Below are 115343 nucleotides of genomic sequence, written 5' to 3'. Positions count from 1 at the left end.
AAGGTCGGGGTCGGCGCGGCCGTCGAAGACGATGCCGTGCACCGTGAACTCGACCCAGGTCGGGCCGATCGCTCCGTACAGCTCGCAGAAGCCGGTCCACGACGCGTCCGTCGCGGCCATGCAGCGCGGTCCTTGGACGTGTGTGCCGTAGGTCGGGTCGGCGCTCTGGTAGAGGTCGACGTACTCGATCGCACCGTCGAGACCGTCGGGCAGCACCCGCAGGATGACCACCTGACGGTCGGCGTCCGGTCCGGTCCAGGTCGAAGCTCCGAGGCCGTTCGTCCATTGGCAGTCGATGCCGCCGAGCTGCGTGACGGCCGCATCGTCGGGGTCGAGCCGGTCGATCGCGGGCACCGGCGCGAGCGGATTCGCCGTCTCACCGACGAGCAATTGCAGCGCGGCGGTGGACGCGAGCCCATCGCAGTCGACCGGGATGCGCGCTTCGGGGCCGGCCTCGACCGGCTCGGCCGACGGCGTCGGGCTCGTCGGGGGTTCGGAGTCGTCGGGCGCCGCGGCACCCGGCGGGGCCGTGCAGGCTGTGAGCGCGAGCATTCCGCTCAGCACGGCGATCGCGGGCAGGGCGGCACGTCGACGGGTCATGGCACGAAGCTAGCAACCCGGTGGGTCCGGGCGGATCGCGCCGGACAACGATTCGATCACGCCCGCGGACGGTGCGGTCGGCCGAGGCGCGAATGGGCGCACGATCGCCGCGGCACGACGAAGGGCGCCTCCCGCAGGAGACGCCCTTCGCCCTGGGTTCCGAGGAAGAGAGCCGGACTCAGAAGTCCATGCCACCCGTGGGGTCGCCGACCGGAGCCGGGGTCTTCTCGGGCTTGTCGGCCACGACCGCCTCGGTGGTGAGGAACAGGCCGGCGATCGACGCGGCGTTCTGCAGCGCCGAGCGGGTGACCTTGGCCGGGTCGATGATGCCCTGCGCGAGCAGGTCGCCGTACTCGCCGGTCGCGGCGTTCAGGCCGTGACCGTCGGGCAGCTCGGAGACCTTGTTCGCCACGACACCCGGCTCGAGGCCCGCGTTGAGGGCGATCTGCTTGAGCGGGGCCTCGATGGCGACCTTGACGATGTTCGCACCGGTCGCCTCGTCGCCGACCAGCTCGAGCTTCGGGAACGCCTTCGCGCCGGCCTGGATGAGCGCGACGCCGCCACCGGCGACGATGCCCTCCTCGACGGCCGCCTTCGCGTTGCGCACGGCGTCCTCGATGCGGTGCTTGCGCTCCTTGAGCTCGACCTCGGTCGCCGCACCCGCCTTGATGACGGCCACGCCGCCCGCGAGCTTGGCGAGGCGCTCCTGCAGCTTCTCGCGGTCGTAGTCGGAGTCGGTGTTCTCGATCTCCTGGCGGATCTGGGCCACGCGGCCGGCGATCTGCTCGGGGTCGCCCGCGCCCTCGACGATGGTGGTCTCGTCCTTGGTGATGACGACCTTGCGAGCCTGGCCGAGCAGGTCGAGGGTGACGTTCTCGAGCTTGAGGCCGAGCTCCTCCGAGATGACCTGGCCACCGGTGAGGATGGCGATGTCCTGGAGCTGCGCCTTGCGGCGGTCGCCGAAGCCGGGAGCCTTGACCGCGACCGACTTGAAGATGCCGCGCACCTTGTTGACGATCAGGGTCGCCAGCGCCTCGCCGTCGACGTCCTCGGCGATGATCAGCAGCTGCTTGCCGGTCTGGATGACCTTGTCGACGATCGGCAGCAGGTCCTTGATGTTCGAGATCTTGGAGTTCGCGATGAGGATGTACGGGTCTTCGAACACCGCCTCCTGGCGCTCGGGGTCGGTCACAAAGTACGCCGACAGGTAGCCCTTGTCGAAGCGCATGCCCTCGGTGAGCTCGAGCTCGGTGCCGAACGTGTTCGACTCCTCGACGGTGACGACGCCCTCCTTGCCGACCTTGTCGATCGCCTCGGCGATGATCTCGCCGATCTGGGGGTCGGCGGCCGAGATCGACGCGGTGGCGGCGATCTCTTCCTTCGTCTCGATCTCCTTGGCGGCGGCGAGGAGCTCCTCCGAGACGGCCGCGACGGCCTTCTCGATGCCGCGCTTCAGCGAGATGGGGTCGGCGCCGGCCGCGACGTTGCGCAGGCCCTCGCGCACGAGCGCCTGGGCGAGCACGACCGAGGTCGTGGTGCCGTCACCCGCGACGTCGTCGGTCTTCTTCGCGACCTCCTTGACGAGCTCCGCGCCGATCTTCTCGTACGGGTCGTCGAGCTCGATCTCCTTGGCGATCGACACGCCGTCGTTCGTGATGGTGGGGGCGCCCCACTTCTTCTCGAGCACGACGTTGCGGCCGCGCGGGCCGAGGGTCACCTTGACCGCGTCGGCGAGCTGGTTGAGTCCACGCTCGAGCCCGCGGCGGGCCTCCTCGTCGAAAGCGATGATCTTTGCCATGTGTTTCTCTCGTCCCTTCCCGGACGTCTGAAGAATGGTGTTAGCACTCGAAACGACCGAGTGCTAAAGACGATTCTGGCACTCGCCCTCGACGAGTGCAAGCGCGCACGACGGCGCCGCGAGGCATCCGGGCCCGCAGTTCGCTCAGGGCGCGAAGGTGACGCCGCCCTCGTTCGGCACCAGCTCGACCCACGTATTGCCGGGAGCCAGCCGCAGGGGCGTACCGTCGTCGGCGGTGAGCACGATGGGCGCTTCGCGCGACGCCTTCGACCAGGTGCCGTGCGCGGTGCGACCGGCCGCCGACACCCACGCCTCGCCGCCGCCGTCGAGCACCGTGCGCGGCACCTCGCCCCACGACCAGTCGATCCCGACGCGCAGCGTCACCACGTTCGTCGCCCGCACGCGCTCGCCCGACGCCTCGCTTTCAGGCACTCCCTCCTGCGAGCGCAGCCACGCGCCGGTCGCCGCATCCCAGTCCCACGACGGGAATCGCGCATCTGAGAACACCAACGCGATGTGCGACGTCGGCTGGGCGGCGTAGGCGGGGTCGGCGAGCGGGTCGGTGCCGCCGAACACGAACTGCGTCGGCGGTGGCCCGAGCTCGAGATACCGGCCGACGCCCTCCTTCGCGAGCAGGATCACGTCGTGCGGGCCGGGGCGATCGTCGGCCCGGTAGAAGAGTCCCGTCTCGTCGTAGTCGAAGACGAGGTTCGGCAGGCCCGTCGACATCATCATCTCGACGAAGACGTCCTGCCCGCCCGAGTACGCCACCGGCCCGCCGAACGGCGTGAGGATGTCGGGGTCCATCGGCCGGATCGACCGCACCGGGCCGACCTCGTCGGGAACGTCCGCGTGCCACACCACCGCGTACCTGGTGATTCCTCCCTCGACGAGTTCCTCGAACGCGATGTCGCTGCGGTTCAGCGCGATCTGCGGGCGCGCCTCCTCGTGGTTGTCGATCTTCACCCCGATCGACGGATGCGCCAGTGCGGCGCCGTCCGCGAGGGTGCCGCGCAGCGGAGCGTACGCGATGGGCACGGGCACGATGTCGGAGGCGGGGCGCGCGCGCGTCGGCGTCGGCGTCTCGGTCGGAAGCGGATCGGTCGGGCCCGAACACGACAGGAGCCCGATCCCGACCGCGCAGATCAGCAGTGCGGCACCGAAGCGGCGCACCCCCCGGTCGCGTCCCATGGCGTCATGCTAGCGGCGGCGCCCCGCCCGGCCGGCCGACCACGGCTCCGACACGCCGCGCCCGGGCGGCGGACGAGGCATCCGGCGAGGCATCCGCGACGCCCCTCCGAACACGACGGAGCGCGCCGCCCGGTCGAGGGGCGACGCGCTCCGGAACGCGGGAATCAGACCGGACGGACCGACTCCGCCTGCGGGCCCTTCGCGCCCGAGCCGACCTCGAACTGGACCTGCTGGCCCTCTTCGAGGACCTTGTAGCCGGACATGTCGATCGCGGAGTAGTGGACGAAGACGTCCTGGCCGCCACCGTCGACGGTGATGAACCCGTATCCCTTTTCAGCGTTGAACCACTTGACGGTTCCGTTCGCCATGCGTTGCTCCCATGTATTGCAGTGTGTGTCAGCACGTGCCTGTCGCCTGTACCGGGCCCCCCTTTCGTGCTGACATGGCGCCGGGCGACGCCGGGTGTTCCACACGGGATGAGCGACCAATTCCCATTCAGACATCGTGCAACCGGCGGGCACAAGAGGGTGCGAGGCCGGAATTGTCGCAGAATGGCAACGATTCGGCCTCAGCCGGGCGCCAGAGCGTGCAGGATGCCTCGCAGCGTCGCTCCCCGCAGACGACGCCGGGTCGGGTCAGCCTGCGGCGCCGACCGCCGCCGCGAAATCGGAGCCCACGACGAGCACGAGCGGTGTGCCGATCTCGGCGAACTTCGCGTCGTAGCGGACGTCGGCCTCGGAGATCGCCTGAGCGACGCCGCGCGCCGCGCCCTCGAGTTCGGGCGTCGCGTAGTACACGTACGTCTCGGTGAGATCGTTCTCGCTCGCGTTCGCGGTTCCGCCGACGGGGATGGCCGCCGCCTGCAGTGTCTCGGCGGCCTGGGCGGCCAGACCGCTCACGGTGGTGCCGTTCAACACCGTGACGGGCTGATCAGGCGCGATGGTGGGCTCGGCGGTGGCGGTGGGCTCGGGCGTCGAGGTCGACTGGCCGCTCGCGTCGATACGGTCGCCGAGCGAGACGACGCCCCAGATGCCGATGCCCGCGAGCACCACGGTCGCGAGGGCGGCCCAGCCGAACGCGATCCAGCCCGATGCGCGCCGACTCGGAGCCCGGTGCGCACCCACACGCTCGATGCCGTGCGGCACGGTGTCGAATCGGTCGCGGGGGAACTTCTGCGCCATGTGGTGGTGTCGGTCCTGTCGGTCGGGGCGGGCGGCTCAGTCGAGCGGCCGGCCGAGGGTCGGCGTGCGAGCCAGGCGGGCCGCGCGGCGCGCATCGCGCAACCGGAGCAGTCGCTTGACGAGCATCGGGTCGTGCCGAAGAGCGTCGGGCGAGGAGATCAGCTCCCCGAGGATCCGATAGTAGCGAGGAGCCGAGAGCTCGAACTCGGCGCGGATGGCCTCGGCCTTCGCCCCCTCGTCGCGGAACACGCGATGCTCGAACGCCAGGATGCGCCGACCCCGCTCGTCGAGGGCGATGCCGGCGGGTGCCTCGGATCGGCCCGTGCCGGGTTCGTCGACCTCGGTGCGCGGCGCACCGTGCATGCTCGCCTCCCTCGACGACGGAACGGATGCCCCGCCTGCAGCACATCCTAGGCATGAGCCGGCTGGGAGCGACCCGAGCCGCCCGGCGTGTGCGCCGGAACGCGGGCGCGCCTCTCGGAACAGGAAGCGCCGCAACAGTGTTGCACCCATCGGCGGAGTGCACGCGGGGCGCGGTTAGGCTCGCATGGGGATACTCCGGCCGCGGCGACGGCGGAGGTTCCGCCGCGAGAAAGGGATCCGAGATGACCTACGACGTCCAGCGCAGTGACGAGCAGTGGCGTGCCGAGCTCGCCCCCGAGCAGTACGCCGTGCTCCGCGAGGCCGCCACCGAGCGTGCCTGGACTGGCGAGCTGCTCGACGAGCACCGTGCCGGCATCTACACCTGTGCGGCGTGCGGCGCCGAACTGTTCCAGAGCGGCACGAAGTTCGACTCGGGCTGCGGGTGGCCGAGCTTCTACGAGTCGGTGCGGCCCGAGGCGGTCGAGCTGATCGAGGACACCTCGCTCGGTATGGTGCGCACCGAGGTGCGCTGCGCACGGTGCGGGTCGCACCTGGGCCATGTCTTCCCCGACGGGTTCGGCACCCCCACCGGCGACCGCTACTGCATGAACTCGATCGCACTCGGGTTCTCGCCCGAGTCGTGACCGGGGTCGCCACGCCGGTGACGACCGCGACCGGTGCGTTCGAGGCGGTCACACGCCGCCGCTCCGTCGCGAAGGTGACCGCGGCGGCACCCGACGACGACGAGGTGCTGCGGCTCCTGTCGGCCGCGGGAACCGTCGCCGACCATGCCGCACTCCAGCCCTGGCGGGTGATCGCCCTCCGCGGCGACGCCCGGGCCCGGCTTGGCGACGCCCTCGCCGACGCGGCCGGGCTGGTCGGCGACGAACGCGCCGCCCTCTCCGCCAAGCCGCTGCGCGCACCGCTGCTGCTGGCGGTGGCGGCGCGCCGCCGCGAGCATCCGAAGGTGCCCGGCTGGGAGCAGGACGCGGCCGCCGCCGGCGTCGCGCACACCCTCAGCCTGCTCCTCGACGAAGCCGGGTGGGGCGTGATCTGGCGCACCGGGCCGCACATCCGCTCCGCGCCCGTCGCCGCAGTGCACCACCTCGCGGCCGACGAGCACCTGCTCGGCTGGCTCTACGTCGGCGGAGTGCCCGAGGGGGCGAGCCGGGTGCGGCGGCGCCCGATCGACGCCGCCGCGGTGTTCACGACCCTCGCCTGAACCCGAGCCGCAGGAACGACGGGCGCCCGCTCGCGACCACGACGGCGATGAACGCAAGGAGCGTGCCCACCGTGGTCGCGGCATCCACATGGCGGCCGGGAACCGGCAACAGCAGGTCGAGCGCGAGCGCCGACGCGAGCTGACCCGCGATCGTCGCGAGGCTGAGCAGCAGCACGCCGGTACGGCGCACGATCACCGCGGTGCCGGCGATGAACACACAGCCGAGTGCACCGCCGACATAGAGCCAGGGCTCGGCCGGGAACGCCTCGGGCGGACCCGCGACCGCCACGTGCACGACCGCCGCGATCACGAGCACGACCGTGCCGGACACGAAATTCAGGAACGTCGATGTCAGCGCGCTCGACGCGGCGACCCGGACTCGCCCGTTCACCGCCTGCTGCCAGCCCGTGCCCAGTCCCGCGATCAGCGGCATGAGCACCCACCAGATCTCGACGCCGGCGGTGAGCTGCGCCGAGACCGCGATCGTGACCGCCGCGAGGGCGAGCGAGGCGCCGACCACGCGCGGCCCGGTGATCGGATGCCGGCCGCCGGGCCCGAGCCCGATCAGGTCGATGACCAGCCCGCTCACGGTCTGCCCGGCGACGATCGCGACCGTGAACAGCGCGACGCCGAGCAGCGCCGCGGTGAGCCCCTGGCTCAGCACGAGGAACGCGCCGGCCAGACCGCCGAGCAGCATCCACCACGAGAGGGTGCGCTCGCGCAGCGCGCGACCGACCCCGCCGAACCCGGCACGACCGCGAGGCGAGATCGCGAGCGCGACGGCGAGGAGCACCAGGCCCGTGCCGAACGAGATCGCCGCGGCGGTGAAGCCGTCGTCGAGGCGGCGGCCGAGCTCGCCGTTGATGCGCGACTGCACCGACATGAGCGCACCGCACGCGGCTGCGGCGACGAGCGCCACCCAGAGCGGGGCGCGGTGCCGTGATTCGTCGTTCAAGAGCCGGCTGCGGGACTCGAACCCGCAACCACCGCTTTACAAGAGCGGTGCGCTACCAATTGCGCCAAGCCGGCGAGAGATGCCTCACCGGCATCCTATCGGGCGGACGCGACCCCATCCGGGCGGACGCGAAGGGCGGGGCCGTCAGGCCCCGCCCTTCGCAGCGTCATCAGCCGACCGACGTCACTCCGTCGGGGTCTCGGTCGGCGCCGGCGTCTCAGTAGGCGCGGGCGTCGACTCGGTGTAGCTCTCGCTCGCGGCCTGCGAGACGAACAGCTGGAACTCGTTCGGGTCGTCGAGCGACCCCTGGTAGAGCTTGCCGTTCACGAGCACCGTCGGCGTGCCCTGCACGGCCGGCAGCTCGGAGTTCGGCACCGGCTGGGTCAGCGCCCGGGTCGTCGAGTCGTTGACCCACGCCTTGAACCTGGTCTCGTCGACGCACGCGTTCACGCCCGAGCTCGCGCCCGCCTGGTTCGCGAGCTGCTTCAGCTCGTCGTTGGTGAGACCGCTCGAGCCCTCCTCGGGCTGGTTCTCGAACAGCAGCGCGTTGAAGTCGAAGAACGCGTCGGGCGAGAGGTCGGCCACGCAGGCCGCGGCATTCGCCGCGCGCAGCGAGTACTGGGTGCCCGCCGACTTGTTGATGAGCATCGCGATCGGGTGCACCTCGAGGGTCGCCGCGCCCTCCTCGACGAGCGTGCGCAGCGTGTCGGAGTTCGTGGTCTCGAACTGGCCGCAGTAGGGGCACAGGTAGTCGACGTAGGTCACGATGTTCGCCACGTTGCCGCTGTCGTCCTGCACGGTGGGCGTGGGCTCGCCACCGGCCGGGATCGCGGGCGTCTCGACGGCCGTGATCGTGCCGTCGACGCCGGTGAGCACGATGCCGTCGCTCGCCATGTTGCGGGGGCCGGGGCCCGCGGGCTTCACGCTGTTGAAGATCGCGAGGCCGATGACCGCGGCGATCACCAGCACCGCGACGATGACGCCGCCCTGGATCAGGATCTTGTTGCGCCGCTCGCGCTTCTTCTGCTCCTCGCGGAGGAGTCGGGCCTTCTCTCTGGCCGCGTCTCTGCGTTCGTTTCGGGTGGGGCGAGGCTGCGTGGAACCGCCGTTGCTCATCGATGATCTCCGGGTGGCTGTGTGGGCGCGCGCTGATGCATGCGAACGCACCCACGATAGTAGGAAGGCTGGCTGTGAATCCGCCAAGGGATGCGGGGATCCCCGCCCGCTTCGCCCGTGTCTGAGCATGCCTCGCCGCGTGACATACTGAGGAGGCGTCGACGACGACGCATTCCATTCACAACGGATCGTCCGGCACGTACCTGCCGGTGAAGGAGAAGCACGACATGGCATCAGTCACGTTCGACAAGGCCACGCGCCTGTACCCGGGCGGCACCCGCCCGGCCGTCGACAAGCTCGACCTCGAGATCGCCGACGGCGAGTTCCTGGTCCTCGTCGGGCCCTCGGGCTGCGGCAAGTCGACCTCGCTCCGCATGCTCGCCGGCCTCGAAGAGGTCAACGAGGGCAACATCTTCATCGGCGACCGCAACGTCACCGACGTGCCCCCGAAGGACCGCGACATCGCGATGGTCTTCCAGAACTACGCGCTCTACCCCCACATGACCGTGGCCGAGAACATGGGCTTCGCGCTCAAGATCGCCGGCGTCGGCAAAGAGGAGCGGGCCCAGCGCGTGCTCGAGGCGGCCAAGCTCCTCGACCTCGAGCCCTACCTCAGCCGCAAGCCGAAGGCCCTCTCGGGCGGCCAGCGCCAGCGCGTGGCGATGGGCCGCGCGATCGTGCGCAGCCCCCAGGTCTTCCTCATGGACGAGCCGCTGTCGAACCTCGACGCGAAGCTGCGCGTGCAGACGCGCAGCCAGATCGCGTCGCTGACCCGCCGGCTCGGCGTCACCACGGTCTACGTCACCCACGACCAGACCGAGGCGCTCACCATGGGCGACCGCATCGCGGTCCTGAAGGACGGCGTGCTCCAGCAGGTCGGCACCCCGCGCGACCTCTACGAGAAGCCGAACAACGTCTTCGTCGCGGGCTTCATCGGCTCGCCCGCGATGAACCTGTTCCAGGCCGACCTGGCCGAGGGCGGCATCCGCTTCGGCACCGCGATCGTGCCGGTCGAGCGCGACGTGCTCAGCGAGGCATCCACGCAGCAGGTCACCATCGGCGTGCGCCCCGAGGACATCCAGGTCTCCACGACCGAGGGCGAGGGCCTCAAGGTCGTCGTCGACCTCGTGGAAGAGCTCGGCGCCGACGGCTACCTCTACGGCCACTCCGACATCGAGGGCAAGCGCACCGACATCGTCGCGCGCGTCGACGGCCGCATCCACCCGTTCGCGGGCGACACGGTGTACCTCACGGCGCTGCCGAACCACGTGCACGTCTTCGAGCCCGAGTCGGGCGAGCGCATCAACAAGAAGGCGATCGTGCACTGATCCTTTCGATCAGGCGAATCGAACGGCGATGCCGGTCGGGCTGCGGCCCGGCCGGCATCGCCGTTTCGAGATACGCTGAACCCGTATGAGCGGCTCACTCTCGATCACGTCGGCCATGGCCGACCCCGCCCTGCTCGACCTCCCCTGGGACCTTCCGCTCGAGTCGTGGCCGAGCGAGGCGATCGCCGCGCTGCCGAAGGGCATCTCCCGACACCTGGTGCGCTTCGCGCACCTCGGGGGGCATGTCGTGGCGATCAAGGAGACCACCGCCGAGATGGCACGCGGCGAGTACGAGATGCTGCGCACGCTCCAGCGGCTCGAGGTCCCGTGCGTCGAGCCGGTCGCGGTCATCACGAACCGCACCGACGACGAGGGCGAGACGCTGAAGCCCGTGCTCGTCACCCGGCACCTGCGCTTCTCGCTCCCCTATCGCGCCCTGTTCTCGCAGACGCTGCGCCCCGACACGGCAACCCGCCTGGTCGACGCGCTCGCAGTGCTGCTCGTGCGCCTGCACATCGTCGGGTTCTTCTGGGGCGACGTGTCGCTGTCGAACACCCTCTTCCGACGCGATGCGGGCGCGTTCGCCGCGTACCTCGTCGACGCCGAGACAGGCAAGCTCTACGAGGGCGGCCTGTCGAACGGCCAGCGTGAGAACGACCTCGAGATCGCCCGGGTGAACATCGCGGGCGAGCTGCTCGACCTCGAGGCCGGCGGCAGGGTCGCCGACGAGCTCGATCCGGTGAACATCTCGAACGGCATCGTCGACGCCTACCGCAAGCTGTGGACCGAGCTCACGGGTTCCGAGTCGTTCGCGAGCACCGAACGGTGGCGCATCAACGAGCGCGTGCAGCGCCTGAACGACCTCGGGTTCGACATCGAGGAGCTCGCGATCAAGACGGATGACTCGGGCACCACCGTGCGCATCCAGCCGAAGGTCGTCGATGCCGGCCACCACCAGCGCCGGCTGCTGCGGCTCACGGGCCTCGACGCCGGTGAGAACCAGGCGCGTCGCCTGCTCAACGACCTCGACTCGTACCGCGCCGCGTACGGCAAGGCCGACCTCGATGAAGAGATGGTCGCCCACGAGTGGCTCATGCGGGTGTTCGAGCCCGTCGTGCGGGCGATCCCGGCCGACCTGCGACGCAAGCTCGAGCCGGCCGAGGTGTTCCACCAGCTGCTCGAACACCGCTGGTTCCTGGCGCAGCAGGCGGGGCACGACATCCCGCTCGCCGAGGCCGTCGCGAGCTACGTCAACACCGTGCTGCGCCACCGCCGCGACGAGGCGACGGTCATCGGCCCGCCGACTGAGGCGATCACCGCTGTGGTGCCCGTGGTGCCGCTCGACACGGCCGCCATCCCCGTCATCGATGCCGACGACGAGGACGACTGGCGCGCGAAGGTCTAGCCGGGCGCGCGAAGCCGGGCGCGCGAAAGCCGCGCGCGCCCCGATCAGGCCTGCGCGGCCCGCAGCCTCGCGATCTCGTAGAGCGTGACCGACGCGGCGATGCCGGCGTTCAGCGACTCGGTCGCCGACGAGATCGGGATCGACACGACGGCATCGCAGGTCTCGGTGACCAGGCGCGACAGCCCCTTGCCCTCGCTGCCGACGACGATCACGATCGGCCGGTCGGCGAAGTCGAGACCGGGCAGCGACACGTCGCCGTCGCCGTCGAGCCCGAGCACGAACAGGCCGCGCTGCTGCATCGCCTTCAGCGTCTGGGTGAGGTTCGGCGCCATCGCGACCGGGATGCGCGCGGCCGCGCCGGCCGAGGTCTTCCACGCGCCGGCGTTCACGCCCACCGAGCGGCGCTGCGGCACGATCACGCCGTGCCCGCCGAACGCAGCGGTCGAGCGGATGATCGCGCCGAGGTTGCGCGCGTCGGTGATGCCGTCGAGCGCGACGAACAGCGGCGGCTCGTCGCGCGCGAGCACCTCGTCGAGCAGCTCGATCGGGTGCGCGTACTCGTACGGCGGGACCTTGAGCGCGATGCCCTGGTGCACGGCGCCCTCTCCGGCGAGCCGGTCGAGCTCGGGCCTGGTGACCTCGAGGATCGGGATGCCACGGTTGGTGGCGATCTTCGACGCCTCCTTCACCCGGTCGTCCATCTCGATGCGGCTCGCGAGGTAGAGCGTGGTGGCGGGGATTCGGGTGCGCAGCGCCTCGACGACCGAGTTGCGGCCCGTCACGATCTCGGACTCGTCGCCCGTCTTGGCGCGGCGCGACGCACCCGTCGCCCCGCGCGGTGCGCCGGCGACCGACTTGCCCCGCTGGCCGGGCGCGCCCTTGCCGCCCGCGGCCGCGTAGCGCTCACGCGCGGCCTTCGCCTTGCCCGCCTTGTGCCAGGCGCGGTCTTCGGCCTTGGGAGTGGGGCCCTTGCCCTCGAGCGCCTTGCGCCCGTGGCCGCCCGTGCCGACCTGCTTGTTGTGGCCGCCCTTGCGGACGGCTCCGCTGCGCGGCTTGCCGCTGCTGCCCTTCATGATTCGAGGCTCCAATGCGTTCCGGTCGAGGTGTCCTCGATGCTGATGCCGGCTGCGGTGAGCTCGGCGCGGATTCGGTCGGCGGCGCTCCAGTCCTTCGCCTCGCGCGCGGCGCGGCGATCGTCGAGGAGTCGCGCCACGAGGGCGGCCAGGGCGGATGACGCGGGCCCCGCGTCATCCGATCGCCAGTGGTCATCGCGCGGATCGATGCCGAGCACGCCGGCCATGGCGATGACCTGGCCGTGCGCGTCGGCCGCCGCGGGCAGGTCTTCGGCGTCGAGGGCCTGATTGCCGGCGCGGACGGTCTCGTGCAGCACGGCGAGCGCCTGCGGCACGCCGAGATCGTCGTCCATCGCGTCGCCGAACGCCTCGGGGACGACCGGAGCGCCCTGCCCGGCGAAGCGGGTTCCGGCGAGTCGTCGCTCGACGCGCGCGAGGAACGTGCGGATGCGATCCACCGCAGCCTCGGCCTCGGCGAGCGAGGTCGGCGTGTAGTCGAGCGTCGACCGGTAGTGCGCCGCCCCGAGGAAATACCGCACCGCGAGCGGCGACGCCAGCGACAGCAGCTCTGCGGCGTACACCGAGTTGCCGAGCGACTTCGACATCTTCTGGCCGCCGACATTCACGAGCCCGTTGTGCACCCAGTACCTGGCGAAGCCGAGCCCGGCCGCGGTCGATTGGGCGAGTTCGTTCTCGTGGTGCGGGAACCGCAGGTCGAGACCGCCGCCGTGCAGGTCGAACTCGTCGCCCAGGTACCGGCGCGACATCGCCGAGCACTCGATGTGCCAGCCGGGCCGACCATCGCCCCACGGCGACGGCCACGCCGCCGACTCGGGTTCGTCGGCCTTGCGGCCCTTCCAGAGGGCGAAGTCGCGCGGGTCGCGCTTGCCACGGGGGTCGGCGTCGGCGGCGGGCTCCATGCGGTCGCGCGACTGCCGCGTCAGCTCGCCGTAGGTCGGCCAGCTCGAGGTGTCGAAGTACACGTCGCCCGAGTCATCCGCCGCAGGGTACGCGTGGCCGCGCTCGACGAGCGCCGCGATGAGCTCCTGCATCTGCATGACGCTCGCCGTCGCCCGGGGCTCGTACGTCGGCGGCATGATGCCGAGCGCGGCATACCCGGCGGTGAACTCGAGTTCGACGCGGTACGCGAGCGCCCACCACTCCTCGCCGGTGACCGCATCGAGGATCTTGTCGTCGATGTCGGTGACGTTGCGCACGAACGTCACGTCGTAGCCGCGGTGCGCGAACCAGCGGCGCAGCAGGTCGTAGACGAGGGCGCTGCGGAGATGGCCGATGTGCGGACTCGACTGCACGGTCGGACCGCAGACGTACATGCCGACGCGTCCCTCATGGAGGGGCACGAAGTCACGCAGCGACTGAGCCTTGGTGTCGTACAGGCGGATACTCACCGCTCAAGACTACCGGCGGGCGTGCCGCTCGGTTCAGCCGGCCGGTACGAGCAGCGCCGTCGCGATCGCGGCGATTCCCTCGCCGCGGCCGGTGAGCCCGAGCCCGTCGGTCGTCGTGGCGCTCACGGCCACCGGGGCGCCGAGCACCCGGCTCAGCACTCGTTCGGCCTCGATGCGCCGCGGCGCGAGCTTGGGCCGATTGCCGATCACCTGCACGGCGACGTTGCCGATGCGGAATCCGGCGGCTTCGACACGCCGGCGCGCCTCGGCGAGGAACACCTCGGCGTGCGCGCCCGCGAACGCCGGATCGTCGACTCCCGCCATGCCGCCGATGTCGCCGAGGCCCGCGGCCGACAGCAGCGCGTCGACGATCGCGTGCCCCGCGACATCCCCGTCGCTGTGCCCGGCGAGCCCGCGCTCGCCCGGCCACTCCAGCCCCGCGACCCACAGCGGTGTCGCCGGGTCGTCGCTGAAGCCGTGCACGTCGGTGCCGGTGCCCACGCGCGGTGCGGCGGGCGCTTCGGCCCGGCCGGATGCGTCGGATGCCACGGATGCCTCCTCGGATGCCACGGACACCGCGGATGCCGCGCGCACGACCTGCTCGGCACGGCGCAGGTCAGCGGGAACGGTGATCTTGAACGACCGCGCGTCGCCGTGCACGACGTCGACGGGTACGCCTGCGGCCTGCGCGAGCGCGGCGTCGTCGGTGAACTCGGCCGACGCGACTGCGTAGGCCCGGTCGAGCGCCTCGCGCGGGAAGCCCTGCGGGGTCTGCACCGCGGCGAGCGTGGTGCGATCGACCGTGTCGAGCACCCGGCCGCCCTCGACCCGCTTGATCGTGTCGACGACGTCGAGCGCGGGAACCACGCCGTGCCCGCGGGAGCGCACGGCCGCCACGACCTCGTCGAACACCAGCGACGGGGTGAGCGGACGCGCCGCATCGTGCACGAGCACGGTGTCGACCACGTGCGGCAGCACCGCCAGACCCCGGGCGACGGACGCCTGGCGGGTCTCACCGCCCGACACCACGTCGAACGGCGAGTCGGCCGCTCGCGCCGCGCGGGCGACGATGTCGCGGGCGTCGTCGACCCGCTCACCGGGCACGACGACGACGACGTGAGGCGTCTCGCGCATGCCGAACACGGGTTCGAGGGCGACCTCGAGGATCGTCAGATCGCCGAGCGGCACGAACGCCTTCGGCTCGGGACGCCCGAGTCGGATGCCGCTGCCCGCGGCGACGACGATGACGGCGACGGTCGACTGCTCCACGAAACGAGCGTAGCCCCGCCGAGGGCGGGGCTACGCTCGTCGATCGTGGATTCGCGTCAGGACGCGAGCACCTCGTCGAGCAGGCCGGACGCCTGCTCTTCGTCGGTCTTCTCGGCGAGCGCGAGCTCGGAGATCAAGATCTGACGCGCCTTCGCGAGCATGCGCTTCTCGCCCGCGGACAGCCCGCGATCCTGGTCGCGGCGCCAGAGGTCGCGCACGACCTCGGACACCTTGATGACATCACCCGAAGCGAGCTTCTCGAGGTTCGCCTTGTAACGGCGTGACCAGTTGGTGGGCTCTTCGGTGAACGGCGCACGCAGCACCTCGAACACCTTGTCGAGGCCCTCCTTGCCGATGACGTCGCGCACGCCGACCAGGTCGACGTTCTCAGCCGGAACCTCGATGACGAGGTCGCCTTGCGTGACGTTCAGCTTGAGGTAGAGCTTCTCTTCACCCTTGATGATGCGCTTCTTCACTTCGGTGATCGTTGCGGCCCCGTGGTGCGGGTAGACCACGGTCTCGCCAACCTCAAACAGCATGAATAGGAGTCCTTTCGGCAACATATAGAGTACCACAGCACCGACCTGCTAAGGTTCTCCCGCCCTGAGCGAGGGGGCCGCGTGCGCTAGGATCATGACGATCCCCGCGCGCCCGACGATCGGTCGGTGGCGTGCGCACGCTCGCTTTGGAGGTTCTGTGAAGGCGCGTCTCGTGGCATCCGTCGCCCTGGCTCTCGCTGTCGCCGTCGGCGGCTCCGGATGCACGCTGGTCACCTACCAGGCGACGACCGAGAAGTACGACGCGAGCGACGGTGTCCGCGCGAGCGTCGGAGACCTCGAGGTGCGCAACCTCCTGATCGTGAAGGACGACGACGGGCAGGACGCCAACGTGGTCTTCACCGTGTCGAACCACGGCGACACCGACGCAGACCTCGAGGTGGGGCTGGTCGCGGGCGAGTCCGAGTCGGTCGAGGTGCCGGCCGGCGGCCAGGTCGTGCTCGGCGTCGAGGAGGAGCCGCTGCTGCTCACCGGCGTGCGCGCCGCGCCCGGCGGGCTCGCCGAGCTCTTTCTCGCGACCGACGGCGCCGAGGGCGTCGAGGTGCAGGTTCCGGTTCTCGACGGCCGACTGCCCGAGTACCGCCACCTGCTGCCGTAGCCCGCTGACCCGGGCTCAGCCCTCGAAGCGGTAGCCGAGCCCGCGCACCGTCACGAGCTGCACCGGCTCGGACGGGGTGATCTCGATCTTCGAGCGGATGCGCTTGATGTGCACGTCGAGCGTCTTGGTGTCGCCGAAGTAGTCGGAGCCCCAGACCCGGTCGATGAGCTGCCCGCGCGTGAGCACGCGCCCGGGGTTGCGCATCAGCAGCTCGAGCAGCTCGAACTCCTTCAGCGGCATCGGCACCGGCGATCCGTCGACCTCGACCGTGTGCCGATCGACGTCCATGCGCACCCGCCCGCCCTCGAGCACCGCGTCGTCGACGTCGAGGATCTCGCCGCGTCGGCGCAGGACGGCTCGGATGCGGGCGAGCAGCTCACGCGTGGAGTACGGCTTGGTGACGTAGTCGTCGGCGCCCAGCTCGAGGCCCACCACGATGTCGATCTCGCTGTCCTTCGCGGTCAGCATGATGATCGGCACCGTCGAGCGCTGCCGGAGCTCGCGGCACACCTCGGTGCCCGGCAGGCCGGGCAGCATCAGGTCGAGCAGCACGAGGTCGGCGCCGGCGCGGTCGAAGGCCTCGACCGCGGCGCGGCCGTCGTCGGCGACCTCGACCTCGTAGCCCTCTCGCTCGAGCAGGAAGGTCAGCGGTTCGCTGAGGGCGATCTCGTCCTCGACGAGCAGGATGCGGGTCACTCGGGTTCTCCTCGATGGGTGACGGCGGCCGGGACGGCGGCGCGGGTCGGATCGGACTGGCCGGGAGCGGATGCCTCGGGCTTCGCGCGCTTCGCGCTGGCCCCGGGCTTCTCGGATGCCCCGGGCTCGCCGTCGGCCGAGGCATCCGTCGCCGTCGTCGGCTCCTCGGCGAGCGGCAGTCGGATCGTGAACGTCGAGCCGCGGCCCGGAGTCGACCACACGCGCACGTCGCCGCCCAGGTTCTGCACGGTGTGCTTCACGATGCTGAGGCCGAGGCCCGAGCCGCCGGTGCCGCGCGAGCGCGCCTGGTCGACGCGGTAGAACCGCTCGAAGACCCGGTCGAGATCGGCCTCGGCGATGCCGATGCCCTGGTCGGTGACCGCGATCGAGACGACGCCGTCGTCGACCCGGACCCCGACGCCCACCCTGCCGCCGTCGTTCGAGTAGGCGATCGCGTTGGCGACGAGATTGTGGATCGCGACGACGAGCAACTGTCGATCGCCCCAGACCCGCGCGTGGGTCTTCGCGCGCACGGCGACCTCGATCTCGCGCGAGAGCGCCACCACGCGGCTCTGGTCGACCGCGACCCGCACGGCCTCGTCGATGTCGACGAGCTCATCGGGGCGCAGCGCGTCGCCGGCCTGCAGGCGCGAGAGCTCGATCACCTCGTTCGTGATGCGCGCGAGCCGGTCGGATTCGATCTCGAGGCGGTTGGCGAACCGGCGCACCCGATCGGGCTCGTCGGCGGCGGTGTCGATCGCCTCGGCGAGCAGGCTCACCGACGCGATCGGGGTCTTCAGCTCGTGGCTGATGTTCGCCACGAAATCGCGGCGCACCTCGTCGAGGCGATGCGCCTCGGTGCGATCCTCGGCCAGCAGCAGCACGAACCGGGTGCCGAGCCGGGCGGCGCGAACGCGCAGCCGCAGTGTCGGCTCGCCGAACGGCCCGCGCGCGACCAGCACCTCGTCGGCGACGGGATCGCCCGTGCGCCGCACGGCGGCGACGATCTCGAGCAGCTCGTGATGCACCAGCGCGCGCTCGCGCACCAGGCCGAGCGCGGCGGCGCCCGGCGATGCGCGCAGCACGTTGTTCGAGGGATCGACGACCAGGCCGGCCGAGTCGAGCACCTCGAGCATCTGCTCGACGCCCTCGGGGATGGTCGGTGCGACGACACGCGCCGCCTGGTTGCCGCGGCGTTCGGCCATGTGCAGCACGATCATGAAGGCGGCGCCGAGGAACGCGCCGAAGGCCAGCGCGGCCACGACCACACCGGTCGAGTCCATGCCCCCAACGATAGCCAGCGCGCGAGGCCCCGAACGCCGCCGCCCGCCACTTGCGGCGCTACGTTAGGAAGAGTTCAGCCGCGCGGCACCTGCCGTTCACTCAGCGCGGGGAGGATGTCGCCGGATCGGGGATCCGTTCGCGCCCGCATGCCCGCGCGCGACGAGCGGCCATTTCCCCGAGTGTCAGCGCACGCCCCCAGAGACAGAGGATGACCATATGCGCGAGGTGTTCCAGCAGGAGATGCGGGAGGTGCAGGATCGGCTCGTCGAGATCGCCGGCCTGGTCGCCGAGTCGATCGACAAGGCCACCCGCGCCTTCAACGAGTCCGACGTGACGCTCGCCGAGGAGGTCATCGCCGACGACCCCCGCATCGATCACGCGACGATCACGCTCGACGAGCTGGCGATCACGATCCTCGCGCGTCAGCAGCCGGTCGCGCGCGACCTGCGCATCGTGGTGAGCGCGCTGCGGATCAGCGCCTCGCTCGAACGCATGGGCGACATCGCGCGGCACATCGCGCAGCTCGCTCGCTACCGGTTCCCTGACAAGGTGGTGCCGAAGTCCCTGCGCGGCACGTTCGCCGAGATGGGCCGACTGGACGTCGAGATCGCGCAGCGGCTCGTCGAGCTGCTCACCACCGAGGATGTGAAGCTCGCCGAGTACATCCGCGACGAGGACGACAAGGTCGACGCGCTGCACCTGCAGGTGTTCGACAAGGTGCTCGGCGAGACCTGGAAGGGCGAGGCGAGCGACACCGTCGACGCCACGCTCGCGAGCCGCTACCACGAGCGCTTCGCCGACCATGCCGTGTCGATCGCGAAGAAGGTGCTCTACCTCGCCACCGGCGACTGGGCGCCCGACGACGCCTGAGTGCGCTCCCGGGCACGCCAGTCGCGCTGCATTCCCAGCGAGTACGCGAACGGGCCGGTCGGATTCGCTCCGACCGGCCCGTTCGCGTCTGCGGGTTACTTCTTGTCGCCCTGCGCGGCGACCGCGGCCGCGCCCGCGGCGGCGGCCTCGGGGTCGAGGTAGCGGCCCGGACCGAGCGGCATGAAGTCGTCGCCCAGCTCGTACACGAGCGGGATGCCGGTGGGGATGTTGAGCTCGGCGATGTCGTCGTCGCCGATGCCGTCGAGGTGCTTGACGAGCGCGCGCAGCGAGTTGCCATGGGCCGTGACGAGCACCGTCTTGCCGGCGGCGAGGTCGGGGATGATGTCGCTCTGCCAGTACGGCAGCATGCGGGCGATGACATCCTTCAGGCACTCGGTGCGCGGCATCTGGTCGTCGGTGAGGTCGGTGTAGCGCGGGTCGCCCACCTGCGACCACTCGGCATCGTCGTCGAGCGGCGGCGGCGGCACGTCGAACGACCGGCGCCAGAGCATGAACTGCTCGTTGCCGTACTTCTGCTGCGTCTCCGCCTTGTCGAGGCCCTGCAGCGCGCCGTAGTGGCGCTCGTTCAGGCGCCACGAGCGGCGGACCGGGATCCACAGCAGGTCGGCGGCCTCGAGGGCGAGGTTCGCGGTCTGGATGGCACGGGTCAGCACCGAGGTGTGCAGCACGTCGGGCATCACGCCCTGCTCGGCCAGCAGCACGCCCGCACGAGCGGCCTCGGTGCGCCCCTTCTCGCTCAGCCGGACATCGACCCAGCCGGTGAAGAGGTTCTTCTGGTTCCAGTCGCTCTCGCCGTGGCGCAGCAGGATGAGGGTGTGAGGCATGGTTCCCAGCCTACGGCCTGCGACACTGGAGGGCATGCCGGTCGGATCCATCACGCGCGGGACGACGAACACGAACCGCCTGCGCCGCATCGACCGCTGGATCGCCGACTCGCCCGCCCTGCGCCGCGCCGACGACCCGCTCGTGGTCGACCTCGGCTACGGCGCGAGCGGGGTCACCGCGCTCGAGCTCGCGACCCGCCTGCGACGCGCACGCGCCGACGTCGAGGTGCTCGGCCTCGAGATCGACCCCGGCCGGGTGCGCACCGCCCGGGCGCAGCTGGCCGACGTGCGCGAGGGCCGCACGCCGTTCGCGGGCGACCTCGCCGTGTCGTTCGAGGTCGGCGGGTTCGAGGTGCCGACGCCGGGCGGCCGCCGGCCGTGCGTGATCCGCGCGTTCAACGTGCTGCGCCAGTACGACGAGGCCGACGTGGCATCCGCGTGGTCGCGCATGACCGAACGCCTCGCACCCGCGGGCCTGCTCGTGGAGGGCACCTGCGACGAGCTCGGTCGCATCGCGAGCTGGGTGGGGCTCGAGGCATCCGGCCCCTCGACCTTCACCATCGGCCTGCGCCTGACCGACCTGGCCGCGCCCTCGATCGTCGCCGAGCGCCTGCCGAAGGCGCTCATCCACCGCAACGTGCCCGGCGAGCGCATCCACGACCTGCTCGTCGCGCTCGATCGGGCGTGGGCGGTGCACGCGGCGCTGTCGGTCTACGGGCCGTCGCAGCGCTGGATCGCCGCGGTGCGCACGCTGCAGGGCGGCGGATGGCCCGTGACCGGAGGCACCCGCAGGTGGCGGCTCGGCGAGCTCACGGTGCCGTGGTCGGCGGTCGCGCCCGCGACCTAGTGGCGCACGCCGAGGCGCGGCAACCGGGGGATGTCGACCTCGGGGCCCGCGTCGGCGGGGACCACCTCTTGCTGGCCGGCGGCGACGTCGATGCCGTGGCTCTCGACGATGAGCGGGATGCCGGCCGGCACCGCGCGCTTGATCACGGCGAGCGCGATCGGGCCGAGCTCGTGGTGCATCGCGCTCGAGGTGATCGCCCCGACCGTGCGGCGCTCGGGCTCGGCGCCCGGCTCGGGCTCTGGGCGCACCTTCAGCGCGACGACCGGCTCGCCCGCGACCGGCAGCACGGTGTCGCTGCCGTCGAGGTGCAGCAGCACCAGGCGGCGCGGCGGGCGGCCGAGGTTCAGCACCTTCGCCACCGTCTCCTGGCCGCGGTAGCACCCCTTGCCGAGGTCGACGGCGCTCTGCAGCCAATCGAGCTCGTGCGGGATCGACCGCTCGTCGACCTCGGTCGCGAACCGCGGACGCCAGGCCGCGATGCGCAGCGCCTCGGCGGCCAGCGAGCCGGCGGCATGCACGCGGCCCGACGCGACCGCGCGGGCCGCCTCGCCGAGTCGGTCGAGCGGCACGATGCGCTCGACCCAGCGCCAGTCGGGATGCTCCGCCGCGTAGCGGTGGCCGCGCGGGTCTGCCCACGGGTCGACCCAGTCGGGTGCGGCGCTGAGGGAGGCATCCGAACCGGTCGCGCGATCGAGCGCGTCGGCGGTCGCGGCGGCGAGGACGCCGAAGTCGGCCGAGCGGTCGGCGACCTCGACGCGCAGCATGAAGCGCATCCGGTCGAGGAAGGCGGCCAGACCGGATGCCTCGGAGCCCTCGGCCACGAGCCAGGTGGTCTCGCCGTCGTCGACGACGTGCGCGGCGTGCTCGATGCGCCCGTTGGCGTCGAGCAGCAGGGTCTCGACGCCCTCGCCCGGGGCGAGCCGGTCGAGCGCCTGACTGGCCATCGAGTGCAACCAGCTCAGTCGGTCGGGCCCCGTGACCGTGACGACTCCCCGGTTCGACAGGTCGACCACGGCGTCGCCCGCCTCGAGACGACGCTGCTCGACGAGCGGGTTGCCGTAGTGCGCGGGCACGCCCTCGTCGACGCCGTCGGCGGCGACGGCTCCGGCGAGCCCGAGGAACGGCGAGGCGGCCATCAGTCGACCTTCGCCAGTCGGGCCGACGCGTGGGTGCGCAGGTCTTGCCCGAGGGCCGCGATGTCCCACGCCCAGAGCAGGTGCCCTTCGACGAGACCGTAGAGGCGGGTGGCGGCGGCGTAGTCCTTCGCGCCGGCGGTGCGCATGACCGCGTCGGTCGCCAGGTCGATGCGGGGGCCCTTGACCTGACCGAGGTAGAGCTCGCTCACCCCGCCCGGGTGCACGATCGAGACCTCGAGGTCGAAGCCGCCCGCGTCGTTGCGCAACTGCTCGACCGACTCGGCGTCGGGGTACGGATGGTCGCCGACCGCGGGCAGCAGCGCCGGGCCTGCGTCGCCTTCGCCGAGCGGCCTGGCCAGACGCCAGTAGCCGGTCTCGGTGGCCAGCGGCGTGGGATCGCCGCCCTCATCGTCGGGGAACAGCCACGTGTACGACGTGTAGTTGAGGTGCGGCAGCCCGTCGTGGCTGAAGCTCACCCGCTGCCCGAACTCGTGCGTGACCGACTCGTCGCCGATCTTGTAGTCGATGACGCCCGACCCCTCCCAGACTCCGATGAGCCACGAGAGCGGGACGAGCTCGGCCGGAAGATCGACGGGAAGCTCGATCACGGTGCGCCTAGCGCTGGCCCTTGAAGAGCTTGTAGACCACGACGCCGCTGATCCACGCGATGGCCAGGCTCGCGAGACCGAGCAGGCCGATGAAGAGGAGTTCGAGGGCGAGGAGATCGGACATGCTTCGAGTCTACGCCGAGTCGTCAGGCGAAGGGGATGGCCGCGAGCGCCGCGACGCCGACGACCGCCGCCGCTCCCCCGACCGACGCACTCGCCCGGCTCACGAAGCCCTCGGGTCGGCGCGTGGCGAGCTGCACGACCAGGGTGACCAGTACGGCCGCGGCGAACACCACGCCGAGGGCCGTGTACACCGTCGGCCACGCGTCATCCGCCGCATCGAACCCGGCTCCGCCGGCCGCCAATGCGAGCACGACGACCGACCCGGCCACCGCGATCGCCCAGACCAGCACGATGCCCGACCAACCCGCATGCGCACGCTGCTGCGTCATGTCACGTCCGTTTCCGACGCGCGAGAGCACGCGTCCCGTAGTATGGTCGGCACCTTACTACTGGAGGGTGTGCGTGGCGCAGCTGCTGATCCTGTCGCCGGCGGCCGACGAAGACGTCCTCCCGGCTCTGTCTCTCTTGACCCATCGCGTGCGGATCATTCCCGCATCGCCCGACCAGCTCGTGCGCGCTCCCGAGGCCGACCTCGTCATGCTCGACGCGCGCACCAACCTCGCCGGCGCGAAGGCGCTCTCGCAGATCCTCGGTACCACCGGCCTCTCCTCGCCGCTGCTGCTCATCGTCACCGAGGGCGGGCTCACCGCCGTCACGGCCGACTGGGGCGTCGACGACGTCGTGCTCGAGACGGCGGGCCCCGCCGAGGTCGACGCGCGCATCCGGCTCGCGATCGGGCGCGCCCAGTCGAACCGGCCGAGCGAGCGCATCCAGACCTCTGGCGTCGTCATCGACGAGGCCAGCTACTCGGCGAAGGTGCACGGCAAGCCCCTCGACCTCACGTACAAGGAGTTCGAGCTGCTGCGGTTCCTCGCCGCCCACCCGTCGCGCGTGTTCACGCGCGAGCAGTTGCTCAGCGAGGTGTGGGGGTACGACTACTTCGGCGGGACCCGCACCGTCGACGTGCACGTGCGGCGGCTGCGCGCCAAGCTCGGCGACCTCGAGAGCCTGATCGGCACCGTGCGCAACGTCGGCTACCGGTTCAACGTGCACGAGGAGGACGAGCAGCCGACGGTCACCGCACCGGGCTGACGCGACACCCGATCGCCGCCTCTCGAACCGCCCGTCCGGCCGCCCCACGCGACATCCGCACGTGCCGTGCCCGTTGCGAATCGGCCATCGCGCCGTCGCACCCCGGTGGCATGATGTGGGGATGACCGACACCCTCGACGCCGACCGCACCTCGAGCGACTTCGACGACGACTTCGAACCGTTCGACGTCGAGGGCGCGCCCGAACTGCCCGCCGAGCGCTACCTCGACCGCGAGCTGAGCTGGCTCGCGTTCAACCAGCGCGTGCTCGAGCTCGCCGAGGACCCGCGCCAGCCCGTGCTCGAGCGCGCCAACTTCCTCGCGATCTTCGCGTCGAATCTCGACGAATTCTTCATGGTGCGGGTCGCCGGGCTGAAGCGCCGCATCGTCACGGGCCTCGCGGTGCCGACGAACGTCGGCCGCGCACCCGCCGACGTGCTCAGCGATATCTCGCGCGCCGCGCACGAGCTGCAGGAGCGTCACGCCCGCGTCTACCAAGAGCTCGTGAAGCCCGCCCTCGCCGAGGCCGGCATCCGCGTCGTCTCGTGGGACGAGCTGGGCGCGGCCGAGCGCACGCACCTCGCCGAGTTCTTCGCGAGCCAGATCTTCCCGGTGCTGATGCCGCTCGCGGTCGACCCGGCGCATCCGTTCCCCTACATCTCGGGCCTGTCGCTCAATCTCTCGGTGCGGGTGCGCAACAGCCGCACCGGCCGGGTCGAGTTCGCCCGAGTGAAGGTGCCGCAGATGCTGCCTCGGTTCGTGCAGGTCAGCGCCGACGAGACGGTCGACGACGCCCGCTACATCGCGCTGGAAGAGCTCATCTCGAACCACCTCGGCGACCTCTTCCCCGGCATGGAGGTGCTCGATCACCACGTGTTCCGGGTCACGCGGAATGAAGACGTCGAGATCGAGGAGGACGAGACCGAGAACCTCATCAAGGCGCTCGAGAAGGAGCTGCTGCGACGCAGGTTCGGTCCGCCCATCCGGCTCGAAGTCTCCGACGACATGGACGATGTGACCCTCGAACTGCTCGTGCGCGAGCTCGACATCTCCGATCAAGAGGTGTTCCGGCTGCCCGCGCCGCTCGACCTCGGCGGGCTGTTCGACCTGTCGCGGATCGACCGGCCCGAACTGCACTACCCGACCCAGGTGCCGACGACCAACGCCCAGCTGCTGCCCGGCGAGCCGAACCAGCAGGCCGACATCTTCGCCGCCGTGGCCCGCAAGGACGTGCTGCTGCACCACCCCTACGAGTCATTCGCGACGAGCGTGCAGGCGTTCCTCGAACAGGCCGCCGCCGATCCGCACGTGCTGGCGATCAAGCAGACGCTGTACCGCACGTCGGGCGACAGCCCCATCGTCGAGGCGCTCATCGACGCCGCCGAGTCGGGCAAGCAGGTGCTCGCGCTCGTCGAGATCAAGGCCAGGTTCGACGAGGCGGCGAACATCACGTGGGCGCGCAAGCTCGAGAAGGCGGGCGTTCACGTCGTGTACGGGCTGGTCGGGCTGAAGACGCACTGCAAGCTCGCGCTCGTGATCCGGCAGGAGCAGGGCCGGCTGCGGCACTACAGCCACATCGGCACCGGCAACTACAACCCGAAGACGAGCCGCATCTACGAAGACCTGGGCCTGCTCACGGCCGACGACCAGGTCGGCAAAGACCTCACGCGCCTCTTCAACGAGCTGAGCGGGTACGCGATCGAGAAGAAGTTCAAGCGGCTGCTGGTCGCACCGCTGCACCTGCGCAAGGGGCTGCTCAAGCTCATCGCGCAGGAGGCGCAGAACGCGCGCGAGGGCAAGCCCGCCCGCATCCGCATCAAGGTGAACTCGATGGTCGACGAGGCCATCATCGACGCGCTGTACCGGGCGTCGAACGCCGGCGTGCCGGTCGAGGTGTGGGTGCGAGGCATCTGCAGCCTGCGGCCCGGTATCGAGGGTCTCAGCGAGAACATCCGGGTGCGGTCGATCCTCGGGCGGTACCTCGAGCACTCCCGGATCTTCTCGTTCGCCGGCGGCGGCGAGCCGCAGGTCTACATCGGCTCGGCCGACATGATGCACCGCAACCTCGATCGCCGGGTCGAGGCGCTGGTGCGGCTCACCGACCCCGATCACCTGCGCGAGGTCGAGGGGTTCTTCGACCTCGCGATGGACGAGCGCACGAGTTCCTGGCACCTCGACAGCGACGGCACCTGGGTGCGCCACTCGAGCGATGCGGCGGGGCATCCGCTCGACGACCTGCAGAACACACTGATGCAGCAGACCGCGCATCGGGTCCGCCCGGGGATCCGCCGGTGACGCGGGCGGTCGAGACGGCGGTCTTCGCGGCCGGCGCCGTCTGCTGGCGGGTGATCGACGGACGGATCCACGTGCTCGTCATCCACCGCACGGTGTACGGGGACGTCACCATCCCCAAGGGCAAGGTCGACCCCGGCGAGACCCTGCCGCAGACCGCGGTGCGCGAGATCGCCGAAGAGACCGGGCTCGACGTCGCCCTGGGCGTGCCGATCGGAGTGTCGCGCTACAAGATGCCGAGCGGGCGCACGAAGGTCGTGCACTACTGGGCGGCGCACGTGACCGACGAGGCCGTGCAGCGCTCGACGTTCCGGCCGAACTCCGAGGTCGCCGCGCTCGAGTGGGTCACCATCAAGCGGGCTCGCACGCACCTCACCTACGAGCCCGACGTCGCGATCCTCGACGCGTTCGCCGCACTGGTCGACCAGGGCGTCACCGAGACGTTCGCGCTCATCGTGCTGCGGCACGGCAAGGCCGTCGAACGCTCCAAATGGGACGGACCGGATGCCTCGCGGCCGCTCGCCGACCGCGGCGTCGCGCAGGCGGCGGCCCTCGTGCCGATGCTGCGCGCCTGGAAGCCGCGGCGCCTCGTGTCCAGCCCGGCGGTGCGATGCGTGACGACGATCACCCCCCTCTCGGCGGCGATCGGCCGGCCCATCAAGCGCGACGCCGGCATCAGCCAGGACGACTGGGAACGCGGCGAGGCCGAAGTGCGCCGGGTGATCGGCAAGCGGGTGCGGGTCGGCAAGACCGCCGTGGTGTGCAGTCACCGGCCGCTCATGGGCGAGATCGTGCGCGAGGTCGCGCTCGCGACGGGCACCCCGTTGGCGGGCTACGCCGACGACGCCGCGCTGCTCGAGCCGGGCGACTTCAGCATCGTGCACCTGTCGGCCACGAACCCGAGCTCGGGCATCATCGCGATCGAGACGCACTCGCCGCGGGTCTGAACCGCCACCGGGTTCCCACCCGATTCCGAGGTACCGCCCCCGAGGCGCAAGCCGTCGTTCACCGCGCGTTCACCATTGCGGGGGAAGCTCGTCAACCGAGCGGCCTACCGTCGCAGGCGGGTCGAACATCGATCCTCACCTGCAATCACAACCCCGGAAGGGAATCACGTGAACCTCAAGCGTTTCGGCGCGCCGGTCGTCCTGGCGGCCGCCGCGGCACTCGTTCTCACCTCGTGCGCCGCGAACGAGGGCGGCGCCACCGAGCCGACGGAGTCGGCGTCGTCGCTCTCAGGCACCATCAACGCCGCCGGCGCCTCGTCGCAGGGCTCGGCCCAGGAGGCGTGGATCGCCGCGTTCCAGACCGCGAACACCGACGTGACCATCAACTACGACCCGTCGGGTTCGGGCGCGGGCCGCGAGACGTTCATCGCGGGCGGCTCCGACTTCGCGGGCAGCGACTCGTTCCTGAACGACGAGGAGCTGGCTGGCGAGTTCGCTTCGTGCGCACCCGACACCTCGGCCATCGATCTGCCGGTCTACATCTCGCCGATCGCCGTCGTCTTCAACGTCGACGGCGTCGACGAGCTCAACCTCGACGCGACCACGCTCGCCAAGATCTTCAAGGGCGAGATCACCAGCTGGGACGACCCGGCGATCGCCGCGCTCAACACGCAGGCGACCCTGCCGGCCACCCCGATCACCGCGGTGCACCGCTCCGACGACTCGGGCACGACGAAGAACTTCGCCGACTACCTGTTCCAGAACGCGCCCGACGTGTGGGACCAGAAGCCGGCCGACCCGTTCCCCTACCAGACCGGTGAGGGCGCGCAGGGCACGTCGGGCGTGATCGAGGCCGTCGGCAACGGCGTCGGCACGATCGGCTACGCGGATGCCTCGAAGGCCGGCGACCTCGGCGTGGCGAACATCAAGGTCGGCGACGAGTTCGTCGGCTACTCGGCCGAGGCTGCGGCCGCCGTGGTCGCCGAGTCGCCGCTCGTCGAGGGCCGTGACGGCAACGACCTCGCGATCCAGCTCGACCGCAAGACGACCGACCCGACGCACTACCCGCTGGTGCTCGTCAGCTACGCGATCGTCTGCCAGGAGTACGCCGACGCAACCCAGGGCGAGCTCGTCCGCGAGTACGTCTCGTACATCGCGAGCGACGAGGGCCAGGCCGTCGCCGCCGAGAACGCCGGCTCGGCACCCCTGTCGGCCGACCTGAGCGCGAAGGTCGCCGCGGCGCTCGAGACCGTCAAGTGATCCCACGCCTGCCCGGCTCGGCACCCGTTGCGACGGGCTGCCGAGTCGGGCAGGCTGGCCGCATGCGCGAGTCGCGCGGCCGCCCCGCATCCACGCGAGATCAGGAAGAAACCCGGCCATGACGACTGCCCCCGCCGCACCGCCGATCCGAGCCAAGCAGCGACTCGGCGACCGCGTCTTCTCGAAGGCCGCGCTCATCGCCGGCATCCTGATCCTCGTCACCCTCGCCGCGGTCGCGGCGTTCCTGCTCGCCCAGTCCTTCCCCGCGCTCACCGCCGAGCCGGGCTCGTTCAAGGGCGACGCCGAGAACTTCTGGCAGTACGTCGCGCCCTTCGCGTTCGGCACGGTCTGGGCCGCGTTCCTCGCGCTGCTGATGGCCATCCCGGTCGCGCTCGGCATCGCGCTGTTCATCTCGCACTTCGCCCCCCGCCGCATCGCGCAGGGCCTCGGCTACGTCGTCGATCTGCTCGCGGCGGTGCCGTCGGTGGTCTTCGGCCTGTGGGGCATCACGGTGCTCGCACCCGGCGTGCAGCCGCTCTGGACCACGCTCAGCGAGTGGTTCGGCTGGTTCCCGCTCTTCGCTCCGCCGGTCTCGGGCACCGGCCGCACCATCCTCACCGTCGCGGTCGTGCTCGCGGTCATGGTGCTGCCCATCATCACCGCGCTCTGCCGCGAGGTGTTCCTGCAGACGCCCGTGCTGCACGAGGAGGCGGCGCTCGCGCTCGGCGCGACCCGCTGGGAGATGATCAAGCTCGCGGTCATCCCGTTCGGCACGCCCGGCATCATCTCGGCGTCGATGCTCGGCCTCGGGCGCGCCCTCGGCGAGACGATGGTCGTGGCGATGGTGCTCTCCCCGGCCGCGGTGATCAAGTTCGCGGTGCTGCAGTCGCAGAACCCGAACACCATCGCCGGCAACATCGCCCTCAACTTCCCCGAGGCGCACGGCGTCGGGGTCAACGTCCTCATCGCGACCGGCCTGATCCTGTTCGTGATCACCCTCGCGGTCAACATGCTGGCGCGCTGGATCGTCGACCGCCGCAAGGAATTCTCGGGAGCGAACTGATGAGCCTCACCGCAACTCCCCCGAAGGCGCCCGCCGACGGCGAGCCGTCGACCGCGATCGCGAACTCGCTCACCGCGGGCAAGCTCCCCCGGTTCTCGTCGCTGTGGGTCCTGGCCGGTTGCCTCGCCGCGGCCTCCGCACTGTTCGGCATCCTCGCGGCCGCCGACGGGTCGGAGTTCAACATCGCGGCCGCGGTGTTCGTCGGCGTGATCCTCTACGCCGTCGTGATCTGGGTGCTCTCGCGCATCGTCGAGGGCGGCCGGCGCGCCGCCGACCGGCTCGTGACCGCGCTCGTGTCGATCGCGTTCACGATCGCGCTGCTGCCGCTCATCTCGGTCGCTTTCACGACGATCGTGAACGGCCTGCCCCGATTCGACCTGCTCTTCTTCACCAACTCGATGCGCAACGTGGTCGGCGAGGGCGGCGGCGCGCTGCACGCGATCATCGGCACGCTCATGATCACCGGCATGGCGGCGCTCATCTCGGTGCCGGTCGGCCTGCTCACCGCCGTCTACCTCGTCGAGTACGGCCGTGGCCGGCTGAAGCACGGCATCACCTTCTTCGTCGACGTGATGACGGGCATCCCGTCGATCGTCGCCGGCCTGTTCGCGTTCGCGCTGTTCGCGCTCGTCACGGGCGACCCGGGCATCCGCAGCGGATTCGCGGCGTCGGTGTCGCTCGCGGTGCTGATGATCCCGGTCGTGGTGCGCAGCTGCGAGGAGATGCTGAAGCTCGTTCCGAACGAACTGCGCGAGGCGTCGTACGCGCTCGGCGTGCCGAAGTGGCTCACCATCGTGAAGGTGGTGCTGCCGACCTCGATCGCGGGCATCGTCACCGGCATCATGCTCTCGATCGCCCGCGTGATCGGCGAGACCGCACCGCTGCTCATCGTCGCCGGGTTCACGACGAGCATGAACTACAACCTGTTCGCCGAGCGGATGATGACGCTGCCGGTGTTCGTGTACACCCAGTACATGAACCAGGGCGCCGACACCCAGGCCTACGTCGACCGCGCCTGGGCGGGCGCGCTGACCCTCATCCTCATCGTCGCCCTGCTCAACATCGTCGCCCGGGTGGTCGCCAAGGTCTTCTCGCCGAAGTTCGGCCGCTGACCGGGTCATCCGTCTCGCACGCCCCGCAACCCGAAGGAAGCCAACACCAGTGTCCAAGCGCATCGAAGTGAACGACCTGAACGTCTACTACGGCGATTTCCTCGCCGTCGAGGGCATCACCCTCGACATCGAACCGCGCACCGTGACGGCCTTCATCGGCCCGTCGGGCTGCGGCAAGACGACGTTCCTGCGCACCCTGAACCGCATGCACGAGGTCACCCCGGGCGCCCGGGTCGCCGGCGAGGTGCGCATCGACGGGAACAACCTCTACGGCCCCGGCGTCGACCCGGTCATCGTGCGCCGACAGGTCGGCATGGTGTTCCAGCGGCCCAACCCGTTCCCGACGATGTCGATCAAAGAGAACGTGCTCGCGGGCGTGCGGCTGAACAACAAGCGCATCTCGAAGTCCGATGCCGACGAGCTGGTCGAGACCTCGCTGCGCGGTGCGAACCTCTGGAACGAGGTGAAGGACCGCCTCGACCGCCCGGGTTCCGGCCTGTCGGGCGGCCAGCAGCAGCGCCTGTGCATCGCTCGCACCATCGCGGTGTCGCCCGAGGTCATCCTGATGGACGAGCCCTGCTCGGCGCTCGACCCGATCTCGACGCTCGCGATCGAAGACCTGATCGAGGAGCTCAAGCAGGAGTACACGATCGTCATCGTGACGCACAACATGCAGCAGGCCTCACGCGTGAGCGACAAGACGGCGTTCTTCAACATCGCCGGCACCGGCAAGCCCGGCAAGCTCATCGAGTACGACGACACCACGACGATCTTCTCGAAGCCGAGCGTGCAGGCCACCGAGGACTACGTCTCGGGTCGTTTCGGGTAGGCCCCGGTCCAGGCGGGCCCGGGTCAGTCTCTGGGGCTCAGCAGGTACTCGTTGAACGCGCGCGTCTCGTCGGCGTCGAACGGGAACGCCTCGCCGTCGAGTTCGACGATGCCGGCGGCCAGCCGCACGCTCGACACCAGCCACGCGGCATCCGCCCGGCGAAGCTCGTCGAGCGCGACGTCGCGCTCGTCGACCTCGTGGCCGGTCGCACGCAGGTGCTCGAAGAGGCTCTGCTGCGTGGTGCCGGCGAGAATCGCGCCGGTCGTCGCCGGCGTCACATAGGTGTCGCCGATACGCAGGATGACGCTCGAGGTCGGCCCCTCCATGACGAAGCCGTCGCTCGAGACGAAGATCGCGTCGTCGGCCCGGCGCCGGGCGGCCTCGCGCAACGCGGCCATGTTGATCGCGTACGAGAGCGTCTTCGCGCCGAGCAGCAGCCAGGGCGCGCGCTCGGCGGCGTCGCGGGCGTAGCCGCGATCGAGGGTGACCACGCGGATGCCGCGCTCGCGCGCCTCGGTCGAGTCCTTCGCCGCGACGGCGTGCAGCCAGGCGGTGGGCGTGGGACCCTGCTCGATGCCGCGGCTCAGCACGATCTTCAGTGCGAACTCGCCCTCGGTCGGCAACTCGCCGACCGCGAGGTCGATCGCTGCGCGCCACTGCGTCAGGTTCGGCTCGGGCAGCTCGCAGATGCGGGCCGAGTTGCGCAGCCGCTCGAGGTGCGGCGCCACCTCTTGTGCGTGGCCGTCGACGACGCCGATGGTCTCGAAGATGCCGTCACCGCGCTGGGTCGACAGTTCGCCGACGCGCAGCGCCGGCTCGGCCGCGTCGGCCTCGTGGAATGTGCCGGCGATGGCGGACTCGGGTGCGTCGGCAGGCAGTGGCTCGATGAGGAGGGTCACGGAGTCGGGCATGCCTCGATGGTACGCGGCGGGAGGGGGTCGGATACCGCGTGCCGGGTGCGCTACCGTGACCGCATGCGCTCCCTCGGAACCGGAGAGATGAGCCGTGCCACCGGCCTGTCGGTGAAGGCGCTGCGGCTCTACGACGCCAACGGACTGCTGACGCCCGCCGAGGTGGACCCGGCGACCGGGTACCGCCGGTACGCGCCCGAGCAGGTCGCCCGCGGCCGGTCGATCGCGGCGCTGCGCCGGCTCGACGTGCCGCTGGCCGTCGTCGGGTCGCTGCTCGACGGCCCGCCGGCCGAGCTGCGCTCCCGGCTGCTGGCGTGGTGGGCGCAGGAGCGGGCCGGTTTCGCGCTGCGCACGCAGACGGTCGAGTTCGCGGCGGCGGTGGTGGACACGGTGCGCCCGGCGGATGCCCCGTCTGCGGTGCCCGACCGCGCCGTGCGGATCGAAGCTCGCCCCGCGCAGGCGGTCGCGACCATCACGCGGTCGCTGCGCCAGCACGAACTGGTGCCGAGCGCGCTCTCGGACGTGGTCGCGATCCGCGAGACGCTCGACGCCGAGGGCGCGACGGCGCTGTCGGAGCACTGGCTGCTGTTCCACGAGCCGGTGGGGTTCGAGTTGGCCGGGCGGGTCGAGACGTGCGTGCCCTACGAGGGGTCTGCCCGCCCGCATGGGCAGGTCGTCCTCCGCGAGGAGCCCGCCGCCCGGTTCGCCGTGGTCGACGTCACGGTCCGCGAGCTCGAGTACCCGGCGCTGCTGCGGTTCTACGACGCAGTGCGCGCGGTCGCAGGTTCGCCGCGCGGCACGGCCGCGGCGGGCGCACCCCGCGAGTGGTACGGCGACGCCTGGCCTGACGATCCCGACGCGATCGCCGCGCAGATCGCCATGCCCCTGGCCGCCGCTGACGCCGTGCGAGCGGAGCACTCCGGTTCGGTCGCGGCGGGGGTTGAGTCTGCCCCGGGGGCCGACTCCAGAGTGGTGCCATGACCGAACCCGTTGCCAGCCACTCCCCCTTCAGCGACCCCGGACGGCATCGCACCCTCGTCGCCGCGATCGCCCCCGACCCCGCCGCCATCCACCGCGCCGTCACGTCGACGATCGTGCACTACCGCGCCGACCCGGTGCCCGCGACCGACCACCAGCAGGGCGACATCGACCTGCGGTGGATCGCCGCCCTCCTCGACGTCGCGACCGAGCGCGCCGACGGCGCCCTCGACGCCCCGCGCCCCGCAGCGGCGCGCGTCGGCGGCTGCTGCCGCGATCATTCGCTGCTCGGCGTGTCCATCCTGCGCGAGCACGGGGTGCCGGCGCGCACCCGGCTCGGCTTCGCCGACTACTTCACGCCCGGTTACCGGCACGACCACGTCGTGATCGAACGGTACGTCGACGGCCGGTGGAGCCGGTTCGACCCCGAACTGGATGCCTCGGAGTTCGCCTTCGACATCGCCGACCTGCCGACCGGCGAGGGGGCGCCCTTCGAGACGGCGGCCGAGGCCTGGCTCGCGTACCGGGCCGGGCGCACCGACCTCGCGACGTACGGCGTGGGGCCCGGCGCGCCGTTCGGCGGCCCCGGGTTCGTGCAGGGCTACGTGATCGGCGACATCGCGCACCGGCACGGCTGCGAACTGCTGCTGTGGGACGGCTGGGGGGCGATGGCCGGGCCGTCCGGCGGCGTGCCCGACGAGCTCGCCGCGTTCACCGACCGGCTCGCCCGACTCACGGTCGCGGCGGACGCCGGCGATGCGGGCGCGGCGGAGGCGGAACGGGAGCTCGCCGAGATCTGGCGCACCGACGACCGGGTACGACCCGGCTCGCGCATCCGGACGTTCACCCCGCACGATCGCGTCGGCGTCGTCGACCTCGAGACGCGCACGACCGAGTGGTCGCCGACGGCCTGAGGCAGCGCCGGAACTCGCCCGGACAGGGAAGTACCGGGCCGCAGAACGCCTCTCGGCGCGAGGCCGCTCGAAGCGGCGAGAATTGGAGCCCGGGGTTACTGCGGCCCGGCCATACGAGTGTAACCGAGCCGGGCGGGTGCCTATTCCGCGCTGCGACGATCTGGGCGGATGCTCCGCGCGCGCGGCCCCGTGGCATCCGATCAATCGAGCGCGTCGTGCCGCCAAAGCCGGGCGCACGCCGCCAGCTCATCAGCCAACTCGGTCAATCGCAGCGCGCGCCGGGTGAGTTCGGCGGGGCGATCGGGATGCGTGGCATCCGAGGCATCCGCATCATCGGCGAGGTCGGCGGTGCCGGCCGAGGTAACCCGGCAGAACGCGGCCGCGCGCTCGAGCGCGACCGCGAAGTCTCCCGCGAACGCGCCGTGCAGGATGAGGTCGGCGAGGTCGCGCACCTCGTCGGGACCGGTCGGGGCGACCGCCCCGGCGACGACCTGGTCGATCGTGCGCGACACCTCGGCGCCCCGCTGGTACGCGAGGGCGATGCCGCGCGGATCCTGCCGGATGAGCGTGCGCAGCAGGTAAAGCCGCCACAGTGCGCCCGGCAGACTCCGGGCCGACGCCTGCGACCAGAGCTCGGCGACCGCATCGATGCCGTGCGAGTCGGTGTAGGTCACCAGCCGCCGCACGATCTCGGGATCGGGGTCGGCGCGCACGCGCGCGAGCAGCGCCGCGGCGGTGTCGTGGGCGACCCGGCTCAGGTTGGCCGGGTCCTCTGCGCCGATGAACGCACCGAACGCACCCGGCGGGAAGCGGGTGGGCTTGTGGAAGTCGGCTGGCATCCCCGACACCCTACTCCGCGGGGCCGACGGCGGAGTCGGGTGCGGACCTCTCCAGCCTCCAGCTCGTACCCATGCGGTCGTAGGTGATGCGCGCGTGGCAGTTGCGACAGCGAACGTCGCAGCAGGCGATCTCGCGCGCTCGGTTGCATGCGCGGCAAGAGGTCTGCAGGCCGTCCGGCGATCGCAGGCGCCGGTTGAATTCCGAAGCGGGGAGCGATCGACGGCATGCAGAGCAGGTCTTCACATCGATAAGTTACGCTGAATAAGCGATATCGCACCCCTGTAGCTCAGTTGGCAGAGCAGCGTCCTTTTAAGTCGCGGGTCGTGGGTTCGAGCCCCACCGGGGGTACTCCTCGATGACGAGTGCCGACCGTCCGTCACGGATGGTCGGCACTCGCATCAACACCTCAGTCGCGTGCTGCGGGTATGCCGAGCCCGGCCGGCTTCTTCATGAAGCAGACGGCGATGACACCGACCAGGATGACGAACGCCGGCAGCAGCACCGACTGCGCCATCGCCTGCGAGAAGCCCTCGAGCACGAACGGCGGCATCGCACCGCCCGCGTCGCCGAAGCCGGATGCCGCATCGCCCGCGCCGGGCAGGTTCGCCTCGAGGCGGTTCTGCATGAACGCGGCGATCGCGGCCGACCCGAGCACCGAGCCGATGGTGCGGGTGGTGTTGTAGATGCCCGCACCGGCGCCCGCCTGTCGCGGCGCGAGATTGCGGGTCGCGGTGGTGGCCAGCGGCCCCCACATGCCGGCGTTCGCGATGCCGAGGACGGCCGACGGCAGGAGGAACATCCAGACCGGCGTGTCCGGCCCCATCAGCGCGGCGTACCAGAACAGCGAGAGCGACAGCAGCGCGAGTGCGGGCACCAGCATGAAGCGGGGGTCGATGCGGTCGAGCAGCTTGCCGGCCGGCGGGGCGAGCACACCCGCGAGCACCGCCATCGGGATGAGCAGCAGCGCCGACTCGGTCGGGGTGAGGCCGCGCGCGAGCTGCAGGTAGAACATCTGCGGCAGCGCCATGCTCGTGACGGTGAAGCCGACCGTCGCGATGCCCAGGTTCGCGACCGAGAAGTTGCGGTCGCGGAACAGCGCGAGCGGTACGAGCGGCTCGCTCTTGGTGCGGGCCTGCTGCCAGACGAAGAGCGCGAGCACGACGACGCCGGCCGCGATGAGCTCCCAGACCGTGATCGGGCCCCAGATCGGACCCCAGTCGTACTTCTCGCCCTCCTGCAGGCCGAAGACGATGAGGAACAGCGCGACGGCGCTCAGCACCACCCCGACGACGTCGAACCGGTGCCGGTGGGTCTCGAGCTTCGGCACCAGGATCCAGGCGAGCACGAAGCCGATCACCCCGACGGGCACGTTGATGAAGAAGATCCACTCCCAACCGAACCCGTCGACGAGCAGGCCGCCGGCGAGCGGTCCGACGAGCGTCGCCACACCGGCGGTCGCGCCCCAGAGCCCCATCGCCGCACCACGGCGGTTCGCCGGGAAGGTGCGCGTGATGACCGCCATCGTCTGCGGCGTCATCATCGCCGCGCCGAGGCCCTGCACGGCGCGCGCGGCGATCAGGCCCTCGAGCGTCTCGGACAGCCCGCACCAGAGCGACGCGGCGGTGAACACCGCGAGACCGATCAGGTAGATCGTCCTCGGACCGAAGCGGTCGCCGAGGCGCCCGGTGATGAGCAGCGGCACCGCGTACGCGAGGAGGTACGCGCTCGTCACCCACACCACGTTGTCGAGGTTCGCGCTGTCGGGGTCGAGCGCGGCCTTGATCGCGGGGTTCGCCACCGACACGATCGTGGTGTCGACCAGGATCATGAAGAAGCCGATGACGAGGGCCCAGAGGCCGGGCCACGGACTGCGGGCGGGCGGAGCGGCCTGAGCCGCGGTCGACCCGGTGAGGGGTTCGGTCATGAGTGTTCCTTTCGAGCGTGCAGGGGTGCGCCCGCGCGCGGGTCGTCGAGCGACCAGACGACCTCGTCGGCGTCGAGGCGACGGAGCAGGTCGGAGGTCCAGGCGAGGTCGGCGGCGAGCATGGCGCGCCGCCGGTCGGATTCGAGGAGGAAGGCTTCGGGGAGCGCCCGCGCCCGTGCGGCGGCGAGCTGGTCGTCGAGCTCGGCGAGATCGGCGACGATCCGATCGCAGCGACGCCCGAGCACCGCGGCGACCTCGTCGGGGCCGAGGTTGTGGCACTCGGCGAGCGCGACGGCGAACTCCTGCGGGCTGGCCGGGTCGTCGAGCCGCACCCGAACCCACGCGATGTACGCCGCCCGGCCGGCCGCGGTGAGCGCGTACACGGTGCGCTCCGGTCGGTTGCCCTCGCGTTCGGTGCCGTGGACGGTGACGAAGCCGACTTCGACGAGCCGGTTCATCGAGTGGTACAGCGACGGCGGCTTGATCTGCAACAGGGCTGCCTTGCCGCGCAGGTTCAGCAGCTGCAGCATCTCGTACGGATGCATCGGCCCTTCTTCGAGGAGGGCGAGCGCCGTCACGGCGAGCGGGGTGAGCCGGAATGCAGCGGATGTCATGCGCAGTACTCCACTCCGATTAGTCCAGATCGACTAATCGAGTGTACACGCTGATCCCCGGCCTCCCGCGACGCCCGTCGCGAAGGTCGGTTGCGAAGGCCCGTCGAAGTCGGTCCCGGGGCACCGCCGGGCGGGACGCTCGATCAGCAGCGCGGGCGACGGATCACCGTCGCCGACCTCGCGGCTTCGAGCGTTCCGTCACAGCGGCTCCTCCCCAGGTTTCCCCTTCGCCCACTCCGTCGTGTCCGAGCCGCGACACGTCGATGTGTGCGTGAGAACACGGTAACCCCGCATCGCCGCGCACGCTAGGCCCGTTCGGGGGTCAGCCCACCAGTGCGCGGAACCCCGACATCAGCGCGACGCGCTCCTGCGACGACCGCGCGAGCGGGGTGACCGTCAGCGTGGTGACGCCCGCCGCCGCGAACGCCGCGACCCGCTCGGCGACCTCGGCTGCCGGACCGATCAGGTTGACCGCGCGAACGAGGTCGTCGGGCACCGCGGCGATCGCCTCGTCGCGGCGGCCGTCGAGGTAGAGGTCTTGGATGAGCCGGGCCTCGTCAGCGAAGCCGTAACCCGAGACCAGGTCGTTGTAGAAGTTCTTGCCGCGTGCGCCCATGCCGCCGATGTAGAGCGCCAGGTTCGGCTTCACCGCGGCGTAGGCGGCCTCGATGAGCTCTGGCCGGTCGGTGATCGCGAGGGCCGGGCTGGCGAACACATCGAGCGGTGCGAGGTCGGCCGAACGGCGCGCGAGGCCGGCGTCGAGCGCCGCGCCCCACACGTCGCGGGCCCGCTCGGGGTGGAAGAACATCGGCAGCCAGCCGTCGGCGATCGCCGCGGTCTGCTCGACCGACTTCGCGCCGAGGGCGGCGACCGTGATCGGGATGCGGTCGCGAACGGGGTGGTTGATGAGCTTCAGCGGCTTGCCGAGGCCCGTACCCTCGCCCTCGGGCAGCGGGATGCGGTAGTTGCGCCCCTGGTGCACCACCGGCTCGCGACGCCACACCTGCCGGCAGATGTCGATGATCTCGCGGGTGCGCCCGAGCGGCGCGTCGTACGGCACCCCGTGGAAGCCCTCGATGACCTGCGGACCGGATGCCCCGATGCCGAGTTCGAACCGGCCGTCGGAGACGTAGTCGAGGCCTGCGGCGGTCATCGCGGTGAGGCTCGGCGTTCGGGTGTAGAGCTGCAGGATGCCGCTCATCAGCGTCATCCGCGAGGTGCGTGCGGCGAGGAAGCCCAGCTGGCTGACCGCGTCGAACGAGTAGGCCTCTGGCACGGCGATGAGGTCGACCCCGCCTGCTTCGAGCTCGGCCACCTCGTCGGCGACCTCGCGGAATCCTCCGGCGTAGTTCAGGAACATCCCGACGCGCATCCGTCACTCCTCATCGTGTGCAGGCGGTGAGCCACGACCCGAACGGGGGCCGGGCCCACTCGACCCTAGCCGACCGCCGCCCCGGCTCCACGCCGACGCATCTCAGCGCCTTCGGAGCCGGATGCGAGAGCGTAGGACCCTGCCCGACCGAGAGCCCCTTCCCGACCCGAGAGGACGACCGTGACCTGGACGCTGATCGTCGACGCGCTGCTCGTCCTGCTGCTGGTGGCCGCGGTCGCGAACGGATTCCGCGCCGGCCTGCTGCGCACCGCCGGCGGCCTGGTCGGACTGCTCGCGGGCGGCGTCGCCGCGTGGTTCCTCATGCCGCTCGCGGTCGGCTGGATGCCGGTGCCCGAACTGCGGGTCGCCGCCGCCCTCGCGGTCGGCGTGCTCGCGCTCGCGGCCGGCAGCGCGGCCGGCGCGGCCATCGGCAGAGCGCTGCGACGCGGCGCGAAGGCGGTGAAGCTCGGATGGTTCGACCGGATCCTCGGGGCCATCGCGGGTTTGCTCGTGGCGGCGCTCGCGGCGACGATCGTCGGCACCGGCGTCGCACGCATGGGCGTGCCGGTGCTCTCCCCCGCGCTCTCGTCGTCGTTCGTGCTGCGCGGCATCGACGCCCTCACGCCCGAGCCCGTCGACCGCTTCGTCGCCGAAGTGCGCACCGCGACCCTCGACGGGGCGGTGCCGTGGCTCACCGAGGTGCTCGGCGGCCCGACCACGCCGCCCGAGATCCCCGACGTCGCCGTCGACCGCGCGGCGATCGCCGAGGCATCCGAGTCGGTCGTGCGCATCACCGGGCCGGCCTACCGATGCGGGCGAGATCTCGTGGGCTCGGGCTTCGTCGTCGCGCCCGAGCACGTCGTCACCAACGCGCACGTCGTCGCGGGCGTCACCGAGCCGATCGTCGAGGCGCCGGGGCGGCTTCCGGTCGCCGGGCGGGTCGTCGCGTTCGACATCGCCGACGACCTCGCCGTCGTGTACGCGCCCGGGCTCGACGCGGCGCCCCTCGAGGTCGCCGACCCGCCCGCGGACGGCTCGGACGGCGTCGTGGCGGGGCATCCGTTCGGCGGCCCGCTCACGCTGGAGCCCGCCCGCGTGCTCGCGGCCGGCCCGCTCACCGTGGAGGTCGACGGGGTGTCGTCGACGCGTGATGTGGTGACGCTCGCGGCGCGCGTCGAGCACGGCAACTCGGGTGGGCCGCTGCTCGACCTCGACGGCCGGGTCGCCGGCGTCGTCTTCGCCAAGAGCGAGCAGGTCGCGAACGTCGGCTACGCGATCTCGCCGGCGACGCTCGCGCCGCTCGTCGCCGAGGCGCCGGCCCTGACCGAGTCGGTGTCGTCGGGCGACTGCGCCGCCTGACTGCGCCTGCGGTGTGCGGTGCTACTCGGCGGTGAAGCCCCGGAACCGGATGCCCCAGCTCGCGTGCCACTCCTCGCCCGGGTCGAGCCAGCGCAGGCCGCGCCCCGAGTTGAACGCCTCGGCCGGCGCCGTCATCGGCTCGACCGCGATCGCCACGTCGCCGGATTCGCCCGGGAACTCGCGGGTCGTGAACACCTGCACGAACGCGAACTCCTCCTCGGCCCAGACCGAGACACTGCGGCCGTCGGGGGCCGTCAGCGTGTGCTCGACGAAGCCGTCCTCGTCGCTGGCGACCTCGCCGAACGCGTCGTCGAGCGACACGTCGCCGACGCGGCGCCCCTCGCGGAAGTCCCACTCGGTGTCGTCGACCGGCACCTCGCCGGTCGGCAGCAGCCGCTCGTCGACCTCGATGTGGCTGGCGGCGTCCAGACGCAGCACGAGGTCTTCCGTCGGAACCCCGCCGATCTTCAGGAAGGGGTGCGTGCCGACCGCGACCGGGGCGGCCTCGCCGCCCAGGTTCTCGACGTAGTGCGTCACCCGCAGGCCGTCGGCGACGAGCTCGTACCGCACCCCGGTGCGCAGCAGGTACGGGTAGCCGAGCTGCGGGAAGACCGTCGCCGCGAGCGTCACCTGCGAGCGGTCGCGCTCGACCACCTCGTACTCGGTGTACTGCAGCAGTCCGTGGATCGCGTTGTTCAGCTTCGGCTCGGTGATCGCGAGCTGGTGCACCTCGTCGCCGTGGCTCCAGCGGCCGTCGCGGATGCGGTTCGGCCACGGCACGAGCACGATGCCCGCACAGAACGGGGGCGTCGCGTCTTCGGGATAGGGCGCGACCAGGTCGATGCCGTTGATGGTGAGTTCGCGGAGCGCGGCGGCCACGCCGGTGACGGTGGCGCGGAGGTCGCCGCTCGCGGTGGAGGTCTCGAGGACGTGCTGTTCGCCGGTCGGCAGGATCATGGAGAACACTCTATGGCGTCGGATCGGCCCTCGGATCGGCGGCGCCGGCCTCGGTCGACACCACCTGTACGGCGAGTCCGGTGCTCTCGAGATCGCGGGCGAGCAGCGGTGGCGCCTGCTCGTCGGTGATGAGCAGGTCGACCTCGTCGATGCCGGCGACGCGGCCCAGGTGCACCTCGCCGAGTTTCGAGGCATCCGCGATCACGACCGCGCGCGCGGCCGCGCGCAGCATGAGCGCTTTGACCTCGGCCTCGGGGAGGTTCGCGTTCGTGATCCCGCGTACCGGGTCGACGCCGTTGCAGCCGATGAAGGCGACGTCGACGTGGATGTGGTCGAGCATCGATCCGGCGAGCGGATGCACCAGCGAGTGCTGTCGCGGGCGCAGCGAACCGCCCGTGACGATCACGGCGAACCGCGGAATCTCGTGCTCGAGCTCGAGCGCGATCGACAGCCCGTTGGTGAACACCGTGACGTCGACGAGGTCGTCTCGGGCGCGCAGCGCGCGCGCGACCTGCAATGCGGTCGAGCCGACGTCGAGGATGACGCTCTGGCCGCTTCGGACCATCGCCGCCGCCGCCCGACCGATCGCCTCCTTCGGGCGGACGCTCGTGGCGAGGGCCTCCTCGAAGCTGGGCTCGCGGTCGGGGCGGGTGTCGGTCGCCGAACTCGTAGCGGGCACCGCGCCACCGTGCACACGACGGATCTCCCCGACGCGCTCGAGTGCATCGAGGTCGGCACGCGCGGTGACCGCGGTGACCCCGAACGCCGCGGCGAGGTCGGTCACGCGCACGAAGCCGCGCTCGCCGACGAGGGCGAGCGCGAGCTCGCGGCGGCGGGCCGAGTCGACGGGAGCGGTCACAGCGGCATTCTTCCGGGCCATCCGTCGCTTTGCAATAGGAAACCGACTTGTTTGCGAAACGTAAGTCGCGTAGCGTGTGCCGGGTGATCGCCGACCCTCGCATCGCTACGCATCGGGCACGTCTCGCCGACGGCCGCGAGCTCATCTACTTCGACGACGCCGACACGGCGCTCGGACCCGAGCGCGCCATCGACGCACGGGCGCTCGATCCGCGGCCCGCGACCGCGCACATGCGCCAGGACCCGCTCACCGGCGATTGGGTCTCGATCGCCGCGGCCCGGCAGAACCGGGTCTTCCTGCCGCCCGCGCATCTCGACCCCCTCGCACCGCAATCGCCGGGCAACCCGTCCGAGATCCCGAGCACCTACGATGTCGCGGTGTTCGAGAACCGCTCACCGTCGTTCGGCCCCGCCCTCGCCGAACCGGGAACGCCCGACGCCGATCCGGCGACGGCGCTCGCGGTGACGCGCAGCATCGGGCTCGAGCGCACGCTGCCCTCGGTCGGTCGCTGCGAGGTGGTGTGCTTCGCACCCGACCACGAGGGGTCGTTCGGCACCCAGACGGTCTCGCGCGCCCGCACGGTCATCGAGGCGTGGGCGCAGCGCACCGCCGAGTTGTCGGCACTGCCCGGGGTGCAGCAGGTGTTCCCGTTCGAGAACCGCGGCGAGGCGATCGGCGTGACGCTGGGGCATCCGCACGGGCAGATCTACTCGTACCCGTACGTGACGCCTCGCACGCAGCGACTGCTCGACGCGATCGACGCGTATGGCCCGACCCTCATGGCCGACCTGATCGAGCGCGAGCTCGCGGGGCCCCGCGTGCTGCTGCGCGGCGAGCACTGGAGCGCCTACGTGCCGTTCGCCGCCCGCTGGCCGATCGAGGTGCACCTCGTGCCGCACCGGCACGTACCCGACCTCGCCGAGACGACGCTGGCCGAGCGCGACGAGCTCGCCCGGGTCTACCTGCGGCTGCTGCGCGGCATCGACGCGCTCTACGACACCCCCACGCCCTACATCGCGGCGTGGCATCAGGCTCCGGTGCACGAGCGGCGCGACGAGGTTCGGCTCACCCTGCAGCTCACGAGCCCGCGGCGCGCGGCCGACAAGCTCAAGTTCCTCGCCGGATCCGAGGCGGCGATGGGCGCCTGGATCGGCGACGTGCCGCCCGAAACGCAGGCCGAGGCGCTGCGCACCGCGATCGAAGGAGTGGACGAATGAACGACGCCGCCACCGCTCGGCAGCGATTCGCGGAGTATTACGGGCACGCGCCGGTGGGGGTCTGGTCGGCACCGGGACGCGTGAACCTCATCGGCGAGCACACCGACTACAACGACGGGTTCGTGTTCCCGTTCGCGATCGCCGAGCGCACGTGGGTGGCCCTCGGTGACCGGGATGACCGGGTCGTGCGCGTCGCCACGTCGTTCACACCCGACCCCGTCGAGGTCCACCTCGAGGAGCTCGCCGTCGAACGGCTCGCGCCCGACTCGGTGAGCGGATGGTCGGCGTATCCGCTCGGGGTCGCATGGGCGCTCGGGCGGTTCGGCGGCGAGCTCGCGCACGCGCGCGGCGTCGACCTGTTCATCACGAGCGACGTGCCGGTCGGGGCAGGGCTCTCGTCGTCGGCGGCCCTCGAGAGCGCGGTCGCGCTCGCGCTCGACGAGCACTGGGGCCTCGGGCTCGATCGACCGACCCTCGCCAAGGTCGGCCGTCTCGCCGAGAACGAGGTCGTCGGCGCACCGACGGGCATCCTCGACCAGTCGGCGTCGCTGCTCAGCGAGCCCGACGCGGCGGTGTTCCTCGACTGCCGCAGCCTCGATGCCGAGGTGATCCCGTTGCACCTCGCCGACGAGCGCTTCACGATCCTCGTCATCGACACGAAGGTCGAGCACGCGCACGCGACCGGCGGGTACGCCGCACGTCGAGCGTCCTGCGAGGCGGGCGCCCGCGCGCTCGGCGTGCCGTCGCTGCGCGATCTCGACGTCGACGACCTGGCTCACGCGGAGCAGGTGCTCGACGATGAGACGTTCCGGCGGGTGCGGCACATCGTGACCGAGAACCGACGCGTGCTCGACACGGTTCGCACGCTGCGCGAGCGCGGCCCGGGAGCGATCGGTTCGCTGCTGGATGCCTCGCACGCGTCCATGCGCGACGACTTCGAGATCACCGTGCCCGAGATCGATCTGGCCGTCTCGGTCGCGCAGTCGCATGGCGCGGTCGGCGCCCGCATGACGGGCGGAGGCTTCGGCGGCTCGGCGATCGCACTCGTCGCCGTCGACCTCGTGCCGGCGATCTCGACCGCCGTCCGCGAGGCGTTCGCCGAGCACGGCTACGGCGAGCCGGTGATCTTCACCGAGCAGCCGGGCGCCGGCGCCCGCCGCGACGCGTAGGTCGTACTGCCGGGCCGCCCGGGGCAGTCACGGCTCGCAGCGGCACCCGCATTCTTCGATGCAGCGGGGTGACATCCAACACTCCATCGGACACTCGCACGTCGCATCGGGCGACGCCGAGCCGAGGCGCGCTGCTCGAGCTCGATGGGCGTCACGTCGTTCGCGTTCCAGCGCCGCCAGGCTGGCGCTCGTCGGGTGGTCGTGCATCGGGCCGAGCGAGTACCGATGGCGTCGGCGATCGCGGCGTGCGCGGTGGTGGTACCAGGCACGGGGCTCGGGCCGATCGTAATGAGTGTCGAGCATCGCCGAGATCGGACGGTCGGAGAGGGGCCTCGCGTCGAGGTGCGCGGGGAGTCGGCGACCGGCGTTGTCACGCACCACGTCGCGCGGAACCGTCGCGACCGGCTCGCCATCGGCGTCGACGAGCGCGAGGCGCAGCCCCGCGACGGCGACGATGTGGGCCAGCACCGCGACGTCGATCCGCCGATTCCCACCCTCGATCCGGGCGATCTGCGATTGGTCGACGCCCACGATCGCGCCGAGCTCACGCTGACTCAGATCGCACAGCCGCCGCACCCGGAGCACCATTCCAGGCACGTCGACGTCGCTCAGTTCGCGGCGTGCCCCGCCCGCCCGCAAATCCCCTCCATCGCCGGTCGAACCCAGCTCGCGCACCGATCGCTCGTGCATCCTCCGTACCTCCTCGGTCGAATGCTGCACCGCCCCACCGACACGCCCGTTCGCGCGCGCCTCCCACCCGTTTCCGCCCGATGCCTTCCAACCCGGCACACGGACGCCACCCGGCCCCACACGCCTCCGGCATTGATGCGCGCCTGGCATACCCACACCCGGCACCCGCCGAACGCCTCCGGCATTGATGCGCGCCTGGCATACCCACACCCGGCACCCGCCGAACGCCTCCGGCACTGATGCGCGCCTGGCATACCCACACCCGGCACCCGCCGAACGCCTCCGGCACTGATGCCACACACGCATCAGTGCCGGAGGCGACACCACCGCACCCCACCACCGCCATGCCACACACGCATCAGTGCCGGAGGCGACACCACCTCACCCCACCACCGCCATGCCACACCCGCATCAGTGCCGGAGGCGACACGAGCATGCCCACCACGGCGATGCCAGCGGCTCAGCGCGTCGTGGTCCACTCCTCGGCGAGCACCGCGTACGTGTAGCCGTCGATCCAACCGAGCTCGGCGTGCCAGGAGTCGCGCACGCCGTGCTGCTCACGACGCATGCCGACGTTCTCCATGACGCGCCATGACGGCGTGTTGTCGGCGAAGCAGCCCGCCGTGACGCGGTGCAATCCGAGCGTGGTGAAGGCGAGGTCGAGCAGCGCCCGCGCGATCGTGGTCGCATACCCTCGACCCGCGAACGCGGGATCGACGAGGTATCCGAGGCTGCCCTCGGCGCGACGCCACGCATCCCCGTCCGTCTGCCCCATGCCGTCGAGCACCTCGAGCGATCCCGTCCCGACGATCACGCCATCGAGGTCGGCGACCACGGAGAAGTCGTTCGGGTCTTCGACCGCGAGCAGCCACGCGCGGCGGAAGGCATCGGGGTCGACGGTGGTCCGCAGGAGCCAGCGGGTGACCTCGGGTCGATTGCGCCAGACCAGCACCTGGTCCAGGTCGACGCTCGTCGGCGGACGCAGAACGAGAGGTCCTGCGACGATCGGCCACGAGACGTCGGAAGTCCTCACACCGCGCTCGCCCGCGCCGGCTCGACCGGATGCGGGGTGCCTCCCGTGATGCGCACGAGTTCGTCGAACGTGGTCGGGAAGACCGTCTTCGCATGGCCCGCCGCAGCCCAGACGACGTCGTGTTCGGCGAGCATCGTGTCGATGATCGTGCGCACCGGCGCGGGGTGGCCGACGGGAGCGACACCGCCGATCACCTGGCCCGTGGCATCCTTCACCAGGTCCTTCGAGGCGCGCGCGATCGTACCTCCCAGCTGCTCGCCCAGCCACGCGGTGTCGACGCGATGCGCCCCCGAGGTGAGCACCAGGATCGGTTCGCCGTCGAGCGTGAAGACCAGCGAGTTCGCGATCTGACCGACCTCGATGCCGAGGGCGTCGGCGGCGAGCTGCGCGGTCGTCACCGCGTCGTCGAACCAGGTGATCTCGGGCGTGACGCCCCGGGCTGCGAGCGCGACGGCGACACGCTCGACGGCGGGGTGCGAGGGCTGGGTCATGCGCCGATCCTACGAGATCGCGCGCGCTCGCCGGCCGCCGGCCCCTCCGCGTCATCCGCACCCGGTACCCTGCCCGCATGTCGACCCCCGCACCTCCGCTCGCGCGACGGTTGGGACTCGGCGACGCGATCTGGATCGGGCTCGCCTCGATGATCGGCGCGGGCGTGTTCGCCGCCCTCGCGCCGGCCGCTGCCGTCGCCGGCGACGCACTGCTCATCGGACTCGTGATCGCCGCGGCAGTCGCCTGGGCGAACGCGAGTTCCACCGCCCAGCTGGCGGCCCGGTATCCCGAGGCGGGCGGGGTGTACCGGTTCGGACGCGAGCGGCTGGGCGAATGGCCCGGGTTCCTCGCCGGCTGGGGATTCGTGGTGGGCAAGACCGCGAGCTGCGCTGCCATGGCGATGACGTTCGCAGCGTACGTCGCACCGGCGGGCTGGGAACGTCCGCTCGCGATCGCCGCCGTCGCGGTACTGAGCGGCGTGAACCTGCTCGGCATCACGCGCACGGCCCGAACAGCAGCCGTCATCGTCGCCGTGGTGCTCGCCGTGCTCGCGCTCGTCGTCGTCGCGGGCACGGTCACGGTCGCGCCGACGGGCAGTGGTTCCGGAGCGGGCCCAGCTGTCGGGCACCTCGGCGAGGGCTGGCCGCCGCCGGTCGGATGGCTCGGGGTGCTGCAATCCGCCGGACTGCTGTTCTTCGCGTTCGCGGGCTACGCGCGCATCGCGACACTCGGCGAGGAGGTGCGCGATCCAGCCCGAACCATCCCGCGTGCGATCGGCATCGCCCTCGCGATCGTGGTCGGCGTATACGCGATCGTGTCGCTGGTCGCGCTGTCCGCGATCGGGGCATCCGAGCTCGCCGCATCCCACGCACCGCTCGCCGATGTCGCCGCATCGAGCGGATGGGAGTGGACCCGACCGATCGTGCAGTCCGGTGCCGCACTCGCCGCGCTCGGCGCGCTTCTCGCGCTGATCGCCGGAATCGGGCGCACCGCACTCGCCATGGCCCGTGACCGCGAGCTGCCCGCCGCGCTCGCAGCGGTGCATCCGCGTTCGCACGCGCCATGGGTCGCCGAGGTCGTCGTCGCGATCGCGATCATCGTGCTCGTCGCGGCGACCGACCTGCGCGGTGCGATCGGGTTCAGCTCGTTCGGGGTGCTCGTCTACTACCTGGTCGCGAACGCGGCCGCGTTCACCCAACCGGTCGCCGAACGCCGGATGCCGCGCTGGGCGTCGGCGGCCGGAGCGGCCGGATGCGTCGTGCTGGTCGCGACGCTGCCCGCGGCGTCGGTGATCGGCGGTCTCGTCGTGTTCGCCCTCGGGGTGGTCTCCCGGCTCGCCACGTCGCGGTACCGCGGCGGTCCTAGGCTGACCCCATGAGTGTCGACCCTGCTGCCCGCATCATCCCGCTCGCCGGCGTGCCCGCGCCGGCCGTGCACGAGCAGGCATTCGTCGCCGCCGGCGCCGTGATCGTCGGCGACGTGCGGCTCGACGTCGACTCGAGCGTCTGGTACAACGCCGTGCTGCGCGCCGAGGCCGAACCGATCACGATCGGGCCGCGCGCGAACCTGCAGGACAACGTGGTGTGCCACGTCGACGCCGGGTACCCGCTCACGGTCGGCGCGGACGTGTCGGTCGGGCACACCGCGGTGCTGCACGGCTGCACGGTCGAGGACGGCTCGCTCATCGGCATGGGCGCCTCGGTGCTCAACGGCGCGATCATCGGCGCGGGGTCGCTCGTCGCGGCCGGCGCCGTGGTGCTCGAGGGCACGATCGTGCCGCCCGGATCACTCGTCGCCGGGGTTCCGGCGAAGGTCCGCCGCGAGCTGACCGACGACGAGCGCGTCGGCCTGCTGCGCAACGCCGACGCCTACCTGCGGCACGTCGCCGAGCACACCGCCCCGCTCGACTGACCCGCGGCGTTCAGCCGCCGATGGCACCTCCGCGGCGCCGCCCCGCAGTCTTCGCACACGGCGCACGAGCCAGCGCGCCGGACGACCGACCGCCATCGCCGCCCGGCCGGTGAGCGACCGGTCGAACGGCCCGAGCATGCGACGGCGATCGTACGCGGCCCGCAGCGCCCCGCCGACGCGGTCTCGCGTGCGCGGCAGCACGGGCAGCGGCGCGACCTCGCGGGCCGCGGCGAACCCCTCGAGGCGCTGCACCCAGTCGTCGGCGTCGTCGCCGTGGAAGTAGTTGTCGCGACGCCAACCCTGGTCGACACGTCGCCAACGCCCGGCGATCAGGTCGTCGGCACTGCCGAACAGGCCCGACCCGATGAACACCGTGTTGATGAGCTCGGGCGCTATGCCGAACTCGTCGATGAGCAGCACCGGCACGCCGGCCGCCACCGCCTCGATCGCCGCGGTCGAACCGACGGTCACCAGGGCTCCGGCCCGGCGCAGCTGTGCGGCCATAGGTCCGTCCTCGACGACGAGGTTCGCGGGCGGCGGAGCATCCGATCGCCGCAACCGCTCGACGAGGTCGCCGTAGTCGAACGCCTCGGCGTGGGTCTGCGCCTCGCCGGCCCGAGCACGCACCTTCACGACCACCCGATGCTCGGGGTGCCGCCGGGCGTGCACGGCGAGCCAGCCGAGCACCCGCAGCCGATCGTCGAGCTCGGCCGGCACCTTCGCCTGCGCGGCGAACACGATGTCGAGGCCCGGCCCGCCGGTGCCGGCCGACGCATCGGACGTCGTGGGCCCGGCGCCCTTCAATCCGCCGCGCACCCGCAGGAACGGCAGCGTCGCGAGCCCGAACTCCGCCCGCAGTCCGGACTCGTGCGCGAGCGACGTGAACTCGCGCACCTCGCGGCGGCTGTGCAGCACGACCAGGTCGGTCTGCTCGCGATAGACGATCGCCTTGCGCACCGCAGGGATCGTCAGCCCCGGGAACCCGCTGAGCAGCACGGGCCGCCGCGCGCGGCGTAGGATGCGCGGCGCGACCACCCGCACGAACGGCCCGCGCAGCGCGAGCAGCACGGCGTCGGGTGCGAAGCCGTCGAGCAGGTCGCCGAGTTCGTCGAGCGCGATCACCGCGACGTCGTCGGGCTCGAAGCGCGATCCGGCGAGCGCAGCGGCGAGCTGGCGCGTGCTCGGCGCGACCGGTGACGCGATCACGACGACCCGGGTGCGCCAGCGGCGGTGCGGAAGCGTGGTGGCGAGCGAGGCGCCCCACTTCAGGTACGAGTCGGAATCGGCGACGACGAGCAGCCGCCGCGAGGCATCCGACCTCACGACTGCAGGATCCGCCGGAGCTTCGCCTTCGGCGCCTCCTCGCCCGGGAAGACGCGCTTCACGCCGTCGCCGAGCGCTGCCTCCAGCACCCTGATGTCGCGCACCAGGTGCGCGAGCCCCTGCGGTTCGAGCGACGCGGCCTGGTCGCTGCCCCACATCGCGCGGTCGAGGGTGATGTGCCGCTCGATCGCGGCAGCGCCGAGCGCGACCGCGGCGATCGAGATCTGCAGCCCGCGCTCGTGGCCCGAGTAGCCGACCGGAACGCCGGGGTAGCGGCGGCGCAACGCGTCGATGACGAGCAGGTTCGCCTCCTCGGGCGGCATCGGGTAGCTGGAGGTCGCGTGCATGAGCACCAACCGGTCGGTGCCGAGCACCTCGACGGCGAGGTCGATCTCGTCGAGCGTCGACATGCCGGTCGACAGGATCACGGGCTTGCCCGTGCGCCGTACGGCGTCGAGCAGTGCGAGGTCGGTGAGACAGGCCGAGGCGATCTTGTGGGCCACGACCCCGTGACGCTCGAGGAACTCGACCGACGGCACATCCCAGGGCGACGCGAACCAGTCGAGCCCGCGCGCGGTCGCGTGCGCGCCGACCTCGCGGTACTCGGCGTCGCCGAACTCGACCCGGCGCCGGTACTCGAGGTACGTCATCGTGCCCCACGGCGTCTCGCGGAGCTGGTCGCGCATGTGCGGGGGCGTCGCGATCTCGGGCGTGCGCTTCTGGAACTTCACCGCCTGCGCGCCCGCGTCGGCCGCGACATCGATGAGCCGCTTGGCCACCTCGACGTCGCCGTTGTGGTTGAGGCCGATCTCGGCGATGACGTACACGGGTTCGAACGGCCCGACCTCGCGGGCGCCGATGCGAACGGACATGATGCTCCTCTGGTTCGGTCAGCGGGCGACGGGAAGGAAGTCGGGGTCGAATGGCGCGGCGGTCGCGGTGCGCGAATCGGATGCCTCGGGCGAATCGGATGCCCCGGGCGAATCGGATGCCTCGGGCGAATCGGATGCCTCGTCGTCGTGCCGCGCGCGAGCCGCCAGCACCAGGTCGGCGAGCTCGCGGACCGCGCCGTGCCCGCCGGCGCGCTCGAGCACCAGGCGAGCCGCCTCGCGCACCTCGGGCACCGCGTCGGCGACCGCGACGGGCCACCCGGCCAGCGCGAGCGCGGGCAGGTCGCCGAGGTCGTTGCCGAGGTAGGCGACGCGGTCGAGCCGGATGCCGCGGGTCTGCGCCCACTCGGCGAGCACCTCGCCCTTCTGCCCGACCGACTGGATGCACTCCACGCCGAGTTTGCGGGCGCGCCGCGCGACGACGGGGTTCTCCTCGGCCGAGAGGATGAGCACCGGGATGCCCGCGCGGCGCAGCCGCGCCACGCCCTGCCCGTCGGCCCGGCTCACCCGCACGCTCTCGACGCCGTGCTCGTCGACCGTCGCGGTGTCGTCGGTGTGCACGCCGTCGAAGTCGGTGACCACGGCGTCGACGTCGACGACGGGAGCAGCGACGGCGAGCAACGGGTCGAGCGTCGGTGCGACGGCGCGGGCGAGCTCGAGGTCATGCGGGTCGTCGATCTCGATCGCCGTTCTGGGATCGACCGGGGTCAGCCCGACGCGTCCGAAGAACCGGTGCCCCGCGGCGCGGAACCCCTCGGCGTCGATCACGTAGAACGCGCCGGTCTCGAGCCACTCGGGCGAGCGCTCCTGTCGGCGTGGGCGCCGCCTCGGCTCGTGGTTGACGCCGTACGCGGCGCCCGAGGCATCCGTTCGCCAGAGGAACCCGTGGCTGGGCACCGCCGCGAAGACCGCGTCGCGCTCGCCAGACGCGACCCGCTCGATCGCGCGGTCGAGGTCGCTCGGGCGGATGAACGGCGAGGTCGCCTGGATGAAGACGACGACGTCGGGTGCGTCTTCGTCGCCGAGCACGTCGAGCGCGTGCAGCAGCGCCGATTCGCTCGAGGCGTCGGGACCGGCGAGTGCGGTCGGGCGGTCGATGATGTCGGCGCCCGCCGCGTTCGCGACGTCCGCGATCACCGGGTCGTCGGTCGTCACCACCACCCGGTCGACATGCTTCGCGGCGAGGGCCGCCCCCACGGCCCTCGCCACGAGCGGCAGCCCGCCCACCCTGGCCACGTTCTTCCCGGGCAGACCCTGCGAGCCACCTCGAGCAGGGATGATCGCCGTGACGCGGCGGAACGGTGCATCGGCGGGCATGCCCCGAAGCTAGGCGCGGAGGTCGACGACCGGGTGCCGCGCGGGTGGCGATCGGGTGAACGGGCCGCGAACGCACTGATGCCCCCGACCGACGCGGTCGGGGGCATCCACGAGGTCGATGCGCGCTGCGGCTCAGCCTCCGAGCTTCAGCTCAGCCGCCTTCACCACGTTCGCCAGCAGCATCGCGCGGGTCATCGGGCCGACGCCACCGGGATTCGGCGAGAGGAAGCCCGCCACCTCGGCCACGGCAGGGTCGACGTCGCCGGTCAGCTTGCCCTTGCCGGTCTCCTCGTCTTCGACGCGCGTGATGCCGACGTCGAGCACGGCCGCGCCCGGCTTCACCCAGTCGGGCCGCACGAGGTGCGGCACGCCGACGGCCGCGACGACGATGTCGGCACGGCGCACCTCGGCGGCAAGGTCGAGCGTGCGCGAGTGCGTGAGGGTGACCGTCGCATCCAGCCCCTTACGCGTGAAGAGCAGGCCGAGCGGGCGACCGACCGTGAGGCCGCGCCCGATCACCGTCACGTGCTTGCCGCGGATCGGCACGTCGTACCGGCGCAGCATCTCGACGATGCCGGCCGGGGTGCACGGCAGCGGCGAGCGCAGCTCGCCCTCGATGCCGAGCACGAGCCGCCCGAGGTTCGTCGGGTGCAGACCGTCGGCGTCCTTCGACGGGTCGATGGCCTCGAGCGCCGCATGCTCGTCGAGCCCGGCCGGCAGAGGCAGCTGCACGATGTACCCGGTGACCTCGGGAGCGTGGTTCAGGTCGCGGATCGCGGCCATCACATCGGCCTGGGTCGACGAGGCCGGCAGGTCGACCCGGATCGACTCGATGCCCACCTCGGCGCAGTCGCGGTGCTTGCCGGCGACGTACGAGCGCGAACCCGGGTCGTCGCCGACCAGCAGCGTGCCGAGGCCGGGCACGATGCCGTTGGCCCGCAGGTGCGCGATGCGCCCCGCGAGCTCGGACTTGACAGCGGTCGCGGTCGCGACGCCGTCGAGCTTCACAGCGGTCATGTCGGCCCCTACTGCTGCAGGCCGGGGTACAGCGGGAAGCGCTCGGTGAGCGCCTGCACCCGCGCGCGCTGGGCCGCGATGTCGGCGCCGCCCTTCAGCACCTCGGCGATGATGTCGGCGACCTCGGTGAACTCGGCGTCGCCGAAGCCGCGGGTCGCGAGCGCGGGCGTGCCGATGCGCAGGCCCGAGGTGACCATCGGCGGGCGCGGGTCGAACGGCACCGCGTTGCGGTTCACCGTGATGAGCGCTTCGTGCAGCAGGTCCTCGGCCTGCTTGCCGTCGAGCTGCGAGTCGCGCAGGTCGGCGAGCACGAGGTGCACGTCGGTGCCGCCGGTGAGCACGTCGACGCCCGCGGCCTTGGAGTCATCGGCTGTGAGGCGCGACGCGAGGATGCGGGCACCGCTCAGGGTGCGCTCCTGACGGTCGCGGAACTCGTCGGATGCGGCGATCTTGAACGCCGTGGCCTTCGCCGCGATCACGTGCATCAGCGGGCCGCCCTGCTGGCCGGGGAACACGTTCGAGTTGAGCTTCTTCGCGAGGTCGGCCTCGTTCGTCAGGATGAAGCCCGAGCGCGGGCCGCCGATCGTCTTGTGCACCGTCGACGACACGACGTGCGCGTACGGCACGGGCGAGGGGTGCAGACCCGCGGCCACGAGGCCGGCGAAGTGCGCCATGTCGACCCACAGCGTCGCGCCGACCTCGTCGGCGATCTCGCGGAACGCGGCGAAGTCGAGCTGGCGCGGGTACGCGCTCCAGCCGGCGATGATCACCTTCGGCTTGTGCTCGCGGGCCTTGTCGCGCACCACGTCGAGGTCGACGAGGAACGTCTCGGGGTCGACGCCGTAGGACACGGCGTTGTAGAGCTTGCCCGAGAAGTTCAGCCTCATGCCGTGGGTGAGGTGGCCGCCGTGCGCGAGCTCGAGGCCGAGGATGGTGTCGCCCGGGGTGGCGATCGCGCTCAGCACGGCCGCGTTCGCGGAGGCGCCCGAGTGCGGCTGCACGTTGGCGAACTCGGCGCCGAACAGCGACTTCGCCCGCGCGATGGCGAGGTTCTCGGCGATGTCGACGAACTCGCAGCCGCCGTAGTAGCGGCGACCGGGGTAGCCCTCGGCGTACTTGTTGGTGAGCACCGAGCCCTGCGACTGCAGCACCGAGACGGGCACGAAGTTCTCGCTCGCGATCATCTCGAGGTAGTCGCGCTGGCGACCGAGCTCGAGCTCGAGGACTTCGGCGATCTCGGGATCGACGGCGGACAGCGGCTGGTTGAAGATCGATTCGGCCAAGACCGGCTCCTTCTGGACATGCGGACGGACGTGATGATGGGCCTCGGGCGACTCGCGCCACGAGGCATCCGTACCGGCCCAGGCGTGCGGTCGATGCGTGCCGGTCGCTCCCCGATGGTGAACCATCTCAACGCCAGTCGCGACGCGGCAAGCATACCAATGGATGCCTGGGAGCCGTGTTCGCCCTGTCGCTGCGTCGCCGTCCGTGGGAAGATGGGACTCCACGAGTTTGTTAGGACTCCTTCCATATGCGACGACGCACCTCGGCGCTGCTCGCGAGCGGGCTGCTCGCGACCACGCTGCTCGCCGGCTGCTCATCCGCCGACCAGAATGGAACCACCATGCCCGGCATCACGCCACTGCCCGTCTCGTTCGAGTTGCACGAGGGGGCGGCGCCGTTCCGGCTCACCGAGTCGACGCGCATCATCGTCGAGGGCGACGCGGCGACGGCGCCCGAGCTCCTCGCCGAACGGCTGCGTGCCGCGACGGGCTGGGAGGTGCCGGTCGTCGCTGCCGGCTCGTCCGCCGGCTCGAGCGCCTCCGACATCATGATCGTCGTCGCGCCCGGCGAGGCACCCGACGGCGCCGCCGAGGGCTACACGCTCGAGGTCGACTCCGACGGCGCGCGCATCGGCGCCGACACCCCCGCGGGCGCCTTCTGGGGCACGCAGTCGCTGCGGCAGTTGCTTCCGGCCGCGATCGAGCGAGCGGATGCCACGGAGCCCGACGGCGGCTGGGCCGCCGCAGCGGCGTCCGTCACCGACGCCCCGCGCTTCGCCTACCGCGCCGCGATGCTCGATGTGGCGCGCCACTTCTTCCCCGTCGAGGATGTCGAGCGCTACCTCGACCAGCTCGCCCTGCTGAAGCTCAACGTCCTGCATCTGCACCTCACCGACGACCAGGGCTGGCGTCTCGAGATCCCGGGTCGGCCCGAACTCACCGGCATCGGCGCCTCGACCTCGGTCGGCGGCGACGGCGGCGGCTTCTACACTGCCGACGACTATCGCCGCATCGTCGCGTACGCCGCCGACCGGCAGATCACCGTCGTGCCCGAGATCGACCTGCCCGGGCACACGAACGCGGCGCTCAGCGCCACCCCCGAGCTGAACTGCGACGGCGTCGCGCCCGCGCCGTACGAGGGCGTCGAGGTCGGCTTCTCGTCCCTCTGCGCGTCGCCCGAGCGCGCCGAGGTCACCGATCGATTCCTCGCCGACGTGCTCGGCACCGTCGCCTCGCTCACCCCCGGGCCGTACCTGCACGTCGGCGGCGACGAGTCGCTCGCGACGAGCGAGGCCGACTACCTCGACCTCGTGCGCCGCATCACCGCGGCGGCCGCCGCGACCGGCAAGACCGTGATCGCCTGGCACGAGGCAGGTGCGTCGACCGATCTGCCCGAGGGCACGATCGGCCAGTACTGGAACTTCGTCGAGCCCGCGAACGACGACGAGGTCGCCAACGCCGTGTCGTTCGTCGAGCAGGGCGGAGCGCTCGTGATGTCGCCCGCCGATGTCGCCTACCTCGACATGAAGTACGTCGACGACCCGCAGACCGCCCTCGGGCGCACGGTCGGGCTGCAATGGGCGAAAGGCCCGACGACGCTCGACGAGGCCTATGCGTGGGAGCCGACCGAGATCCTGCCCGGCGTCGGCGAGACGCAGGTGCTCGGCATCGAGGCGCCGCTCTGGACCGAGACGGTGTCGCGCATCGAGGAGGTCGAGTTCCTGGTGTTCCCCCGCGTCACCGCGATCGCCGAGATCGCGTGGTCGCCGCGCCCCGACGGAGGCGAGCGCGACCACGACGCGTTCTTCGAGCGCGTGGCGCGGCTCGGCGAGCGCTGGGACGTGCTCGGGGTGACCTACTACCCGGTGCGGGGCGTACCGTGGACGCGATGAGCACGACGACCGTCATCCATTCCGCCCGGCTGATCACGCGTGGCGAACGCACCGACGACGGCTGGGTGCGCTTCGAAGGCGATCGGATCGCCGAGCGTGGGCTGGGCGACGGCTGGCGCGAGCGGGTCGCCCCCGACGCGCAGGTGACGGATGCCGCGGGGCGGCTGCTCGTGCCGGGATTCATCGACCTGCACGGGCACGGCGGAGCGGGGGTCGCGTACGACGAGGGCGCCGAGGCGATCGAGCGAGGCCTGTCGATGCACGCCGCGCACGGCACCACGCGCGCGGTGCTCTCGCTCGTCACCGCCCCGGTCGACCGACTCGTCGACCAGCTCGCGGTCGTCGCCGAGGCCTCGCGACGCGACCCGCGCGTACTGGGCGCGCACCTCGAAGGGCCCTTCCTCGACCACGAGTTCCGCGGCGCCCACGACCCGGCCCTGCTGCGTCGGGCCGATGCGGCCGCGGTCCAGCGGCTGCTCGCGGCATCCGACGGCGCCCTGCGCCAGGTGACCATCGCACCCGAGCACCCGGGCGCGCTCGACGCGATCGATCGGTTCGTCGAGGCGGGCGTGCGCGTCGCGGTGGGGCACACGGGCGCCGACTTCGACACCGCGCTCGCGGCGTTCCAGGCGGGTGCGTCGATCCTGACGCATGCGTTCAACGGCATGCGCGGAATCCACCACCGCGCCCCGGGCCCGGTGGTCGCCGCGATGCACGCCGATCACGTCACGCTCGAGATCGTGAACGACGGCGTGCACGTGCACCCCGACGTGGTGCGACTCGCGTTCCGCGGCGCACCCGGCCGAGTCGCCCTCATCACCGACGCGATGGCCGCCGCGGGCGCCGCCGACGGGCGGTACGACCTCGGCTCGCTCGAGGTCGAGGTCGTCGACGGCGTCGCCCGGCTCGTCGAGGGCGGCAGCATCGCGGGGTCGACGCTCACGCTCGACGCGGCGCTGCGCCGTGCGGTGCTCGAGTGCGGCATCCCGCTGGAGGAGGCGGTCGGCGCGTTGACCGTGACGCCGGCCGCGGCCATCGGGCGCGCCCACGATCTCGGTCGGCTCGATCGCGGCTTCGCCGCCGACGCGGTGCTGCTCGGCGACGACCTCGCCGTCGAGGCGGTGTGGGGCGCGGGGACGCGGCTGTCCTGAGCACGGGTTCGGGCTCCGCACTCACGCGAGGGCCTCGCATTCGACGCCGCATCCCCGCCGGAGGGCGACGGCCGGGCCCGGATGACTGTTCCCCCAGCCCACCCGAGACCGGCCGTTGCGTCCCTCCACCTGAAGAGATGCAGCCCGTCCCGGGCTATGACGCGGATTCGCCGGAAATCTGCTGGAATGGGCCGAACCCCTGGTCTCGCGTCATGAAACCCACCCCTGCGCGTCTCTCCAGAGGAGCCGACGACCCGAACGGAGGTGCGACATGGCCCGACCTGCCACCGCCGGCGACGCCGACCTCGTGATGCGCACCCGGTCGGGCGACGCCGACGCCTACGCCGAGCTCTGGCAACGCCACGCCGCCGCAGGCCGCACCGTCGCGCGCTCGTTCAGTTCGCTCGACCCCGACGACCTCGTCGCCGAGTCGTTCACCCGCATCTACGACGCGATCCGCAAGGGCGGCGGGCCGACCGGCGCGTTCCGGCCGTACCTGTTCACCACCATCCGCAACACCGCGGCGAGCTGGGGCCGCGCGCGGCACGAGACCACCCTCGACACGCTCGAGTCGTTCGAGGATCCGTCGACCACCGAGGCCGCCTCCCTCGAGGCCCTCGACGCCGGGCTCACGGCCCGGGCGTTCCGATCGCTGCCGACGCGCTGGCAGGAGGTGCTCTGGTACAGCGAAGTCGAGGGCATGACGCCCGCGCAGATCGCTCCCCTCGTCGGCATGAGCGCCAACTCCACGGCGGCGCTGGCCTACCGCGCCCGCGAGGGACTGCGCCAGGCGTGGATCACCGCCCACCTGCGCAGCGCCGACGCCCCCGACTGCCGCTGGACGATCGACCGGCTCGGCAGCTACACACGCGGCAAGCTCGGCACGCGCGACACTGCGAAGCTCGAGGCGCACCTCGACGACTGCGCGAAGTGCACGATCGTCGCCGCCGAGGCCCGCGAGGTCGGTTCGCGGCTCGCGCTCGTGCTGTTGCCACTGGTCGCCGGCATCTCGGGCGCGACCGCGTACACCGCGTGGCTGCAGGGCGGCGAGGCCGCGGTCGCCGCGACCGCCGGCGGGGCAGGCGCAGGAGGCGCGGCCGGTGCCGGTGCGGGCGGTGCCGGTGCGGGCGGTGCCGGCGTGTCCGGCGCCGGCGCGGGCGGTGCCGGCGCGGGGTCGACCGTCGGAGCTGCAGCGGGCGGGGCCGGCGCGGCCGGCGCAACCGCGGCCGGCGCGGGCATCGCGTCGGGCGTCGCGGGCGGCATCGGCGGCCTGATCGCGATCGGCGGCACGGGCGCCCTGCTCGTCGCGGCCGCCGCGGTGGCCGCGACCGTGATCCTTCCCGCGGTGCTGCCCACCACCGACGCGCCGGTCGGCCCGGCCGCGCAGGCGGCCGCGCCCGATCCGACGGATGCCTCGGATGCCGCCCCCTCCGTTCCGCCGTCGCCGAGCGCGCCGCCGGTTTCGACTCCATCACCCGACCCGAGTCCCGAGACCCAGCCCGATAACGACACGAACGCCGATGCCGAATCCGAGCCCCGAGTCGATGTCGATGCGGTGACCGGCCCCGAGACGCCGCCGGTGGGTCCGACGCCGGTCGACCCGGCGCCGACGCCCAGCCCCTCGCCCAGCCCGTCGCCGTCGCCCAGCCCGTCGCCGTCGCCCAGCCCGTCGCCGTCGCCCACCCCGTCGCCGTCGCCCAGCCCGGAACCCGAACCGGAGCCCGAACCCGTCGACTCCGAGGCGCTCGCCCCCGAGATCGCGTCGATCGACACCGCGGGCGGCCTGGTCGACCCGATCGTGACAGGCGTCGCCGAACCCGGGGCATCCGTCGTCGTGACCACCGCGGGGCGCACCTGGACCGTGACCGCCGACCAGGCGGGCGCATGGTCGGTGCTCGTCGACGGCCTGCCGGCGGGGCGCACCGAGCTCACCGCGACGCAGACCGACGTCGCCGGCAACACGTCGCCCACGGCGGCCCCCCAGGAGGTCGTGCTCTCGACGCCGGCCGCGGCGCTGCGGTTCTTCCGCATCGATCTGACCGGCGCACCCGGCGCCAGCGTCGCGCTCGACATCGACGGCCAGGTGTCGCTGCACGCGCTCGACGCAGCAGGCTCCGCGCGCGAGAGCAACGACTTCCTGCGCTGGTGGTTCGCGACGAACGTCGAGGTTCGCTACGTCGTCGGAGACCGCACCGGCCCCACCGCGGCCGCGGTCTGGTTCGACTTCTTCTGAGACGCGGTCGGCCGCTGCGTCGCGGTCGGCCGCGACCCGTGTTCAGCGGGACGAGCCACCGAGGCGCCGACCGATCACGAGCACCATCGCCGCCGCGACGAGCAGCACCACGTACACCCACGGCAGCGCGCCGACGCCGACCCGGTCGAACACGACCGCCCCGATGAGCGCGCCGCCGCCGATGCCCGCGTTGAACCCGGTCGTGTAAAGCGCACTCGCCGCGTCGCGATGCGATGCCGGCGCCGCGCGCAGCAGCCGCACCTGCAGCAGGGCGGGCAGGGCGCCGAACGCGAGCCCCCATGCCGCGAGCGCTGCGATGCCGGCCGCCTGCGTCGGCACCAGCGCGATCGCCGCGAGCGCGACCGCGATGACCGCCATCGACACGAGCAGCGCCGCGGTCGCGCGGCGCGCGAGCGGCGACCCCGAGATCACCAGCCCGACCGCGCCTGCCGCGCCGTATACGAAGAGCAGCGGGCCGACCGCCGACGCGCCGACGCCGATGAGGTCGGTCAGAATCGGCGCGATGTACGTGAACACCGCGTACTGGCCGAGCATCGTGAGCGCGGTGACCGCGCACACCACGAGCACCGCGCCGAGCGCCGGATCGTTCCGGCGGAACCGCGCGGCGGTCGGGTGCGGGGCCGTGGCCGCCGTGGCATCCGTGCTCGTCGAGGGCGCCGTTGAGGCATCCGCTCGATCGCCTCGCTGCGAGACATCCGCAGCCGCTGCGCCCGACCCGGCCCGCTTCGGAAGCGCCACGCGCACCGCGAGCGCCCCCGCGAGCGTGAGCCCGCCCACGACCGCGAACGCGACCCGCCAGCCGAACGCCTGGCCGAGCACCGTCGCGCCCGGCACGCCGAGCACGATCGCGAGGGTGCCGCCGCCGATCACGATCGCGACCGCGCGCGCGATGAGCCGGTCGGGCACCAGCCGCGACGCCTCGGCCGCGACGATCGACCAGAACACGCCGTGCGCGAGCCCGCCGGCGAATCGCACCGCGACGAGCAGCCAGTACGTCGGCGCCAGCGCTGTCGCGATGGTCGACACGGCGAGCACCGTGAGCACGATGACGAGCAGCAGTCGGCGCGGCACGCGCGCGGTGAGCGCGACGAGCGGAGCACTCGTCAGCACCACGGTGAGGGCGAACACCGACACGGTGAGGCCGATCGCCGACTCGCCGACGCCGAGGCCGGCGGCCATCTCGGGCAGCAGCCCGGTGGGCAGCAGCTCGAGCGTGATCGAGAGGAAGACGGCGGCGGCGAGGGTCAGCAGCGCCGGCCAGGGCATGGTGGTGCGCTGCCCGGCGCGCGCGGATTCGGTGACGGACATCAGGATGTCTCTCCGACGGCGTTCCCCGCCCGGGAGCATTCACCACGGCGGGTCGACTACGCGCTCGTGTGCGCGCCCAGGGCCGGCGTCGCCCGCCGACCAACGCCCAGTCTACGCGGGCGATACGATCATCCGATGACCACGGACGCCTCCCCCGAACGCCTGCACCACTGGGTCGTCACCCTGAGCTGCACCGACGGTCCCGGCATCGTGCACGCCGTCAGCGGTGCGATCGTCGCCGCGCGGGGCAACATCACCGAGAGCCAGCAGTTCGCGAGCGGCGACACGGGCAGATTCTTCATGCGCGTGCAGGTCGAGTCGCCCGCCGGGCGCGCCGAGTTCGAGGCTGCGCTGGCGCCTGCGGTCGAGCGATGGAACATGGACCTCCACCTCGACGAGGTCGGCCGCCCCCTTCGCACGCTTGTGCTCTGCTCGACGGCCGGGCACTGCGTGAACGACCTGCTGTTCCGCCAGCGCGCGGGCCAGCTGCAGATCGAGGTGCCGCTCGTGCTGTCGAACCACGGCACGCTGCGCGACCTCGTCGACTTCTACGGAGTGCCCTTCGAGTCGGCGCCGGTCACCTCGGCCGACGAGAAGGCCGCGTTCGAGCGGCGCGTGCTGCAGGCGGTCGACGAGCACGACATCGAGCTCGTGGTGCTCGCCCGCTACATGCAGATCCTGTCGCCCGAGCTGTGCGAGGCGCTCGCCGGGCGGTGCATCAACATCCACCACTCGTTCCTGCCCGGCTTCAAGGGCGCGAACCCCTACCGGCAGGCGCACGCACGCGGCGTGAAGCTGATCGGCGCGACTGCCCATTTCGTCACGAGCGACCTCGATGAGGGCCCCATCATCGAGCAGAACGTGGTGCGCGTCGACCACTCGCGCTCGGTCGGCGAACTCGTCGCCATCGGACAGGACGAAGAGAGCCGCACCCTGAGCCAGGCCGTGAAGTGGTTCGCCGAGCGGCGCGTGCTGCTCGACGGAGCGCGCACGATCATCTTCCGGTGAGCCCTGCGGCTTCGCTGAGGCTTCGCTGGGTACGGCTCGGTTAGGCTTGACGGTCGTGAACGACGCCGCACCCGACCCTGCCCCGAAGATCGGCCCGAACGCGATCCTGCGATTCCTGCTCGAGCTGTTCGCGTTCGTGAGCCTCGCGGTGTGGGGGTTCGTCGACTTCGAACTGCCGTGGCCCGGTGTGCTCGTCGGCATCGGCGCCCCGCTCGCCGCGATCGTGCTGTGGGGTCTGTTCCTGTCGCCGAGAGCCGTCTTCACGATCGACACCTTCGGCAAGGCGCTCATCGAGATCGCGATCTTCTCGGCCGTCGCGATCGCGTGGTGGCTGATGGGCCAGCCGATCGTCGCGATCGTGTTCGCGGTCGTCGCCGCCGTGAGCGGCATCATCAACGGCCGGAAGGAACTCGCGTAGTCTCGGGCTGCCCGTGCGCGTGCCATGCCGTGCCCGAGCCCGAGCCCGTGCCCGAGCCCGTGCCCGCTGCCGCAGGTGCCGCTCGCGCCGCCCGGCGCCTCCGCGACAGCCCGGCCGGCGAAAACAGGATGAGACGGCCCATCACCGCTCCACAGCGGGGATGGACCGGCTCATCCTGTTCTCGTCCGTGCGACCGCCCGCGCGCCGTCGGCACAGGGTGCACAGGGCAGGGCGGATGCCTCGCGGCTATGCCGTGACGAGGGCCCGGTCTGCCGGCTCGGGGTCGTCCTCGTGGGCGGCGAGCTCGTCGGGCTCGGCACCGCCCGCGGTGCGGAAGTGGCCGATCATCGAGAGCAGCACGCCGCCGATCGCCCAGGCGCCGAGCACCAGCCACGGGAACGTCGTGTCAGCCTGCGGGAAGTAGCTCACCTCGCGCACGAGCGTCGCCGACGCCCCGGGCGGGAACCACTGCCCGACCTCGCCCCACGGCGCCGGCAGGAACTCCTTCGGCATCGCGGCCCCCGAGATCGGGTTGGCGAACAGCAGCATGACGACGGGACCGACGGCGATGCCGGCGCGGCCGATGAGCGCGACGAATCCGGTGATCGGCGCGGCGATGGCGGCGAGGGCCAGCGTGATGGCGGATGCCTCGAGCCAGAACTCGCCGGGCAGCGCGCCGAACCAGCCATCGAGGATGCCGGTGAGCGCGATGCCGCCGACCACGGAGTAGACGGCGACGGCGAGCACCCGTCGCATCGCCCCGATGACGCCGAGCGAGATGGCGATGCCGCCGAGCATGCCGCCCAGCACGAGCGGGAAGAGCGCGGCGGTGAGTCCGGCGCCGCGCGGGTCGCTGTCGGCGAGCGGCACGACGTCGGTGACGACGACGTCGATGTGCGGAGGCGCAACGGGGGACCCGGCGGCCGCAGCGGCGGCCTGGGCCTGCGCATTCACGCCCTCCTCGAGGTTCGCCGCGATGCCGCTGAGCAACTGGCTCACCACGAGGCTCGAGGCCGAAGACGTGAGCACCTCGGGCTCGGCGCCGAGCACGATCGCCCCGTACACCTCGCGGGTCTCGATGGCGTGCGCGGCGGCGTCGCGGTCGTCGACCTCGCGGAACGCGATCGCGCCTGGCTGCGCCTCGTCGACCGCGGCGGTCGCCGCGTCGACGGCCTGGGCCGGGCCGCTGATCGCGATGGGCAGGTCGCGCGGCTCGGCACTGGTGCTCGGCCAGGCGAAGGCGAGCACGAGCACCGAGACGACCGCGGCGAGTGCGAGGCCGATGCCGACGACGCGACCGAGAGGGGTGTGCGGGGCGCCGCCGTGCACGGAGGCACCCGCCGGGACACTGGTGGGACTGGTCATCCTGGACTCCTTTTAAAAAACGAATGCTCGTTCTTTATACGCTGGGGCGAGTACGCTTGTCAACGCCACGGCGCGCCCGACCGCGGCAGCCGAACCGAGGCATCCCGAGGAGGCCCGATGCCCAAGGTGACCGACGCCTACCGCAGCGCGCGACGCGACGAGATCATCGACGCCGCCGTGCACTGCTTCGCCGAGCGCGGCTACAGCCGCACCTCCATGGCCGACGTCATCGCCGCGTCCGGGTTGTCGGCCGGAGCCATCTACGGGCACTTCGCCGGCAAGCAGGAACTGTTCGTGGCCACCGCCGCGCGGGTGCTCGAAGCGCGCATGCTCGAACTCGACGAACGCCGCGGCGGCGGCGAGCCGCTCTCACCCGCCGACGTGCTCATCACGATGGTCACGGGCATGGGCCACGAGCCGTTCCTCGCCATGATCCCGCAGCTCTGGGGCGAAGCCGTGATCGACCCCGAGATCCGCATGATCGTCGGCCGAGTACTCGCGCGCGTCAGGTCGACGGTCGCCGACCAGCTCGCGGCATGGGGGGTCGAGCACCCCGATCGCATCGACGGCGACCCCGAGACGTGGGGCGCTCACCTCGCACAGGTGGCACTCGGCCTCGCCACCGGGTACATCCTGCAGCGCGCGCTCATCGACGGATTCGATGAGGAAGCGTACTTCGCGGGGGTGCGAGAGCTGCTGCCCCACTGAGCCCGCGGCTCACCGCCGGCGAGCAGAGCGGAGCGGATGCGGTTAGATGCCCTGCCAGGCGGGCTTGTTCGCCCACGCGTGCCGGTAATAGGCGAGGTTCTCGAACTTCGACGCGGCGGCCTCGTCGACGAGCACCGTCACGTGCGGGTGCAGCTGGATCGCCGACCCGGGCTGCGCCGCCGACACGGCGCCCTCCACCGCCGCGGCGATCGCGTCGGCCTTCGCCTCGCCGAAGGCGAGCAGTACGAGGTGCCGGGCGCGCAGGATGGTGCCGATGCCCTGCGTGATGCAGTGCATGGGCACGTCGTCGGGCGAATCGAAGAACCGGGCGTTGTCGAGCCGGGTCGCTTCGGTCAGGGTCTTCACGCGGGTGAGCGACGCGAGAGACGAGCCGGGTTCGTTGAACCCGATGTGACCGGTACGGCCGATGCCGAGGATCTGCAGGTCGACGCCGCCCGCCGCGACGATCGCGGCCTCGTAGTCGGCCCCGGCGTGCTCGATGCCGGCGGGGTCGCCGTTCGGCACCCGCACGAGTTCGGGGGTGAGCCCCAGCGGCTCGACGACCTCGCGGCGGATGACCGCGCGGTAGCTCTCGGGGTGCCCGGCGGGCAGGCCTACGTACTCGTCGAGGGCGAACCCGCGCACGCCGCGCACGTCGACCGACTCGTCGCGGATGCGCTGCGCGAGCGCACGGTAGATCGGCAGCGGTGTGGACCCGGTCGCGAGCCCCAGCACGGCGTCGGGCTTGCGGTGGATGAGGTCGACGATGGCGTCGGCGACCAGGTCGCCGGCCTCCGCTTCGCCCGGGACGATGACGATCTCAGCCAACGACGTACTCCTTCGGTTCGCCGACGAGCGCGGCGCCGACGGCGGCCGCCGGGAAGCCGGCAGGGATGACCTGGATTCGATGCTCGAGTGCGAGCGAGGCGAGGAACGGCGAGCGCTCCGACCACCTGACGAGGATACCCCGCACCCCGTCGAGCAATTCGGCGCCGAGCGCCGACAGCCCGCCGCCGATCACGATGTCGTCGACATCGGCGGTGAGAGCGAGCAGCCGAACCGCGGCGGCCGCGCCGGTGAGGAACCGCTCGCGCACCTCCTGCGCGCGCGGGTCTCCGGCGGCGGCGCGGTCGAACAGGTCGCGGGCGGGCAGCGGATGCTCCGTCCGCCACATACGCGCGATGGCCGACCCCGAAGCGGTCATCTCGAGGCACCCGCGCTGGCCGCAGCCGCACACCTCGCCGGCCGGGTCGACGGGGATGTGGCCGATCTCGCCGGCCACGCCGTGGCCGCCGCGCAGCAGCACGCCGTCGAGCACGATGCCGGCCGCGAGCCCGGTGCCGAGGTTCAGGTACGCCATCGAGTGCGCGCGGATGCCGTCGGCGACGCCGAGCAGGTGGTGGGCGCCGAGGGCGGCGGCCTTCACGTCGTTCTCGACGCGCACGTCCACCCCCAGCCGGTCGCTGAGGCGCGGCCCGAGGTCGAGGCCCTCGAGCCCGAGGTTCACGGCGTGCGCAACCCGGCCCGTGGCGCTGTCGACGGCGCCCGGGATCCCGATGCCGATCGACGAGAACGCCGAGGCGTGCACGCCGGCGAGTTCGCTCATGCGGTCGACGGTGCGCAGCGCGGTGGCCACGACCTCGTCGGCGCCGAATCCGGTCGGCATGCGCACGAGGTCGGTGAGTTCGCCGTCAGCGCCGATCGCGACAGCGGCGGTCTTCGTGCCGCCGATGTCGATGCCGAGCCTCACTGCGACACCGCCTCGGCGGTGTCGGGCGCACCGGATGCGGCGAGCGCGTCGGCGACGAGCGCGATGATCGCCTCGCCGACGAGCCGCGAGCCGCCGAACGTCGCGATGTCGGCCTGGGCGCGGTCGTCGGCGGGCCAGCCCGCGTCGATGGTCACGACGTCGTCGCGCACGGCGCGCAGCGCCGCGATCCCGTCGACGGCGAACGGGTGGCGGTGCAGAGCCTTGCCGATCACGACGACGGGCCCGGCGAGCCCGGCCGGGTCGTCGAGCGGGTGCTCGCGATCGAGGGCGACGACGGATGCCTCGCCGAGCCATGTACCGGGGGCGGCCACCTCGGCGGCGAACGGACCCCACGGCACGACGCCCACGGCGATGTTCGCGACGGTATCGACGCGCACGACCGTGCCGACGCGCTGCGCGCCGACCAGCCGGTCGAGCGCTCCGGGCGCGATATCGAACGCGTCGATCACGCGGGCGGGTGTCACCGCGGCGGTCGACGGTACAGACGAGACATCCGAAGCATCCGAAGCATCCGCGAGCGAGCGCACCCGCGCCGCCGCCTCGGCGACTCGCTCGGCCGCGAGCCGACCCGAGGCGACCGCCCGCTCGACCGCCTCGACGATCTCGTCGACGGTGCGCTCGGCGACCCCCGAGCCGATGCAGAGCAGGTCGCAGCCCGCGGCGAGGGCGCGCACGGCAGCCTCGGGGATGCCGTGCACGCCGCTCGCCCCGTGCATGTCGAGGGCATCGGTGACGATGACCCCCTCGTACCCGAGCTCCCCGCGGAGCAGGCGATGCAATACATGCGGGGAGAGGGTGGCCGGATCCTGCGCATCGAGTTGCGGAAGCAGGATGTGGCTCGTCATGATCGAGCGCACGCCCGCGCCGATCGCCGCACGGAACGGCACGAGCTCGCGGTCGCGCAATGTCTCGACGGGCAGGTCGATGACCGGCAGGGCGAGGTGCGAATCGGTCGCCGTGTCGCCGTGCCCCGGGAAGTGCTTCGCGCACGCGTCGACGCCGGTCGACTGGGCACCCCGCACCCACGCGGCCGTGTGCCGCGCGGCGAGCTCGGGGTCGGCGCCGAAACTGCGCACGCCGATCACCGGGTTCGCGGTGTTCGAGTTGACGTCGGCGTCGGGGGCGAATGTCATCGAGACGCCGACCGCGCGCAGCGCCTCGCCGACCTCACGGCCGACGGCCTCGGTGAGCTCGACATCGTCGAGGCGGCCCAGCACCGCGTTGCCCGGCCAGGGTGCACCGCGACCGTAGTGCAGGCGGGTGACGTCGCCGCCCTCCTCGTCGATCGCGATCACCGCGGCGGGGTTGGCCGCTCGCAGGGCGTCGGTGAGAGCGCGCACCTGCGCCGGATCGACCACGTTGGAGCCGAACAGGCACACCCCGCCCATGCCCTCGGCGAGGCGGTCGAGCACCCACGCGGGCGCGTTCGGGCCGTCGAAGCCGGGCAAGAGGGTCGCAAGCACATCGCGACGAAGACTCATCCCTTGACCGCTCCGCTCACCAGGCCGCTCGTCATACGGCCCTGGACGATGAGGAAGAACACGATCACGGGAATCGCCATGAGCACTGAGCCGGCCATGATGCCCGCCCAGTTCGTCGTGCCGTTCGCCACCAGGAACGTGCGCTGCCAGACCGGCAGGGTCATCATCTCGGGGCGGGCGTTCAGCACGAGGGCCATGATGAACTCGTTCCACGCCTGAATGAATCCGAACACACCGGTGGCCACGAGCCCCGGGGCGAGCAGCGGGAACGTGACCCGCCAGAATGCGCCCGCCCGCGAGCAGCCGTCGATCATCGCCGCCTCTTCGAGGTCGGCCGGCACGCCGTTGACGAAGCCGCGCAGGGTCCAGATGGTGAACGGCAGCACCGTGGCGATGTACACGATCGTGAGGCCGATGATGGTGTTCAGCAGGTGCCAGCCGTCGATGACGCGGAAGACCGAGACGATCATCGCCTCGCCGGGGATCATCTGGATCACGAGAATGGTGAGGATGAACAGGCGCCGGCTCTTGAATCGGAACCGGGTGACCGCCACAGCCGCGAGGAACGCGAACGTCAGCGCGATGATGACGGTCAGCAGGGTCACGACCAGCGAGTTCGCCGCCGCGGGCAGGAACGGCGTGCGCCCCGGATCGAACAGCACCGTCTCATAGTTGCGCAGCGTGAAGTTGTCGGGCCAGAAGTGCAGGTCGGAGCTGCGAATCGCGTTGTTCGGCTGGAACGACGTGTTCACCATCCAGTAGACGGGGAACACGAACAGCGCGAACAGCACGACCGACAGCGCGCTCAACAGCCACGTCGTGAGGCGGCGTCGACCGCCGCCGGTACGGCGGGCCGCAGCCTTCGAACCCGGGGCGGCGGTGGCACGGATGCCCGGGGCGACAGTGGGGGCGCTCACAGCTCCTCCTCCTTCAGCACCTGACGGATGTAGTAGATCGAGATGGACATGAGCAGGATCGCCGTGATGACCGCGATCGCACCGCCGTGGCCGAAATCGCCGCCGGCGATCGACTTCTGGTAGATGTACACGCCGAGCGTGTTGGTCTGCGCGCGCACGCCGCCGATGTCCTGCAGCACGAAGATCTGCGTGAACACGCGGAGGTCCCAGATCACCTGCAGGATCGTGACGATCAGGAAGATCGGCTTCAGGTACGGGAAGATGATCAGCCGGAATCGCGCGAAGCCGCCCGCGCCGTCGAGCTGCGCCGCTTCGAGCACCTCGTCGGGCACCTGCGTGAGGCCCGCGTACAGGGTGAAGGCCGCGAACGGGATCGCGCCCCACACGATGATGAGGCCCGCCACGAAGAAGAAGCTCAGCGGGTTCAGCAGCCACTGGTGCTGGTTGAACTCCTCCATGCCGAGGAAGTTCACGAAGATGTAGTTGATGACGCCGTACGCGGTGTCGAACATCCAACCCCACACGACGGTCGCCGTGAGGGCGGGCATGGCCCACGCCAGCAGCATGCCGACGGTCAGCAGCAGCCGGAAGGCCTTCGGCAGCCGGGTCAGCATGAGCGCGATGAGGGTGCTCGCCACCATGGTGACGATCACGCAGCCCGCGGCGAACAGCACCGATCGGGCGAGCACGCCGTAGAACACCGGGTCGGTGAACACGTCGATGTAGTTGTCGAACCAGACCCACGAGGGCGGGGCGCCGAAGACCTGGGCGCGGCCGAACTCCTGGAACGAGGTGATGATGAGCTGGATGAGCGGCCAGCCGACGATCGCGGCGAGCACCACGATGGCGGGTCCGAGCAGTGCATAGGGCGTGAACCCGCCGCGGAGGCGAATGCGCCGGCGCTTCGGGTTCGGAGCCGGGGCCGTGAGTCGTTCGCCCTCGACGGCGCTCGGGGCGGCCGCGTCGAGGCCGGGATCGACCGTCGTCATGGTGGTACTCCTGGGTATCGGGGGGATCCGGGGGCGGGGCGAGGGCCCCGCCCCCGGTCCGGACGCTCGCCGTGTGTGGGCGACGTGCGTCCGGGTAGGGGTGCGGCGACGCGGACGGGGATGACCGCGTCGCCGCGCAGTCGGGTGAACCGACTAGCTGTTGAGGATGTCCTCGATCTGAGCGTCGGCCTCCTCGGCCAGCGCCTTCACGTCGCCGCCCTGGGCGATGTTCACGAAGAGGTCCTCGAGGATGCGAGCAGCCTCGACGTCGGCCCAGCGCGGCGAAGCCGGCGTGAGCTTGGCGTTGCCGGCGGCCGCCGCGATCGCCTGGGCGACCTCGTCGGTGCCGAGCTTGTCGGCGAGCGACAGCTTGGCCGGAACCAGGCCGTTCTCGGCGTAGATCGTCTGGAAGCCGTCCGAGAGGATGATCTTCAGCGCGTCCAGCGCGAGGTCGGGGTGAGCCGACTTCGCCGAGATGCCGATGTTCGAGCCACCGGCGAAGACCTGCGCCGCGCCGCCGTCCTTGCCCGGCAGGGCGTAGACGCCGAGGTTGGCCTCCTGGTCGGGGCAGCCGGGGGCCTCAGCGTCGACCGGGGCGAGGATCGACCACTTGACCCAGCTCGGAGCCGACAGCTGCAGCGTGGTGCCGTCGCAGAAGCCGACCTCGGGGCTGGTCTCGTTCGCGTCCTTCGGCGCGGCGGAGGCGGTGTTCATGGCCTGCTGCACCTGCTCGAGACCCTTGATCGACTCGGGCGAGCTGAGCTGCGCGTCCCACTGGTCGCCGTCGGGAACCGCGACCTCGCCGCCGTTCTCCCAGATGAAGGGCAGGGCGTTGCGCCAGTCCTGGCCGGGCCACCAGATGCCCGACTTGCCGGGGTTGGCGGCAGCCAGCGCGGCACCGGTCGCGACGTACTCGTCGAGCGTGGTCGGCACGGTGGCGCCGATCGCGTCGAACGCGTCCTTCTTGAAGAATACGAGACGCGAGCCCGAGTACAGCGGCGCCGCGTAGAACTTCTCGTCGTACGTGCCGGCCTCGACGAAGCCGGGGAGCAGGTCGTCACCGCCGAGCTCGTCGAAGTGGTCGGTCAGGTCGAGGAACGCGCCGGCCGACGTGAACGCCGAAGCCTGGGTGTTGCCGACCTCGACCACGTCGGGGCTGTCGGAGCCGGAGAGGCTGGTGGTCAGGCGGTCGACCAGGCCGTCCCACGACTGCTCCTCGATGACGAGGGTCGAGCCGGGGTTCTGCTCTTCGAAGGTGTCGACCAGGTACTCGCGGGCCGCGTCGGGCGTGTCGGTGCCGACGAGCCAGACGCGGATCTCGGCGCCCTCCTCGCTCGAGGCGTCGGTGCCTCCGGTGGTGGCACAACCGGCGAGGGTGAGCGCAGCGGCGGCGCCGAGCGCCACGATGCCGAGTTTCCTCATTGCGTTGCTTCCTTTCGTGGGTGGTGTGACAGCAGGGGGGCTGTCGCCCTTGGTGCCTCGGCCCCGTCTACGAGACGCCGAGTTGTCCGGACAGGACCATGACGACCGCGCCGCGCAAGACGATGTCCTGCCCATGCGTGGTCATCCGGACCCGGAGGTCGCGGTGCTGTTCCGCCATCGTCCGGTTCCGGATCGTGTCGACGGTCGACTCCAAGAGGGGGCCGTCGAGCAGTTCGGCCGGGCCGCTGAGCACGACCTCGGACAGGTTGAGCGCACCTACGACGGGCGCGAGGATGATGCCGAGCCGGCGCCCCGCCTCGCGGAGCACCTCGTCGCGGGCGACCGCGGCATCACCGCCGGACTCGGCGGCGTCGAGCTGCGCGGCCAGCCGCGGCACGGCGAGCCAGGCCTCGAGGCATCCGTGCTTGCCGCACGCGCACCGCGGGCCGCCGTCGGTGCCGACCACGACATGGCCGATCTCGCCCGCGGCGAATCCCGGGCCGATGACCGGTCGACCGCCGATGATGAGGCCGGCGCCGACGCCGTGACCGACCTTCACGAGCAGCAGATCGCCGGCACCGGATGCCCCGTGCTCGGCGAGCACGGCGACGTTCGCGTCGTTCGCGACGTGCACCGGCACCGCGAGTTCGGCGGCGAGCCGACTCTGCAGCGGCAGGTCGGTCCAGCCCAGGTTGGGCGCCGAGCGCACCACGCCGGCGGGGTCGACGACACCGGGGCTGCCGATGCCGACGCCGAGCAGCGGCGCGGTCGCGAGCGCCGTGAGGCGGGCGGCGAGCTCGCTCACCCGGTCGGCGGCCGCGCCACCGGATGCTCCGGCGAGCGCGACCTCGGCGCGGGCGACGATGCGCCCGTCGAGATCGACGACCGCGCCGCGCAGCAGGTCGTGGTCGGACAGGTCGATGCCGACGATCTGGAAGCCGGCGCGGTCGACGTCGAGCAGGGTCGCGGGCTTGCCGGGGCGCGCGTCCTCGCGGGTGCCGAGCTCGACGACGAGGCTCTCGGCGATGAGTTCGGCGACGAGGTCGGAGACGGTGACCCGGGTGAGCCCGGTCTCGCGCGCGACGTCGGCGCGGCTGAGGGGGCCCGACGTGTAGAGCGTCTGCAGCACGAGCGAGCGGTTGTGGCTGCGCGCGTGCTCGGGCAGCACTTTCGCGGTGGGGCGCAGCGCCCGGCCGACGGCGCCCGAGGGCGCGGTGAGCAGCTCGGGAGCGATGCCGGCGGGTGCCGGAACCGTCGTCGCGGTGGGTTCGGCGGGAGCCGATCCGCGGGGTGCATCCGTTGCAGTCACGTTTGTTAGTAAACCTTACGAACAAACCACGCGCAAGACTGCGTCACGGAAATCCGCTTCCGTTACCGACTCGTGATCCGGGCGAGATCGGGACGCTCGGTCACCAGCCGCGAGCCGCGGGGGCCCGCGATCGGGCCCGCGATCACGACGTGCCCACGATCACGACGTGCCCGCGATCACGACGTGCCCGCGGCCACGCGCGCGCCGGGGACCGCCGACGCCTGCCGCGCGTCGAGTCGCCCACCGATCGCCCGCAGCGCCGCGAGGATCGTGATCAGGTCGACCACCTCCTGCAGCAGAGCACCCACCGTCGCCGGAATCACGCCGAAGGCGGCAACCACCATGAGACCCACGCTCACCGCGATGCCGACCCAGATGCTCTGCAACGCGATCCGCACCGTGTCGCGCCCCACCTCGACCGCCTTCGCGACCCGCGACACGTCGTCGACGAGGATCACCACATCGGCCGACTCGCTCGCCGCGGTCGCCCCCTTCGCCCCCATCGCGATACCCACATCGGCGGCCGCGAGCACCGGGGCGTCGTTCACGCCGTCACCCACCATGATCACGGGCCGCTCGGCGATCGCGGCCACCTCGTGCACCTTGTCGACCGGCAGGCAGTCGGCGCGCACCCGCGCGATGCCGATCTCTGCGGCGATGTGGTCGGCGGTCGCCTGGGCATCGCCGGTCAACATCATCGTGTCGCGCACGCCGAGGGCGGCGAGGCGCTCCAGCATCGGCCGGGCCTCGGCGCGCACCCGGTCGCTCGCGAGCAGCGCGCCCGCATACCGACCGTCGACCGCCACGTACACCGCGAGCTCCCCCGGCGCGATCGCCGTGCGGGCCGCGCCGGGCGCGTGCGCCGCCACGAACGCGAACTTCCCGACCACCACCTCGCGGCCGCCGAGGTCGGCGACCACGCCGTTCGTCGCCTGCTCGGTCGCCGACGTCGCCTCCTGCAGCCGGATGCCTCTGGCCTTCGCCGCGACGATCATCGACGCCGCCAGCACGTGCGACGAGTACTGCTCGGCGCTCGCGACGAGCCCGAGCAGCTCGTCGGCGTCGAACCCGGGCCGGGGTCGCACCTCGGTGAGTTCGGGCGCACCGTGCGTGAGGGTGCCGGTCTTGTCGAACACCGCCGTCTTCGCCTTCGCGAGCTGCTCGAGCACCCCGCCCGACTTCACGATGAAGCCGTTGCGCGCCGAGCGGCTCATGCCGCCGATGAACGCGACGGGCGCCGCGATGAGCAGCGGGCAGGGCGTGGCGAGCACCAGCACCTCGGCGAAGCGCACCGGATCCCCCGACGCCCACCACGCGAGCGCGCCGAGCGCGAGCGAGAACGCGGTGAACGGCACCGCGTACCGGTCGGCCAGCCGCACGACCGGCGCCCTCGACTCGGCGGCCTGCGCGACGAGCGCCACGATCTGCTGGTACTGCGAGTCCTTCGCCGTCGCCTCCGCGCGGACCTCGACGGCGGCCTGCCCGTTCACCGAACCGCTCAGCAGGAGGTCGCCGGCGTGCTTGTCGACGGGCACGCTCTCGCCGGTGATCTGGGACTCGTCGACCGCGGTGTCCCCCGACACGAGCGTCGCATCGACGGGCACGATCTCGCCCGGCCGCACGAGCAGCACGTCGCCCGGACGCACGTCGTCGACGTGCACGTCCACGATGCCCTCAGCCTCGACCCGGTGCGCCCGCTGCGGACTGCGCTCGAGCAGTGCGTCGAGCTCGCGCTTGGCGCGCCGGTTCGCGTAGTCCTCGAGCGCCTCGCCGCCGGTGAGCATGAGCACCACCAGGAGCGCGGCAACGTACTCTCCGACGAGCACCGTCGAGACGATCGCGGTGATCGCCAGCACGTCGAGGCCCCAGTGCCCGCGCAGCAGCCGACGGAGCATCCCGACTCCCTGCCACACCCCGATGGCGAGCGCGTACGCGCTGAACAACCACTGCACCGCCGCGCCGGCGCCGACCAGCGCGAGCACCACGCCCGCCAGCCCGACCGCGAGCGTCAGCGTGACCGCCCAGTACCGACGTGCCAGCCGCAGCAGACGTGCCATACCGCCATCATGCCCGATGCGCGACGAAGGGCCGGATGCCCGTGGCATCCGGCCCTTCGACGATCAGCGACCGCGACTACGCGGCGAGGCGCGCCTGCAGGTTCGCGGCGATCGAGTTCAGGAACTCCTCGGTCGTCTGGTAGCCCTGCTCGGGCCCGACGAGCAGCGCGAGGTCCTTCGTCATCGCACCGCCTTCGACGGTCTCGATGACGACCTGCTCGAGGGTGTTCGCGAAGTCGATGAGCTCCTGGTTGCCGTCGAGCTTGCCACGGTGCGCGAGGCCGCGCGTCCAGGCGTAGATCGAGGCGATCGGGTTCGTCGAGGTGGGCTTGCCCTGCTGGTGCTGGCGGTAGTGACGCGTGACCGTGCCGTGCGCCGCCTCGGCCTCGACGACCTTGCCGTCGGGCGTGGCGAGCACGCTCGTCATGAGGCCGAGCGAGCCGAAGCCCTGCGCGACGGTGTCGGACTGCACGTCGCCGTCGTAGTTCTTGCACGCCCAGACGTAGCCGCCCTCCCACTTCAGCGAGGCGGCGACCATGTCGTCGATGAGGCGGTGCTCGTAGGTGAGGCCGGCCTCGTCGAACTTCGCCTTGAACTCGGTGTCGAACACCTCCTGGAAGAGGTCCTTGAAGCGGCCGTCGTAGGCCTTCAGGATCGTGTTCTTCGTCGACAGGTACACCGGGTAGTTGCGGGCCAGGCCGTAGTTCAGCGAAGCGCGCGCGAAGTCCTTGATCGACTCGTCGAGGTTGTACATGCCCATCGCCACGCCCGAGCCGGGCGCCTGGAACACCTCGAACTGCTGGGGCTCAGAGCCATCCTTCGGGGTGAAGGTCATCGTGAGCGTGCCCTCGCCCTCGAAGCGGAAGTCGGTGGCGCGGTACTGGTCGCCGAATGCGTGGCGGCCGACGATGATCGGCTTGTTCCAGCCGGGGACGAGCCGCGGGATGTTCGAGATGATGATCGGCTCGCGGAAGATCACACCGCCGAGGATGTTGCGGATCGTGCCGTTCGGCGAACGCCACATCTTCTTCAGGCCGAACTCCTCGACGCGCGCCTCGTCGGGCGTGATCGTCGCGCACTTGACGCCGACGCCGTGCTTCTTGATCGCGTTGGCCGCGTCGACCGTGATCTGGTCGTCGGTCTCGTCGCGCTTCTGGATCGAGAGGTCGTAGTACTCGAGGTTCACGTCGAGGTACGGGTGGATGAGCTGGTCTTTGATGGCCTGCCAGATGATGCGGGTCATCTCGTCGCCGTCGAGCTCGACGACGGTGCCTTCAACCTTGATCTTGGACAAAGGGATGTCTCCTTGAGTGCGGGCGGGAAGTTGGCCCGTTCGTTGCGGGGCGCGGGAACCGGCGGTGGGCGTGAACACGCCGCGGGCCAGTTTACCGCCTCCCTGAGATATCTCGACATCGAGACATCGGCAGCCCGCTGTGACATCCCGCTACCTGTCCGGCCGAGCCTCGGTTAGGCTCGCAACATGGCTGAGCTGCGACTCGAGGAACTGAACGCATCGAACATCGTCGCGGCGAACACGCTGTCGCTGAAGCCGGGCCAGGAGCAGTTCATCGCCCCGGTCACGTACTCCGCCGAGGCGTCGGTGGTGAACCCCGCGACCGCATGGCAGCGCGTCGCCCTCGCCGGCGACCGAGTGGTCGGGTTCATCCACGGCAACTTCGACCCCGAGAACGCGCACGACTTCTTCCGTGCCTGCATCTGGCGCATCAACGTCGACGCCGACGTGCAGGGCAAGGGCGTGGGGCGGTTCCTCGCCGAGGCGCTCGCCAACGAGGCGGTGCGTCGCGGGTTCGATCGCATCACCGTGCTGTGGGAGCCCGGTGAGCTCGGCCCCGAGAAGTTCTTCCACAAGATCGGCTTCGTCGACGTCGGCGAGACCGCGTACGGCGACGTCATCGGCGCGCTGCAACTGCAGGTCTGACGAGGCCGGATGCCTCAGCCTCCGGTCGGCTTCGTCGAGGCGGTGCTCGCCGTCGTCGCCGACATTCCGCCCGGCAGGGTCGCGACCTACGGCGACGTCGCCGCACTGCTCGGTTCGCGCGGGGCGCGCGCGGTCGGGCAGGTGATGGCACGCTCCGGGTCGGAGGTCGCATGGTGGCGCGTCGTCCGCGCCGGGGGCCGCCCGCCGACCGGGCACGCCGACGCCGCGCTCGCGCACTATGAGGCCGAGGGCACCCCGATACATCCGACCGACGACGCCGACGGGTACCGCATCGACCTCGCCGCCGCCCGCTGGCGGCCGTAGGCGCACCTCCTCCCCCGGTCCCGCTGCCGCACCCTTCCCTGTCCAACCTCATCCTCGTCATCCTCGCCAAGGGAACACATTCGAGGATGGGGAGGACGTTCCGGCGGGAACGTGTTCCCCATCCTCGAATGTGTTCCCGAGGGAGGAAGCTGGGGCACACCGCAACGTGGAAGGGGGCTCAGGGCAGCGGGATCCGCACCGTGAGCGTCGTGCCGGCCCCGGGCGGGCTGTCGAGCTCGAGGCGACCGCCGACCGCGTCGACCCGGTCGCCGATGCCGACCACGCCCGTGCCGGCCCCGAGCGACGCGCCGCCGCGACCGTTGTCGCGCACGGTCAGCACGAGCTCGCCGTCGACCACGTGCGCACGGACCCACGCCCGGGTCGCCTGCGCATGCTTGGCGACGTTCGCGAGCGCCTCGGCGATCGCGAAGTAGGCGGTCGTCTCGATGATCTCGGGCAGACGCCCCTCGGCCTGCACGTCGACCTCGACGGGGATGGGCACGCGGCCCGCGAGTTCGGGCACAGCGAGCACCAGCCCGCCCGACGACAGCAGGCTCGGGTGGATGCCGTGGGCGAGTTCGCGCAGCTCCCGCAGCCCCTGGTTCAGAATCTCGATCGCCTGCTCGAGCTCGTGCGCGAGCTCGTCGTCGCCGAGTTCGGTCGCCCGGTTCGCCGCAATCCGCATTCGCATGCCGAGCAGCACGAGCTGCTGCTGCGCGCCGTCGTGCAGGTCGCGCTCGATGCGCCGCCGCGCCTCGATGCCGGCCTCGACGATGCGCTGACGGGACTGGCGCACCTGCTCGAGCGTGCGCTCGACCTCGGAGCGCAGCCGGCCGTTGTCCACCGAGAGCCGCAGTGCGCTCGAGACGCCCTCGAGCAGACGCATGTTCTCAGTGAGCACCCGGTCGTGGCGGATAAGGGCGATCGGCACGCCCTGCGGCGAGGCCACCGGCAGCAGGCTGTGGGTGCCGCGCGGATCGGAGTCCTCGGGGTGGATCGGCACGCCCTGCGCGTCCTCGTACCGTCCGCGCTCCTCGTCCCACCAGAAGACCCGCACCGAGTCGTCGCGCAGGGTTCGCGCGAGCGATTCGGCCCAGATTCCGCGATCGGCGCCTTCGCGCGTGATGCGCATCAGATCGGCGACGCGCGAGCGCATGTTGCCGGCGTGCGCGACGCCGGCGACGTAGCTCACGGGAACCGACGCGATGGCCAGCAGCGACACCGTCTGCAGCACCGTCTCGCTCGTGGTCGACATCGCGTACACGATCGCCTGCGCCGCGAGCGTCGTGACCCACGCGAGCAGTGCCACCGGCATCAGGAACGCCACCGCGCGGGCCGGCACGCTCCCCCGCATCCAGCGCACCAGCAGCCGCACTGCGATCGTGAACGCGAGCGCGACGCCGATGAACCGGTAGGCGTAGTCGCCGATCGTGAACAGCAGCGGCGCGTCGGCGACACGGTACGGGTTCGGCGCGCAGTCGCAGGGCGCATCGCCGGGGCCGGCGAGCAGCAGCACGGCGAGCAGGTTCACGACCGACGCCGTCAGCGCGATGCCGGCGACCCAGCGTCCGAACCGATCGTCGAGCCAACCGCGCGGGTAGACGAGCACGAGAATGCCGGCCACCACCGCCCAGCCGAGGTCGACGCCGCGCACGAACGGCCACAGCCAGCCGAGGTCCTCGATCACGCGGTAGAAGGACTGCGGGATCCACAGCACCACGAACAGGATCATGAGCCGCGACGGCAGCCGGGTCGGCCCGATCCGCCAGGCGACGCCCGCGCACGCGGCGAACACGAGCGGCACCGCGGCGTGCAGCGTGGTGTACGACACCTCGCCGCGCTCGTCGACCGGGGTGGCGAGGAATCCTGACACCTCCATCGCGAGGCTGAGCGCGATCACCGCCGCGATGACCGCGCTGCGGCGGGCGATCCGGCCGTTCCGGCCGGGCGACATCAGCGTTCGCCGAGGAGCGTGAGCACGGCGAGCACGCGGCGGTGGTGCTCGGGCGACTCCTCGAGGTCGAGCTTCTGCAGGATGCTTCGCACGTGGGTCTCGACCGTCTTCAGCCCGAGGAACAGGGTCTGGGCGATGCCGCCGTTCGAGTAGCCCTGCGCCATCAGCTCGAGCACCGACCGCTCGCGTTCGGTGAGCCGGGCGAGCGGGTCGTCGGCGCGGGTGCGCTGCACGAGCTGTTCGACGACCTCGGGGTCGACGACGGAGCCGCCCGAGACCACGGTCTCGACGGCGCGCACGAGGGTCTGCGGCTCGGAGACGCGCTCCTTCAGCAGGTAGCCGGTGCCGCTGCCGGCACCCATCACGCGCACCGCGTACTCGGGCGTGGCGTACATCGACAGCAGCAGCACACCGACGTTCGACCGCTCGGCGCGCAGCGTCTCGAGCGCGACGATGCCCTCGTCGCGGTACGTCGGAGGCATGCGGATGTCGAGCACCGCGGCGTCGACCCCGCCGCCGTGCACGACGTCGACGAGCTCGGCGCCGGTGCCGACCGACGCCACCACCTCGATGCCGCCCGACTCGAGCACCTTCTGGATGCCCTCGCGCAGGAGCAGCGCGTCGTCGGCGATCACGACTCGGAGTGGTGCTGTGTCGGTCTCCGGCATCTGATCTCACTCCCGATCGTCGCGCGCACGCGCATCACGGGCCAAACCCGTTGAAACGTGAGGATACCTGCCTTCGGTGCGGCCGGACAGTGCACAGGGCATCCCGTGTTCAGGGGACACGGCCCGCGACAGGACCGGATGCTCCGCGGCATCCCGCCCGGAATCGGTGCGTGCACCGATGCGCGCGCCGCCCGCGCGTGCCACACTCGGAGCCATCCGCCGCCCGTTCGGCGGCCCCCGCATGCGCCACCTGCCGAGAGGACCCCATGGTCGCAGCCGCCACCCCGCGCCGCGAGCGACGCCGTGTGCGGGTCGTGTTCCTGCCGCCCGGCCGATCGATCGCGCAGGAGTGCGCCGCGATCCGCGTGCGCACCGGGCACGAACCGCTGCCGAGCGCGACGCGCACGCTGCGGATCGCGCTCGCCATGCGCGGCGGAGTGAGTCTCGCGGTCTGGATCGGCGGGGTCGCCGCCGAGGTCGACCTGCTCCGGCGCATCCGCCTCGTCGACGTCGGCGACGAGACCTGGGCGATCGTGCCCTGCTCGCGGGGCGCCGAGCCGTCGCCCGCGGTGGAGCGACGGGTCGCGGAGTACGCCGCCCTGCTCGATCTCGCGGGCTACGACCGCGTCGAGGTCGACCTGCTCGCGGGCGCGAGCGCAGGCGGGCTCAACGCGGTCGTGTACGCGGTCGCGCAGCGGGCCGGGATGTCGCTCGACGGCCTGCTGCGCACGTGGAGCACCGTCGGCGGGTTCTGGGGCCTGCTCAACGAACCCGGCGAGCGCGGCATCCTCGCGATCATGCGCGGCGAAGGGTACTTCCGCCGGCGGGTGCGCACCGCACTCGGCGACCTGTACCTCGCGCGCGGCGGTCACGACGACCTGGTCGCCGAGCACGTCAGCGTCGAGCTGTCGACGACGGTGATCGACGCGCAGGACGAGTATGAAGAGGATGCTTCGGACGGCCGCGGGCACTTCCACTTCGTGGGCAGCGATCGGCACCACCTCGATAACCTCATCCCCCGCCGCGAGGCGCCGCACTACCCGGGCAAGCTCGCCGACGACCTCGAGCAGCTCTGGCATCTCGCGCTCGCGGCCCGCTCGACGTCGTCGCTCGCGGGCGGCTTCGAGCCGGCGCACATCCCCTCGACCGAGTGGCCGGGCCTCGGCGATGCCGATGAGCCCGGCGACCCGGCTGCGGCCGATCCGCAGCCGCCCGAGCCCGAGACCGTCGCCGAGCGCGCCGACCTGCGGTTCGCGTTCGCCGTGCACCGGGCCCGCCGCGGCGAGCCGTACCGGGTGATCGACGGCGCGGTGTTCGACAACGTGCCGATCGACCGTGCACTACGGGCGGCGAAGCTGCTGCCGTCGGGCCGGCTGGCCGACCGTACCCTGCTGTTCCTCGACCCCGAGCCCGACCCGCCGCTGGGCGGGCCCGCGCCGTGGGATCCGGCCGCGTCGCGCTACTTCCGGGCGATCGGGGCGATGCTGAGTCGCAGCTTCCGGCGCGAGTCGGTCGCGCGCGAGGCGGCCGAGCTCGGGCGCTTCAACGGGCAGCGGCTCGTCGACGACGGGCGGCGGCTGAGCGGTGCGGCGCTGGCCTCTGGCGCTGCGACGACCCCTGAGGCGGCGCGCGAGCGTCGTCGCGCCTACGTGCGCTCGCTGGGCAGCCAGGTCGCCGAGCAACTCGGCGACGCGCTCGCCCAGCCCTCGATCTGGCAGTTGCACAGTTCGGGACGTCGGCGCCGCGCCTATCCTCCGGTCGACCGGCAGTCGCTCGGCGTACTGCAGCGCCGGGCGACGGCTCACTGGGCCGAGTTGGCCGCCGACGACGTGCTGCGCGACGCGACGCTCGCCGGCCCGGTCGCGCTCGGCGACGCTGCGAACTGCGTGCTCGCGTGGGCGCGCGCGCTCGAGACGGTGCCGGATGCCCCGGGCTCGCGCCGTGGCCTGGTGCTCGCGTCGGCGCGGCGAACCGGGTACGCCGCGCTGGCCGACGCGACCGGCAGCCGCGACGCCCTCGTCGAACAGGTGCTGCTCGACCGGCTGCGGCGGCTCGGGCCGCGCGACGCCCCGACCGACGACGACGCCGACCGGTGGCTCAGCGGATGGACGGCGTCGGAACGAGACATCCGCACCGCCTCCCACTGGCGCGCACTCGACGCCGCGATCGACGAGCTCGCCCGCCGCAGCGCCGACGTCGAGCGCGAGGCATCCGACCGGGGCGAAACCCCTCCCGAGCCGTGGGCGTCGTCGCCGTGGCGCGCGGTGCATGCGGTCGCCGGCCGACTGCCGGCCGTCGACCTCGCACCGCTCATGAACGCCGGCGGGGTGCCGCCGTCGCTCTCGCAGGTGACGTACTGGGCGATCGGCGTCGACGAGGAGCCGGCGAACCCGCGCGCGTACACCGCGCTGCTCGACGACAAGTTCCACACCCGGCTGCAGACGCTGCTGCGCACGCCGCGCCTGGAGCCTGCGCGGATCGCCGCCGACCTGTCGACCCCCGAGGCCGTGCCCCTCGACCGTCAGACGAAGCTCGCCGGGTACGGCGTCGGCAACTTCCTCGGGTTCCTCGCCGCCGAGTGGCGCGTGAACGACTGGTGGTGGGGCCGGCTCGACGGCGCGGCCGGGCTGGTGAGGTATCTCGGCCGAGAGCTGCCGGCCGACGAGGTCGCCGACCGGGTGCGCGAGGTGCAGAGCGCCGTGCTCGAGCAGGCCGACGAGCCGCGCTACGGCGAGCAGTCGCCCTTCGACGGCGCGGTCGGCGGCGATGCGGAGCGTTCGGATGCCACGGCCACCCCCGGGCTCGCCGGCGACGCCGGCGACGCGGATGCGTCCCCAGCCGAGACCTCGGAGGGCGCCGGGGACGATCGCGAACCTCGGACATCCGCGCGAGCCGCAGCCCCGTCGAAGCCCGACCCGGCGTCTGCGCCCCTCTCGGGAGCCGTCGCGCCCGACGAGCCCGACGACGCCGACCGGCTGCGCGCGCGCATGCGCGCCGGCACCGACACGCTCTGGAACCTCGCCCCCTCGTACCGGTTCGCCCTCGCCTCGCGGGCGCTGCGCCTGCTCGATCGGGCGGCACGGCCCGCGAACCGCGTCGTACTCGTCATCGTGCAGGTCGTGCTGGCGGTGCTGCGGCCGGTGCTCGTGGTGCTCCCGACCGCCGCGGACCCGCCCCGGCTGGCGGCCGTCGCCGGCATCGTCGCAGCCGCGGCCTGGCTGCTCACCTGGACGACGTTCGCGCCCTCGGCACTCGCGATCGGCGTGGCCTGGTCGGCGCTCGGCATCGTCGTGGCGGCGCTCGCGGTCGGCGTGGCGCGCGGATTCCTGCGCTGGTCGGCCGTGGCTCGCGCGCTACCCGACGGCGATCTGCGCCGCCAGGTCTCCGACGCGCGCCGACACGCGATCGCGCCCACCGTGCGCTACGGGCTGGTCGCGCTCGCGAGCCTCGCACCGCTCTGGATCGCCGTGGCCCGCATGAACCTCGTGATGGCGGCGCTCTGCCTCGGCGTGAGCCTCGCGCTCGTGGCGCTCTCGGTGCGTTCGTCGACGGCCGCGCGGCGCACGACGGTGCGCAGTCGGCGGGTACGCATCTCGGGCCTGCTCGCGGTGTTCGCGGTGCTCGGCGGGGTGCTGCCCGTGCTGCAGCTCGCCGCGGCCCAGCGCCCGGCCGGCGTGCCCGACTGGGTCGAGCGGGCGCTGCAACCACCGCTCGAATGGGACCTGCCGATCCTCACGGTGTGCGCGATCCTCGCCGCCTTCACGCTCTCGGTCGGCTGGTTGCCCGTGCGCTTCGACCGTGCGGCACGGCAGCGCTCGAACGGCATCGATTGGATGTCGCTGCCGCTCGTGGCGAGCGCGTACGCGCTGGGCGCGGGCCTGCTCGTCGAGCTCGCTCTCGCCGGACTCGAGCCGCTGCCGCGCACGTCGTTCGCGGTGGTCGCGTTCATCCTCGTCTGGGGAAACCTGGTGTGGTGGCTGCCCGAGGCCCGTCGCCGCGAGCTTCCCCGCGGCGACGGGCTCGTGCGCGCGCCGCTGCGCTCGCGCCGCTGACGCGTCCCCGATGTTGTCCGGTGCCCCCGGCCCCCCGGTCCCCGGCCCCCCGCCCCCCCCCCCGCCCCGGTCCCCCGGCCCCGGCTCGTGCCGGTGCGCCACTTCGGCGGCCTCTGCGCCAGCCGATGCGGCGCGGAGGTTGCCGACGTGGCGCGCGCGAGGAGCGGCGCTGGCGCGGGCGGGCGGGCGGCACTACACGAGCGAGTCCTGCCAGGCCGAGTGCAGGGCCGCGAACCGGCCGCCGCCGCCGATCAGCTCGTCGGGCGAGCCGTCCTCGACGATGCGGCCGCGCTCCATCACGAGTACCCGGTCGGCGATCGCGACCGTCGAGAGCCGGTGCGCGATGATGACCGCGGTGCGCCCCTTCAGCAGCGTCTGCAGCCCCTCCTGCACGGCGCGCTCGCTCGGAATGTCGAGCGAGCTCGTCGCCTCGTCGAGGATGAGCACTGCCGGGTTCGCGAGGAACGCGCGCGCGAACGAGATGAGCTGGCGCTGTCCGGCGCTCACCCGGCCGCCGCGCTTGTTCACGTCGGTGTCGTAGCCGTTCGGCAGCGACTCGATGAACTCGTGCGCGCCGACCGCCTTCGCCGCCCGCACGATCTCGTCGAACGGGGCGTCGGGCCGGCCCAGCCCGATGTTGTCGGCGACCGACCCGCTGAACAGGTACGCCTCCTGCGTGACCATGACGATCGCTCGCCGCAGATCCTTCGGGTGCAGGCGCGCGAGATCGACGCCGTCGAGCGACACGGTGCCCGAGCTCGGGTCGTAGAACCGGGCGATGAGCTTCGCCAGGGTCGACTTGCCGGCGCCGGTCGAGCCGACGAGCGCGATGGTCTGACCCGCCGGGATGTCGAGATCGAACCGCGGCAGGATGACCCGGTCGGGCGTGTACGCGAACTCGACGCCGTCGAACCGCACGTCGCCCGAGGCGGTCCACAGGTCGACCGGGTCGGCGGGGTCGGGAACGCTGGGCTCCTCCTCGAGCACGCCCGAGATCTTCTCGAGCGCGCTCGCCGCCGACTGGTACGAGTTGTAGAACATCGCGAGCTCTTCCATCGGGTCGAAGAACCGCTTCGTGTACAGCACCGCGGCCAGCAGCACGCCGACCTCGATGCCGCCGTCGACGACGCGGAACCCGCCGATGAGCAGCACGGTCGCGACGGCGGCGTACCCCATGAGGTTGAGCAGCGGGTTGTAGATCGCGAAGAGGGCGAGCACCTTGGCGTTCACGTCGCGGTAGTCCTCGACGAGCTCGCCGAACTCGCGCTCGTTGCGCCGTTCCTTGCGGAACGCCTGCACCGCGCGGATACCCGTCATCGTCTCGACGAACTGCACGATGAGCTTCGCGCTCGCCACCCGCGAGCGGCGGAAGTACGCCTGCGAGCGCAGCTGGAACCAGCGGGTGAGGAACGCCAGCGGCACGAGCGCCGCCAGCAGCACGAGCCCGCTCAGCCAATCGAGCCAGACCAGCGCGATCGCGGTGAACACCATGTAGAGCACGCCGCGGATGAGCTGGTTGATGCCCTCGTCGAGAAGCTCGCGGATCGCGTCGAGGTCGCTCGTCTGGCGCGAGATGATGCGGCCCGACGTGTACGACTCGTGGAACTCGAGCGAGAGCTTCTGCGTGTGCAGGAACACGCGCGTGCGCAGGTCGATGAGCACCGCCTGGCTGATCCGTGCGGCGAGCCGGATGTACGCGGCGATGAGGAAGGCCCCGACCGCGCCGGTCAGCACATAGGCGAGGCCGGCAAGGCCCACCGGCATCCAGTCCTGCGCGAGCAGTGCCGGAAGCCCCTGGTCGATGCCGTACGCGATGATGGCCGGGCCGGCGACCTGCGCGGCCGTCGAGACGACCACGATCGCCAGCGTCGCCCACAGCATGCGTCGCACGGGGTGCAGCAGCGAGCCGAGCAGCCGCAGGCTCCTGGTGCGCAGCGACCGCGACTCGGCCTTCGTGTACTCGTGGCGTTCTTCGCCCTGGACGCCGATCACCGTGCTCATCGGATCGCCTCCTTCCGGTCTTCGTCGTCGATCAATCGGTCGTCGTCGCGCGCACGGTCGTCGCGCGCACGATCGTCGCGCGCACGGGGGCCATCGAAGCGATCGGATGCCTCGGCCTCCGCGCGTCGCTCCTCCTCTTCGAGGCTGGAGATGACGTACCGGTAGTGATCGGAGTCGCGCAGCAGCTCCGAGTGGGTGCCGACCGCGGTGATGCGCCCCTCCTCGAGCAGCGCCACCCGGTCGGCCAGCATCACGGTCGACGGGCGGTGCGCCACGATCAGCGCCGTCGTGTCGGCGAGCACCGAGCGCAGCTCGGCCTCGACCCTCGCCTCGGTGGCCACGTCGAGCGCCGACAGGGGGTCGTCGAGCACGAGCACCGAGGGCTTGGCCGCGACCGCGCGCGCGAGCGCGAGCCGCTGACGCTGCCCGCCCGACAGGCTCATGCCCTCTTCGCCGACCTTCGTGTCGACGCCGTCGGGCAGGTCGTACGCGAAGCCGGCCTGTGCGATGCGCAGCGCCTCGTCGAGCACCCGCTCGGCCTCGGCCCGCACCGCTGGGTCGGCGTCGGCGGCCTCTCGGCCGAGCTCGGGCCGACCGAGGAGCACGTTCTCGCGCACCGACGCCGAGAACAGCGTCGCGTCCTCGAACGCCATCGCGATGTGGCGTCGGAGCTCGCCGCGCGTGAGCGCGCGGACATCCACGCCGTCGAGTGTCACCGCACCCGACGTGACGTCGTAGAGCCGCGTGGTGAGCGCCGTCATCGTGGTCTTACCTGAGCCGGTGAGCCCGACCAGGGCCATCGTCTCGCCGGGCTGCAGCACGAGGTCGACGCCGTCGAGCAGGTCGGGGTGCCGTGCGGGCGCGTCCTGGTAGCGGAAGTGCACGCGGTCGAACACGAGCTCGCCGCGCGGCCGCTGCACGGCGGCCGGCTGCTCGGGGTCGGTCACGTCGTTGCGGGTGTCCATGATGTCGTAGAACCGGTCGGTCGCGGTGCGCGCGTCGAGCGAGAACGCGAGCAGGAACCCGACCGACTCGATGGGCCAGGCGAGCACCGCCGCGGTCGCGAAGAATGCGACGAGCTGGCCCACCGAGAGCTCGCCCTGCGACGCCAGCCAGACGCCGAGCACGAGACACATCGACAGCGCCACCGCGGGCACGACGAGGATCCACACCCAGATGTTCGCGTCGAGCCGCGCCTTCTCGATCTCGGTCGAGCGCAGCGACTCGGCCTGCTCGCGGAACGACCGCAGCGCGTGCTTGCCACGGCCGAACGCCTTCAGCACCCGGATGCCGTGCACCGACTCCTCGACCATGGTGGCGAGGTCGCCCGACTGGTCCTGGCTGCGTCGGGCCACCTCGGAGTAGCGGCCCTCGAACCGGTAGCCGACGATCCACAGCGGTACCGCGCACGCGAGGAACACGAGCCCGAGCACCCAGCTCATCGAGATGAGGATCGCCGCACCGGCGATGAGCACGAGCAGGTTGCCGACGAGCAGGATGAGCCCGAACGCGAGCCAGCGCCGGATGAGGCCCAGGTCGCTCACCGCGCGCGAGAGCAGCTGGCCGCTCGGCCAGCGGTCGTGGAAGCTCACCGGTAGGTCCTGCAGGCGGGCGTAGAGCGCGTTGCGCATGCGCGCCTCGATCTTGGTCGTCGGCCCGATGACGAGCCAGCGCCGCAGCGCGAACATCGCGGCCTCGGCGGCACCGAGCCCGAACACGAGCAGCGCGAGCGGCACGACCTGCTCGCGTTCGCCGTGCGCGAGCGGACCGTCGACGATCTGCTCGAGCACCTGCGGCACGGCGAGCGCGATGAGCTGGGCGGCCAGGTAGGCGAGCATGCTGCCGACGATGGCCGGCATGGCGGGGCCGACGAAGGCGCGAAGGCGCCAGAGCGCACGCACGGTGCCGAGTCGCTGAGGGGTCTCGGCGAGTTGGTCGGAGGGCGGGTGCTGGTGGTCGTGCGCGGTGGTCACGCGGAATCCTTCCGGAAGGGTCGTCGGGCCGGGCGCGGCAGCGCGCATCGGTCGGACGGGATGCGGTGTGGAGTGTCGCGAATGCTCGCGAGGCGGTCGGCGGATGCGTCGGACCGCTGAGTTCGAAGCCGGGATCTCGACCGGCGTGACGGGCGGGCGGGGCCGCTACCCGGCGTATTCGACGTGCGCGAACGGACGACGCGCAGTGCCGAATGCCACCGTGGTGCGGGGGTCGGTGTCGGCAATCTGCATGGTGTCCTCCTGCGTCCTCGTCGATCAGCTGCACGGATCGCGCCCAGCCAGCCCTTCAGACTATGGCCTCGGGGCGATTGCATGCAACATGTCGTCGAGGCATAGGCTGGCCCGCATCGTCACCGCCCGACCCTCACGTTTCCCGGGCGGTCACCCCGACGACGAGGAGACCCGAGTGGCATCCGCTCGAATCGCGGCCGCGCGTACGCGTGCGCGCGTCGGCGTGCTCGCGGGCGTCGCCCTCATCTCGTTCCTCGCGGCGTTCACGACGGGCGCGCTCGCCGACTGGACGGCGACCGCGCCGTCGACCGCGATCGGCGAGGGGCTCGCCGCGGTCGACGGTCGGGCGGGCGCGGTGCGGTGGCAGACCCGGCTCGCCGCGGATGCCCCGGCGCAGGCGGAGGCCGCGGCATCCGTGCTGGATCGCGAGCTCGCGGCCGACGGCGCGGTCTGGGCGCGCTCGGTCGCCGCCGAGCCGGTCGCGGCGCGCGCGGCAGGCACGGCGGACACGGTGGCGGATGCCCCGGGCCTGGTGCTCGTCGCCGACCCCGACGTGCCGGGCCGGGCCCAGCTGCTCGACGGCGAGTGGGCGTCGGGGCCGACAGGCGGCGCGCTGCAGGCCGACGCGGCGGGGCGGCTCGGCGTCGACGTGGGCGACGTGATCGCGATCGGCGATGGAACGACGGCGATCACGGTGACCGGTCTCTGGCGCGCGACGGATGCGACCGACCCGGCGTGGTTCGGCGACCCGTTCGCCGCGGCCGGCGGCACCGCCGACGCGGTCGGCCCCCTCGTGGTCGACGAGTCCGTGGTGGCCGACCTGCGCGCGGCGGTGTTCGTGCGATGGACCGCGACCGTGCCGCCCGGCCCGGCGGACGCGGACGCGCTGCGCGCACTCGGCGCCTCCATCTCCGAGGTCGAGCCGGCGCTGCGCGACGACCCGGCCGTGGGCGACAGCGGCATCGCCGAGTCGGGCGGGTTGGAGGCCACGCTCGTGCGGCTCCTCGCGGCAGCAGCCGCCGCCCGCGCGATCGCCCCGCTTCCCCTCGCCATCGCCGCCATCGCGGCGATCGCCGCCCTCTGGCGACTCGGGGCCCTGCTCGCCGAGGCGCGGCGCGGTGAGACGGTGCTGCTGCGCGCCCGGGGCGCCACGGGCACCCAGCTCGCGACGGGCACTGCGGCCGAGGCACTCTGGGTCGCACTGCCGGCCGCCGCGCTCGGCGCGCTGCTGGCCGAAGCCCTGCTCGCGCTCCTGCGCCCCGGCGAACCGCGCACGGCCGTGGCCGCATGGATCGCCGCCGGCGCGGTGGTGGTCGCCGCGGTGGCGCTGCTCGCCGGTGTGGCCCGACGCGCCGCGGCGCGACCGCTCGTCCGCGGTGCGGGCGACGAGCCCGGTCGGGCCGTGCGAGGCGGGGCGATCGGCGGCACCGTGCTGCTGGCCGCACTCGCCGCGCTGTCGCTGTGGCGGTTCCTCTCGCTGGGCTCGCCGCTCGTCGTCGGGCGCGACGGGGTGAGCGTCGACCCGCTCGCCGCGGCGGCACCGGTGCTGGTGCTGCTCGCGCTCGCGCTCGTCGTGCTCGCGCTCGCTCGCCCCGCCGGCATGGTGCTCGAGCGCCTGGCCACCCGCCGACCGGGGCTCTCGCCCTCGCTGCCCATGCGTCGGCTCGGTCGCGCCCCCGAGCTCTACGCCGCGGCGACGCTGACCACCGTGATCGGCGTCGCGTCGCTCACGCTCGCCGCCGCCCTGGCCGGTGCCTGGCATGCGACCGACGCCCGCACCGCCGCGCTGCGCACGGGCGGCGACGTGCGCGTCGAGCTCGCGGGCCGCGACCTCGTCACCGGCGCCGACCCGCTGGCACTCGTCGCGCCGTTCGCCGACCTCGAGGGCGTCGACGCCGACGTGCCGGCGCTGCGCACCGAGGTGCGGATCGGCTCCGACGCACGCGAACTCGTCGCCGTCGAGGCCGCGACCCTCGGAACCGTCGCCGCCGACGACGGCGATGCCGGCGCGAACCTCGCTGCCGCACTCACCGGCGGCGGAGCACCGGGCGGCCTCCCCCTGCCCGTCGGCGCGCGGCGCATCTCGGTCGAGCTCGCGGTCGCCGCGCCGCCCGGCGCGGCGGGCGAGATCGCCGTCTCGGCGTGGCTGCTGGGGCCGCAGGGCGCAGCCACGGTGCTCGAACTCGGCGGGCTGTCGATCTCGGCCGGCAGCGGCGAGGTGAGCGCCGACCTGCCTGCGACCGGAAGCGCACTCATCGGCATCGAGGCGCGCCGCCCGAATCTCGAGGGTGCCGGCGATCCGCGCGTGACCGTCTCGGCCGTGCGGATCGACGGCACCGCGCTCGCCGACGCGCCGGTCGGCGACCTCGCGCTGTCGGCACGGACTCCCGTCGGCCGCGTCGCCGCCGAGCGGGCGGACGGCGCCGTGCCGGTCGTGCTCGAGTCGGGGCTCGCCGCCGGGATCCGAGCCGATCCCGGCGACGAGCTCGTGTTCCGCATCGTCGCCGGCGGTGCCGAGGTGCACGCCAGGGTCGTCGCGGTCGCACCCGCCCTGCCGGGCAGCGGAGCCCTGCTCGCCGACCTCGGTGCGACCCAGGCTGCCGCGTTCGCCGCCGGCGGCGCCGTGCCCGAGCACGCCGAACGCTGGCTCGCCAGCGCCGAGCCCGACCGGGTCGCCGACGCGCTCGACCGCGAGCAGCCCCTGCCGCTGTCGGCCTCGACGCGCGCCGACGTCTCCACCGCGGGCATCGTCGGCCCCGCAGTCGATGCGCTCGCGTGGGGCGCCGCGGGTGCCGTCGCATTCGCCCTCGCCGCATTCGCGGCACTCGCCGCCGCCATCGGCCGCACCCGCACCGGCGAGCTCGCGGTGCTCCGCGCTCTGGGCGTGCCCCCGCGGCGACAGGGCGGGGCGCGCTTCGCCGAGCTCGCCGCAGCCGCGGGCGGTGCGATCGTCGGGGGCGTGCTCGTCGGGCTCGCCGTCTCGGCGCTGATCGTGCCGGCTCTCGCCCGTGCGGCGGTGCCCGGCGCGCGCGAGACGCTCGTCGCGCCCGAGGCGGGCGAGTGGGCGTGGTTCGCCGGCGCGCTCCTCGCGACGGCCGTGCTGGCGCTCGGCGTGGCGGCCGTGTCGGCGGCGTCGACCGCGGGCCGTGCACGACACGCGGTGCGCCACGGCGAGGAGGCCGCATGAGCACGTCGACCCGGCATTCCCGCCGTTCATCGGCCGGGCTCCGCTGGCGCGCGTTCGCGGCCGCGCCCGTGGCATCCGTCTCGCTCGCGGTGCTCGTCGCCGGCGCCGCGCTGCTCGCGGTGGCCGCGCCCCGCGTCGTCGAACAGCTGCACACCAGTGCTCTCGACGCGCGCCTGAACGCGACCTCGGCGTACGAGCTCGACCTGCAGACGGCCACCCGCGACCGGCCGCAACTCGGCCCCCCGTCGGCGCCGACCACGCTCTCCCCCGACGTCGACGCGGTCTGGGGCGGGCAGCAGGAACGCCTCATCGCGATGCGCGACGCACTGCCCGACCCGCTGCGCGGAACGATCGGCGACCCGATCGCGCTGGTCACGGTGAACCCTCAGGTCGCGGCCGTGCCGGGTGCGGCACCGAGCAGCCCGGTGTACCGCATCGAGATCGCCGCAGACCCGCACCTGGCCGAACACGTCGCCCTCGTCGACGGCGCCTGGCCAGCCGTGCCGACCGCACCGCCGCCCGCTCCCCCGGCTCCGACCCCGCAGCCCGGCGAGTTCCTGTTCGTCGACACCACGCCCGAGCCGCTCCCCGAACCGCTCGACCTCGTGCTCGACGCCGACGTCGCCGACGACCTGAGCTGGAGCGCGGGCGAGGTCCGCGAGATCACTGCGCCCAACGGCACCCTCGCGGTGCGCCTGACCGGCACCTTCGAGCCTGCCGACGCCTCCGCCGGCCTCTGGTCGCACCTGCCCACGTCGCTGCACGCCTCGGTCGTCGACGACGGCCTCGGCCCGCCCGAGTACACCGCCACCGCGTTCATCGACCCGCTCGCCTGGCCGGTGATCGCCGACCAGCCGCTCGCGATCACCCTGTCGGCGTGGCTGCCGATCGACACCGGCGCGATCCGGTCGAACGACTCGACCGACCTCGAGGCCCAGGTCGACGAGTTCGAGAGCACGGGGCACGCCCTCGGCGACGGCAGCTGGACGGGCAACTACGCGACCGTCGGCCAAGTCTCGTTCGCGAGCGGCCTGCCGCCGCACCTCGCCGCGCAACGCGCCGAGTCGACCGCGGTCGACGCGGTGCTGGCAACCGTGGCCTCGGGTCCGATCGGTGTGCTCGTCGCCGTCATCGTGCTGGGCGCCAGGGTCGTGTTCGAGCGGCGGCGCGCGGGGCTCGAGCTCGCGGCTGCGCGTGGCGCGAGCACCGCCTGGCTGCGCGGCGCGCTCGGCGGCGAGGGGCTCGCGATCGGGGTTCCGGCCGCCCTGGTCGGCGGTGCGGTCGCGATCGTGCTGACCTCGGCCCAGTCGGCATGGGGCGGATGGCTCGTGGCCGCTGTGTTCGCTCTCGCGCCGGCGGTGCTGCTCACCACGGCCGCCCCCGCGCTGACGCCGCTGCGGCGCGCCCGCGCCGACCTCGGCCGCCGCCCGAGCCGCCTCCGCTGGGTGTGGGAGGCGCTCGTCATCGTCGTCACGGCGGTCGCGGTCGGCCTGCTACTCGCGCGCGGACCGACGGCCGCCGGGGTCGACCCGCTGCTGGCGGCGGTGCCGCTGCTCATCGCCCTCTCGGGGTGCGTGGTGGTGCTGCGGTGCTATCCGCTGCCGCTCGCCGCGGTGGTACGGCGTGCGAAGGCCGGGCGCGGGCTGGTGGCATTCCTCGGATCGGCGCGCGCCCTCCGCGATCCGTCGGCGGGCCTCGTGCCGGTGCTCGCGGTCGTCGTCGGCGTCGCCGTCGCGGTGAGCTCGGCGATCACGCTGACCACGGTGCGCGCCGGAGCCGCCTCCGCGTCGGACGCCGCGATCGGCGCCGACGCGAGCGTGGCCGGAGTGCCGCTGACGAAGGCCCAGCTCGAGGCGATGCGCTCGACGCCGGGCGTCGAGGCCATCGCCCCCGTCTACTCGACCTCGCCCGTCTACCTCGAGCTCGACGGCAGGAACCGTCCGACCACGTTCATCGTGATCGACGTCGCCGAGGTGTCGGCCGTGCAGGCGGGGCGCGACGAGGTGCTCGATCTGCCGCCCGAGCTCGCGCGCGAGGTCGGCGACGACGAGCCGCTGCCGGTGCTGACGTCGGACTCGGTCGCCGAGCAGATCGCCGACGCCGACCGTGCCGACATCGACGACACCGAGCTCGAGCTGCTCGGCACCGCCGCGGGACGCACCGCGTTCTCACCGCGTCCCAACTGGATCCTCGTCGACCGCGTCAACGCGAAGCCGTTCACCGCCACGCTCGTGCCGCGCACGGTGCTCGTGCGATTCGACCCCGACGCGGACGCCGGCGCCGTCACGACCGCGCTGGGCGAGATCGCCGGCCCCGGGGCATCCGTGCGTACGCCCGACGAACTCACCGCCGACCTGCTCGACCGCCCGAACGCGCGGGGGCTCGAGACCGGGCTCGTGCTCGCGATCGCGCTGACCAGCCTGCTCACCGCGCTCGCGCTGGTGCTCGCCCTCGTCGTCGGGCGCCCCGCCCGCGAGCGGCTGCTGCCCCTGCTGGCGACCCTCGGCCTGCGCCGGCGCGGCGAACGCGGGCTGGTCGCGTGGGAGCTCGGCCCGATGACCGTCGCCGCCGTCGTCGTCGGCGCGGTGCTCGGCATCGGCATGCCCCACGTCGTGCTCGCCGGGATCGACCTCGGCTCGTTCACCGGAGGCGACCGGCAACCCGCGATCACCATCGACTGGGCGCTCGTCGCGGCGGTGCTGGCCGGCGCGGTCGTGGTGGCCGCGGCCGGCGCGTGGGCCGCGTCCACGTTGGGCGGCCGCGTGGGCGCCGCTCGCGCGCTGCGCAAGGAGGAGGAGGAAGGATGACGCTCGTGGCAGACGGATCCCCGCACATCCTGTGCGTCGACCTGGTGCGCATCTTCAGCGCCGACGGCGTCGAGGTGCAGGCGCTCCAGGGGCTCAACCTGCGCGTCGAACCCGGCGAGATGGTCGCCGTCGTCGGCGCCTCGGGGTCGGGCAAGTCGACCCTGCTCACCATCCTCTCGGGGCTCGACACCGCCACGGCGGGGGTCGCCAAGGTCGTCGGCCACGATCTCTTCGCGATGCGCGAGCGCGAACGGGTCGCGTACCGGCGGCACACCGTGGGATTCGTCTGGCAGCAGACGGCCCGCAACCTGCTGCCGTACCTCACTGCAGCCGAGAACGTGGCGCTCGCGATCGACGTCGCCCGCACCGCCCGCGGCCGCGAGCGCTCGACGCGCATCGACGAGCTGCTCGACCTCGTCGGCGTCGGCGAGCTGGCCGACCGTCGGCCCGGCGAGCTCAGCGGAGGTCAGCAGCAACGGGTCGCGATCGCCGTCGCCCTCGCGAACCGGCCCGAGGTGCTGCTCGCCGACGAACCGACCGGCGAGCTCGACGAGACGACGAGCGCCGAGGTGCTCGAGGCCATGCGCGGCGTGAACGAGGCGCTCGGGGTCACGACCCTCATCGTCACGCACGACCCCACCGTCTCCGAGCACGTCCGCCGCACCGTGCAGATCCGCGACGGGCGCACCTCGACCGAGGTGTTGCGCTCGACCCGGGTCGGCGCCTCCGGCCACGAGGAGCAGATCGCCGAGGAGTTCGCGGTGCTGGACCGCGTCGGCCGGCTGCAGCTGCCGCACGACTTCGTCGAGGCGCTGTCGCTGCGCGACCGAGTGCGGCTCGCGCTCGAGACCGACCACGTGGGGGTCTGGCCCGGAACGAATGCGCCACCGCCCGCGTCAGTCACCGAAGTCTCCGGCGGCGACTCCTCCGGCCCGAGCGCACCGACCGACCCGAGCGCACCGACCGACCCGACCGACCCGACCGATCCAGCCGACCCGACCGATCCAGCCGACCCGACCGAGGAGGTCGACCGATGACCACGCTGCGCGCTGACGCCGTGACCCGCGTGTTCGAGAGCCGGGCCGGCGCCGTTCGCGCCGTCGACGGCGTCTCGCTCGAGGTGCACCCGGGCGAGCTCCTCGTCGTCACCGGTCCGTCAGGGGCCGGAAAGACCACACTGCTCAACCTGCTCGCCGGCCTCGACCGGCCGACGACCGGCCGCGTGCTGCTCGGCGACACCGACCTGTCGGCGCTCGGCGAGGACGACCTCGCGACGCTGCGCCGCGACCGGCTCGGCATCGTCTTCCAGTCGTTCGGGCTCGTGCCGGTGCTGTCGGCCGCCGAGAACGTCGAGGTGCCGCTGCGCCTGCAGCGGATGGCGGCGGCCGACCGCGACGCCCGCGTGGCCGAGGTGCTCGCACTCGTCGGACTCGGCGAGCACGCCGAGCAGCGCCCGAGCGAGCTTTCGGGCGGTCAGCAGCAGCGCGTCGGCATCGCCCGCGCGCTCGCAGCCCGCCCGTCGCTGCTGCTCGCCGATGAGCCCACCGGCCAGCTCGACAGCGGCACCGCCTCCACCGTGATGGACCTCATTGGCGAACTCGTGCACGGCGAGGGCGTCGCCGCGGTCGTCACCACCCACGACCCCGCGCTCGTCGACCGCGCCGATCGGGTGATCGAACTGCACGACGGCGTCGCCAGGGCCGCCTGACCCTTCCGCCGGTCGGGCAGACGCGCTACCGCACCCGCACCGAGAGGCAGGTGACGCAACCCTCGAGCTTCTCGAACTCCGAGATGTCGACGGTGACGACCCGGTACCCGAACCCGGCGAGCATCGCGGCCGTCTTCGGCGCGGCCGCCGACATCAGCAGCGTCTGGTCGCCGAGCTCGACGACGGCCACCCCTTCACGCTCGGGCACCGCGAGGAACCGCGGGTAGAGGCCCGGCTCGTCGACGAGGTCGGGGTGACCGATCACGGTGCCGTCGGGCAGGGCGGTGACGGTGCTCTTCAGGTGCAGCGCCTTCGTCACCGGCACCGCGACCACCGTGAAGCCGTTCGGCGTGAGCAGCTCGCGCAGCTGCCTGATGCCCTCGGCGTTCGTGCGGCTCGACGCGCCGACGTACACCGTCGACCCGACCTTCAACACGTCGCCGCCGTCGAGCGTGCCGGGCTCCTGGATGCGCGTCACCGAGATGCCGGGCACCGCGCGCACGGTGCGTTCGACCGCGTCGACCTCGGGTCGGCGCGATTCGGCGCCGGGGCTGGCGAGCACCGCGAGGTCGCCGAACATGACGACCGCGTCCTCGACGAACACCGAGTCGGCGAGCTCAGGCGCGGCGTCGACCTCGATCGTCTCCCACCCCTCGGCGACGAGCGCCGCGCAGTAGTTGTCCCACTGCTCGTCGGCCTTCGCCTGGTCGATCACCTGGCGCTCGAGATGGGTGAGCTCGCCCTCGGCGAGGTTCGACGCGGGGATGCGCACGAGGGCGATTCGGCGCGGGCGACGGCGCGGGCGGTGATGCAGGATGCCGCGGAGCACGTGCGGGGCCAGGAGCGGCTCGGCCACCATCACGGTGAGGATGAATACGAGGTTGAGGCCCACCAGCGAGCCGAGCACGATGAGGAACAGTTCAGGCGAGTCGCTGCGGGCGCTGCCGACCACGGCGAGGCTCGTCGCGATGAGCGCGGCGAGGACGGCCGACGCGAACCCCGACAACACGGCCAGGAACCAGTTGCGGGCCGCGCCCACTGCGTTCGCCACCGAGAGCAGCGCCCACGCGAACACCGCGACGAGCAGGAAGTGCCCGGCCGCCCGCGGGAACACCTCGGGCGACTGCCCGTTCGCCACGAACAGCGCGAGCAGGCTGGTCGCGAACGCCAGCGCCGCGACCGACGCCGATGCGGCGAGTACGGCGACCGCGCGCCGCCCGGGCGTCACGGGCGGGGTGTAGCGAGCGGGCTGATTCGCGGGGGAGGGCGACGGCATGCGTCGAGCCTAGTGGCGCGCATGCCACCGCTCCCCCACCCGCGCGATCGGCGGCGTTCGGTCAGTCGCCCGCGGCCTGCAGTCGTGCCGCGGCCAGCCGCTCGGCGGCCTCGAGCGTCGTCGTGCCCGCGGCGTCCGCCTCGCGCAGCACACCCGCGATCGTGTGGCCGATGCCCGCGAGCCGTGCGTCGAGCTCGGCCCGGGTCACGTCGGGCGACGCGGCGAGGTCGAGGTAGACGACGCCACCCGCGTTCGCGATGAAGTCGGGCGCCCAGGTGATGCGCCGCTCGCGCAGCAGGCGGGCGACGTCGCGCGTGGCGAGCTGGTTGTTCGCGGCGCCGGCGACGGCGCGCACGCGCAGCTCGTCGACGACCTGCGGCGTGAGCACGCCGCCGAGTCCGCACGGCACGAACACGTCGGCCTCGACGCGGTGCGCGTCGGCGGGCTCGACCCAGTCGGCGCCGAGCTCGTCGGCGAGCGCGCGCGTGTGCTCCGCGACATCCGTCACCGTGAGGCGCGCGCCCTCGGCCGCGAGGCGGCGCGCGAGCCGGCCGCCCACCTGGCCGAGCCCGGCGATGACGAGGTGACGCCCGCGCACCTCGCGCGAGCCGAAGACGTGCTCGAGCGTGGCGACGATCGACGCGTGCACGCCCGCGGCAGTGGCGTCGGCCGGCTCGCCGACACCGCCCTGCTCGGGCGGCAGACCGCACACGTGCGCGGTGCGTTCGGCGACGACGGCCATCAGCTCGGCGCTGGTGCCGACATCTTCGGCGGTCATGTACGCGCCGGCCAGCGACTCGACGGCGTCGCCGAGGTCGAGCATGGCGTCGCGTCGGCCCGGTTCGTCGAGCTCGACGCCCGGCGGGATGCAGACGACCGACTTGCCGCCGCCGCGCGGCAGGCCCGCCGCGGCGTTCTTCAGCGTCATCGCCTGCGAGAGGCGCAGCGCATCGGCGAGTGCGTCGGTCCAGTGGTCGTAGCGCCAGAGTCGCGCGCCGCCGAGGGCTTGGCCGAGTGCGGTGGAATGCACCGCCACGATGATCGTGAGCTTCGAGCGGCGGCCGCGCGTGATGAGCACGCGTTCGTGCTCGGGTGCGTCGAGCGGCAGCTCTACGGAGGTGGCGGGTGCAGCGGGTGCGGTGCGTGCCGCGGGGGCCGCGGCATGGGTGATCGTCATCGATCGTCTCCTCGTGTTCGCCTCGTGGGCGGGTGCGGTTCGGCGCCTCGTGAGCGCCTCACCTCAAGGGTACGACGGATGCCACGGCGCGACGCCGTGGCATCCGCTCACGTCGTCGCGGATCAGTGGAAGAAGTGCCGCTCGCCCGTGAAGTACATGGTGACGCCGGCGGCCGCCGCGGCCGCGATGACCTCGTCGTCGCGGATCGACCCGCCGGGCTGCACGATGGCCTGCACACCGCCGTCGATGAGGATCTGCGGTCCGTCGGCGAACGGGAAGAACGCGTCGGATGCCGCGACCGACCCCGCGGCGCGGTCGCCGGCGCGTTCGACGGCGAGCCGGCACGAGTCGACCCGGTTGACCTGGCCCATGCCGACGCCCACCGACGCGCCGCCCGACGCGAGCAGGATGCCGTTCGACTTGACGGCGCGGCAGGCCGTCCACGCGAACGCGAGGTCGGCGAGGGTGCGCTCGTCGGCCGCCTCCCCGGCGACGAGGGTCCACTCCGCCGGGTCGGCGAACTGCCGGTCGGCCTGCTGCACGAGCAGACCTCCCGAGACCTGCTTGAGCTCCACCGCGGTCGGCGCGAAGCCCTCGGGCAGCGTGAGCAGCCGCAGGTTCTTCTTCTGCGTGAGGATCTCGAGCGCCTCGGGTTCGAAGCCGGGCGCGACGAGCACCTCGGTGAAGATGCCCGCGACCGTCTCGGCCATCGCACGGGTCACGGTGCGGTTCGCGGCGATCACGCCGCCGTATGCCGACACCGGGTCGCACTCGTGGGCACGGCGGTGGGCATCGGCGATCGGATCCTCGGCGTCGGGCGCGCCGACCGCGATGCCGCACGGGTTGGCGTGCTTGATGATCGCCACCGCGGGGCCCGTGAAGTCGTGGGCGGCGCGAACGGCGGCGTCGGCGTCGACGTAGTTGTTGTAGCTCATCTCTTTGCCGTGCAGCTGCGTCGCCTGCGCGATGCCGGGCGCGCCGGGTCCTTGCGCGGCGAAGATCGCGGCGGACTGGTGCGAATTCTCGCCGTAGCGCAGGTCGGCCTGCTTCTGCCAGCTGCCGGCGATCCACGCGGGGAAGGGCGACGCCTCGGCGGCCTGGTCGGGCGCGACGACGCTGCCGACCCACGAGGCGACCGCGATGTCGTAGGTCGCGGTGTGCCGGAACGCCTCGCGCGCCAGCTCGCGACGCTGCGCGAGCGTGGTGCCGCCCGAGGCCAGCGCCTCGCGCACCTGGTCGTAACGGTCGGGCGAGACCACGACGGCGACGTTCGCGTGGTTCTTCGCCGAGGCGCGCACCATCGCCGGGCCTCCGATGTCGATCTGCTCGATCGCCTGGTCGGGCGTCGCGCCCGAGGCGACGGTCTCGGCGAACGGGTAGAGGTTCACCACGACGAGCTCGAAGGGCGCGATGCCGAGCTCGGCGAGCTGGCGCTCGTGGTCGTCGAGGCGCAGGTCGGCGAGCAGGCCCGAGTGCACGCCCGGGTGCAGCGTGCGCACCCGACCGTCGAGGTGCTCGGGGTAGCCGGTGACGTCGGCCACCTGCGTGACGGGCAGGCCGGCGGCCGCGATGGCCGCGCCCGTGCCGCCCGTCGAGACGACCTCGACGCCGGCGTCGACGAGTGCGGACGCGAGCTCGACGAGCCCGCGCTTGTCGCTCACCGCGACGAGCGCGCGGCGGATCGGCACGAGATCGCGCTCGCGGTACAGGCTCGGGTCGTGCGTGGCGCCGCTCATCGTGCGGTCAGCTCCTTCAGGTCGAGGTGGGCGTTGGCGATGTCGAGCACGGCCTGGATGAGCAGGCGGCGCTCGACGGGCTTGATGCGGTCGTGCAACGTGGCCTCGGTGTCGCCGGGCAGCACGGGCACGCGCTCCTGCGCGATGATCGGCCCGCCGTCGACCGAGTCGTCGACGACGATGAGGCTCGCTCCGGTCTGGTCGACGCCCGCGGCGAGCGCGTCGCGCACGCCGTGCGCGCCCGGGAACTCGGGCAGGTAGGCGGGGTGGGTATTGATGAGGTTGGGGCTGAACGCGCGGATGACCCGCGGCGGCACGAGCCGCATCAGCCCCGAGCAGATCACGAGGTCGGGCTCCCACTGGCGCACCTGCTCGACGAGTGCGTCGCCCCACGCCTCGCGGGACTCGTACGCGGTGAACGGCACGGTGAAGGTCGGGATGCCGAACTCCTCGCCGAGCACGAGCCCCTCGGCGTCGCGGTCGGCGCCGATGGCGACCACGCGGGCGGGGAACTCGGCGTCCTCGGAAGCCTCGAGCAGTGCCCGCAGGTTGGAACCGCCGCCGGAGATGAGCACCACGAGCTTCAGCACCTCACAAGGGTACCCGCTGCTCGGATGCGCACCGTGCGGGGCCGGTGCCGCGCACGCGTGATTCGAGGCATCCGATCGACGCGTCGAGGTGCTGCGTCCGCTCAGATGCCGCCGTCGATCGAGCGGATCTCGATCTGCTCGTCCTCGGGCACCAGTACCTCGGTGTCGCGGTTCAGCGACTCGCCGCGGAAGAACGGCCGCGACTCGCGGAAGAAGGCCCACACGATCATGAGCACGACGCCGACGGCGAGGGATCCGACGCCGACGACGAACACGCCGCCCACCCCGAGCAGCACGGTGTAGCCGTACTCGGGGTCGAGCATGTCGATCGCCGAGTAGACGAAGGCCGCGGTCAGCAGCAGCGCCCCGACGAGCGGGAACACCAGGCGGTTCCAGAAGTTGCGCCACGACGTGAACAGCGAGTCCTTGAAGAACCACACGCAGGCGAACCCCGTGATCGCGTAGTAGAACGCGATCGCAAGTCCCAGCGAGAGAATCGTGTCCTGCAGGATGTTGTCGCTGATCAGCGACATCCCGATGTAGAAGACGCTCGCGACGACGCCCATCAGCACCGTCGAGAACGACGGCGTCTTGTACTTCGGATGCACCGTCGCGAACCGCTTGGGCAGCGCCTTGTAGACCGCCATCGCGAGTGTGCCGCGGGCCGTCGGCAGGATGGTCGTCTGGGTCGACGAGATCGCCGAGATCATCACCGCGACCACGAGCAGCCATGCCCACGGGCCGAACAGCACGTCCTTCAGGGCGAAGAACACGTCGTCGGCGTTGTCCTCGTTGCCGAGCCCGATCCCCGAGGTGCCGAGTCCGGCGTACGACATCGCGGCCACCGCGACCCCGACGTAGGTGACCAGCAGGATGAGCGTCGTGAGCACCGCGGCACGCCCCGGGATGCGCTTCGGATCCTTCGTCTCCTCGTTGAGGGCCAGGCACGTGTCCCACCCCCAGTAGATGAACAGTGCCAACAGCACCGCCTCGACGAAGCCGTCGAACGATTCGAAGGCGAACGGATCGAACCAGCTCCACTGCGGCGTCGTCGACCCCTCGGGCGCCGTGCCCGAGATGACCGCCCAGCCAGCGAACACCACGAACAGCACGAGTGCGAGGTACTGCAGCCCGAGCAGCACGTTCTGCATCCGCTCGCCGATCTCGAGGCCGCGCCACGAGATGAACGTCATGAGCGCGATGAACACGACCCCCGTCGCGGTGACGACGAACGCGTTCTCGGCCAGGTCGGGCGCGACGAGCAGCCAGAAGTAGATGCCGCCGATCTGGGCGAGGTTCGCGAGCACGACCGTGCCGGCGACGGCGACGCCCCAGCCGCCCATCCAGCCCACCCACGGCCCGAACGCCTTCGTCGCCCACGTGAACGTGGTGCCGCAGTCGGGCACGTCGCGGTTCAGCTCGCGGTAGGCGAAGGCGATGAGCAGCATCGGCACGAACGCGATCACGAACGCGATGGGCGCCTGCTCGCCCACCGTGATCACGACGAATCCCAGCGTCGCGGCCAGTGAGTAGACGGGCGCCGTCGAGGCGAGGCCGATGACGGTCGACCCCCAGAGCCCCAGCGTGCCGGTCGCGAGCCCCTTGCCGTCGGTATGCGGCGGCGTCACGCCTTGCGCAGTCATCGGAAACCCCCCTCGGTCATCCGACACGCGCAGGCTAGCACGCGGCCCGAGCGCCCCCTCGACTCAATTCAGGAGATCCTGCGCGACACGCCGCGATTCGCCGCCGTTCGGGCCCGAATCGGCCGATTCCTCCTGAATAGTGAAGGGGTCGCGGGGCTCGTACGGGTCGTGCTGCATCGCCCGCGCGGTGAACGCGCCCGCGAGGGCGCCGATCAGCACGGTGAGGGTCGCCATGAGTGCCACGAACAGCGGCTCGGGGCCGACGACCGCGAGACGGCCGGGGCCGGCGCCACCCCCCGACCACCACGCGAGCACGCCGAGCACGACGCCGGCGACGACGCCCGCGCCGGCCGCGAGAACCACCGGAGCCCACCACGATCGAGCGATCTCGGCGGTCGCGCGGTTCGCGGCGAACGAGGGCCACACCATCGTCGCGCCCGCGAACCCCGCTACGAGCGGCACGAGCAGCCACAGGATGCCGAACGGTACGCCGTCGGCGGGCACGATCCCGAGCAGCGGCACGCCGGGCAGCGGCCCGAGCAGGGTGCCGTTCGGCGACACCGAGGTCGCGGCGCCGATCGCGAAACCGGGGCCGAGCACCCAGGCCGCCGCCCACACGATGAGATTCGGCAGCAGCGCGAGTTCGCCGACGAACAGGGCGAGCCCGCCGTCGACGCCCGGCCCGAGGGTTTGGGACAATCCGATGATGGTGGCGTAGTCGACCGCGATCAGCACGGCGACGAGCAGGGCCGCGATGCCGAGCATCGCGAACGCGGCTCCGGCGCCGACGCGAACGGCGGCGCGCACCGTGCCCACGACCGCGGCGGGCACGCGGTCGACGACGGCGAGCAGCGGATGGCCGCGGCCGTCGGCGGTCGCGGCATCCGCGCCCTCGTCGACCTGCCGGAGGCCCTCGCCGATCGCGCCGATCGCCACTCCGAGCGCCATCGCGAACGCGGGCAGGATTCCGGCCTGCCAGAGCGAGGTCGTCGCCGACGGATGCTGCGCCAGCACCGAGACCGCGACGCCGATGCCGGCGAACACGACGATCGCCGAGACGGCACCCGTGAGTGCGTGCCCGGCCGCGGCCGAGCGGCGGCCGATGCGCCGGCCGAACAGCACCGTCGCGAACGCGAAGCCGAGCAGCGCGATCGTGATCGGGAACGGGTCGCCCGCGCCGATGACGCCGGTGCGCTCGGCGGTCAGCGGGTCGAGCGTCACGACGAGGTCGACGCCGTGCCCCAGGAGCCACACGTCGCCCGCGGCGCGCGCGAAGGCTGCGGCATCCACCGTGAGGCCGAAGTGCACCGACCAGAGCAGCATGAGCGGCACGATCGCGACGCCGAGCCCGACCAACGCCGCGACCGCGGCCTCGAGGGCGGCCAGCAGGGAGATCGTGAGGCGTGACATTCCACCGCGAGCCTAGCCCGCGGGCGCGACCTCCGCGGGTTGCGGCGCGGGGCGTCGCAGGACTTGCACGAGCAACAGGGCGACGAGCGCGAGCACGACCGTCCACACGACGAGCCCGATCGTGATCGGCCGGGTGAACAGCACGACGGCGGCGGCGACCACTGCGATGAGCACGTACGCGCCCACCCGCCAGCGGTCGAGCCACTCGCCGAACCGCCCGGTGCCGACGCCGTGCCGATCACCGGCGCTCCGCAGGCCGTCGAACGCCGAAGTCGCCGCACCCCGCACGGCCGTCGCGGGCCGGTACGGCCCCGAGAACCAGGCGAACAGCGCCACCAGCAGCCCCAGCAGGAACAGCGCCGCGATCGAGCCGCGCATGAGCTCGACGAGCTGCTCGTACAACGCCTCGGCGGCATCGCTCGGCATGATCGACGGGCTCACCGTGGCGATGAAGAACGATTGCCCGATGCCGATGCCCGCCCCGAGCGTGAGCATCGCGAGCGCGAATCCGCCCGCCGTCCACACGAGCGCGGTCGTGCGGCGCCGGGCGATGAGCACGCCGCCGACCATGAGCGCGATCGACACGAACGGCAGCCAGAACCCGACCGCGACGGCGAGCGTGTACACGGTGCGCACGAGCGCCAGCGAGTCGGCCTGCAGGATCTCGATGCTGCGATCGATCGTGGGAATCGCCGACGCGAAGCCGACGCCCTGGTCGATGAGCCGCTGTTTGGCCGCCTCGACGATCGGCCCGAGCTGCACCGACACGGTGCCGTCGCCCGACAGCTCCAACGCCGCGTCGGGGTCGCCCTGCACGGCCGCCACGAACTGCGTATGCGAGATCCGCAGCGCCTGGTTCCAGACATCCGCGAACGTCTCGGACGCGACCACCTGCCCGACCACCCGCTCGACCAGCGAGTGCAGCCCCGCGGCCGCCGGCCCCTCGAGCAGGCCCAGTGCATCCTGGGCGCGCGGCGGCAGGTCGAGCGAGCGGATGCCGTCGAACACGCTCGCGGTGAGCCCGTCGATGTCGACCTGCTCGTCGATGACGGTGGTGACCTGGTCGACCAGGTAGGCCTGCACGGCCGGGTCGTCGGCGAGCGGACCGAACGTCTGCACGAACCGGTCGGTGTCGACGAGTTCGAGCCGAGCCCAGCCGCCGATGAGCGCCACCGGCGCCAGCACGATGCCGAGCACGACGAGCACGGCCGAGACGGGCGCGCGCCACCTGCCCCGCGTGCGAGCGGATGCCTCGCCGGCACCGCTGCCCGCACCGTCGCCCGCTGCCCCGTCGACGATCACCGCCGTGTCACGCTCGCGCAGTGCCCGGTTCTCGGCCTCGAGCTCGGCAATGCGCGCCTCGAGTTCCGCCGCGGTCTTCGCCATGTCCGCCCCCCTGCGATGACCATAGCGCCCGGCGCACGCGGCGGCGGGAACTCAGTGGATGAACGCCTTGGCGAGGATCATCATGAACCCGAACGACGCCGTCGCGACCGCGCCGATGAGGCAGACGTACCATGCGGCGCCGCGGCGCACGAACGCGATCCAGCCGAGCACGGCGAGCACGAGCACCCCGGACCAGAGCGCCACCCAGAGCGCGGTGTCGTCGTCGACCAGGTCGGTGGCGCCGAGCAGCAGGATGAGCGACGGGATGAGGGCCGAGGCGAGCAATCCGGCCGACCGCCGCAGCGACGTCCGGAACGCCTCGCCGATGCCGACGACCCGCTCGTGGTCGAGACCGAGGTGCGCGAGCGTGCCGGCGTAGACGTGCGCCGCCCAGAACACCACGACGGTCACGATCACCGTGGTGAACACGCTCCAGGACGTCTTGCCCGAGAAGCCGGCGACCACCTCGAGACCGGCGACGAGGATCACACCGTAGACCGCAGCCTCGGTCGCGAAGCTCGCGCGCAGGATCCGGCCCGCCCTCGTGTGCGGATGTGCGCTGCGGGAGTCGGGCCCGGGCGCGGGCACGAACCGGGCGGCCTCGTCGTCGGCCGAGGAATCCTCGATGTCGCGCTCCACGCGCCCAGCGTAGCCGCCCCGCCCCTCCTGGTTCCCGGCCCGCTGCCCCGGGCCGCGGCGCGGAACACGAAGGGCGCGGCATCCGATCGGATGCCGCGCCCTTCCGAGCGGATGCGTCGCTTACGCGCCGAGCGCCTCGTAGACCTCGCGCAGCAGGCGGGCGGTCTCGCTGGGAGTCTTGCCGACCTTGACGCCGGCGGCCTCGAGGGCCTCCTTCTTCGCCTGGGCGGTGCCCGCCGAGCCCGACACGATCGCGCCGGCGTGGCCCATGGTCTTGCCCTCGGGGGCGGTGAAGCCCGCGACGTACCCGACCACCGGCTTGGTGACGTTCGCCTTGATGAAGTCGGCCGCGCGCTCTTCGGCGTCGCCGCCGATCTCGCCGATCATGACGATCGCCTTGGTCTCGGGGTCGGCCTCGAAGGCGGCGAGCGCGTCGATGTGCGTGGTGCCGATGACCGGGTCGCCGCCGATGCCGATGGCAGTCGAGAAGCCGAGATCGCGCAGCTCGTACATCATCTGGTACGTCAGCGTGCCCGACTTCGAGACCAGGCCGATCGGGCCCTTGCCGGTGATGTTCGCCGGGGTGATGCCGACGAGCGCCTCACCGGGGCTGATGATGCCGGGGCAGTTCGGCCCGATGATGCGGGTCTTGTTGCCCTGTTCCTTGGCGTAGGCCCACGCCTCGGCGGTGTCCTGCACGGGCACGCCCTCGGTGATCACGACGAGCAGCGGGATCTCGGCGTCGATGGCCTCGACCATCGCGTCCTTCGTGAAGGCCGGCGGCACGAACGCGATCGACACGTCGGCGCCGGTCTGCTCGATGGCCTCGGCGACGCTCGCGAAGACGGGCAGCTCGATGTCGTTGCCGGCCTGGTCCTTGTGCAGCACGGTGGTACCGGCCTTGCGGGCGTTGACGCCGCCCACGACCTGGGTGCCCGCGGCGAGCATGCGCGCGGTGTGCTTCGAGCCCTCGCCGCCGGTGATGCCCTGGACGATGACCTTGTTGTCCTTGTTGAGGAAGATCGTCATTGCTCTGCGTCCTTACTGCGCGTTCGCCAGTTCGGCGGCCTTGTCGGCGCCCTGGTCCATGTTGTCGGCGAGGGTGACGAGCGGGTGCGCCGCCTCCTCGAGGATGCGTCGGCCCTCGACCACGTTGTTGCCGTCGAGGCGCACGACGAGCGGCTTGTTCGCCTCGCTGCCGAGCTCGGCGAGGGCGCCGACGATGCCCTTGGCGACCTGGTCGCAGGCGGTGATGCCGCCGAACACGTTGACGAACACGCTCTTCACCTGCGGGTCGCCGAGGATGATCGACAGGCCGTTGGCCATGACCTCGGCCGACGCGCCGCCGCCGATGTCGAGGAAGTTCGCGGGCTTCACGCCGCCGTGGTTCTCGCCGGCGTAGGCGACGACGTCGAGGGTCGACATGACCAGGCCCGCGCCGTTGCCGATGATGCCGACCTCGCCGTCGAGCTTGACGTAGTTGAGGTCGAGCTCCTTGGCCTTCTGCTCGAGCGGGTCGGCGGCGGCCTTGTCTTCGAGCAGCGCGTGGCCGGCGTGGCGGAACTCGGCGTTCTCGTCGAGCGAGACCTTGCCGTCGAGGGCGATGACGTTGCCGTCTTCATCGAGGATGAGCGGGTTGACCTCGACGAGCGTCGCGTCCTCCGACTGGTAGACGTCGTAGAGCTTGACGAAGACGTCGGCGACCTTGTCGACCAGGTCGGCCGGGAAGTTCGCGGCCTCGGCGATCTCGCGGGCCTTGGTCGGGGTGATGCCGGTGCCCGGGTCGACCTCGACGCGGGCGAGCGCCTCGGGCTTCTCGACGGCGAGCTGCTCGATCTCCATGCCGCCCTCGACGCTGGTCAGCGAGAGGTAGGAGCGGTTGGCGCGGTCGAGGAGCACCGAGAAGTAGAACTCCTGCGCGATCTTCGCGCCGGCCGCGACCATGACGCGCTTGACGACGTGGCCCTTGATGTCGAGCCCGAGGATCGCCTTCGCCGCCTCCTCGGCCTCGTCGGCGTTCTTGGCGACCTTGACGCCGCCCGCCTTGCCGCGACCGCCCGTCTTCACCTGGGCCTTGACCACGACGACACCGCCGAGCTGCTCGGCAGCCGCACGCACCTCTTCAGGCGTGTCGGCGACGATGCCGGGGAGCACCGGCACCCCGTACTTCTCGAAGAGGTCTCTGGCCTGGTACTCGTAAAGATCCACGCTCTGCTTCCAATCGGTCCGCGCGGGTCGCGCGCAGGGATGGTGGGTGAGATGCCCGGCCTGAAATTCTCTCGATGTCGAGATATCCGCGCGGGCCGTCGTCCATGCTACTCCCCCAGCCGTCCGCCTCAGAATCGGGCGCTGATCGGCGCGAGTCCGGGCATCGGTCGCCGCCCGCAACCCCTTCCGCGCGCGGGTCGCGACCGCGACACTGGCCACATGACGGATGCTGCGGGCCGGGCGCCGCGCGCCCGCGTGGGCATCTCGGGGTGGGTGTACCCGAACTGGCGCGGCACGTTCTACCCGGCGGGCCTCCGCCAGCGCGACGAACTCGAGTACGCGGCATCCCGACTGACCTCGATCGAGGTGAACGGCTCGTTCTATTCGCTGCAGAAGCCGGCGAACTGGGCACGCTGGCGCGACGCCGCGCCCGACGACTTCGTCTTCGCGGTCAAGGGCCCGCGATTCGTGACGCACATCAAACGCCTCGACGACGTCGCCGCTCCGCTCGCGAACTTCTTCGCGTCGGGGCTGCTCGCCCTCGGGCCGAAGCTCGGGCCGGTGCTCTGGCAACTGCCGCCGACGCTCGCGTTCGACCCCGACCTGCTCGAGCGGTTCCTCGGGATGCTTCCGCGCACGCGCGGCGCGGCCGCTGCGCTCGCGACCGGCCACGACGAGCGCATGGAGGGGCGGACGTGGTTCGCGGTGCCCGCCACGGATGCCTCGCCGCTGCGCCATGCCGTCGAGGTGCGTCATCCGTCGTTCGAGGAGCGCGCCCACGAGTGGACGGCCCAGCTCGCCCGGCATGGCGTGGCCTCGGTCACCGCCGACACCGCCGGGCGCTACCCGCGGATCGACGCGACGACGGCCGACTTCGCGTACGCGCGGCTGCACGGCGACGAGGAGCTGTACACGTCGGGCTACGACGACGGAGCGATCGACCGCTGGGCGGCGTGGACGCGCGCGCGGCTGGCCGAGGGTCGCGACGCCCACCTCTACTTCGACAACGACGCGAAGGTGCGGGCGCCGTTCGACGCGATGGCGCTCATCGCCCGGCTCGCGCACTGACGGGAATCGAGGGGGGCCTCCCGTTCGGCCGCAGAACGCAGGAGGATAGCGATATGGGTGACCGCACCGTTCAGCCCGACCTCACCGACTCCCAGTGGCAGCGACTGCTCGCCTACGGCGTGCCCTCCGATGCCGCCGAGGGCGAGGTGCTGTTCCGCGCGGGAGACGCGTGGGCCGACCTCATCCTCGTCGAGACCGGCCTGACCGAGGTGGTGCGTGACGCCCTGCCGTGGATGCCCGAGACGCAGATCGCCACGATCGGGCCGCGCGGGTTCCTCGGCGAGGTGGGCCTGCTCAACGGGCAGCGCCCCTTCCTCACCGGCCGGGTCGTCGCCCCGGGCCGCATCCGGCGGATCGACCGTCCGGCGCTTCAGCGACTCATGGCCGAGGACGACGAACTGTGCGACCTGCTGCTGCACACGCTGTGGGCCAGGCGCGAGTTCCTGCGCGCCGGACCCGCCGCGCTCTCGCTGAAGATCGTGGCCTCATCGAGCGCATCCGCGGGCCTCGCGCTGCGTCGCTACGCCGAACGGCTCGACCTCGTCTACACCTGGGTCGAGGCCGACGACCCCGGCAACGCCGAACTGCTCGCAACGCACGGATACCGACGCGACGACATGCCCGTCGCGATCATCCAGGGCGAGCCCCTCTCGAACGCGACGCCCGGCGAAGTCTCCGCGGCCCTCGGGCTCGCCTACACGAACGACGACGAGACGCCCGCCGACCTCGCCGTCGTCGGAGGTGGGCCGGCCGGGCTCGCCGCCGCGATCTACGGCGCGTCCGAAGGGCTGCGCACCGTGCTGCTCGACTCCATCGCACCCGGCGGCCAGTCGGCCGCGACCTCGCGAATCGAGAACTACCTCGGATTCCCGTTCGGCGTCTCGGGTGACACCCTCACCGACCAGGCCTCGCTGCAGGCGTTGAAGTTCGGAGTCAGAGTGTTCGCGCCCTGCGAGGCCGCCGCCCTCGAGTGGGCGGCCGATCCCCTCGCACTCGCGCTCGCCGACGGCACCCGGGTGCACGCCCGCGCCGTCATCGTCACGACGGGCGCGCAGTATCGCCGACTTCCCATCGACCGGTGGGACGAGTTCGAGCAGGGCGGCATCTACCATGCCGCCACCCCGCTCGAGATCCGACAGGTCGCTGGCGACCCGGTCGTCGTGATCGGGGGTGCGAACTCCGCCGGGCAGGCCGCGCTCGCGCTCGCTGCGAATGGATGCTCCGTCCGGTTGGTCGTCCGCGGAGACGGGCTGTCGGCCGCGATGTCGAGCTACCTCGTCGACCGCATCACCGAGGACCCGCGCATCCGCATCCACACCGGCACGCGCGTGACCGGGCTGCACGGCGACTCCTCGCTCGAGCGTGTGACGCTGTCGGGCACGACGAGCGAGGCCGTCGAGTGCCGGGGCCTGTTCTGCTTCATCGGCGCCGAACCCGCGACGGACTGGATCCGTCAGCTCGACCGCGACGACCACGGATTCCTGCGCACCGGGACCGATATCGTGCGACTCGACCCCGCGTGGGGGTCGATGCGTCGCGCACCGCTGCCGTTCGAGACGAGCCTGCCACGGGTGTTCGCGGCGGGGGATGTGCGCCGAGGGTCGATGAAGCGCGTCGCCGCGGCCGTCGGCGAGGGCTCGAGCGCGGTCGCGTCGGTGCATCTCGCCCTCTCCGACCTGCCAGGCTGACGCGGGAGCGCGGGACGCGCGCTGACGGGGAAGCACACCTACGCGAGCACGCGCACGATCACCTCGGGCCCGAGCGCCTGGTCGGCGAACACCAGCCGCACGGCATCGGGATTGCCCGCGCCGGGCCCCCTCGACACGAGGTCGGCCTCGGCCGGGCGATCGAGCCGCAGCCGCTCGCTGCGCAGGTGCTCGAACGCCGGATCGCTCACTGACTCAGCGTAGCGAGACGCACCCTCACCCGCGGGTCGGCCGGATCGCACGCCCGGCGAGCACGGCGAGCATGCCGACCCCGCACCCGAGCGCCGTCTCGACGAGCCGGTCGATGAGCAACGGCCCGACCGCCGTCGGCTGCGCGAGGTGCGCGACGCACAGCGCGAGCGGGGTGATGAACACGAGCGCAGTGCCGTAGTGCCGGCCGACGAACACCTCGGCGCCGAACTGTGCGACGGCGACCACGAGCACCAGCACCCACGCGGCCGGCTCGGGCCACAGCACGAGCGCGGTGACCCCGACGCCGACCGTCGTGCCGAGCACGCGATGCCACGCCCGCGCGAACGAGTGCGCCGCACCGGCTGGCGGAATCACGGCGGACACGCTCACCACCGCCCAGTAGGGGTGCCCGATGCCGAGCAGCAGGGCGGCGGCACCCGCGGCCAGCGCCCCGACGACGTGCTGGCCGATCGCGAGCCACACGCGCGGGTCGGCGAGCGCGGCCCACCGCACCGGCGTCGGCGCGCGCAGCGGTTTGAACCGCCCCGGCCCGAGCAGGCGCCGCAGCAGCCACCCCGACAGGCTCACCGCCCACGCGAACAGCGCCGACCCGGCGGCGATGCCGACCCGGGTCCAGGCTTCGTCGGCGGGTGCCGGCACGCTCGCGCAGACGAGCAGGGCGAAGACGAAGAAGAGCGGGGTCGGCGGCCCGAGGCGTGCGACGTTGACGGTGAGCAGGCCCCCGACGAGCACGCCGACGAGTGCGACCGCGACGCCCGCGGTGCCGGCACCGGAGACCGAGAGCCAGAGGCCGGCGCCGACGCTCGCGACGAGCCCGACGGCCGCGACGGTGAGCGTGCGCACCCGGCCGCGGTACGCCTCGCCGCGGCCGAAGATCGCGGTCATCCCGCCGAAGGCGGCGTATGGCGCCCACTCCACGCGCCCGACCGCGAGGAGGATCGCGAGCGGCACCGCGGCCGCGACGGCGGCACGCGCGGCCACCTCGATGTCGAGCGCCCGGATGTCGCGCCACCAGCCGCGGCGCGCGCCCGGAGCATCCGTGGGCCGACCCTCACCGCCGGGCGTCCCGCCCGCCGGTTCGGCCAGCCCGCCGCTCATGCCGGTCGGCCGCTCACGCCAGTCGGCCGAGCGCGATCGCCGCGTACATGAGCGCGGCGACCGTCTCGCCGTCGGTGATCTCACCGGCCCGGAGCATCCGCACCACCTCGGCCCACGGCACCGCCCGCACGTCGCTGATGCCCTCCTCGCCTTGGTGGTGCGCCGCGTCGGCGGCGGGCCGCAGCCCGGTGGCGAGGAACACGGTCTCGGGTGCGCGGGCGATGCCGTTCAGCGCGTGCATGCGGCCGATCTCACGCCAGTCGGATGCCTCGTACCCGGTCTCCTCGAGGAGTTCGCGCCGCGCGGCGAGGAGCGCGTCCTCGCCGTCGGTACCGCCCGCGGGCACCTCGACGGTCTCGCCGACCGTGTGGCGGTCGATGGTGACGAGCAGCACCTCGTCGGCGTCGGTCACCGCGACCACGAACACCGCCGGGTTCGCCATCTCGACGACGCCGTAGACACCGGCGGCGCCGTCGGGCTTCACCACCTCGTCTTCGACGACGCGGATCCATCGGTTCTCGTAGACGGTGCGACTCGCACGCACGGGCCAGTTCATCGAGACTCGGGCCTACAGCTTCTCGATGGGGGCGATCTTGATGAGCAGCTTCTTCGCGCCGACCCGGTCGAACGCGACGTGCGCGATGCGCTTGGAACCCTCGCCGGTGACCTGGTTCACGGTGCCCTCGCCGAAGTCGGCGTGCCGGATGCGGTCGCCCGAGTCGAGGGTGAGGTCGCCGTTGTCGCGCACGTTCGCGGTGACCTTGTTCGCCCACTCGGTCTTCGTCGCGGCCGACCGCGTGACGCTGAACCGTTCGAGGTCGCGGTCGCGCGTGCCCCACGCACCGCCCGGCCCGCTGCCGGGACGGCGGGCGTTCAGGGCGCGCGGCTGGGTGCCGCCGCGGCTCGTCGCCATCCCCGGCGACTGCTTCCAGTCGACGAGGTGCTCGGGGATCTCTTGGAGGTAGCGACTCGGCATCGCGACGGCGACCTCGCCGAACTGCGCGCGGCTCATCGCGAGGCTGAGGTAGAGGCGCTTGCGTGCCCGCGTGATGCCGACGTAGAAGAGTCGACGTTCTTCGGCGGGGCCGCCCGGCTCGGTCGCCGACATCTGGTGCGGCAGCAGCCCTTCTTCGAGCCCGGTGAGGAACACCGCGTGGTACTCGAGGCCCTTCGCGGTGTGCAGGGTCATGAGCGACACGGTTCCGGATGCGTCGTCGAGTTCGTCGGCGGCCGCCACGAGCGACACCTGGGTGAGGAAGTCGACCAGCGTCGCACCCGGGTTCTCGCGGTCGAAGTCGCGGGTCTGCGCCACGAGCTCCTCCACGTTCTCGGCGCGGGTCTCGTCTTGCGGGTCGCGGCTGTTGCGCAGCGCTGCGATCAGCCCGGATGCCTCGAGCAAGTACACGAGCACGTCGCTGACCTTGGCGGCGCCCTCGTTGGTGCCCTCGTCGAGCCCGCGCTGCGACGGCACCAGCATCGCCGCCGCCTGGTCGAGCACGTCGGCGAGCCCGCCGATCGCCCCACGGACCTTCGGCCCGAGCCCGAGCTCGGCCGCCGAGCGCATCGCCTGGCGGAACGAGATCTCGTTCTGCTCGGCGAACTGCGCGATCGCGGTCTCGGTAGCCGGCCCGATACCGCGCTTGGGGGTGTTCAGAATGCGACGCAGCGCGAGCTCGTCGAGCGGATTGGCGACCGCCGCCAGGTACGCCATCGCGTCCTTGATCTCGGCGCGCTCGTAGAACTTGGTGCCGCCGACCACCCGGTACGGCAGCGCCGACCGCACGAAGATCTCTTCCAGCGCACGGGTCTGCGCGTTGGTGCGGTAGAACACCGCGATGTCGCGGTACGCGACGCCGGCGCGGTGCAGCGCCTCGATCTCGTCGGCGATGAACTGCGCCTCGTCGTGGGCGGTGTACCCGGTGTAGCCGACGATCTTCTCGCCGTCGCCGTCGGCCGTCCACAGCTTCTTGTCCTTGCGGTCGAAGTTGTTCTGGATGACCGCGTTCGCCGCCGAGAGGATGTTCTGCGTCGACCGGTAGTTCTGCTCGAGCAGCACGACCTTCGCACCCGGGAAGTCGCGCTCGAACTCGACGATGTTGCGGATGTCGGCGCCGCGGAAGGCGTAGATCGACTGGTCGCTGTCGCCGACGACCGTGAGCGACGCCCCGGGGATCTCACCGTGGTCGTCGGTGAGGCCGCGCACGAGGATGCCGTGCGCGTCGAGCTCATCGACGACCTCGCGCTCGACCGGGCGGGTGAGCTCGCGGATGAGCGCGTACTGGGCGTGGTTGGTGTCTTGGTACTCGTCGACGAGGATGTGCCGGAACCGGCGCTGGTAGAGCGCCGCGACCTTCGGGAACGCCCGGAACAGGTAGACCGTCTCGGCGATCAGGTCGTCGAAGTCGAGCGCGTGCTGATCGCGCAGGCGCCGCGAGTACTGCCGGAAGATCTCGCAGAACACCGCTTCTTGCGGGTCGTTGAGGTTCGCATTGCGCGCATAGGTGTCGGCGTCGCTCAGCTCGTTCTTCAGCTTCGAGATCTTCGCCTGCGCACCGGCGGGCGTGAACCCCATGGTGTCGGCGTCGAGCTCTTTGATGATGCGCTTGAGCATCGTGCGGGTGTCGGCCGAGTCGTAGATCGTGAACGTCGACGACATGCCGAGCGACTCGGCCTCGCGCCGCAGGATGCGCACGCACGCCGAGTGGAACGTCGAGATCCACATGCCCGACGCGCCCTCGCCGAGCAACGCCTGCACGCGCTCGCGCATCTCGGCCGCGGCCTTGTTCGTGAACGTGATCGCGAGGATCTGGCTCGGCCACGCCTCGCGCGTCTCGATGAGGTGCGCGATGCGGTGGGTGAGCACCCGGGTCTTGCCCGAGCCCGCGCCCGCGACGATGAGCAGCGCCGGGCCGCGGTACTCGACGGCTTCGCGCTGCTGCGGGTTGAGCCCGTCGGTCAGATGCGAGCCGGAGGCGCCGGAGGAAGCGGGGGCGTCGGCCTCGCGCCAGCCGGCCGGGTCGTCGGGGTCGAGGATCAGCGTCATGTCCCATCAAGTCTAGGCGCGGCATCCGACACCCGAGCCGTCACCTGCGGGTAGCCTTGCCGCCACGTGCGCGTGCGACCCTTCCTCCGCGCACATCAGACAGCGTCGTCCACCCGAACGAGGAACCATGCCCGATCCCATCGCCCCGTCAGCGTCCCCGTCCGCTCCGCCCGCTGCCCGTGCCACCCCGCCGTGGCGGTACGCGATCGGCATGTTCGGCACCTCGATCCCGATCAACATGATCAAGGGGTCGATGATCCTCTTCTACGTCGACATCCTCGGCCTCGACGTCCGCGTCTACGGCGCGGTGATGGTCGTCTACGCGGTGGTCGATGCGATCGACAACCCGGTGCTCGGGTACCTCTCCGACCGCACCCGCACGCGGTTCGGTCGCCGCCGGCCGTGGCTCGTCGTCGGGGCGCCGTTGCTCGCGGCATCCATGATCGCGTTCTTCTCGGCGCCGACCTCGCTCGACGGGCTCGGACTCGTGATCTGGTTCGCCGTGTTCGCGATCCTCTGCGAGGCGTTCGACTCCATGCTGAACGCGAACTACGGCGCTCTGCTGCCCGAGCTGTTCCCGCAGGAGCGGCGACGCGCGGTCGCCAACTCGCTGCGGCAGGGGTTCCAGTTGGCCGCCCTCGTCATCTCGCTCGCGGTGACGCCGCTGCTGACCACCAAGGTGTTCGGCACCGAGGAGACGACCACCGGATTCACCATCACCGCGATCATCTACGGCGCGATCGCGGTAGCGGTCATCCTCTTCATGGCCTTCAGCGCGAAGGAGAACCCGCGGTACTCGACCACCGAGCGGCCGAGGTTCTTCCGCACGATCGGGGCGATCCTCGCGAACCCGAGGTTCTGGACCATCGGCGTCGCGGGCGCCTGCTACGGGTCGGCCATGGCGCTCGTGCTCGCGGGGCTGCAGCTCTACGTACGGTACTCGCTGGGGCTGCCCGTCTCGGACGCACTCTTCCTCCAGGCCGCGGTGATCCTCGTCTCGGTGCTCGGACTCATCGGCTGGACGCGGGTCGTGCGCCGCAAGGGCGCAGCCTTCACCTGGCGGCTCGCGTTCGTGCTGCTCGCCGCAAGCTTCGTGCC

The 115343-nt window shown here is 72.1% G+C and carries 98 protein-coding genes, 2 tRNA genes, 1 pseudogene and 1 riboswitch (2 of these 102 running past the window's edge); of the genes and pseudogenes, 38 read left to right on the top strand and 63 right to left on the bottom strand.

Annotation, left to right across the window (positions count from 1 at the left end; all coding sequences use genetic code 11):
* The 6 genes from FLP10_RS13435 to FLP10_RS13410 form a co-directional block, all read right to left on the bottom strand.
* Positions 1-600, bottom strand: partial view of a hypothetical protein gene (locus tag FLP10_RS13435; RefSeq protein WP_149161331.1) — the 5' portion only. The gene continues 585 nt to the left of window position 1, outside the view; the window shows 600 of its 1185 coding nt (coding positions 1-600); its start codon is at positions 598-600; its stop codon lies off the left edge, out of view.
* 178 nt (positions 601-778) lie between these two features.
* Positions 779-2398 (bottom strand): chaperonin GroEL, encoded by a 1620-nt coding sequence (groL, locus tag FLP10_RS13430; RefSeq protein ID WP_149161330.1) that lies wholly within the window; start codon positions 2396-2398, stop codon positions 779-781.
* 144 nt (positions 2399-2542) lie between these two features.
* A complete protein-coding gene (locus tag FLP10_RS13425) occupies positions 2543-3589 on the bottom strand; it encodes a DUF3048 domain-containing protein (RefSeq protein ID WP_149161329.1) in 1047 nt (348 codons plus the stop codon).
* 164 nt (positions 3590-3753) lie between these two features.
* Positions 3754-3957 carry a cold-shock protein gene (locus FLP10_RS13420; protein ID WP_149161328.1) on the bottom strand — a complete coding sequence of 68 codons (204 nt, stop codon included), beginning with the start codon at positions 3955-3957 and terminating at the stop codon, positions 3754-3756.
* Positions 3958-4224: 267 nt separating this feature from the next.
* Positions 4225-4770, bottom strand: coding sequence for a LytR C-terminal domain-containing protein (locus tag FLP10_RS13415; RefSeq protein ID WP_149161327.1), 546 nt, complete (start codon positions 4768-4770; stop codon positions 4225-4227).
* 36 nt (positions 4771-4806) lie between these two features.
* Positions 4807-5133 carry a DUF3263 domain-containing protein gene (locus FLP10_RS13410; protein ID WP_149161326.1) on the bottom strand — a complete coding sequence of 109 codons (327 nt, stop codon included), beginning with the start codon at positions 5131-5133 and terminating at the stop codon, positions 4807-4809.
* Positions 5134-5375: 242 nt separating this feature from the next.
* Here FLP10_RS13410 and msrB point away from each other — a divergent pair, with 242 nt between their 5' ends.
* Both msrB and FLP10_RS13400 read left to right on the top strand, forming a co-directional pair.
* Positions 5376-5777: a peptide-methionine (R)-S-oxide reductase MsrB gene (gene msrB, locus FLP10_RS13405; RefSeq protein WP_149161325.1), complete on the top strand. Its 402-nt coding sequence runs from the start codon at positions 5376-5378 to the stop codon at positions 5775-5777.
* A complete protein-coding gene (locus FLP10_RS13400) occupies positions 5774-6355 on the top strand; it encodes a nitroreductase family protein (protein WP_246150026.1) in 582 nt (193 codons plus the stop codon). The genes msrB and FLP10_RS13400 overlap by 4 nt, the downstream gene beginning before the upstream one ends.
* Here FLP10_RS13400 and FLP10_RS13395 read toward each other — a convergent pair.
* The 3 genes from FLP10_RS13395 to FLP10_RS13385 all read right to left on the bottom strand — a co-directional run bounded on the left by FLP10_RS13395 (position 6339) and on the right by FLP10_RS13385 (position 8426).
* Positions 6339-7310, bottom strand: a complete 972-nt coding sequence (locus tag FLP10_RS13395) for a DMT family transporter (RefSeq protein WP_246150025.1) — start codon at positions 7308-7310, stop codon at positions 6339-6341. The genes FLP10_RS13400 and FLP10_RS13395 overlap by 17 nt on opposite strands.
* Position 7311: 1 nt before the next feature.
* A tRNA-Thr gene (locus FLP10_RS13390) sits at positions 7312-7384 on the bottom strand.
* Between the two features lie 109 nt (positions 7385-7493).
* The gene (locus FLP10_RS13385; RefSeq protein WP_149161324.1) at positions 7494-8426 is read right to left on the bottom strand and encodes a DsbA family protein; all 933 of its coding nucleotides are present in this window, start codon (positions 8424-8426) and stop codon (positions 7494-7496) included.
* A gap of 227 nt (positions 8427-8653) precedes the next feature.
* Between FLP10_RS13385 and FLP10_RS13380 the strand changes: the two genes are divergently transcribed.
* Complete coding sequence (locus FLP10_RS13380; protein ID WP_149161323.1) at positions 8654-9754, top strand: ABC transporter ATP-binding protein; 1101 nt, start codon at positions 8654-8656, stop codon at positions 9752-9754.
* Positions 9755-9839: 85 nt separating this feature from the next.
* The gene (locus FLP10_RS13375; RefSeq protein WP_149161322.1) at positions 9840-11159 is read left to right on the top strand and encodes a DUF4032 domain-containing protein; all 1320 of its coding nucleotides are present in this window, start codon (positions 9840-9842) and stop codon (positions 11157-11159) included.
* Positions 11160-11203: 44 nt separating this feature from the next.
* Here FLP10_RS13375 and rlmB read toward each other — a convergent pair whose 3' ends face one another.
* From rlmB to FLP10_RS13355, 4 genes are read right to left on the bottom strand one after another with little or no spacing between them, the layout of a single operon-like run.
* Positions 11204-12232 carry a 23S rRNA (guanosine(2251)-2'-O)-methyltransferase RlmB gene (rlmB, locus tag FLP10_RS13370; protein ID WP_149161321.1) on the bottom strand — a complete coding sequence of 343 codons (1029 nt, stop codon included), beginning with the start codon at positions 12230-12232 and terminating at the stop codon, positions 11204-11206.
* A complete protein-coding gene (gene cysS / locus FLP10_RS13365) occupies positions 12229-13641 on the bottom strand; it encodes a cysteine--tRNA ligase (protein WP_149161320.1) in 1413 nt (470 codons plus the stop codon). Before cysS ends, rlmB begins: the two co-directional genes overlap by 4 nt.
* A 33-nt stretch (positions 13642-13674) precedes the next feature.
* Positions 13675-14910 carry a 2-C-methyl-D-erythritol 4-phosphate cytidylyltransferase gene (gene ispD / locus FLP10_RS13360; protein ID WP_149161319.1) on the bottom strand — a complete coding sequence of 412 codons (1236 nt, stop codon included), beginning with the start codon at positions 14908-14910 and terminating at the stop codon, positions 13675-13677.
* A 56-nt stretch (positions 14911-14966) separates the two neighbouring features.
* Positions 14967-15449, bottom strand: a complete 483-nt coding sequence (locus FLP10_RS13355) for a CarD family transcriptional regulator (protein WP_149161318.1) — start codon at positions 15447-15449, stop codon at positions 14967-14969.
* A 172-nt stretch (positions 15450-15621) separates the two neighbouring features.
* On the opposite strand from FLP10_RS13355, the gene FLP10_RS13350 reads away from it, so the two are divergent.
* Positions 15622-16065: a DNA modification methylase gene (locus FLP10_RS13350; protein ID WP_149161317.1), complete on the top strand. Its 444-nt coding sequence runs from the start codon at positions 15622-15624 to the stop codon at positions 16063-16065.
* 15 nt (positions 16066-16080) lie between these two features.
* Here FLP10_RS13350 and FLP10_RS13345 read toward each other — a convergent pair whose 3' ends face one another.
* Both FLP10_RS13345 and FLP10_RS13340 read right to left on the bottom strand, forming a co-directional pair.
* Positions 16081-16761 carry a response regulator transcription factor gene (locus FLP10_RS13345; RefSeq protein WP_149161316.1) on the bottom strand — a complete coding sequence of 227 codons (681 nt, stop codon included), beginning with the start codon at positions 16759-16761 and terminating at the stop codon, positions 16081-16083.
* Positions 16758-18044, bottom strand: a complete 1287-nt coding sequence (locus tag FLP10_RS13340) for a sensor histidine kinase (RefSeq protein ID WP_149161315.1) — start codon at positions 18042-18044, stop codon at positions 16758-16760. Before FLP10_RS13340 ends, FLP10_RS13345 begins: the two co-directional genes overlap by 4 nt.
* A 217-nt stretch (positions 18045-18261) precedes the next feature.
* Between FLP10_RS13340 and phoU the strand changes: the two genes are divergently transcribed.
* On the top strand, positions 18262-18915 hold the full coding sequence (phoU, locus tag FLP10_RS13335; RefSeq protein WP_149161314.1) for a phosphate signaling complex protein PhoU: 654 nt from the start codon (positions 18262-18264) through the stop codon (positions 18913-18915).
* A 95-nt stretch (positions 18916-19010) separates the two neighbouring features.
* Here phoU and FLP10_RS13330 read toward each other — a convergent pair whose 3' ends face one another.
* Entirely contained in the window at positions 19011-19760 is a 750-nt protein-coding gene (locus tag FLP10_RS13330) for a phosphoglyceromutase (protein ID WP_149161313.1), read from the bottom strand.
* 34 nt (positions 19761-19794) lie between these two features.
* Here FLP10_RS13330 and FLP10_RS13325 point away from each other — a divergent pair, with 34 nt between their 5' ends.
* Entirely contained in the window at positions 19795-20607 is an 813-nt protein-coding gene (locus FLP10_RS13325; RefSeq protein WP_149161312.1) for a class I SAM-dependent methyltransferase, read from the top strand.
* On the opposite strand, the gene ygfZ is transcribed toward FLP10_RS13325, so the two are convergent.
* The 3 genes from ygfZ to FLP10_RS13310 all read right to left on the bottom strand — a co-directional run bounded on the left by ygfZ (position 20604) and on the right by FLP10_RS13310 (position 22803).
* Positions 20604-21743 (bottom strand): CAF17-like 4Fe-4S cluster assembly/insertion protein YgfZ, encoded by a 1140-nt coding sequence (gene ygfZ / locus FLP10_RS13320; protein WP_149161311.1) that lies wholly within the window; start codon positions 21741-21743, stop codon positions 20604-20606. The two genes, FLP10_RS13325 and ygfZ, sit on opposite strands and share 4 nt — an antisense overlap.
* Positions 21743-22351, bottom strand: coding sequence for a nitrobindin family protein (locus FLP10_RS13315; RefSeq protein ID WP_149161310.1), 609 nt, complete (start codon positions 22349-22351; stop codon positions 21743-21745). The genes ygfZ and FLP10_RS13315 overlap by 1 nt, the downstream gene beginning before the upstream one ends.
* A 146-nt stretch (positions 22352-22497) precedes the next feature.
* Positions 22498-22803, bottom strand: a complete 306-nt coding sequence (locus FLP10_RS13310) for a hypothetical protein (protein ID WP_149161309.1) — start codon at positions 22801-22803, stop codon at positions 22498-22500.
* 73 nt (positions 22804-22876) lie between these two features.
* Between FLP10_RS13310 and FLP10_RS13305 the strand changes: the two genes are divergently transcribed.
* The 7 genes from FLP10_RS13305 to pstB all read left to right on the top strand — a co-directional run bounded on the left by FLP10_RS13305 (position 22877) and on the right by pstB (position 31067).
* Complete coding sequence (locus FLP10_RS13305) at positions 22877-23566, top strand: response regulator transcription factor (protein ID WP_149161308.1); 690 nt, start codon at positions 22877-22879, stop codon at positions 23564-23566.
* 121 nt (positions 23567-23687) lie between these two features.
* Positions 23688-25859: an RNA degradosome polyphosphate kinase gene (locus FLP10_RS13300; protein ID WP_149161307.1), complete on the top strand. Its 2172-nt coding sequence runs from the start codon at positions 23688-23690 to the stop codon at positions 25857-25859.
* A complete protein-coding gene (locus FLP10_RS13295; protein WP_149161306.1) occupies positions 25856-26803 on the top strand; it encodes an NUDIX hydrolase in 948 nt (315 codons plus the stop codon). Before FLP10_RS13300 ends, FLP10_RS13295 begins: the two co-directional genes overlap by 4 nt.
* Before the next feature lie 168 nt (positions 26804-26971).
* A complete protein-coding gene (gene pstS, locus FLP10_RS13290; protein WP_149161305.1) occupies positions 26972-28063 on the top strand; it encodes a phosphate ABC transporter substrate-binding protein PstS in 1092 nt (363 codons plus the stop codon).
* 118 nt (positions 28064-28181) lie between these two features.
* Positions 28182-29126, top strand: a complete 945-nt coding sequence (pstC, locus tag FLP10_RS13285; protein WP_149161304.1) for a phosphate ABC transporter permease subunit PstC — start codon at positions 28182-28184, stop codon at positions 29124-29126.
* Positions 29126-30238 (top strand): phosphate ABC transporter permease PstA, encoded by a 1113-nt coding sequence (gene pstA, locus FLP10_RS13280; protein WP_149161303.1) that lies wholly within the window; start codon positions 29126-29128, stop codon positions 30236-30238. The genes pstC and pstA overlap by 1 nt, the downstream gene beginning before the upstream one ends.
* A gap of 49 nt (positions 30239-30287) precedes the next feature.
* Positions 30288-31067, top strand: a complete 780-nt coding sequence (pstB, locus tag FLP10_RS13275) for a phosphate ABC transporter ATP-binding protein PstB (protein WP_149161302.1) — start codon at positions 30288-30290, stop codon at positions 31065-31067.
* 23 nt (positions 31068-31090) lie between these two features.
* Here the strand turns inward: pstB and FLP10_RS13270 are convergent, their stop codons facing one another.
* Positions 31091-31978, bottom strand: coding sequence for an aminodeoxychorismate lyase (locus FLP10_RS13270; RefSeq protein ID WP_149161301.1), 888 nt, complete (start codon positions 31976-31978; stop codon positions 31091-31093).
* A 63-nt stretch (positions 31979-32041) separates the two neighbouring features.
* Here FLP10_RS13270 and FLP10_RS13265 point away from each other — a divergent pair, with 63 nt between their 5' ends.
* Together FLP10_RS13265 and FLP10_RS13260 are read left to right on the top strand one after the other, a co-directional pair.
* Complete coding sequence (locus tag FLP10_RS13265) at positions 32042-32959, top strand: MerR family transcriptional regulator (protein ID WP_168209199.1); 918 nt, start codon at positions 32042-32044, stop codon at positions 32957-32959.
* The gene (locus FLP10_RS13260) at positions 32956-33870 is read left to right on the top strand and encodes a transglutaminase-like domain-containing protein (RefSeq protein ID WP_149161299.1); all 915 of its coding nucleotides are present in this window, start codon (positions 32956-32958) and stop codon (positions 33868-33870) included. The genes FLP10_RS13265 and FLP10_RS13260 overlap by 4 nt, the downstream gene beginning before the upstream one ends.
* 200 nt (positions 33871-34070) lie before the next feature.
* Here the strand turns inward: FLP10_RS13260 and FLP10_RS13255 are convergent, their stop codons facing one another.
* Positions 34071-34709 (bottom strand): DNA-directed RNA polymerase subunit beta, encoded by a 639-nt coding sequence (locus FLP10_RS13255; RefSeq protein WP_149161298.1) that lies wholly within the window; start codon positions 34707-34709, stop codon positions 34071-34073.
* A 276-nt stretch (positions 34710-34985) separates the two neighbouring features.
* On the opposite strand from FLP10_RS13255, the gene FLP10_RS13250 reads away from it, so the two are divergent.
* Positions 34986-35058 (top strand) — tRNA-Lys (locus FLP10_RS13250).
* A gap of 58 nt (positions 35059-35116) precedes the next feature.
* On the opposite strand, the gene FLP10_RS13245 is transcribed toward FLP10_RS13250, so the two are convergent.
* From FLP10_RS13245 to FLP10_RS13235, 3 genes are all read right to left on the bottom strand, one after another.
* On the bottom strand, positions 35117-36634 hold the full coding sequence (locus FLP10_RS13245) for a DHA2 family efflux MFS transporter permease subunit (RefSeq protein WP_149161297.1): 1518 nt from the start codon (positions 36632-36634) through the stop codon (positions 35117-35119).
* Positions 36631-37248: a PadR family transcriptional regulator gene (locus FLP10_RS13240; protein WP_149161296.1), complete on the bottom strand. Its 618-nt coding sequence runs from the start codon at positions 37246-37248 to the stop codon at positions 36631-36633. Before FLP10_RS13240 ends, FLP10_RS13245 begins: the two co-directional genes overlap by 4 nt.
* 322 nt (positions 37249-37570) lie before the next feature.
* Positions 37571-38620 carry an LLM class F420-dependent oxidoreductase gene (locus FLP10_RS13235; RefSeq protein WP_149161295.1) on the bottom strand — a complete coding sequence of 350 codons (1050 nt, stop codon included), beginning with the start codon at positions 38618-38620 and terminating at the stop codon, positions 37571-37573.
* A 180-nt stretch (positions 38621-38800) separates the two neighbouring features.
* Here FLP10_RS13235 and FLP10_RS13230 point away from each other — a divergent pair, with 180 nt between their 5' ends.
* Entirely contained in the window at positions 38801-39979 is a 1179-nt protein-coding gene (locus FLP10_RS13230) for a MarP family serine protease (RefSeq protein ID WP_149161294.1), read from the top strand.
* A 21-nt stretch (positions 39980-40000) separates the two neighbouring features.
* Here FLP10_RS13230 and FLP10_RS13225 read toward each other — a convergent pair whose 3' ends face one another.
* Complete coding sequence (locus FLP10_RS13225; RefSeq protein ID WP_149161293.1) at positions 40001-40936, bottom strand: aldose 1-epimerase family protein; 936 nt, start codon at positions 40934-40936, stop codon at positions 40001-40003.
* Between the two features lie 10 nt (positions 40937-40946).
* The gene (locus FLP10_RS13220; RefSeq protein WP_149161292.1) at positions 40947-41795 is read right to left on the bottom strand and encodes a DeoR/GlpR family DNA-binding transcription regulator; all 849 of its coding nucleotides are present in this window, start codon (positions 41793-41795) and stop codon (positions 40947-40949) included.
* Between the two features lie 83 nt (positions 41796-41878).
* On the opposite strand from FLP10_RS13220, the gene galT reads away from it, so the two are divergent.
* Positions 41879-43012, top strand: a complete 1134-nt coding sequence (gene galT, locus FLP10_RS13215; protein ID WP_246150024.1) for a galactose-1-phosphate uridylyltransferase — start codon at positions 41879-41881, stop codon at positions 43010-43012.
* The gene (gene galK, locus FLP10_RS13210) at positions 43009-44181 is read left to right on the top strand and encodes a galactokinase (protein WP_149161291.1); all 1173 of its coding nucleotides are present in this window, start codon (positions 43009-43011) and stop codon (positions 44179-44181) included. Before galT ends, galK begins: the two co-directional genes overlap by 4 nt.
* Before the next feature lie 27 nt (positions 44182-44208).
* Here the strand turns inward: galK and FLP10_RS13205 are convergent, their stop codons facing one another.
* From FLP10_RS13205 to FLP10_RS17620, 3 genes are all read right to left on the bottom strand, one after another.
* Entirely contained in the window at positions 44209-44871 is a 663-nt protein-coding gene (locus tag FLP10_RS13205) for a helix-turn-helix domain-containing protein (protein ID WP_168209198.1), read from the bottom strand.
* A 460-nt stretch (positions 44872-45331) separates the two neighbouring features.
* A complete protein-coding gene (locus tag FLP10_RS17625; RefSeq protein WP_210418405.1) occupies positions 45332-45904 on the bottom strand; it encodes a GNAT family N-acetyltransferase in 573 nt (190 codons plus the stop codon).
* Complete coding sequence (locus FLP10_RS17620; protein ID WP_210418404.1) at positions 45901-46395, bottom strand: YbaK/EbsC family protein; 495 nt, start codon at positions 46393-46395, stop codon at positions 45901-45903. The genes FLP10_RS17625 and FLP10_RS17620 overlap by 4 nt, the downstream gene beginning before the upstream one ends.
* Before the next feature lie 77 nt (positions 46396-46472).
* On the opposite strand from FLP10_RS17620, the gene FLP10_RS13195 reads away from it, so the two are divergent.
* The gene (locus tag FLP10_RS13195) at positions 46473-47774 is read left to right on the top strand and encodes an APC family permease (protein ID WP_149161288.1); all 1302 of its coding nucleotides are present in this window, start codon (positions 46473-46475) and stop codon (positions 47772-47774) included.
* Positions 47771-48307 carry a gamma carbonic anhydrase family protein gene (locus FLP10_RS13190; protein WP_149161287.1) on the top strand — a complete coding sequence of 179 codons (537 nt, stop codon included), beginning with the start codon at positions 47771-47773 and terminating at the stop codon, positions 48305-48307. Before FLP10_RS13195 ends, FLP10_RS13190 begins: the two co-directional genes overlap by 4 nt.
* 249 nt (positions 48308-48556) lie before the next feature.
* Here FLP10_RS13190 and FLP10_RS17890 read toward each other — a convergent pair.
* The 5 genes and pseudogenes from FLP10_RS17890 to glyA all read right to left on the bottom strand — a co-directional run.
* Positions 48557-49630, bottom strand: a pseudogene (locus FLP10_RS17890) (DUF6716 putative glycosyltransferase); the annotation flags it as partial.
* Positions 49627-50502: an N-acetylneuraminate synthase family protein gene (locus tag FLP10_RS13185; protein WP_149161286.1), complete on the bottom strand. Its 876-nt coding sequence runs from the start codon at positions 50500-50502 to the stop codon at positions 49627-49629. The pseudogene FLP10_RS17890 and the gene FLP10_RS13185, both read right to left, overlap by 4 nt.
* Before the next feature lie 18 nt (positions 50503-50520).
* On the bottom strand, positions 50521-51837 hold the full coding sequence (locus tag FLP10_RS13180) for an acylneuraminate cytidylyltransferase (RefSeq protein WP_149161285.1): 1317 nt from the start codon (positions 51835-51837) through the stop codon (positions 50521-50523).
* Positions 51838-51969: 132 nt separating this feature from the next.
* Positions 51970-52854 carry a bifunctional methylenetetrahydrofolate dehydrogenase/methenyltetrahydrofolate cyclohydrolase gene (locus tag FLP10_RS13175; protein ID WP_149161284.1) on the bottom strand — a complete coding sequence of 295 codons (885 nt, stop codon included), beginning with the start codon at positions 52852-52854 and terminating at the stop codon, positions 51970-51972.
* Positions 52855-52862: 8 nt separating this feature from the next.
* Positions 52863-54137: a serine hydroxymethyltransferase gene (gene glyA / locus FLP10_RS13170; RefSeq protein WP_149161283.1), complete on the bottom strand. Its 1275-nt coding sequence runs from the start codon at positions 54135-54137 to the stop codon at positions 52863-52865.
* Positions 54138-54206: 69 nt separating this feature from the next.
* Positions 54207-54288, bottom strand: a riboswitch (ZMP/ZTP riboswitch).
* A 97-nt stretch (positions 54289-54385) separates the two neighbouring features.
* On the opposite strand from glyA, the gene FLP10_RS13165 reads away from it, so the two are divergent.
* From FLP10_RS13165 to FLP10_RS13155, 3 genes are all read left to right on the top strand, one after another.
* A complete protein-coding gene (locus tag FLP10_RS13165) occupies positions 54386-56029 on the top strand; it encodes a beta-N-acetylhexosaminidase (RefSeq protein ID WP_149161282.1) in 1644 nt (547 codons plus the stop codon).
* Positions 56026-57180, top strand: a complete 1155-nt coding sequence (nagA, locus tag FLP10_RS13160; protein WP_149161281.1) for an N-acetylglucosamine-6-phosphate deacetylase — start codon at positions 56026-56028, stop codon at positions 57178-57180. Before FLP10_RS13165 ends, nagA begins: the two co-directional genes overlap by 4 nt.
* A 271-nt stretch (positions 57181-57451) precedes the next feature.
* Entirely contained in the window at positions 57452-59413 is a 1962-nt protein-coding gene (locus FLP10_RS13155) for a sigma-70 family RNA polymerase sigma factor (protein ID WP_149161280.1), read from the top strand.
* 42 nt (positions 59414-59455) lie between these two features.
* Here the strand turns inward: FLP10_RS13155 and FLP10_RS13150 are convergent, their stop codons facing one another.
* Positions 59456-60742, bottom strand: a complete 1287-nt coding sequence (locus tag FLP10_RS13150; RefSeq protein WP_149161279.1) for an MFS transporter — start codon at positions 60740-60742, stop codon at positions 59456-59458.
* A 135-nt stretch (positions 60743-60877) separates the two neighbouring features.
* Between FLP10_RS13150 and purU the strand changes: the two genes are divergently transcribed.
* Both purU and FLP10_RS13140 read left to right on the top strand, forming a co-directional pair.
* Positions 60878-61750, top strand: a complete 873-nt coding sequence (gene purU, locus FLP10_RS13145; protein ID WP_149161278.1) for a formyltetrahydrofolate deformylase — start codon at positions 60878-60880, stop codon at positions 61748-61750.
* 55 nt (positions 61751-61805) lie between these two features.
* Complete coding sequence (locus FLP10_RS13140; RefSeq protein ID WP_149161277.1) at positions 61806-62168, top strand: YrdB family protein; 363 nt, start codon at positions 61806-61808, stop codon at positions 62166-62168.
* A gap of 246 nt (positions 62169-62414) precedes the next feature.
* Here the strand turns inward: FLP10_RS13140 and FLP10_RS13135 are convergent, their stop codons facing one another.
* The gene (locus FLP10_RS13135; protein ID WP_149161276.1) at positions 62415-63533 is read right to left on the bottom strand and encodes a hypothetical protein; all 1119 of its coding nucleotides are present in this window, start codon (positions 63531-63533) and stop codon (positions 62415-62417) included.
* A 117-nt stretch (positions 63534-63650) separates the two neighbouring features.
* Here FLP10_RS13135 and FLP10_RS13130 point away from each other — a divergent pair, with 117 nt between their 5' ends.
* Positions 63651-64241: a TetR/AcrR family transcriptional regulator gene (locus tag FLP10_RS13130; protein WP_149161275.1), complete on the top strand. Its 591-nt coding sequence runs from the start codon at positions 63651-63653 to the stop codon at positions 64239-64241.
* Positions 64242-64283: 42 nt separating this feature from the next.
* Here the strand turns inward: FLP10_RS13130 and nagB are convergent, their stop codons facing one another.
* From nagB to FLP10_RS13085, 9 genes are all read right to left on the bottom strand, one after another.
* Entirely contained in the window at positions 64284-65069 is a 786-nt protein-coding gene (gene nagB, locus FLP10_RS13125; RefSeq protein WP_149161274.1) for a glucosamine-6-phosphate deaminase, read from the bottom strand.
* The gene (locus FLP10_RS13120; RefSeq protein ID WP_149161273.1) at positions 65062-65991 is read right to left on the bottom strand and encodes an ROK family protein; all 930 of its coding nucleotides are present in this window, start codon (positions 65989-65991) and stop codon (positions 65062-65064) included. Before FLP10_RS13120 ends, nagB begins: the two co-directional genes overlap by 8 nt.
* The gene (locus FLP10_RS13115) at positions 65988-67493 is read right to left on the bottom strand and encodes a glycoside hydrolase family 3 protein (RefSeq protein ID WP_149161272.1); all 1506 of its coding nucleotides are present in this window, start codon (positions 67491-67493) and stop codon (positions 65988-65990) included. The genes FLP10_RS13120 and FLP10_RS13115 overlap by 4 nt, the downstream gene beginning before the upstream one ends.
* Positions 67490-68410: a carbohydrate ABC transporter permease gene (locus tag FLP10_RS13110; protein ID WP_246150023.1), complete on the bottom strand. Its 921-nt coding sequence runs from the start codon at positions 68408-68410 to the stop codon at positions 67490-67492. The genes FLP10_RS13115 and FLP10_RS13110 overlap by 4 nt, the downstream gene beginning before the upstream one ends.
* Complete coding sequence (locus FLP10_RS13105) at positions 68407-69399, bottom strand: carbohydrate ABC transporter permease (RefSeq protein WP_149161271.1); 993 nt, start codon at positions 69397-69399, stop codon at positions 68407-68409. The genes FLP10_RS13110 and FLP10_RS13105 overlap by 4 nt, the downstream gene beginning before the upstream one ends.
* A 153-nt stretch (positions 69400-69552) precedes the next feature.
* A complete protein-coding gene (locus FLP10_RS13100) occupies positions 69553-70821 on the bottom strand; it encodes an extracellular solute-binding protein (protein ID WP_149161270.1) in 1269 nt (422 codons plus the stop codon).
* A 67-nt stretch (positions 70822-70888) separates the two neighbouring features.
* Positions 70889-72055, bottom strand: coding sequence for an ROK family transcriptional regulator (locus FLP10_RS13095; protein WP_425457646.1), 1167 nt, complete (start codon positions 72053-72055; stop codon positions 70889-70891).
* A 251-nt stretch (positions 72056-72306) separates the two neighbouring features.
* Positions 72307-74187 (bottom strand): heavy metal translocating P-type ATPase, encoded by a 1881-nt coding sequence (locus tag FLP10_RS13090; RefSeq protein WP_149161269.1) that lies wholly within the window; start codon positions 74185-74187, stop codon positions 72307-72309.
* 76 nt (positions 74188-74263) lie between these two features.
* The gene (locus tag FLP10_RS13085; protein WP_149161268.1) at positions 74264-75481 is read right to left on the bottom strand and encodes an NADP-dependent isocitrate dehydrogenase; all 1218 of its coding nucleotides are present in this window, start codon (positions 75479-75481) and stop codon (positions 74264-74266) included.
* Between the two features lie 186 nt (positions 75482-75667).
* Between FLP10_RS13085 and FLP10_RS13080 the strand changes: the two genes are divergently transcribed.
* The gene (locus FLP10_RS13080) at positions 75668-76126 is read left to right on the top strand and encodes a GNAT family N-acetyltransferase (RefSeq protein WP_149161267.1); all 459 of its coding nucleotides are present in this window, start codon (positions 75668-75670) and stop codon (positions 76124-76126) included.
* 9 nt (positions 76127-76135) lie between these two features.
* On the top strand, positions 76136-76450 hold the full coding sequence (locus FLP10_RS13075) for an MGMT family protein (RefSeq protein WP_149161266.1): 315 nt from the start codon (positions 76136-76138) through the stop codon (positions 76448-76450).
* 178 nt (positions 76451-76628) lie between these two features.
* On the opposite strand, the gene FLP10_RS13070 is transcribed toward FLP10_RS13075, so the two are convergent.
* Both FLP10_RS13070 and FLP10_RS13065 read right to left on the bottom strand, forming a co-directional pair.
* Positions 76629-78404: a sensor histidine kinase gene (locus FLP10_RS13070; RefSeq protein WP_149161265.1), complete on the bottom strand. Its 1776-nt coding sequence runs from the start codon at positions 78402-78404 to the stop codon at positions 76629-76631.
* Positions 78404-79039 (bottom strand): response regulator transcription factor, encoded by a 636-nt coding sequence (locus FLP10_RS13065; protein WP_246150022.1) that lies wholly within the window; start codon positions 79037-79039, stop codon positions 78404-78406. The genes FLP10_RS13070 and FLP10_RS13065 overlap by 1 nt, the downstream gene beginning before the upstream one ends.
* A gap of 299 nt (positions 79040-79338) precedes the next feature.
* Between FLP10_RS13065 and FLP10_RS13060 the strand changes: the two genes are divergently transcribed.
* Positions 79339-83124 carry a DUF3376 domain-containing protein gene (locus FLP10_RS13060; protein ID WP_149161263.1) on the top strand — a complete coding sequence of 1262 codons (3786 nt, stop codon included), beginning with the start codon at positions 79339-79341 and terminating at the stop codon, positions 83122-83124.
* 192 nt (positions 83125-83316) lie between these two features.
* Here FLP10_RS13060 and FLP10_RS13055 read toward each other — a convergent pair whose 3' ends face one another.
* A complete protein-coding gene (locus FLP10_RS13055; RefSeq protein ID WP_149161262.1) occupies positions 83317-85125 on the bottom strand; it encodes an ABC transporter ATP-binding protein in 1809 nt (602 codons plus the stop codon).
* Positions 85122-86984 (bottom strand): ABC transporter ATP-binding protein, encoded by a 1863-nt coding sequence (locus FLP10_RS13050; protein ID WP_246150392.1) that lies wholly within the window; start codon positions 86982-86984, stop codon positions 85122-85124. Before FLP10_RS13050 ends, FLP10_RS13055 begins: the two co-directional genes overlap by 4 nt.
* Positions 86985-87525: 541 nt before the next feature.
* On the opposite strand from FLP10_RS13050, the gene FLP10_RS13045 reads away from it, so the two are divergent.
* The 4 genes from FLP10_RS13045 to FLP10_RS13030 are packed head-to-tail and all read left to right on the top strand — an operon-like array spanning position 87526 to position 95052.
* Entirely contained in the window at positions 87526-90537 is a 3012-nt protein-coding gene (locus FLP10_RS13045) for an FtsX-like permease family protein (protein ID WP_149161260.1), read from the top strand.
* Positions 90534-93344: an FtsX-like permease family protein gene (locus FLP10_RS13040; protein ID WP_149161259.1), complete on the top strand. Its 2811-nt coding sequence runs from the start codon at positions 90534-90536 to the stop codon at positions 93342-93344. The genes FLP10_RS13045 and FLP10_RS13040 overlap by 4 nt, the downstream gene beginning before the upstream one ends.
* Positions 93341-94381 carry an ABC transporter ATP-binding protein gene (locus FLP10_RS13035; protein ID WP_149161258.1) on the top strand — a complete coding sequence of 347 codons (1041 nt, stop codon included), beginning with the start codon at positions 93341-93343 and terminating at the stop codon, positions 94379-94381. Before FLP10_RS13040 ends, FLP10_RS13035 begins: the two co-directional genes overlap by 4 nt.
* Positions 94378-95052 (top strand): ABC transporter ATP-binding protein, encoded by a 675-nt coding sequence (locus tag FLP10_RS13030; RefSeq protein ID WP_149161257.1) that lies wholly within the window; start codon positions 94378-94380, stop codon positions 95050-95052. The genes FLP10_RS13035 and FLP10_RS13030 overlap by 4 nt, the downstream gene beginning before the upstream one ends.
* Before the next feature lie 25 nt (positions 95053-95077).
* On the opposite strand, the gene ddaH is transcribed toward FLP10_RS13030, so the two are convergent.
* The 10 genes from ddaH to sucC all read right to left on the bottom strand — a co-directional run bounded on the left by ddaH (position 95078) and on the right by sucC (position 107117).
* Positions 95078-96328, bottom strand: a complete 1251-nt coding sequence (gene ddaH, locus FLP10_RS17855; protein ID WP_281286426.1) for a dimethylargininase — start codon at positions 96326-96328, stop codon at positions 95078-95080.
* 61 nt (positions 96329-96389) lie between these two features.
* Positions 96390-97505, bottom strand: a complete 1116-nt coding sequence (locus tag FLP10_RS13020; RefSeq protein ID WP_149161256.1) for a Glu/Leu/Phe/Val dehydrogenase family protein — start codon at positions 97503-97505, stop codon at positions 96390-96392.
* A gap of 122 nt (positions 97506-97627) precedes the next feature.
* Entirely contained in the window at positions 97628-99241 is a 1614-nt protein-coding gene (gene purH / locus FLP10_RS13015) for a bifunctional phosphoribosylaminoimidazolecarboxamide formyltransferase/IMP cyclohydrolase (RefSeq protein ID WP_149161255.1), read from the bottom strand.
* Positions 99238-99831: a phosphoribosylglycinamide formyltransferase gene (gene purN, locus FLP10_RS13010; protein WP_149161254.1), complete on the bottom strand. Its 594-nt coding sequence runs from the start codon at positions 99829-99831 to the stop codon at positions 99238-99240. The genes purH and purN overlap by 4 nt, the downstream gene beginning before the upstream one ends.
* Positions 99832-99932: 101 nt before the next feature.
* Positions 99933-101474: an APC family permease gene (locus FLP10_RS13005; protein WP_149161253.1), complete on the bottom strand. Its 1542-nt coding sequence runs from the start codon at positions 101472-101474 to the stop codon at positions 99933-99935.
* Positions 101475-101537: 63 nt separating this feature from the next.
* A complete protein-coding gene (locus FLP10_RS13000) occupies positions 101538-102884 on the bottom strand; it encodes a cell division protein PerM (RefSeq protein WP_149161252.1) in 1347 nt (448 codons plus the stop codon).
* Positions 102885-102896: 12 nt separating this feature from the next.
* Complete coding sequence (locus FLP10_RS12995) at positions 102897-104270, bottom strand: hypothetical protein (RefSeq protein ID WP_149161251.1); 1374 nt, start codon at positions 104268-104270, stop codon at positions 102897-102899.
* 51 nt (positions 104271-104321) lie between these two features.
* On the bottom strand, positions 104322-104909 hold the full coding sequence (locus tag FLP10_RS12990) for a hypothetical protein (RefSeq protein ID WP_246150021.1): 588 nt from the start codon (positions 104907-104909) through the stop codon (positions 104322-104324).
* 120 nt (positions 104910-105029) lie between these two features.
* Complete coding sequence (gene sucD, locus FLP10_RS12985) at positions 105030-105938, bottom strand: succinate--CoA ligase subunit alpha (RefSeq protein ID WP_149161250.1); 909 nt, start codon at positions 105936-105938, stop codon at positions 105030-105032.
* A 12-nt stretch (positions 105939-105950) separates the two neighbouring features.
* Complete coding sequence (gene sucC / locus FLP10_RS12980; RefSeq protein WP_149161249.1) at positions 105951-107117, bottom strand: ADP-forming succinate--CoA ligase subunit beta; 1167 nt, start codon at positions 107115-107117, stop codon at positions 105951-105953.
* A 219-nt stretch (positions 107118-107336) separates the two neighbouring features.
* On the opposite strand from sucC, the gene FLP10_RS12975 reads away from it, so the two are divergent.
* Both FLP10_RS12975 and FLP10_RS12970 read left to right on the top strand, forming a co-directional pair.
* On the top strand, positions 107337-108185 hold the full coding sequence (locus tag FLP10_RS12975) for a DUF72 domain-containing protein (RefSeq protein WP_149161248.1): 849 nt from the start codon (positions 107337-107339) through the stop codon (positions 108183-108185).
* Between the two features lie 53 nt (positions 108186-108238).
* A complete protein-coding gene (locus FLP10_RS12970; protein ID WP_149161247.1) occupies positions 108239-109873 on the top strand; it encodes an FAD-dependent oxidoreductase in 1635 nt (544 codons plus the stop codon).
* Between the two features lie 38 nt (positions 109874-109911).
* On the opposite strand, the gene FLP10_RS17490 is transcribed toward FLP10_RS12970, so the two are convergent.
* From FLP10_RS17490 to FLP10_RS12955, 4 genes are read right to left on the bottom strand one after another with little or no spacing between them, the layout of a single operon-like run.
* Entirely contained in the window at positions 109912-110082 is a 171-nt protein-coding gene (locus FLP10_RS17490) for a hypothetical protein (RefSeq protein WP_168209059.1), read from the bottom strand.
* 25 nt (positions 110083-110107) lie between these two features.
* Positions 110108-111202, bottom strand: a complete 1095-nt coding sequence (locus FLP10_RS12965) for an FUSC family protein (protein ID WP_149161246.1) — start codon at positions 111200-111202, stop codon at positions 110108-110110.
* 13 nt (positions 111203-111215) lie between these two features.
* Complete coding sequence (locus FLP10_RS12960) at positions 111216-111758, bottom strand: NUDIX domain-containing protein (RefSeq protein WP_149161245.1); 543 nt, start codon at positions 111756-111758, stop codon at positions 111216-111218.
* Positions 111759-111770: 12 nt separating this feature from the next.
* A complete protein-coding gene (locus FLP10_RS12955; protein ID WP_149161244.1) occupies positions 111771-114245 on the bottom strand; it encodes an ATP-dependent helicase in 2475 nt (824 codons plus the stop codon).
* Between the two features lie 127 nt (positions 114246-114372).
* On the opposite strand from FLP10_RS12955, the gene FLP10_RS12950 reads away from it, so the two are divergent.
* Positions 114373-115343, top strand: the 5' portion of a protein-coding gene (locus FLP10_RS12950; RefSeq protein WP_149161243.1) for an MFS transporter. It continues 439 nt past the right edge of the window; only the first 971 of its 1410 coding nucleotides appear in the window; its start codon is at positions 114373-114375; its stop codon lies off the right edge, out of view.

Source organism: Agromyces intestinalis (assembly GCF_008365295.1).
Taxonomy (GTDB): domain Bacteria; phylum Actinomycetota; class Actinomycetes; order Actinomycetales; family Microbacteriaceae; genus Agromyces; species Agromyces intestinalis.
This window is presented reverse-complemented; position numbering and strand designations above follow the sequence as displayed.

What these genes read in the sequence shown, in the direction of transcription:
- groL (WP_149161330.1), bottom strand. Translation starts at nt 2,398, where the DNA reads ATGGCAAAGATCATCGCTTTCGACGAGGAGGCCCGCCGCGGGCTCGAG.
- FLP10_RS13425 (WP_149161329.1), bottom strand. Translation starts at nt 3,589, where the DNA reads ATGGGACGCGACCGGGGGGTGCGCCGCTTCGGTGCCGCACTGCTGATC.
- FLP10_RS13420 (WP_149161328.1), bottom strand. Translation starts at nt 3,957, where the DNA reads ATGGCGAACGGAACCGTCAAGTGGTTCAACGCTGAAAAGGGATACGGG.
- FLP10_RS13415 (WP_149161327.1), bottom strand. Translation starts at nt 4,770, where the DNA reads ATGGCGCAGAAGTTCCCCCGCGACCGATTCGACACCGTGCCGCACGGC.
- FLP10_RS13410 (WP_149161326.1), bottom strand. Translation starts at nt 5,133, where the DNA reads ATGCACGGTGCGCCGCGCACCGAGGTCGACGAACCCGGCACGGGCCGA.
- msrB (WP_149161325.1), top strand. Translation starts at nt 5,376, where the DNA reads ATGACCTACGACGTCCAGCGCAGTGACGAGCAGTGGCGTGCCGAGCTC.
- FLP10_RS13385 (WP_149161324.1), bottom strand. Translation starts at nt 8,426, where the DNA reads ATGAGCAACGGCGGTTCCACGCAGCCTCGCCCCACCCGAAACGAACGC.
- FLP10_RS13380 (WP_149161323.1), top strand. Translation starts at nt 8,654, where the DNA reads ATGGCATCAGTCACGTTCGACAAGGCCACGCGCCTGTACCCGGGCGGC.
- FLP10_RS13375 (WP_149161322.1), top strand. Translation starts at nt 9,840, where the DNA reads ATGAGCGGCTCACTCTCGATCACGTCGGCCATGGCCGACCCCGCCCTG.
- rlmB (WP_149161321.1), bottom strand. Translation starts at nt 12,232, where the DNA reads ATGAAGGGCAGCAGCGGCAAGCCGCGCAGCGGAGCCGTCCGCAAGGGC.
- FLP10_RS13355 (WP_149161318.1), bottom strand. Translation starts at nt 15,449, where the DNA reads ATGCTGTTTGAGGTTGGCGAGACCGTGGTCTACCCGCACCACGGGGCC.
- FLP10_RS13340 (WP_149161315.1), bottom strand. Translation starts at nt 18,044, where the DNA reads ATGGACTCGACCGGTGTGGTCGTGGCCGCGCTGGCCTTCGGCGCGTTC.
- phoU (WP_149161314.1), top strand. Translation starts at nt 18,262, where the DNA reads ATGCGCGAGGTGTTCCAGCAGGAGATGCGGGAGGTGCAGGATCGGCTC.
- FLP10_RS13330 (WP_149161313.1), bottom strand. Translation starts at nt 19,760, where the DNA reads ATGCCTCACACCCTCATCCTGCTGCGCCACGGCGAGAGCGACTGGAAC.
- FLP10_RS13325 (WP_149161312.1), top strand. Translation starts at nt 19,795, where the DNA reads ATGCCGGTCGGATCCATCACGCGCGGGACGACGAACACGAACCGCCTG.
- ygfZ (WP_149161311.1), bottom strand. Translation starts at nt 21,743, where the DNA reads ATGGCCGCCTCGCCGTTCCTCGGGCTCGCCGGAGCCGTCGCCGCCGAC.
- FLP10_RS13310 (WP_149161309.1), bottom strand. Translation starts at nt 22,803, where the DNA reads ATGACGCAGCAGCGTGCGCATGCGGGTTGGTCGGGCATCGTGCTGGTC.
- FLP10_RS13300 (WP_149161307.1), top strand. Translation starts at nt 23,688, where the DNA reads ATGACCGACACCCTCGACGCCGACCGCACCTCGAGCGACTTCGACGAC.
- pstC (WP_149161304.1), top strand. Translation starts at nt 28,182, where the DNA reads ATGACGACTGCCCCCGCCGCACCGCCGATCCGAGCCAAGCAGCGACTC.
- pstA (WP_149161303.1), top strand. Translation starts at nt 29,126, where the DNA reads ATGAGCCTCACCGCAACTCCCCCGAAGGCGCCCGCCGACGGCGAGCCG.
- FLP10_RS13270 (WP_149161301.1), bottom strand. Translation starts at nt 31,978, where the DNA reads ATGCCCGACTCCGTGACCCTCCTCATCGAGCCACTGCCTGCCGACGCA.
- FLP10_RS13265 (WP_168209199.1), top strand. Translation starts at nt 32,042, where the DNA reads ATGCGCTCCCTCGGAACCGGAGAGATGAGCCGTGCCACCGGCCTGTCG.
- FLP10_RS13260 (WP_149161299.1), top strand. Translation starts at nt 32,956, where the DNA reads ATGACCGAACCCGTTGCCAGCCACTCCCCCTTCAGCGACCCCGGACGG.
- FLP10_RS13255 (WP_149161298.1), bottom strand. Translation starts at nt 34,709, where the DNA reads ATGCCAGCCGACTTCCACAAGCCCACCCGCTTCCCGCCGGGTGCGTTC.
- FLP10_RS13245 (WP_149161297.1), bottom strand. Translation starts at nt 36,634, where the DNA reads ATGACCGAACCCCTCACCGGGTCGACCGCGGCTCAGGCCGCTCCGCCC.
- FLP10_RS13240 (WP_149161296.1), bottom strand. Translation starts at nt 37,248, where the DNA reads ATGACATCCGCTGCATTCCGGCTCACCCCGCTCGCCGTGACGGCGCTC.
- FLP10_RS13235 (WP_149161295.1), bottom strand. Translation starts at nt 38,620, where the DNA reads ATGCGCGTCGGGATGTTCCTGAACTACGCCGGAGGATTCCGCGAGGTC.
- FLP10_RS13225 (WP_149161293.1), bottom strand. Translation starts at nt 40,936, where the DNA reads ATGATCCTGCCGACCGGCGAACAGCACGTCCTCGAGACCTCCACCGCG.
- galK (WP_149161291.1), top strand. Translation starts at nt 43,009, where the DNA reads ATGAACGACGCCGCCACCGCTCGGCAGCGATTCGCGGAGTATTACGGG.
- FLP10_RS13205 (WP_168209198.1), bottom strand. Translation starts at nt 44,871, where the DNA reads ATGCACGAGCGATCGGTGCGCGAGCTGGGTTCGACCGGCGATGGAGGG.
- FLP10_RS17620 (WP_210418404.1), bottom strand. Translation starts at nt 46,395, where the DNA reads ATGACCCAGCCCTCGCACCCCGCCGTCGAGCGTGTCGCCGTCGCGCTC.
- FLP10_RS13195 (WP_149161288.1), top strand. Translation starts at nt 46,473, where the DNA reads ATGTCGACCCCCGCACCTCCGCTCGCGCGACGGTTGGGACTCGGCGAC.
- FLP10_RS13190 (WP_149161287.1), top strand. Translation starts at nt 47,771, where the DNA reads ATGAGTGTCGACCCTGCTGCCCGCATCATCCCGCTCGCCGGCGTGCCC.
- FLP10_RS13185 (WP_149161286.1), bottom strand. Translation starts at nt 50,502, where the DNA reads ATGTCCGTTCGCATCGGCGCCCGCGAGGTCGGGCCGTTCGAACCCGTG.
- FLP10_RS13180 (WP_149161285.1), bottom strand. Translation starts at nt 51,837, where the DNA reads ATGCCCGCCGATGCACCGTTCCGCCGCGTCACGGCGATCATCCCTGCT.
- FLP10_RS13175 (WP_149161284.1), bottom strand. Translation starts at nt 52,854, where the DNA reads ATGACCGCTGTGAAGCTCGACGGCGTCGCGACCGCGACCGCTGTCAAG.
- FLP10_RS13165 (WP_149161282.1), top strand. Translation starts at nt 54,386, where the DNA reads ATGCGACGACGCACCTCGGCGCTGCTCGCGAGCGGGCTGCTCGCGACC.
- nagA (WP_149161281.1), top strand. Translation starts at nt 56,026, where the DNA reads ATGAGCACGACGACCGTCATCCATTCCGCCCGGCTGATCACGCGTGGC.
- FLP10_RS13155 (WP_149161280.1), top strand. Translation starts at nt 57,452, where the DNA reads ATGGCCCGACCTGCCACCGCCGGCGACGCCGACCTCGTGATGCGCACC.
- FLP10_RS13150 (WP_149161279.1), bottom strand. Translation starts at nt 60,742, where the DNA reads ATGTCCGTCACCGAATCCGCGCGCGCCGGGCAGCGCACCACCATGCCC.
- purU (WP_149161278.1), top strand. Translation starts at nt 60,878, where the DNA reads ATGACCACGGACGCCTCCCCCGAACGCCTGCACCACTGGGTCGTCACC.
- FLP10_RS13135 (WP_149161276.1), bottom strand. Translation starts at nt 63,533, where the DNA reads ATGACCAGTCCCACCAGTGTCCCGGCGGGTGCCTCCGTGCACGGCGGC.
- FLP10_RS13130 (WP_149161275.1), top strand. Translation starts at nt 63,651, where the DNA reads ATGCCCAAGGTGACCGACGCCTACCGCAGCGCGCGACGCGACGAGATC.
- FLP10_RS13115 (WP_149161272.1), bottom strand. Translation starts at nt 67,493, where the DNA reads ATGAGTCTTCGTCGCGATGTGCTTGCGACCCTCTTGCCCGGCTTCGAC.
- FLP10_RS13105 (WP_149161271.1), bottom strand. Translation starts at nt 69,399, where the DNA reads ATGACGACGGTCGATCCCGGCCTCGACGCGGCCGCCCCGAGCGCCGTC.
- FLP10_RS13100 (WP_149161270.1), bottom strand. Translation starts at nt 70,821, where the DNA reads ATGAGGAAACTCGGCATCGTGGCGCTCGGCGCCGCCGCTGCGCTCACC.
- FLP10_RS13090 (WP_149161269.1), bottom strand. Translation starts at nt 74,187, where the DNA reads ATGGCACGTCTGCTGCGGCTGGCACGTCGGTACTGGGCGGTCACGCTG.
- FLP10_RS13080 (WP_149161267.1), top strand. Translation starts at nt 75,668, where the DNA reads ATGGCTGAGCTGCGACTCGAGGAACTGAACGCATCGAACATCGTCGCG.
- FLP10_RS13075 (WP_149161266.1), top strand. Translation starts at nt 76,136, where the DNA reads ATGCCTCAGCCTCCGGTCGGCTTCGTCGAGGCGGTGCTCGCCGTCGTC.
- FLP10_RS13070 (WP_149161265.1), bottom strand. Translation starts at nt 78,404, where the DNA reads ATGTCGCCCGGCCGGAACGGCCGGATCGCCCGCCGCAGCGCGGTCATC.
- FLP10_RS13060 (WP_149161263.1), top strand. Translation starts at nt 79,339, where the DNA reads ATGGTCGCAGCCGCCACCCCGCGCCGCGAGCGACGCCGTGTGCGGGTC.
- FLP10_RS13055 (WP_149161262.1), bottom strand. Translation starts at nt 85,125, where the DNA reads ATGAGCACGGTGATCGGCGTCCAGGGCGAAGAACGCCACGAGTACACG.
- FLP10_RS13050 (WP_246150392.1), bottom strand. Translation starts at nt 86,984, where the DNA reads ATGCCGGCCATCGTCGGCAGCATGCTCGCCTACCTGGCCGCCCAGCTC.
- FLP10_RS13040 (WP_149161259.1), top strand. Translation starts at nt 90,534, where the DNA reads ATGAGCACGTCGACCCGGCATTCCCGCCGTTCATCGGCCGGGCTCCGC.
- FLP10_RS13035 (WP_149161258.1), top strand. Translation starts at nt 93,341, where the DNA reads ATGACGCTCGTGGCAGACGGATCCCCGCACATCCTGTGCGTCGACCTG.
- FLP10_RS13030 (WP_149161257.1), top strand. Translation starts at nt 94,378, where the DNA reads ATGACCACGCTGCGCGCTGACGCCGTGACCCGCGTGTTCGAGAGCCGG.
- ddaH (WP_281286426.1), bottom strand. Translation starts at nt 96,328, where the DNA reads ATGCCGTCGCCCTCCCCCGCGAATCAGCCCGCTCGCTACACCCCGCCC.
- FLP10_RS13020 (WP_149161256.1), bottom strand. Translation starts at nt 97,505, where the DNA reads ATGACGATCACCCATGCCGCGGCCCCCGCGGCACGCACCGCACCCGCT.
- purH (WP_149161255.1), bottom strand. Translation starts at nt 99,241, where the DNA reads ATGAGCGGCGCCACGCACGACCCGAGCCTGTACCGCGAGCGCGATCTC.
- FLP10_RS13005 (WP_149161253.1), bottom strand. Translation starts at nt 101,474, where the DNA reads ATGACTGCGCAAGGCGTGACGCCGCCGCATACCGACGGCAAGGGGCTC.
- FLP10_RS13000 (WP_149161252.1), bottom strand. Translation starts at nt 102,884, where the DNA reads ATGTCACGCCTCACGATCTCCCTGCTGGCCGCCCTCGAGGCCGCGGTC.
- FLP10_RS12995 (WP_149161251.1), bottom strand. Translation starts at nt 104,270, where the DNA reads ATGGCGAAGACCGCGGCGGAACTCGAGGCGCGCATTGCCGAGCTCGAG.
- sucD (WP_149161250.1), bottom strand. Translation starts at nt 105,938, where the DNA reads ATGACGATCTTCCTCAACAAGGACAACAAGGTCATCGTCCAGGGCATC.
- FLP10_RS12975 (WP_149161248.1), top strand. Translation starts at nt 107,337, where the DNA reads ATGACGGATGCTGCGGGCCGGGCGCCGCGCGCCCGCGTGGGCATCTCG.
- FLP10_RS12970 (WP_149161247.1), top strand. Translation starts at nt 108,239, where the DNA reads ATGGGTGACCGCACCGTTCAGCCCGACCTCACCGACTCCCAGTGGCAG.
- FLP10_RS12965 (WP_149161246.1), bottom strand. Translation starts at nt 111,202, where the DNA reads ATGAGCGGCGGGCTGGCCGAACCGGCGGGCGGGACGCCCGGCGGTGAG.
- FLP10_RS12960 (WP_149161245.1), bottom strand. Translation starts at nt 111,758, where the DNA reads ATGAACTGGCCCGTGCGTGCGAGTCGCACCGTCTACGAGAACCGATGG.
- FLP10_RS12955 (WP_149161244.1), bottom strand. Translation starts at nt 114,245, where the DNA reads ATGACGCTGATCCTCGACCCCGACGACCCGGCCGGCTGGCGCGAGGCC.